The sequence below is a fragment of the Actinomadura geliboluensis genome, assembly GCF_043197915.1.
Taxonomy (GTDB): domain Bacteria; phylum Actinomycetota; class Actinomycetes; order Streptosporangiales; family Streptosporangiaceae; genus Spirillospora; species Spirillospora geliboluensis.
In genome coordinates, this window is the sequence record NZ_JBICUA010000001.1 from 287,202 (window position 1) to 399,740 (window position 112,539).

Annotated in this window: 106 protein-coding genes (1 of these 106 cut by a window edge); 26 read left to right on the forward strand and 80 right to left on the reverse strand. The window is 74.6% G+C overall.

Annotated features, from left to right (window positions below; genetic code table 11):
• Positions 1-127 precede the first annotated feature (127 nt).
• The 9 genes from ACGFI1_RS01380 to ACGFI1_RS01420 all read right to left on the reverse strand — a co-directional run bounded on the left by ACGFI1_RS01380 (position 128) and on the right by ACGFI1_RS01420 (position 7,191).
• Positions 128-976 carry an ATP-grasp domain-containing protein gene (locus ACGFI1_RS01380; RefSeq protein WP_392781870.1) on the reverse strand — a complete coding sequence of 283 codons (849 nt, stop codon included), beginning with the start codon at positions 974-976 and terminating at the stop codon, positions 128-130.
• A gap of 26 nt (positions 977-1,002) precedes the next feature.
• Positions 1,003-1,764, reverse strand: a complete 762-nt coding sequence (gene hisF, locus ACGFI1_RS01385; RefSeq protein WP_392781873.1) for an imidazole glycerol phosphate synthase subunit HisF — start codon at positions 1,762-1,764, stop codon at positions 1,003-1,005.
• Complete coding sequence (gene priA, locus ACGFI1_RS01390) at positions 1,761-2,480, reverse strand: bifunctional 1-(5-phosphoribosyl)-5-((5-phosphoribosylamino)methylideneamino)imidazole-4-carboxamide isomerase/phosphoribosylanthranilate isomerase PriA (protein ID WP_138638721.1); 720 nt, start codon at positions 2,478-2,480, stop codon at positions 1,761-1,763. The genes hisF and priA overlap by 4 nt, the downstream gene beginning before the upstream one ends.
• 43 nt (positions 2,481-2,523) lie before the next feature.
• Positions 2,524-3,159, reverse strand: coding sequence for an imidazole glycerol phosphate synthase subunit HisH (gene hisH / locus ACGFI1_RS01395; RefSeq protein ID WP_205719431.1), 636 nt, complete (start codon positions 3,157-3,159; stop codon positions 2,524-2,526).
• Entirely contained in the window at positions 3,156-3,326 is a 171-nt protein-coding gene (locus ACGFI1_RS01400) for a hypothetical protein (RefSeq protein ID WP_392781875.1), read from the reverse strand. The genes hisH and ACGFI1_RS01400 overlap by 4 nt, the downstream gene beginning before the upstream one ends.
• Before the next feature lie 2 nt (positions 3,327-3,328).
• Complete coding sequence (hisB, locus tag ACGFI1_RS01405; RefSeq protein WP_138638723.1) at positions 3,329-3,922, reverse strand: imidazoleglycerol-phosphate dehydratase HisB; 594 nt, start codon at positions 3,920-3,922, stop codon at positions 3,329-3,331.
• Positions 3,919-5,007, reverse strand: coding sequence for a histidinol-phosphate transaminase (locus ACGFI1_RS01410; RefSeq protein ID WP_392781878.1), 1,089 nt, complete (start codon positions 5,005-5,007; stop codon positions 3,919-3,921). The genes hisB and ACGFI1_RS01410 overlap by 4 nt, the downstream gene beginning before the upstream one ends.
• Positions 5,004-6,311: a histidinol dehydrogenase gene (gene hisD / locus ACGFI1_RS01415; protein WP_392744645.1), complete on the reverse strand. Its 1,308-nt coding sequence runs from the start codon at positions 6,309-6,311 to the stop codon at positions 5,004-5,006. The genes ACGFI1_RS01410 and hisD overlap by 4 nt, the downstream gene beginning before the upstream one ends.
• 67 nt (positions 6,312-6,378) lie before the next feature.
• A complete protein-coding gene (locus ACGFI1_RS01420; protein WP_138638726.1) occupies positions 6,379-7,191 on the reverse strand; it encodes a PhzF family phenazine biosynthesis protein in 813 nt (270 codons plus the stop codon).
• A 178-nt stretch (positions 7,192-7,369) separates the two neighbouring features.
• On the opposite strand from ACGFI1_RS01420, the gene ACGFI1_RS01425 reads away from it, so the two are divergent.
• Complete coding sequence (locus tag ACGFI1_RS01425; protein ID WP_301177070.1) at positions 7,370-8,032, forward strand: LON peptidase substrate-binding domain-containing protein; 663 nt, start codon at positions 7,370-7,372, stop codon at positions 8,030-8,032.
• Positions 8,033-8,101: 69 nt separating this feature from the next.
• Positions 8,102-8,596, forward strand: coding sequence for a Cys-tRNA(Pro) deacylase (ybaK, locus tag ACGFI1_RS01430; protein WP_392781881.1), 495 nt, complete (start codon positions 8,102-8,104; stop codon positions 8,594-8,596).
• Here the strand turns inward: ybaK and ACGFI1_RS01435 are convergent.
• Positions 8,480-9,097, reverse strand: coding sequence for a hypothetical protein (locus tag ACGFI1_RS01435; RefSeq protein WP_240808098.1), 618 nt, complete (start codon positions 9,095-9,097; stop codon positions 8,480-8,482). The genes ybaK and ACGFI1_RS01435 overlap by 117 nt on opposite strands.
• A gap of 128 nt (positions 9,098-9,225) precedes the next feature.
• On the opposite strand from ACGFI1_RS01435, the gene ACGFI1_RS01440 reads away from it, so the two are divergent.
• Positions 9,226-9,930, forward strand: coding sequence for a DUF6882 domain-containing protein (locus tag ACGFI1_RS01440; protein ID WP_138638729.1), 705 nt, complete (start codon positions 9,226-9,228; stop codon positions 9,928-9,930).
• Positions 9,931-10,019: 89 nt separating this feature from the next.
• A complete protein-coding gene (locus ACGFI1_RS01445) occupies positions 10,020-10,910 on the forward strand; it encodes an LLM class flavin-dependent oxidoreductase (RefSeq protein ID WP_392781884.1) in 891 nt (296 codons plus the stop codon).
• 19 nt (positions 10,911-10,929) lie between these two features.
• Here ACGFI1_RS01445 and ACGFI1_RS01450 read toward each other — a convergent pair whose 3' ends face one another.
• Positions 10,930-11,325 (reverse strand): hypothetical protein, encoded by a 396-nt coding sequence (locus ACGFI1_RS01450; protein ID WP_386868735.1) that lies wholly within the window; start codon positions 11,323-11,325, stop codon positions 10,930-10,932.
• 13 nt (positions 11,326-11,338) lie between these two features.
• Positions 11,339-14,869, reverse strand: coding sequence for a DNA polymerase III subunit alpha (dnaE, locus tag ACGFI1_RS01455; RefSeq protein ID WP_386868737.1), 3,531 nt, complete (start codon positions 14,867-14,869; stop codon positions 11,339-11,341).
• 449 nt (positions 14,870-15,318) lie between these two features.
• Between dnaE and ACGFI1_RS01460 the strand changes: the two genes are divergently transcribed.
• The 3 genes from ACGFI1_RS01460 to ACGFI1_RS01470 are packed head-to-tail and all read left to right on the forward strand — an operon-like array spanning position 15,319 to position 16,678.
• Positions 15,319-15,642: a chorismate mutase gene (locus ACGFI1_RS01460; protein WP_392781887.1), complete on the forward strand. Its 324-nt coding sequence runs from the start codon at positions 15,319-15,321 to the stop codon at positions 15,640-15,642.
• A complete protein-coding gene (locus ACGFI1_RS01465; protein WP_386868739.1) occupies positions 15,639-16,370 on the forward strand; it encodes an AzlC family ABC transporter permease in 732 nt (243 codons plus the stop codon). Before ACGFI1_RS01460 ends, ACGFI1_RS01465 begins: the two co-directional genes overlap by 4 nt.
• Positions 16,367-16,678, forward strand: coding sequence for an AzlD domain-containing protein (locus tag ACGFI1_RS01470; protein ID WP_301177077.1), 312 nt, complete (start codon positions 16,367-16,369; stop codon positions 16,676-16,678). Before ACGFI1_RS01465 ends, ACGFI1_RS01470 begins: the two co-directional genes overlap by 4 nt.
• A gap of 3 nt (positions 16,679-16,681) precedes the next feature.
• On the opposite strand, the gene ACGFI1_RS01475 is transcribed toward ACGFI1_RS01470, so the two are convergent.
• Genes ACGFI1_RS01475 through ACGFI1_RS01485 form a run of 3 tightly spaced genes read right to left on the reverse strand, consistent with a single transcriptional unit; the run spans position 16,682 to position 18,614 of the window.
• Complete coding sequence (locus tag ACGFI1_RS01475; protein WP_386868742.1) at positions 16,682-17,614, reverse strand: RluA family pseudouridine synthase; 933 nt, start codon at positions 17,612-17,614, stop codon at positions 16,682-16,684.
• Positions 17,614-18,261: a signal peptidase II gene (locus tag ACGFI1_RS01480; RefSeq protein ID WP_392781891.1), complete on the reverse strand. Its 648-nt coding sequence runs from the start codon at positions 18,259-18,261 to the stop codon at positions 17,614-17,616. Before ACGFI1_RS01480 ends, ACGFI1_RS01475 begins: the two co-directional genes overlap by 1 nt.
• Positions 18,234-18,614: a TraR/DksA family transcriptional regulator gene (locus tag ACGFI1_RS01485; protein WP_301177084.1), complete on the reverse strand. Its 381-nt coding sequence runs from the start codon at positions 18,612-18,614 to the stop codon at positions 18,234-18,236. The genes ACGFI1_RS01480 and ACGFI1_RS01485 overlap by 28 nt, the downstream gene beginning before the upstream one ends.
• Before the next feature lie 690 nt (positions 18,615-19,304).
• Between ACGFI1_RS01485 and ileS the strand changes: the two genes are divergently transcribed.
• Positions 19,305-22,478 carry an isoleucine--tRNA ligase gene (ileS, locus tag ACGFI1_RS01490; RefSeq protein WP_392781894.1) on the forward strand — a complete coding sequence of 1,058 codons (3,174 nt, stop codon included), beginning with the start codon at positions 19,305-19,307 and terminating at the stop codon, positions 22,476-22,478.
• A gap of 168 nt (positions 22,479-22,646) precedes the next feature.
• Complete coding sequence (locus tag ACGFI1_RS01495; RefSeq protein WP_386868748.1) at positions 22,647-23,360, forward strand: DUF1707 SHOCT-like domain-containing protein; 714 nt, start codon at positions 22,647-22,649, stop codon at positions 23,358-23,360.
• Between the two features lie 43 nt (positions 23,361-23,403).
• Here the strand turns inward: ACGFI1_RS01495 and ACGFI1_RS01500 are convergent, their stop codons facing one another.
• The 19 genes from ACGFI1_RS01500 to mraZ all read right to left on the reverse strand — a co-directional run bounded on the left by ACGFI1_RS01500 (position 23,404) and on the right by mraZ (position 45,095).
• A complete protein-coding gene (locus ACGFI1_RS01500) occupies positions 23,404-24,783 on the reverse strand; it encodes a hypothetical protein (RefSeq protein WP_392781897.1) in 1,380 nt (459 codons plus the stop codon).
• Positions 24,784-24,945: 162 nt separating this feature from the next.
• Positions 24,946-25,875, reverse strand: a complete 930-nt coding sequence (locus ACGFI1_RS01505) for a DivIVA domain-containing protein (protein WP_138641856.1) — start codon at positions 25,873-25,875, stop codon at positions 24,946-24,948.
• 57 nt (positions 25,876-25,932) lie between these two features.
• Positions 25,933-26,229, reverse strand: a complete 297-nt coding sequence (locus ACGFI1_RS01510; RefSeq protein ID WP_089324192.1) for a YggT family protein — start codon at positions 26,227-26,229, stop codon at positions 25,933-25,935.
• A gap of 21 nt (positions 26,230-26,250) precedes the next feature.
• Positions 26,251-26,787, reverse strand: coding sequence for a cell division protein SepF (locus ACGFI1_RS01515; protein ID WP_138641857.1), 537 nt, complete (start codon positions 26,785-26,787; stop codon positions 26,251-26,253).
• Between the two features lie 105 nt (positions 26,788-26,892).
• Complete coding sequence (locus ACGFI1_RS01520; RefSeq protein WP_392781900.1) at positions 26,893-27,624, reverse strand: YggS family pyridoxal phosphate-dependent enzyme; 732 nt, start codon at positions 27,622-27,624, stop codon at positions 26,893-26,895.
• On the reverse strand, positions 27,621-28,349 hold the full coding sequence (gene pgeF, locus ACGFI1_RS01525; RefSeq protein ID WP_386868753.1) for a peptidoglycan editing factor PgeF: 729 nt from the start codon (positions 28,347-28,349) through the stop codon (positions 27,621-27,623). Before pgeF ends, ACGFI1_RS01520 begins: the two co-directional genes overlap by 4 nt.
• Positions 28,346-29,836, reverse strand: a complete 1,491-nt coding sequence (gene ftsZ, locus ACGFI1_RS01530; RefSeq protein ID WP_392781903.1) for a cell division protein FtsZ — start codon at positions 29,834-29,836, stop codon at positions 28,346-28,348. The genes pgeF and ftsZ overlap by 4 nt, the downstream gene beginning before the upstream one ends.
• A gap of 379 nt (positions 29,837-30,215) precedes the next feature.
• Positions 30,216-30,971 (reverse strand): cell division protein FtsQ/DivIB, encoded by a 756-nt coding sequence (locus tag ACGFI1_RS01535; protein ID WP_301177880.1) that lies wholly within the window; start codon positions 30,969-30,971, stop codon positions 30,216-30,218.
• A gap of 57 nt (positions 30,972-31,028) precedes the next feature.
• Positions 31,029-32,435 (reverse strand): UDP-N-acetylmuramate--L-alanine ligase, encoded by a 1,407-nt coding sequence (gene murC, locus ACGFI1_RS01540; protein WP_392781906.1) that lies wholly within the window; start codon positions 32,433-32,435, stop codon positions 31,029-31,031.
• On the reverse strand, positions 32,432-33,526 hold the full coding sequence (gene murG, locus ACGFI1_RS01545; RefSeq protein ID WP_138637705.1) for an undecaprenyldiphospho-muramoylpentapeptide beta-N-acetylglucosaminyltransferase: 1,095 nt from the start codon (positions 33,524-33,526) through the stop codon (positions 32,432-32,434). The genes murC and murG overlap by 4 nt, the downstream gene beginning before the upstream one ends.
• 40 nt (positions 33,527-33,566) lie before the next feature.
• Positions 33,567-34,820: a putative lipid II flippase FtsW gene (ftsW, locus tag ACGFI1_RS01550; protein ID WP_138637704.1), complete on the reverse strand. Its 1,254-nt coding sequence runs from the start codon at positions 34,818-34,820 to the stop codon at positions 33,567-33,569.
• A 2-nt stretch (positions 34,821-34,822) separates the two neighbouring features.
• A complete protein-coding gene (murD, locus tag ACGFI1_RS01555; protein WP_392781908.1) occupies positions 34,823-36,289 on the reverse strand; it encodes a UDP-N-acetylmuramoyl-L-alanine--D-glutamate ligase in 1,467 nt (488 codons plus the stop codon).
• Complete coding sequence (gene mraY, locus ACGFI1_RS01560; protein ID WP_138637702.1) at positions 36,271-37,329, reverse strand: phospho-N-acetylmuramoyl-pentapeptide-transferase; 1,059 nt, start codon at positions 37,327-37,329, stop codon at positions 36,271-36,273. The genes murD and mraY overlap by 19 nt, the downstream gene beginning before the upstream one ends.
• Positions 37,326-38,708: a UDP-N-acetylmuramoyl-tripeptide--D-alanyl-D-alanine ligase gene (locus ACGFI1_RS01565; RefSeq protein WP_386868763.1), complete on the reverse strand. Its 1,383-nt coding sequence runs from the start codon at positions 38,706-38,708 to the stop codon at positions 37,326-37,328. The genes mraY and ACGFI1_RS01565 overlap by 4 nt, the downstream gene beginning before the upstream one ends.
• Positions 38,705-40,240 carry a UDP-N-acetylmuramoyl-L-alanyl-D-glutamate--2,6-diaminopimelate ligase gene (locus ACGFI1_RS01570; RefSeq protein ID WP_387073742.1) on the reverse strand — a complete coding sequence of 512 codons (1,536 nt, stop codon included), beginning with the start codon at positions 40,238-40,240 and terminating at the stop codon, positions 38,705-38,707. Before ACGFI1_RS01570 ends, ACGFI1_RS01565 begins: the two co-directional genes overlap by 4 nt.
• 81 nt (positions 40,241-40,321) lie before the next feature.
• Positions 40,322-42,040: a peptidoglycan D,D-transpeptidase FtsI family protein gene (locus tag ACGFI1_RS01575; protein WP_449201638.1), complete on the reverse strand. Its 1,719-nt coding sequence runs from the start codon at positions 42,038-42,040 to the stop codon at positions 40,322-40,324.
• A 634-nt stretch (positions 42,041-42,674) separates the two neighbouring features.
• Positions 42,675-43,403 (reverse strand): hypothetical protein, encoded by a 729-nt coding sequence (locus ACGFI1_RS01580; RefSeq protein ID WP_392781914.1) that lies wholly within the window; start codon positions 43,401-43,403, stop codon positions 42,675-42,677.
• Positions 43,400-44,416, reverse strand: coding sequence for a 16S rRNA (cytosine(1402)-N(4))-methyltransferase RsmH (gene rsmH / locus ACGFI1_RS01585; protein WP_386868771.1), 1,017 nt, complete (start codon positions 44,414-44,416; stop codon positions 43,400-43,402). The genes ACGFI1_RS01580 and rsmH overlap by 4 nt, the downstream gene beginning before the upstream one ends.
• 247 nt (positions 44,417-44,663) lie before the next feature.
• Positions 44,664-45,095 (reverse strand): division/cell wall cluster transcriptional repressor MraZ, encoded by a 432-nt coding sequence (mraZ, locus tag ACGFI1_RS01590; protein WP_089324294.1) that lies wholly within the window; start codon positions 45,093-45,095, stop codon positions 44,664-44,666.
• 372 nt (positions 45,096-45,467) lie between these two features.
• Between mraZ and ACGFI1_RS01595 the strand changes: the two genes are divergently transcribed.
• The 3 genes from ACGFI1_RS01595 to ACGFI1_RS01605 are packed head-to-tail and all read left to right on the forward strand — an operon-like array spanning position 45,468 to position 50,254.
• A complete protein-coding gene (locus ACGFI1_RS01595) occupies positions 45,468-46,514 on the forward strand; it encodes an AAA family ATPase (RefSeq protein ID WP_240807813.1) in 1,047 nt (348 codons plus the stop codon).
• A 3-nt stretch (positions 46,515-46,517) separates the two neighbouring features.
• A complete protein-coding gene (locus ACGFI1_RS01600; protein WP_386868773.1) occupies positions 46,518-47,780 on the forward strand; it encodes a DUF58 domain-containing protein in 1,263 nt (420 codons plus the stop codon).
• Positions 47,777-50,254, forward strand: a complete 2,478-nt coding sequence (locus tag ACGFI1_RS01605) for a transglutaminase TgpA family protein (protein WP_392781917.1) — start codon at positions 47,777-47,779, stop codon at positions 50,252-50,254. Before ACGFI1_RS01600 ends, ACGFI1_RS01605 begins: the two co-directional genes overlap by 4 nt.
• 355 nt (positions 50,255-50,609) lie before the next feature.
• On the opposite strand, the gene ACGFI1_RS01610 is transcribed toward ACGFI1_RS01605, so the two are convergent.
• The 6 genes from ACGFI1_RS01610 to ACGFI1_RS01635 all read right to left on the reverse strand — a co-directional run bounded on the left by ACGFI1_RS01610 (position 50,610) and on the right by ACGFI1_RS01635 (position 55,735).
• Positions 50,610-51,005, reverse strand: a complete 396-nt coding sequence (locus ACGFI1_RS01610; RefSeq protein ID WP_176201389.1) for a DUF3040 domain-containing protein — start codon at positions 51,003-51,005, stop codon at positions 50,610-50,612.
• A gap of 147 nt (positions 51,006-51,152) precedes the next feature.
• The gene (locus tag ACGFI1_RS01615) at positions 51,153-52,418 is read right to left on the reverse strand and encodes a DNA polymerase IV (RefSeq protein ID WP_301177584.1); all 1,266 of its coding nucleotides are present in this window, start codon (positions 52,416-52,418) and stop codon (positions 51,153-51,155) included.
• Positions 52,419-52,420: 2 nt separating this feature from the next.
• Positions 52,421-53,206, reverse strand: coding sequence for a methyltransferase domain-containing protein (locus ACGFI1_RS01620; protein WP_138642132.1), 786 nt, complete (start codon positions 53,204-53,206; stop codon positions 52,421-52,423).
• 429 nt (positions 53,207-53,635) lie between these two features.
• Complete coding sequence (gene nusB, locus ACGFI1_RS01625; protein ID WP_138639338.1) at positions 53,636-54,052, reverse strand: transcription antitermination factor NusB; 417 nt, start codon at positions 54,050-54,052, stop codon at positions 53,636-53,638.
• 1 nt (position 54,053) lies between these two features.
• Positions 54,054-54,611 (reverse strand): elongation factor P, encoded by a 558-nt coding sequence (gene efp / locus ACGFI1_RS01630; RefSeq protein WP_138639337.1) that lies wholly within the window; start codon positions 54,609-54,611, stop codon positions 54,054-54,056.
• A gap of 32 nt (positions 54,612-54,643) precedes the next feature.
• Entirely contained in the window at positions 54,644-55,735 is a 1,092-nt protein-coding gene (locus ACGFI1_RS01635; protein WP_392781920.1) for a M24 family metallopeptidase, read from the reverse strand.
• Positions 55,736-55,887: 152 nt separating this feature from the next.
• Between ACGFI1_RS01635 and ACGFI1_RS01640 the strand changes: the two genes are divergently transcribed.
• Complete coding sequence (locus tag ACGFI1_RS01640; RefSeq protein WP_205719482.1) at positions 55,888-57,366, forward strand: flavin monoamine oxidase family protein; 1,479 nt, start codon at positions 55,888-55,890, stop codon at positions 57,364-57,366.
• Positions 57,367-57,405: 39 nt separating this feature from the next.
• Here the strand turns inward: ACGFI1_RS01640 and ACGFI1_RS01645 are convergent, their stop codons facing one another.
• The 3 genes from ACGFI1_RS01645 to ACGFI1_RS01655 form a co-directional block, all read right to left on the reverse strand.
• Positions 57,406-58,452 (reverse strand): LLM class F420-dependent oxidoreductase, encoded by a 1,047-nt coding sequence (locus ACGFI1_RS01645; protein WP_386868783.1) that lies wholly within the window; start codon positions 58,450-58,452, stop codon positions 57,406-57,408.
• A 62-nt stretch (positions 58,453-58,514) separates the two neighbouring features.
• Complete coding sequence (locus ACGFI1_RS01650) at positions 58,515-59,180, reverse strand: enoyl-CoA hydratase/isomerase family protein (RefSeq protein ID WP_392781923.1); 666 nt, start codon at positions 59,178-59,180, stop codon at positions 58,515-58,517.
• A 32-nt stretch (positions 59,181-59,212) separates the two neighbouring features.
• Positions 59,213-59,659 (reverse strand): PaaI family thioesterase, encoded by a 447-nt coding sequence (locus ACGFI1_RS01655; protein ID WP_138639332.1) that lies wholly within the window; start codon positions 59,657-59,659, stop codon positions 59,213-59,215.
• A gap of 97 nt (positions 59,660-59,756) precedes the next feature.
• Here ACGFI1_RS01655 and ACGFI1_RS01660 point away from each other — a divergent pair, with 97 nt between their 5' ends.
• Positions 59,757-60,332, forward strand: coding sequence for a TetR/AcrR family transcriptional regulator (locus ACGFI1_RS01660; RefSeq protein WP_301177578.1), 576 nt, complete (start codon positions 59,757-59,759; stop codon positions 60,330-60,332).
• On the opposite strand, the gene aroQ is transcribed toward ACGFI1_RS01660, so the two are convergent.
• From aroQ to aroC, 4 genes are read right to left on the reverse strand one after another with little or no spacing between them, the layout of a single operon-like run.
• Entirely contained in the window at positions 60,329-60,772 is a 444-nt protein-coding gene (gene aroQ, locus ACGFI1_RS01665; RefSeq protein WP_138639330.1) for a type II 3-dehydroquinate dehydratase, read from the reverse strand. The two genes, ACGFI1_RS01660 and aroQ, sit on opposite strands and share 4 nt — an antisense overlap.
• On the reverse strand, positions 60,769-61,842 hold the full coding sequence (aroB, locus tag ACGFI1_RS01670; protein WP_392781926.1) for a 3-dehydroquinate synthase: 1,074 nt from the start codon (positions 61,840-61,842) through the stop codon (positions 60,769-60,771). Before aroB ends, aroQ begins: the two co-directional genes overlap by 4 nt.
• Positions 61,839-62,345: a shikimate kinase gene (locus ACGFI1_RS01675; protein WP_392781929.1), complete on the reverse strand. Its 507-nt coding sequence runs from the start codon at positions 62,343-62,345 to the stop codon at positions 61,839-61,841. Before ACGFI1_RS01675 ends, aroB begins: the two co-directional genes overlap by 4 nt.
• 8 nt (positions 62,346-62,353) lie before the next feature.
• Positions 62,354-63,532, reverse strand: coding sequence for a chorismate synthase (gene aroC, locus ACGFI1_RS01680; protein WP_364553196.1), 1,179 nt, complete (start codon positions 63,530-63,532; stop codon positions 62,354-62,356).
• A gap of 67 nt (positions 63,533-63,599) precedes the next feature.
• On the opposite strand from aroC, the gene ACGFI1_RS01685 reads away from it, so the two are divergent.
• Positions 63,600-64,610, forward strand: coding sequence for a DUF2332 domain-containing protein (locus tag ACGFI1_RS01685; RefSeq protein WP_392781932.1), 1,011 nt, complete (start codon positions 63,600-63,602; stop codon positions 64,608-64,610).
• Here ACGFI1_RS01685 and ACGFI1_RS01690 read toward each other — a convergent pair.
• From ACGFI1_RS01690 to ACGFI1_RS01715, 6 genes are read right to left on the reverse strand one after another with little or no spacing between them, the layout of a single operon-like run.
• Positions 64,607-65,206 (reverse strand): nitroreductase family protein, encoded by a 600-nt coding sequence (locus ACGFI1_RS01690; RefSeq protein WP_392781935.1) that lies wholly within the window; start codon positions 65,204-65,206, stop codon positions 64,607-64,609. The two genes, ACGFI1_RS01685 and ACGFI1_RS01690, sit on opposite strands and share 4 nt — an antisense overlap.
• Positions 65,207-65,264: 58 nt before the next feature.
• Positions 65,265-66,032 (reverse strand): SDR family NAD(P)-dependent oxidoreductase, encoded by a 768-nt coding sequence (locus tag ACGFI1_RS01695; protein ID WP_386868793.1) that lies wholly within the window; start codon positions 66,030-66,032, stop codon positions 65,265-65,267.
• On the reverse strand, positions 66,032-66,961 hold the full coding sequence (locus ACGFI1_RS01700) for a sulfotransferase (RefSeq protein ID WP_392781938.1): 930 nt from the start codon (positions 66,959-66,961) through the stop codon (positions 66,032-66,034). Before ACGFI1_RS01700 ends, ACGFI1_RS01695 begins: the two co-directional genes overlap by 1 nt.
• Positions 66,961-68,220 (reverse strand): DegT/DnrJ/EryC1/StrS family aminotransferase, encoded by a 1,260-nt coding sequence (locus ACGFI1_RS01705; protein WP_386868795.1) that lies wholly within the window; start codon positions 68,218-68,220, stop codon positions 66,961-66,963. Before ACGFI1_RS01705 ends, ACGFI1_RS01700 begins: the two co-directional genes overlap by 1 nt.
• A 33-nt stretch (positions 68,221-68,253) precedes the next feature.
• Entirely contained in the window at positions 68,254-70,938 is a 2,685-nt protein-coding gene (locus tag ACGFI1_RS01710) for a type 2 lanthipeptide synthetase LanM family protein (RefSeq protein ID WP_392781940.1), read from the reverse strand.
• The gene (locus ACGFI1_RS01715) at positions 70,935-71,129 is read right to left on the reverse strand and encodes a hypothetical protein (protein WP_392781943.1); all 195 of its coding nucleotides are present in this window, start codon (positions 71,127-71,129) and stop codon (positions 70,935-70,937) included. The genes ACGFI1_RS01710 and ACGFI1_RS01715 overlap by 4 nt, the downstream gene beginning before the upstream one ends.
• A 198-nt stretch (positions 71,130-71,327) precedes the next feature.
• On the opposite strand from ACGFI1_RS01715, the gene ACGFI1_RS01720 reads away from it, so the two are divergent.
• Positions 71,328-72,224, forward strand: a complete 897-nt coding sequence (locus tag ACGFI1_RS01720; protein ID WP_301178257.1) for a family 3 encapsulin nanocompartment shell protein — start codon at positions 71,328-71,330, stop codon at positions 72,222-72,224.
• 422 nt (positions 72,225-72,646) lie between these two features.
• Here the strand turns inward: ACGFI1_RS01720 and ACGFI1_RS01725 are convergent, their stop codons facing one another.
• The 15 genes from ACGFI1_RS01725 to ACGFI1_RS01795 form a co-directional block, all read right to left on the reverse strand.
• Entirely contained in the window at positions 72,647-74,086 is a 1,440-nt protein-coding gene (locus ACGFI1_RS01725; RefSeq protein ID WP_386868801.1) for an MFS transporter, read from the reverse strand.
• Positions 74,083-75,717: an AMP-binding protein gene (locus ACGFI1_RS01730; RefSeq protein ID WP_392781947.1), complete on the reverse strand. Its 1,635-nt coding sequence runs from the start codon at positions 75,715-75,717 to the stop codon at positions 74,083-74,085. The genes ACGFI1_RS01725 and ACGFI1_RS01730 overlap by 4 nt, the downstream gene beginning before the upstream one ends.
• A gap of 103 nt (positions 75,718-75,820) precedes the next feature.
• A complete protein-coding gene (locus ACGFI1_RS01735) occupies positions 75,821-78,790 on the reverse strand; it encodes a glycine--tRNA ligase (RefSeq protein ID WP_392783205.1) in 2,970 nt (989 codons plus the stop codon).
• A 42-nt stretch (positions 78,791-78,832) separates the two neighbouring features.
• Entirely contained in the window at positions 78,833-79,585 is a 753-nt protein-coding gene (locus ACGFI1_RS01740; RefSeq protein WP_392781950.1) for a phytanoyl-CoA dioxygenase family protein, read from the reverse strand.
• A gap of 42 nt (positions 79,586-79,627) precedes the next feature.
• Positions 79,628-80,320 (reverse strand): SseB family protein, encoded by a 693-nt coding sequence (locus ACGFI1_RS01745; RefSeq protein ID WP_387070066.1) that lies wholly within the window; start codon positions 80,318-80,320, stop codon positions 79,628-79,630.
• 149 nt (positions 80,321-80,469) lie between these two features.
• Positions 80,470-81,576, reverse strand: a complete 1,107-nt coding sequence (locus ACGFI1_RS01750) for a barbiturase (protein WP_301177113.1) — start codon at positions 81,574-81,576, stop codon at positions 80,470-80,472.
• 1 nt (position 81,577) lies between these two features.
• Positions 81,578-82,585, reverse strand: a complete 1,008-nt coding sequence (locus ACGFI1_RS01755; RefSeq protein WP_392781953.1) for a carbamate kinase — start codon at positions 82,583-82,585, stop codon at positions 81,578-81,580.
• Positions 82,586-82,680: 95 nt separating this feature from the next.
• Positions 82,681-83,775, reverse strand: a complete 1,095-nt coding sequence (locus tag ACGFI1_RS01760) for a CU044_5270 family protein (protein ID WP_387070072.1) — start codon at positions 83,773-83,775, stop codon at positions 82,681-82,683.
• Positions 83,772-84,320, reverse strand: a complete 549-nt coding sequence (locus ACGFI1_RS01765) for an RNA polymerase sigma factor (protein WP_392781956.1) — start codon at positions 84,318-84,320, stop codon at positions 83,772-83,774. The genes ACGFI1_RS01760 and ACGFI1_RS01765 overlap by 4 nt, the downstream gene beginning before the upstream one ends.
• Positions 84,321-84,398: 78 nt before the next feature.
• Positions 84,399-85,562: a pyridoxal phosphate-dependent aminotransferase gene (locus ACGFI1_RS01770; protein WP_392781959.1), complete on the reverse strand. Its 1,164-nt coding sequence runs from the start codon at positions 85,560-85,562 to the stop codon at positions 84,399-84,401.
• A 19-nt stretch (positions 85,563-85,581) separates the two neighbouring features.
• Entirely contained in the window at positions 85,582-86,187 is a 606-nt protein-coding gene (locus ACGFI1_RS01775; protein ID WP_301177108.1) for a response regulator transcription factor, read from the reverse strand.
• On the reverse strand, positions 86,184-87,428 hold the full coding sequence (locus ACGFI1_RS01780; protein ID WP_392781962.1) for a sensor histidine kinase: 1,245 nt from the start codon (positions 87,426-87,428) through the stop codon (positions 86,184-86,186). Before ACGFI1_RS01780 ends, ACGFI1_RS01775 begins: the two co-directional genes overlap by 4 nt.
• Positions 87,429-87,464: 36 nt before the next feature.
• Positions 87,465-88,262 carry an ABC transporter permease gene (locus ACGFI1_RS01785; RefSeq protein WP_392781965.1) on the reverse strand — a complete coding sequence of 266 codons (798 nt, stop codon included), beginning with the start codon at positions 88,260-88,262 and terminating at the stop codon, positions 87,465-87,467.
• Entirely contained in the window at positions 88,259-89,185 is a 927-nt protein-coding gene (locus ACGFI1_RS01790) for an ABC transporter ATP-binding protein (RefSeq protein ID WP_392781968.1), read from the reverse strand. Before ACGFI1_RS01790 ends, ACGFI1_RS01785 begins: the two co-directional genes overlap by 4 nt.
• A gap of 100 nt (positions 89,186-89,285) precedes the next feature.
• A complete protein-coding gene (locus ACGFI1_RS01795; RefSeq protein ID WP_392740760.1) occupies positions 89,286-89,927 on the reverse strand; it encodes an NAD(P)-dependent oxidoreductase in 642 nt (213 codons plus the stop codon).
• A gap of 77 nt (positions 89,928-90,004) precedes the next feature.
• On the opposite strand from ACGFI1_RS01795, the gene ACGFI1_RS01800 reads away from it, so the two are divergent.
• Positions 90,005-90,580, forward strand: a complete 576-nt coding sequence (locus tag ACGFI1_RS01800; RefSeq protein WP_392781971.1) for a TetR/AcrR family transcriptional regulator — start codon at positions 90,005-90,007, stop codon at positions 90,578-90,580.
• On the opposite strand, the gene ACGFI1_RS01805 is transcribed toward ACGFI1_RS01800, so the two are convergent.
• Together ACGFI1_RS01805 and ACGFI1_RS01810 are read right to left on the reverse strand one after the other, a co-directional pair.
• On the reverse strand, positions 90,577-91,974 hold the full coding sequence (locus ACGFI1_RS01805; RefSeq protein WP_392781974.1) for an acyl-CoA synthetase: 1,398 nt from the start codon (positions 91,972-91,974) through the stop codon (positions 90,577-90,579). The two genes, ACGFI1_RS01800 and ACGFI1_RS01805, sit on opposite strands and share 4 nt — an antisense overlap.
• A complete protein-coding gene (locus ACGFI1_RS01810) occupies positions 91,971-93,128 on the reverse strand; it encodes a CaiB/BaiF CoA transferase family protein (protein ID WP_392781977.1) in 1,158 nt (385 codons plus the stop codon). The genes ACGFI1_RS01805 and ACGFI1_RS01810 overlap by 4 nt, the downstream gene beginning before the upstream one ends.
• 35 nt (positions 93,129-93,163) lie before the next feature.
• On the opposite strand from ACGFI1_RS01810, the gene ACGFI1_RS01815 reads away from it, so the two are divergent.
• Positions 93,164-93,754, forward strand: a complete 591-nt coding sequence (locus tag ACGFI1_RS01815) for a uridine kinase family protein (RefSeq protein WP_392781980.1) — start codon at positions 93,164-93,166, stop codon at positions 93,752-93,754.
• A 50-nt stretch (positions 93,755-93,804) separates the two neighbouring features.
• Here ACGFI1_RS01815 and ACGFI1_RS01820 read toward each other — a convergent pair whose 3' ends face one another.
• Positions 93,805-94,140, reverse strand: coding sequence for a helix-turn-helix domain-containing protein (locus ACGFI1_RS01820; protein WP_138639714.1), 336 nt, complete (start codon positions 94,138-94,140; stop codon positions 93,805-93,807).
• On the reverse strand, positions 94,137-94,529 hold the full coding sequence (locus ACGFI1_RS01825; RefSeq protein ID WP_392781988.1) for a type II toxin-antitoxin system RelE/ParE family toxin: 393 nt from the start codon (positions 94,527-94,529) through the stop codon (positions 94,137-94,139). The genes ACGFI1_RS01820 and ACGFI1_RS01825 overlap by 4 nt, the downstream gene beginning before the upstream one ends.
• Positions 94,530-94,576: 47 nt before the next feature.
• Here ACGFI1_RS01825 and ACGFI1_RS01830 point away from each other — a divergent pair, with 47 nt between their 5' ends.
• The 4 genes from ACGFI1_RS01830 to ACGFI1_RS01845 all read left to right on the forward strand — a co-directional run bounded on the left by ACGFI1_RS01830 (position 94,577) and on the right by ACGFI1_RS01845 (position 97,441).
• On the forward strand, positions 94,577-95,389 hold the full coding sequence (locus tag ACGFI1_RS01830) for a class I SAM-dependent methyltransferase (RefSeq protein WP_392781991.1): 813 nt from the start codon (positions 94,577-94,579) through the stop codon (positions 95,387-95,389).
• A 46-nt stretch (positions 95,390-95,435) separates the two neighbouring features.
• Entirely contained in the window at positions 95,436-95,624 is a 189-nt protein-coding gene (locus ACGFI1_RS01835; RefSeq protein WP_392781994.1) for a hypothetical protein, read from the forward strand.
• Positions 95,625-95,646: 22 nt separating this feature from the next.
• A complete protein-coding gene (locus ACGFI1_RS01840; RefSeq protein WP_392781997.1) occupies positions 95,647-96,342 on the forward strand; it encodes a tetratricopeptide repeat protein in 696 nt (231 codons plus the stop codon).
• A 70-nt stretch (positions 96,343-96,412) separates the two neighbouring features.
• Complete coding sequence (locus tag ACGFI1_RS01845; protein ID WP_392781999.1) at positions 96,413-97,441, forward strand: hypothetical protein; 1,029 nt, start codon at positions 96,413-96,415, stop codon at positions 97,439-97,441.
• Between the two features lie 8 nt (positions 97,442-97,449).
• On the opposite strand, the gene ACGFI1_RS01850 is transcribed toward ACGFI1_RS01845, so the two are convergent.
• Positions 97,450-99,264 carry a hydantoinase B/oxoprolinase family protein gene (locus ACGFI1_RS01850; RefSeq protein ID WP_387070096.1) on the reverse strand — a complete coding sequence of 605 codons (1,815 nt, stop codon included), beginning with the start codon at positions 99,262-99,264 and terminating at the stop codon, positions 97,450-97,452.
• Entirely contained in the window at positions 99,261-101,300 is a 2,040-nt protein-coding gene (locus ACGFI1_RS01855) for a hydantoinase/oxoprolinase family protein (protein WP_392782003.1), read from the reverse strand. The genes ACGFI1_RS01850 and ACGFI1_RS01855 overlap by 4 nt, the downstream gene beginning before the upstream one ends.
• A 133-nt stretch (positions 101,301-101,433) precedes the next feature.
• On the opposite strand from ACGFI1_RS01855, the gene ACGFI1_RS01860 reads away from it, so the two are divergent.
• A complete protein-coding gene (locus ACGFI1_RS01860) occupies positions 101,434-101,808 on the forward strand; it encodes an FKBP-type peptidyl-prolyl cis-trans isomerase (protein WP_301177096.1) in 375 nt (124 codons plus the stop codon).
• An 11-nt stretch (positions 101,809-101,819) separates the two neighbouring features.
• On the opposite strand, the gene ACGFI1_RS01865 is transcribed toward ACGFI1_RS01860, so the two are convergent.
• Positions 101,820-102,461 carry an SRPBCC family protein gene (locus ACGFI1_RS01865; protein WP_387070099.1) on the reverse strand — a complete coding sequence of 214 codons (642 nt, stop codon included), beginning with the start codon at positions 102,459-102,461 and terminating at the stop codon, positions 101,820-101,822.
• 203 nt (positions 102,462-102,664) lie between these two features.
• Between ACGFI1_RS01865 and ACGFI1_RS01870 the strand changes: the two genes are divergently transcribed.
• Positions 102,665-103,507, forward strand: a complete 843-nt coding sequence (locus ACGFI1_RS01870; protein WP_392782005.1) for a polysaccharide deacetylase family protein — start codon at positions 102,665-102,667, stop codon at positions 103,505-103,507.
• A gap of 150 nt (positions 103,508-103,657) precedes the next feature.
• Here ACGFI1_RS01870 and cutA read toward each other — a convergent pair whose 3' ends face one another.
• From cutA to ACGFI1_RS01895, 5 genes are all read right to left on the reverse strand, one after another.
• Positions 103,658-106,072: an aerobic carbon-monoxide dehydrogenase large subunit gene (gene cutA, locus ACGFI1_RS01875; RefSeq protein ID WP_392782008.1), complete on the reverse strand. Its 2,415-nt coding sequence runs from the start codon at positions 106,070-106,072 to the stop codon at positions 103,658-103,660.
• On the reverse strand, positions 106,073-106,573 hold the full coding sequence (locus ACGFI1_RS01880) for a (2Fe-2S)-binding protein (RefSeq protein ID WP_138637585.1): 501 nt from the start codon (positions 106,571-106,573) through the stop codon (positions 106,073-106,075).
• Positions 106,573-107,454, reverse strand: a complete 882-nt coding sequence (locus tag ACGFI1_RS01885; protein ID WP_364552123.1) for an FAD binding domain-containing protein — start codon at positions 107,452-107,454, stop codon at positions 106,573-106,575. Before ACGFI1_RS01885 ends, ACGFI1_RS01880 begins: the two co-directional genes overlap by 1 nt.
• 3 nt (positions 107,455-107,457) lie before the next feature.
• Positions 107,458-108,924, reverse strand: coding sequence for a uracil-xanthine permease family protein (locus tag ACGFI1_RS01890; RefSeq protein WP_364552125.1), 1,467 nt, complete (start codon positions 108,922-108,924; stop codon positions 107,458-107,460).
• 139 nt (positions 108,925-109,063) lie between these two features.
• Positions 109,064-110,809: a PucR family transcriptional regulator gene (locus ACGFI1_RS01895; protein WP_301178052.1), complete on the reverse strand. Its 1,746-nt coding sequence runs from the start codon at positions 110,807-110,809 to the stop codon at positions 109,064-109,066.
• 210 nt (positions 110,810-111,019) lie between these two features.
• Between ACGFI1_RS01895 and ACGFI1_RS01900 the strand changes: the two genes are divergently transcribed.
• Both ACGFI1_RS01900 and ACGFI1_RS01905 read left to right on the forward strand, forming a co-directional pair.
• Positions 111,020-111,988, forward strand: coding sequence for an oxamate carbamoyltransferase subunit AllH family protein (locus ACGFI1_RS01900; RefSeq protein ID WP_392782013.1), 969 nt, complete (start codon positions 111,020-111,022; stop codon positions 111,986-111,988).
• Between the two features lie 50 nt (positions 111,989-112,038).
• Positions 112,039-112,539: the beginning of an FdrA family protein gene (locus ACGFI1_RS01905; protein ID WP_392782016.1), read on the forward strand. It continues 951 nt past the right edge of the window; the window shows 501 of its 1,452 coding nt (coding positions 1-501); its start codon is at positions 112,039-112,041; its stop codon lies beyond the right edge, outside the window.

Below are 112,539 nucleotides of genomic sequence, written 5' to 3' on the forward strand. Positions count from 1 at the left end.
CGAGAGGCTGTTTCCCGAGACGCGCCAGCGGATCGGGAAACAGCCTCTCGGCCGTAACGGGGGTTCCAGGGGGTCGCCCCCCTGGGCCAACACAGCAACGGGGGTTCCAGGGGGTCGCCCCCCTGGGTCAACACAACCGGGCGGTGATGGCCTTGGCGAAGCGTTCGGCGCTGCCGGGGCCGTGCTGGAGGTAGAGGTTCGGCTCGGTGAGCTCCAGTTCGACGATGAGGGGCGCGCCGTCCGGGCCGGGGATGAGGTCGACGCGGGCGTACAGGAGGTCTTCGCCGCCGGGGACGGCGGCCAGGGCGCGGCTCGCGACGTCCAGTTCCGCCTCGGTGCCGGTCGCGGCGGTTACCTGCCCGCGGGCGGTGTCGCCGCGCACGGGTCCTTCGATCCCGGCCCCGGCGGTGAGGATCTGGGCCTTGCGCCCGGCGTGGCTGAACTCGCCGTCGCAGTAGACCAGCGCCGTCTCGCCGGCGGTGTCGACCGCGGACAGGTACGGCTGGACCATCGCCGTCCGGCCCGCGTCGCGCAGCGAGCGCAGGTGGGCGCGGGCCTGCTCCTCCTCGCCCGGGCCCCAGCGGGCCGTGTCGCCGGACCCGATGGAGACCGCCGGCTTGATCACGTACTCCGGCCAGTCGGCCGGGACGTCCGCGGGGTCCCAGCGGGTCGGGACAACCGGCAGCCCGGCCGCGGCGAGGTCGCGCAGGTAGCGCTTGTCGGTGTTCCAGCGGATGATTCCGGCCGGGTTGAGGACGCGCGGCAGGGCGTCCGCCCAGGCCGTGAACTCGTCGCGGCGCTCGGTGTAGTCCCAGGTGGAGCGGATGACGACGAGGTCGTAGCGGGACCAGTCGACGGCGGCGTCCCAGATCACGGGCTCGGCGGCGACGCCGAGCGGGGCGAGCGCGCCGATCAGGGCCTGGACGTCGTCGCTTCCGTCGGGCAGCGACGAACAGGTCGCGAACGCGATGGTCATACGGGGGGTTCCTTGCTCGGGGGGGGTCAGCGGACGGGGTTGCCCGCCGCGCGCAGCGCCGACTTGACCTCGGAGATCGTCAGCTCGCCGAAGTGGAAGACGCTCGCGGCGAGGACGGCGTCGGCGCCCGCCGCCACGGCGGGCGCGAAGTGCGCGGCGGCGCCGGCGCCGCCGCTGGCGATCACCGGCACCGACACGGTCTCCCGGACGCGGTGGAGCATCTCCAGGTCGAAGCCGGCCTTGGTGCCGTCGGCGTCCATGGAGTTCAGCAGGATCTCCCCGACCCCGAGCTCCTCGCCGCGGCGGGCCCACTCGATCGCGTCGATGCCGGTCCCCTTGCGGCCGCCGTGCGTGGTGACCTCGAACCCCGACGCGGTGCCCGCGGCGCGCCGGGCGTCCACCGACAGCACCACGCACTGCGACCCGAAGCGGTGCGCGGCCTCCCGCAGGAACTCCGGCCGCGCGATCGCGGCGGTGTTGATCGACACCTTGTCGGCGCCCGCGCGCAGCAGCCGGTCGACGTCCTCGACCGTCCGGACGCCGCCGCCGACCGTCAGCGGGATGAACACCTGCTCGGCGGTGCGGCGCACCACCTCGTAGGTCGTGGACCGGTCGGCGCTGGAGGCGGTGATGTCGAGGAACGTCAGCTCGTCGGCGCCCTCGGCGTCGTAGCGGCGCGCGAGCTCCACCGGGTCGCCGGCGTCCCGCAGGTTCTGGAAGTTGACGCCCTTGACCACGCGCCCGGCGTCGACGTCCAGGCACGGGATCACCCGCACGGCCACGGTCACTTCACGGCCTCCAGGGCTTCTTCGAGCGTGAACGCCTGCGCGTACAGCGCCTTGCCGACGATCGCGCCCTCGACGCCGTCGGGCACCAGGCCGGCCAGCGCCCGCAGGTCGTCGAGCGAGGACACGCCGCCGGACGCGATGACGGGCTTGTCGGTCCGCGAGCAGACCTCGCGGAGCAGCTCGGTGTTGGGGCCGCGCAGCGTCCCGTCCTTGGTGACGTCGGTGACGACGTAGCGGGGGCAGCCGTCGTCCTCCAGGCGGGCGAGGACCTCCCACAGGTCGCCGCCCTCCCGCGTCCAGCCGCGGGCGGCGAGCGTCGTGCCCCGCACGTCCAGCCCCACCGCGATCTTGTCGCCGTGGGAGGCGATGATCTTGCGGCACCACTCCGGGTCCTCCAGGGCGGCGGTGCCGATGTTGACGCGGGCGCAGCCGGTGGACAGGGCCGCCTCCAGCGACGCGTCGTCGCGGATGCCGCCGGACAGCTCGACCTTCACGTCCAGCCGCCCGGTCACCTCGGCGAGCAGCTCCCGGTTGGAGCCGCGCCCGAACGCCGCGTCCAGGTCGACCAGATGGATCCACTCCGCCCCCGCCCGCTGCCAGGCGAGCGCCGCGTCGAGCGGGGCGCCGTAGGAGGTCTCGGTGCCGGCCTCGCCCTGGACCAGGCGGACCGCCTGTCCGTCGGCGACGTCGACCGCGGGAAGGAGCGTCAAAGTCATGCGGAAACCCTATCGATGCTGGTGGACGGGGTGGTCGGTGCTCTCAGCCGAGCGTGCCGAGCCAGTTGCGCAGCAGCTGGGCGCCGGCGTCGCCGGACTTCTCCGGATGGAACTGGGCGGCGCACAGCGGGCCGTTCTCCACCGCCGCGACGAAGCGGTCGCCGTGCTCGGCCCAGGTGACCAGCGGCGGCTCGATGCGGCCGGTGGGGTCGGGCTCCAGGTCCCAGCTGCGGGCGGCGTAGGAGTGGACGAAGTAGAACCGCGCGTCCGCCAGCCCGTCGAACAGGACCGAGCCCTCGGGGACGTCGACGGTGTTCCAGCCCATGTGCGGGACGACCGGCGCGTTCAGCCGGTCGACCGTGCCGGGCCACTCGCCGCAGCCCTCGGTGGTGACGCCGTGCTCGATGCCCTTGGCGAACAGGATCTGCATGCCGACGCAGATGCCGAGGACGGGGCGCCCGCCGGCGAGGCGGCGGCCGATGATCTGGTCGCCGCGGACCGCGCGCAGCCCCGCCATGCAGGCGGCGAACGCGCCGACGCCCGGCACGACCAGGCCGTCGGCGTCCAGCGCGGCGTCCCAGTCGGCGGTGACGGTCACCTCGGCGCCGGCGCGGGCGACGGCGCGCTCGGCCGAGCGCAGGTTGCCCGAGCCGTAGTCGAGGACGACGACCCGGGTCACAGCCACATCACCCCGCCGGCGAACGCGAGCCCGGCCAGCACGAGCAGGATCAGCGCGCCGATCTTGATGCCCTGCTTGATGAAGCTGTACACCCCGGCCAGCAGGAACACCGCGACCGCGAAGACCGCCATGGTGCCGTAGGTGAAGTGCAGGTCGCCGATATCCACGGCTACAGGGCCCCCTTGGTGGAGGGGACGCCGTGCACCTTCGGGTCGAACGCCACCGCGTCGCGCAGCGCGCGGGCGAGGGCCTTGAACTGCGCCTCGACGATGTGGTGGGCGTTGCGCCCGTACGGCACGTGGACGTGCAGCGCCACCCGGGCGTTCGAGACGAACGACTCGAAGATGTGCCGGGTCATCGTGGTGTCGTACTCGGGGCCGATCATCGGGGCCATCCCGTCCGGCTCGACGTGCACCAGGTAGGGGCGGCCGGAGACGTCCACGGTGACCTGCGCGAGCGCCTCGTCGAGCGGGATGGACGCGTCGGCGAAGCGGCGGATGCCGGCCTTGTCGCCGAGCGCCTCCCGGAACGCCTGGCCGAGCGCGATCGCGGTGTCCTCGATCGTGTGGTGGCTGTCGATGTGCAGGTCGCCGGCGGTCTTGACGGTCAGGTCGAACGATCCGTGCTTGCCGAGCTGGGCCAGCATGTGGTCGAAGAACCCCACGCCGGTCGCGACGTCGACCTGCCCCGTCCCGTCGAGGTCGATCTCGACGAGGACCTGGGTCTCCTTGGTCCCGCGCTCGACCCGTCCCTTGCGCGTCACAGACTCTCCTTCAGTACGGTGCGGAACGCGGCCATCTCGGCGGGGGTGCCGACGCTGACCCGCAGCCACTCGGGCGGGCCGACCTCCCGGATCAGCACGCCGCGTTCGAGCATGCTCTCCCAGACCCTACGTCGGTTCTCGAACGTCCCGAACAGGACGAAGTTGGCGTCGGAGTCGGCCACCCGGAACCCCTCGCCGCGCAGCCACGCCACGAGGTCGTCGCGCTCGCGGCGCAGCGCCGCGACGCCGCCGAGCAGCTCCTCGCCGTGCGCGAGGGCGGTGCGGGCGACGGCCTGGGTGACCGACGACAGGTGGTAGGGCAGCCGGACGAGCAGCAGCGCGTCGATCACGGCGGGGTCGGCGGCCAGGTAGCCGAGCCGGGTCCCGGCCATCGCGAACGCCTTCGACATCGTCCGGGTGACGATCAGCCGCGGGTTGCCGTCCAGCAGCGTCAGCGCCGAGGGGGTGCCGGCCCGGCGGAACTCGGCGTACGCCTCGTCGACGACGACCATGCCCGGCGCGGCCTCCAGCACCGCCTCGATCGCGGCGAGCGGCAGCGCGGTGCCGGTCGGGTTGTTCGGCGAGGTGAGGAACACGACGTCGGGGCGGTGCTCCTCGACGGCGGCGACCGCGCGCTCGGGTTCGAGGCCGAAGTCCTCGTCGCGGAAAGCGTTCACCCAGCGGGTGCCGGACACCGCGGTGATGATCGGGTGCATCGAGTAGGACGGCTCGAAGCCGAGCGCGGTGCGGCCCGGCCCGCCGAACGCCTGCAGGATCTGCTGGATGATCTCGTTGGAGCCGTTGGCCGCCCACACCCGCTCGCGGGTGAGGCCGGCGCCGGGCGTGTCGGTGTCCAGGAACGCCGCGAGGTCGGCGCGGAGCGCGACGGCGTCGCGGTCGGGGTAGCGGTTCAGCGTCCCGGCGACGTCCATCACCGCCTCGCCGAGGGCCTTCACCAGGCGCTCGGACGGCGGGTACGGGTTCTCGTTGGTGTTCAGCGCGCACGGGACGTCCAGCTGCGGCGCGCCGTAGGGCTCCCGGCCGCGCAGGTCGTCCCGCAGCGGCAGGTCGTTGAGCGAGGTCACGAAGGGATCTCCCAGTCGAAGCGGGCCTTCAGGGCGGCGCCGTGCGCGGGCAGGTCCTCGGCCTCGGCGAGCGCGACGACCCGCGCGGTGGCCTCGGCGAGGGCGTCCCGGTCGTACTCGACGACGTGCACGCCGCGCAGGAACGACTGGACCGACAGCCCGGAGGAGTGGCAGGCGCACCCGCCGGTCGGCAGCACGTGGTTGGACCCGGCGAGGTAGTCGCCGAGCGACACCGGGGCGTGCGGCCCCACGAAGACCGCGCCGGCGTTGCGGACGCGGGCGGCGACGGCGGCGGCGTCGGCGGTCTGGATCTCCAGGTGCTCGGCGGCGTAGGCGTCGACGACCTTCAGGCCGTCCTCGACGGTGTCGACGAGCACGATGCCGGACTGCCGCCCGGCGAGCGCCTCGGTGATCCGCTCGGTGTGCCGGGTCCGCGCGACCTGGGCCTTCAGCTCGGTCTCGACCTCGTCGGCGAGCCGGACCGAGTCGGTGACGAGGACGGCGGCGGCGAGCGTGTCGTGCTCGGCCTGGCTGATCAGGTCGGCGGCGACGTCCACCGGGCTCGCGGTGTCGTCGGCGAGGATCGCGATCTCGGTCGGGCCGGCCTCGGCGTCGATGCCGATCACGCCCTTGAGCAGCCGCTTCGCGGCGGCGACATAGACGTTGCCCGGCCCGGTGACCAGGTCGGCGCGAGGGCACTCGTCGGTGCCGTAGGCGAACATCGCGATCGCCTGGGCGCCGCCGGCCGCGTACACCTCGTCCACCCCGAGCAGCGCGCACGCCGCCAGGATCGTCGGGTGCGGCAGGCCGCCGAAGTCCTTCTGCGCGGGCGAGGTCACCGCGAGGGAGCCGACGCCGGCCTCCTGCGCGGGGACGACGTTCATGACCACGCTGGACGGGTACACGGCCCGCCCGCCCGGCACGTACAGCCCGACCCGGCCGACCGGGATCCACCGCTCGGTGACGGTGCCGCCCGGCACGACCTGCGTGGTCACGTCGGTGCGGCGCTGGTCGCGGTGCACGGCGCGGGCGCGGCGGATGCTCTCCTCCAGCGCGTCGCGGACGGCGGGGTCGAGGGCGGCGAGGGCCTGGTGGACGGCCGCCACCGGCACCCGCGTGCTCTCCAGCTCGACGCCGTCGAAGGCCTTCGTGTACTCCCGTACCGCGTCCGAGCCGCGATGGCGCACGTCCTCGCAGATGGGCCGCACCTTGTCCAGGGCGGCCTCGACGTCGAGTTCGGCGCGGGGCAGCACGGAGCGCAGGTCGCCGGGAAGCGAGCCGCGCAGGTCGATACGGGAAATCACCCGTCCAGTCTACGGAGTGGGCCCCGTCCCCCGCGCATCGTCTCAGCTCCCGAGACGCGGCGTGTCCTCAGATCCGCAGGGTGCCGTCGAGCACCGTGACGGCCCGCCCCGACAGGGTCACGCGGTCGCCGCGCAGCGCGACGCCGACGTGCCCGCCGCGCGCCGACGCCTGGTATCCGGTCAGCGTGTCGCGGCCGAACCGCGCGGCCCAGTACGGCGCGAGGGCGCAGTGGGCGGAGCCGGTGACGGGGTCCTCGGCGTCGCCGGGCAGGACGCGCGGCGCGAAGAACCGGGACACGAAGTCGTACCCGCGGCCCGGGTCGGCGGCCGCCGTGACGATCACGCCGCGCGCGTCGAGCCGCGCCAGCGCCGGGATGTCGGGGGCGGCCTTGCGCACGGCCGTCTCGTCGGCGACCTCGGCCAGGACGTCGTTCTGGCCGTTGCGGCCGGCGCGCAGCACCGGCAGGCCGAGCGCTTCGGCGAGCCCGTCGGGGACGTCGACCGGCGCGGCGGGCGCGGCGGGGAAGTCCATCGCCAGTTCGCCGCCGGGCTCCCGGGTGACGGTGAGGACGCCGCTCTGGAGCGTCCGGAAGCGGATCGGGCGGTCCGCCGCGACGGTCCCGGTGTCGTAGAGGGCGTGCGCCGAGCCCATCGTGGCGTGCCCGCAGAGGGCGACCTCCGCGAGCGGCGTGAACCACCGGAGCTCGAAGTCGGCGCCGGGCTCGTCCACCGGGCGGACGAACGCCGTCTCCGAGTGCCGCATCTCGGCGGCGACCCGCTGCATCCACTCCGGGTCGGCCGGGCCGTCCAGCAGGCACACCCCGGCGGGGTTCCCGGCGAACGGGCGGTCGGCCAGCGCATCGACGACGAGCATCCTCATGGCGCCGACGCTACCGGCCGCCCCGGCGCGGCGGCAGGGCCAATCGGCGGGAATGGCCCGGCGCGGTGACAGCGGCTTCACACTGTGAAAGAACACCCCTTACCAAGATCATCAATATGCACGTACCCTGGCGGCGGGGGCGTCCTCCCGGCGGCGCCCTGGACGCGGGAGTGAGAGTGTGACCGAGCGGCTCGCCCTGTTCCCCCTGGGCACCGTGCTGTTCCCGGGGCTGGTGCTGCCCCTGCACCTGTTCGAGGACCGGTACCGCCGGCTGGTCGCCGACCTGCTGGAGCGGCCCGAGCCGCGCGGGTTCGGGGTCGTCGGCATCCAGCTCGGCCACGAGGTCGGCGAGGGCGCCGCGCACCGGCTCGCCGACGTCGGCTGCGTCGCCGAGCTGCGCGAGGCGACCCCGCACCCCGACGGCCGCTACGACATCGTGACGGTCGGCGCCCGGCGGTTCCGGATCAAGGAGCTGGACCGGTCGCGGCCCTACCTGCAGGGCGAGGTCGAGTTCCTGCCCGAGGAGGCGGGCGCCGATCCCGGGCCGGTGGCGGCACGGGTGCGGCGGCTGTTCCGGCTCTACCGGCACCGGCTCGGCGCGGCCGGCGCCGGCCCGCCGGAGGCGGCGGAGCCGCCGGACGACCCGGTCGCGCTGTCGTACGCGATCGCGGCGGCGCTCGTCCTGGACGGGCACGAGAAGCAGCGCCTGCTGGAGTGCGAGGACGCGGCGCTCCGCCTCGCCGCCGAGCGCGACCTGCTGGCCCGCGAGAACCGCATCCTCGACATCCTGCCGATGATCCCCGCCGGGCAGTTCCTGGACGGGGCGATCACCCCGAACTGACTCCGGCCGAGCCGGCACCGCGGGGAAACCCGTTCCCGCCGGCGCGGGCGGACACGGCAGACTCTCCCCATGAGCACCAAGGCCAAGGGCGGCAAGGGCACCCCGGCGACCGTCGCCGCGACCAAGGCGAAGATCGAGTACACGCTGCACTCCTACGAGGTGGACCCGGACGCCGAGTCCTACGGGGAGGCCGCCGCCGACGCCCTCGGCGTCCCGTACGGGCAGCTGTTCAAGACGCTGCTGGCGGAGGTGGACGGGCGGCTCACCGTGGGGATCGTGCCCGTGTCGGCCACCCTGGACCTGAAGGCGCTCGCTGCGGCGGCCGGCGGGAAGAAGGCGCGGATGGCCGACCCGAAGGACGCCGAGCGCGCCACCGGCTACGTCGTCGGCGGGATCAGCCCGCTCGGGCAGCGGCGCGCCCTGCCGGCGGTGGTCGACGCGTCGGTGTCAGCGCTCGCGACCGTCTACGTCTCCGCCGGTCGGCGCGGACTCCAGATCGAGCTCGCCCCCGCCGACCTCATCCGGCTCACCGGCGCCCGCGTCGCCGCGATCGCCCGCGGGTAGCCGCCGGACGGCCAGCTCCAGCAGGCCGTACACGGCCACGGCGGGCAGCGGCCAGAACATCAGCACGCCCGTGGCCCGCAGGTCGGCGACGCCGGTGACGGTGGTGCCGTCGCGCGCGTGCCGGACCGCGTCCTGGAAGTCGCCGAGCCCGATGAGGTGGCCGGTCTTCCAGGCGAGGACGGCCGCGGCGCACCCGCCGGCCGCCAGGCCGAACAGCAGCGCGAGGTCGTTGCCCCGGCCGCCCGCCGCGTACGCGGCGGCGCCGCACAGGATCCCGGCGACGAGGGCGATCAGGGCGAACCGCGCGTCGGTGGCGATCGGGCCCTGCCCTTCCGGATCGGCCAGAAGCGCCTCACCCTGCACGATCACATACGTCACCCGGGGGGCGGAGGCCGCCCACAGCAGGCCCGCGAGCGGGCCCAGCAGCGCCATGATCGCGGTGGTGACGGCCCAGGTCAGCCAGGACCTCGTCGCGAAGAGCCTCCCGGCGGGTCGCCGCACCTCGTACGCTCCTAGCTGTAAGTCCCGTGACAGCGAAAGCCTAGCCTGCCCGGTTCGGCCGATCGACTCTCGAAGGGTGTCCGATTCCCGCCCACGACAGCCCCGATTACTGGGATAATGTGCCCGACATGTCCGGATTCAGTCCTGCGTTCGAACGCCTCGGCGCCGCGCGCGCGGCCGTCGTCCTGCAGCAGCAGGAGACGCTCGCCGAGTTCCTGCCGCGCGAGGACTGGAGCGCCGACCTGACCGCCCGCACCTACGCCAGCGGCGGCGTCACGGTCCGCGTGTCGCTGCTCGGCAGCTACGCGGCCCGCGAGCGCACCTGGCTGTGGGGCTGGGCGAACCCGCAGTTCGGCGACGCCCACCCGGCGGTCGCCCCGACGCTCGGCATCCGGACGCTCGGCGAACGCCTCGGCATCCCCGAGTTCACCACCCCCGAGGTCGACCTGTCCTGGTACGAGGGCCCGGCCGGGCACGGCGGCGAGCTGATCGCGATGGCCGCCGGCGGCGTCCTCGGCGGGGCCGGCTACATCGGCGCCGGCTACGACGGCGGCTCCGCCTACCTGCACGTCGACGACCCGCAGGTGCCGGCCGCCCGCTGGGACCCGGTCCCCCTGCCCCGCCTGCTGGCGAACGCGGCGAGCCTGTTCCCGCACGAGCCCCGGCTGACGCTCGCCGGGCTGCTCTCCCACCACCGCGTCCCCTACCGGCAGACCGACACGGTCACCGAGGCCGCGCTGCCCGGCGGCGGCACCGCCCGCGCCTCCTTCGACGGCCTCGGCCGCTTCGTCGACTGGCACGCGGAGCTGGCCCCCGCCGTCCTCGGCGGCTGACACGCGGGCTGACCTGTAGGGCGGACCTGTAGGGCGCACCAGTAGCGCTACTGATTCGCGTTCCGGCCCGCGCCGGTAGTTTCCTGATCATGGACTATCGCTTCGGTGTGCAGCTCGCCCCGGTCGCCGCCGGGCTGGACGGCGTCCGCGCCCTGGCCGCGCTCGCCGACGCCGACGGCCTCGACCTGCTCGGCGTCCAGGACCATCCCTACGCGGCGGACCTCGGCGACACGATGGCGGTCATCGCCACCGTGCTCGCCGGCACCGAGCGGCTGCGGGTGTTCCCGGACGTGGCGAGCCTGCCGCTGCGCGGCCCCGCCGTCCTCGCCAAGCAGGCCGCCACCCTCGACCTGCTCAGCGGCGGCCGGTTCGAGCTCGCGCTCGGCGCCGGCGCCTTCTGGCCCGCCATCGCCGCCATGGGCGGGCCCGACCGGACGGCCGGCGACGCCCTGCGCGCGCTGGAGGAGGCCATCGACGTCATCCGGGCGATGTGGCGGCAGGGCGAGACCGCCAGGGCCGGCGGGGAGCACTACGCGGTGCGGGGCGTCCACGCGGGCCCCGCGCCGGCGCATCCCGTCGGCATCTGGATCGGCGCCGTCGGGCCGAAGGCGCTCGCGCTCACCGGCCGCGCCGGGGACGGCTGGGCGGCGCCCATCCCGCACTACCTGCCGTACGAGAAGTGGCGCGGCGCGCAGGACACCATCACCCGCGCCGCCGAGGACGCCGGGCGCGATCCGTCCGCGATCACCCGCATCGCCCAGCTCGTCGGCGACGTCACCGAGGCGCCCGGGACCGTCCGGCTCCAGGGGGAGGAGCCGATCCGCACGGACGCGGCGGGCTGGGCGCACGTCATCGCCGACCTCGCCACCGGGACCGGGTTCGACGCGTTCGTCTACTGGCCCGAGAACACCGGCGAGACCCAGCTGCGCCGCTGGGCCCGGGAGGTCGTCCCCGCGGCCCGGGAACTGCTGGGCGGCTGAGCGCAGGACGCCCGGCGGGTCAGGAGGCCGCCCAGCGGATCTTGCCGTCCTCCACCGTGAAGCGGGTCCGCGGGACCTCGGCGGTGTCGTGCGGGGTCTCCCTGGACGGCGGCAGCGGGTCGGGCGTCCGCCACTTGAGGGCCCGGTGGACGGCGCACGGGCAGTCCGGGTCGAGCGGCGCCGGGCAGGCGGCGATCGCCTCCCGGAACGCGGCCGTGTCGGCGGCGTCCATCCGCCACCACCAGTACTTCTCGTAGTCGGCCGGGTTGCCGGTGTCCCAGTCGTCGTAGTTGTAGTACTCGATCACCGCCCCGCCGCACGCGGCGCAGCCGCTCACCGAGTAGCGGGTCGCCTCCCCGTTCGCGAGGACGAGGAGGCGCGTCAGGGCCGGGGCGGCGCAGCAGCGGACGGGCATCGGCGGGCGCCCGTCAGCCGAGGCAGGACGGGCCGAGGAGCTGCTTCAGGTCGCCCATCAGCGCCGGGGACGGGGCCACCCGGAGCCGGTCGTCCAGGCGGACGACCGTGGTGCGCGGCCCGTTCTGGATGTGCAGGTGCACCTCGGCGCTGCCGGGGTGGGTGACCAGCACCTCCTTCAGCCGCGACACCGTCGGCGGCGTGCACCGGCCGAGCGGCATCGTGACCGACAGCGGGCCCGTCGCGTCGGTGACCGTCAGGTCGGGCTGGGTGACCTCCATCGCGATGATCTTCGCGACGTCCTCGCGGCGGTCCAGCTTGCCCTTGACGATCAGGATCGCGTCCTCGGCGAGCAGCGTGGAGCACAGCTGGTAGGACGACGGGAAGCACAGCACCTCGATCGAGCCGGCGAGGTCCTCCAGCTGGAACATCGCCCACGAGTTGCCCTGCTTGGTGACCTTGCGCTGCAGCCCGGACAGCAGGCCCGCGACGACCACGATCTGGCCGTCCGGCCGCTCCCCCTCGTTCAGCGAGGCGATCGCGCAGTCGGCCTCGCGCTCCAGGATGTGCTCGACGCCGAGGAGCGGGTGGTCGGAGACGTACAGGCCGAGCATCTCCCGCTCGAAGGCGAGCAGGGTCGTCTTGTCCCACTCCTCGCCCTCGGGGATCGCGACGGCGAACGCGTCCTCGCCGCCGTCCTCCTCCAGCGCGCCGAACAGGGAGTCCTGGCCGACGGCCTCCTTGCGCTTGATGTCGATGACCGAGTCGATGGCCTGCTCGTGCACCATCAGCAGCGCCTTGCGCTGGTGGCCCAGCTCGTCGAACGCGCCCGCCTTGATCAGCGACTCCACGACCCGCTTGTTGCACACCTGCGGCGGGACCTTGTTCAGGAAGTCGTTGAAGTCGGTGTAGGCGCCCTTCTCCCGCCGGGCGGCGACGATGCCGTCCACCACGTTGTGGCCCACGTTGCGGACCGCCGACAGGCCGAACCGGATCTCGGTGTCGCCGAGCGGGGTGAAGTCGGCCTCGGAGGTGTTGACGTCCGGCGGCAGGACCTTCAGCCCCATCCGGCGGCACTCCGACAGGTAGAGGGCGCTCTTGTCCTTGTCGTCGCCGACCGAGGTGAGCAGGCCCGCCATGTACTCGGCCGGGTAGTTCGCCTTGAGGTAGGCCGTCCAGTACGACACCAGACCGTACGCGGCCGAGTGCGCCTTGTTGAACGCGTAGTCGGAGAACGGGACGAGGATGTCCCACAGCGTCTTCACGGCCTCCTTGGAGAAGCCGTTGTCGATCATGCCCTGCTCGAAGCCGACGAACTGCGCGTCCAGCTCGGCCTTCTTCTTCTTGCCCATGACGCGGCGGAGCAGGTCCGCCTTGCCGAGCGTGTAGCCCGCCACCTTCTGCGCGATCGCCATGACCTGCTCCTGGTAGACGATCAGGCCGTAGGTCGTGTCGAGGATCTCCTTGAGCGGCTCCTCCAGCTCCGGGTGGATCGGAGTGATCTCCTGCTGGCCGTTCTTGCGGAGCGCGTAGTTGGTGTGGGAGTTCGCGCCCATCGGGCCCGGCCGGTACAGGGCGCCGACGGCGGAGATGTCCTCGAAGTTGTCGGGCTTCATCAGCCGCAGCAGCGACCGCATCGGACCGCCGTCGAACTGGAACACGCCCAGCGTGTCGCCGCGGGCGAGCAGGTCGTAGGTCGGCTGGTCGTCCAGCGGCAGCGCGAGCAGGTCGACGTCGACGCCCTTGTTCTTCTTGATGCCCTTGAGCGCGTCGTCGATGATCGTCAGGTTCCGCAGGCCCAGGAAGTCCATCTTCAGCAGGCCGAGCGTCTCGCAGGTCGGATAGTCGAACTGCGTGATGATCGCGCCGTCGGCGTCCCGGCGCATGATCGGGACGTGGTCGGTGATCGTCTCACCGGACATGATGATCCCGGCGGCGTGCACCCCGGTCTGGCGGATCAGGCCCTCCAGGCCCTGCGCCAGATCCATGATCTGCTTGACGTCGGTCTCTTCCTCGTACAGCTTGCGCAGCTCGCCCGCCTCGCCGTGGCGCGGGTGCTTGTCGTCGAAGATGCCCGACAGCGGGATGTCCTTGCCCATCACCGCCGGCGGGAACGCCTTGGAGATCCGGTCGCCGAGCGCGTACGGGAAGCCGAGGACGCGGCCCGCGTCCTTGATCGCGGCCTTCGCCTTGATGGTGCCGAAGGTGGCGATGAAGGAGACCTTGTCGGCGCCCCACTTCTCCGTCGTGTACTTGATGACCTCGGCGCGCCGGTCTTCAGGGAAGTCGATGTCGATGTCGGGCATGGACGCGCGCTCGGGGTTCAGGAACCGCTCGAAGATCAGCCCGTGCGGGATCGGGTCGAGGTCGGTGATCCCCATCGCGTAGGCGATCAGCGAGCCCGCGGCGGACCCGCGGCCCGGGCCGACCAGGATGCCGTTCTCCTTGGCCCACATGATGAAGTCGGCGACGACGAGGAAGTAGGACGGGTACCCCTTGCCGAGGATGACGCCCATCTCGTACTCGGCCTGCTCCTTGTAGCCGTCCGGCAGGCCGTCCGGGAAGCGGCGCTCCAAGCCCTTCCAGACCTCCTTGCGGAACCAGCTCTCCTCGGTCTCGCCCTCGGGGACCGGGAAGCGCGGGCTGAGGTCGCGGTACTCGAACATCCCCGCCGGGTCGACCTTCTCCGCGATGAGCAGCGTGTTGCGGCAGCCCTCCAGCCAGATGTCGGAGGTGTCGATGCCGCGCATCTCCTCCGCCGTCTTCAGGTAGTAGCCGCTGCCGTCGAACCGGAACCGGTCCGGGTCGGCGAGCTGCTTGCCCACCTGGACGCACAGGAGCGCGTCGTGCGCGGTGGCCTCGGACTCGTGCGTGTAGTGCGAGTCGTTCGTCACCACCGGCGGGATGTTCAGCTTCTTGCTGATCTCGATCAGGCCGTCGCGGACGCGGCGCTCGATCTCCAGCCCGTGGTCCATCAGCTCGAGGAAGTAGTTGTCCTTGCCGAGGATGTCCTGGAAGGTGGCGGCGGCCTTCAGCGCCTCGTCGAACTGGCCGAGCCGCAGCCGGGTCTGGATCTTGCCGGACGGGCAGCCCGTCGTGCCCATCACGCCGTCGGCGTGCTCGGCGAGCAGCTCCTCGTCCATCCGGGCGTACTTGAAGACGAAGCCCTCGGTGTAGGCGCGGCTCGACAGCTTGAACATGTTGTGCAGGCCGGTCTTGTTGCGCGCCCACAGCGTCATGTGGTTGATCAGGCCGCCGCCGGAGACGTCATCGCGCTTCTGGCTCGGCTCGCCCCACTGGACCTTCTTCTTGTGGTAGCGGGACTCGGGCGCCATGTACGCCTCGATGCCGATGATCGGGGTGACCCCGGCGGCCGTCGCCTGCTTGTGGAAGTCGTAGGCGCCGTGCATGTTGCCGTGGTCGGTCATCGCGATCGCCGGCATCTTCTGCCGGCCGACCTCTTCGAACATCTGCTTCAGCCGGGCCGCTCCGTCGAGCATGGAGTACTCCGTATGAACATGCAGGTGAACGAAAGAGTCGGCCATGCGTGCTGCGCCTCCTGCTCGTCGCATGCGACCGCCCGCGCACCGGTGGCACGCGGTGGCGGTATCGGTCCCGGGGGAAGATCGTCCACCCGGCGGGGCCGCCGGGAGGACGCGGTCCTGAGAGCCTAACCCGCCCCCGGGGCCCCACGCGCCCCGACGCGCCCAATCCGGACGGCCCCGGCCGGACGTCTCAGCACGTGGACGCCCTGTCCGGAGTTTGGCACACGGGGCGGCACCGCCTACCATCGGGGCCATGGCACGCCGCTATCCCAGGTTTACGCAGCCGGCTCCGGGTGAGCCGGTCGCCGCGGCGACCTGAGCGACGACCCCGGAGCCGGCCGAGGCGGAGCCCATCGGGCTTCGCCCTTTCCTGCGATTCGCATCGACCAGGCGCGGCCCCGGCACCGGCTCTTCCCCGTGCGGCCCGCCGCAGCATGAGAGGGAACCCCATGCCCGACCAGGTGACCGACCCCGCCGAGCTGCGGGTCGCGCTGCCGTCCGCCGGCGCCGTCACCACCCTCGGCGAGGCCCGGGCCGCGATCGACGCCATCGACGCGGCCCTCGCGACCCTGCTGGAGCACCGCGCCGCGGTCGCCGCCGCCGTGCAGCGGCTCAAGCCGGTCGGCGGCTTCGCCGGCCGCGACCCGCGCCGCGAGCGGGAGATCGTCGAGGCGATGGCCGCGCGCGCCCCCTCCCTCGGCGCCGCCCGGCTCGCCCCCATCGTGAACGCGATCATCGAGGCCGGCCTGGACGCCGCCGAAGCCCGCCGATGAGCGCGGTCGACACGGCGCCCGGCGAGGGCGCGGTGCCGGACAAGGGCGCGGTGCCGGACAAGGGCGCCCGGGCGAGCGCCGTCCGGGACGGGCTGAGCGTCGGCGTCGCCGTGGGCGTGTCCGGGGTGGCGTTCGGCGCCGCGGCCGTCACCGCGGGCCTCACCGTCGCCCAGGCGTGCGTGCTGAGCCTGCTGGCGTTCACGGGCGCGTCCCAGTTCGCGCTGGCCGGCGTGGTCGGCGGGGGCGGCGGCCTGGTCGCCGGCTCGCTCGGCGCGGTGCTGCTCGGCGGGCGCAACGCCCTGTACGGGCTGCGGCTCGCCGGCACGCTCGGCGTGCGGGGCTGGCGGCGGCTGCTCACCGCGCACGTCGTCATCGACGAGACCGCCGCCGTCGCGACCGCGCAGCGCGACCGGGCCGCGGCCCGCGCCGGCTTCTACACCACCGCCGTCACCCTCTACCTGGCCTGGAACCTCACCACGCTGCTCGGAGCGGTCGGCGCGGCCCGGCTCGGCGACCCGGAGGCGATCGGCCTGGACGTCCTCGGCCCCGCCGCGTTCCTGGCGCTGCTCTGGCCTCGCCTCACCACCGGAGGCGGGGCGGTCCGGGTGGCCGTGGGGGCCGCCGTGATCGCGGTCGCGGCCACGCCGCTGCTGCCGCCCGGTGTGCCGGTCATGCTGGCGGCCGTCGCCGCGCTGCCCGCCCTGATCGGACGGAGGGCAGCGCCGTGACCGTGTGGATCGCCGTGGCCGCGACGGCGCTGGGCTGCTACGCGCTGAAGCTCGCCGGGCTCGTCGCGCCGCAGCGGGTCCTGGACGATCCGCGGGTGCGCCGCTTCACCGACCTCGTGCCGGTGGCGCTGCTCACCGCGCTGATCGCCGTGCAGGTGCTCGCCGACGGCCGCTCCCTGGAGTTCGACCCCGCCCGCCTCGCGGGGCTGGGCGCGGCCGTGGCCGCGCTGCTGCTGCGGGCGCCGTTCCTGGTGGTGCTGGTCGCCGCGGCCGGCGTCGCCGCCGGCCTGCGCGTGCTCGGCCTGTAGCGGTCAGGACTCGGCTTCGACGATCTCCAGGGCGCGGGCCAGGTCGTCCGGGTAGGGGCTCTCGAACTGCACCCACTCCCCCTTGGTCGGGTGCTCGAAGCCCAGCCGGACGGCGTGCAGCCACTGGCGCTTCAGGCCGAGCCGCGCCGCGAGCGTCGGGTCGGCGCCGTAGGCCATGTCGCCCGCGCACGGGTGCCGGATCGCGGACATGTGCACCCGGATCTGGTGGGTGCGGCCGGTCTCCAGGTCGATGTCGAGCAGCGTCGCCGCCCGGAACGCCTCGACGGTGTCGTAGTGGGTGACGGACGGCTTGCCGCCCGCCACGACCGCGAACCGGCCGTCGCCGGACGGGTGCCGGTCGATCGGCGCGTCGACCGTGCCCCGGAACGGGTCGGGGTGGCCCTGCACCAGCGCCTGGTAGCGCTTGTCGATGCGGCGCTCCTTGAAGGCCCGCTTGAGCCGCGAGTACGCGATCTCGCTCTTCGCCACGACCATCGCGCCGGTGGTGTTGGCGTCCAGCCGGTGCACGATGCCCTGCCGCTCGGCCGCGCCGCTGGTCGCGATCGTGTGCCCGGCGCCGAGCAGCCCGCCGAGGACGGTCGGGCCCGTCCAGCCGGTGGTGGGGTGGGCCGCGACGCCGACGGGCTTGTTCACCACGACGATGTCGTCGTCCTCGAACAGGATGCCCATCCCCGGGACGGGCTCGGCGACCGGCGCGGGCGGGGCGGGCGGCGGCGGCAGCGTGACCTCCAGCCAGGCGCCCGCGTGCAGCCGCTCGGACTTGGTGGCCACCTCGGCGCCGTCCAGCAGGACGTCGCCCGCGGCGATGATGTCGGCCGCGCCGCCGCGCGAGAGGCCGAACAGCCGCGCCAGGGCGGCGTCGATCCGCTCGCCCTCCAGGCCGTCCGGCACGTGGAGGCTGCGCACCTCGCCCATCAGGCCCTCTCCTCCGGAGCCCGCTCCGGCGAGGCGGCCTCGTCGTCCTCCGCGGCCTTGGGGGCGGGGGGTTCGTCGTCGTCATCGCCGGTGACGCGGGTGCCGTCGACCTGGAGGCCCCGCGCGGCGAGCAGCACGGCGAGGACGCCGCCGCACACGATCGCCGAGTCGGCCAGGTTGAACACCGGCCAGTGCGGCAGCTGGATCCAGTCGACGACGTGGCCCTTCAGCGGCGCCGGCTCGCGCAGCATCCGGTCGGTGAGGTTGCCGACCGCGCCGCCGAGCAGCAGGCCGAGGCAGATCGCCCACGGCGCGCTCCGCAGGTTGCGGGCCGTCCGCAGGATGGCCACCACCACGCCGCAGGCGATCAGGGTGAACACGACCGTGTAGCCGGTGCCGATGGAGAACGCGGCACCGCTGTTGCGGGTCTCGCGCAGCGTCAGCAGCCCGCCGAGCAGCCGGATCGGCTCCCGGTCCTGGAGCGTCGCCACCACGATGATCTTGGACACGGCGTCGGTGACCAGCGCGGCCAGGGCCACGGCGACGAGCACGCCGACGCGGCGCGGCCGGGAAGGTCCCGTGGACTTCCCGGCCTCGCCCTCTGGGTTCGTTGAGTCGCTCAGCGACGTTCCTCGCGTTGTTTGCATGTCACACATAGGGTCGCACGCGGGAAGACCTGAAGTCGCGCCTTGCCGATCGGCTTGGCGCAGGACTCGCAGGTTCCGTACGTGCCGGCGTCCATCCGCTGGACGGCCCGCTCGATCTGGGCGAGCAGGTCCTGTGAATTGTAGGCCAGCGCCAGCTCGTGCTCGCGCTCGTAGGTCTTGGCGCCCGCGTCGGCCTGGTCGTCGCCCGCCCCGTCGCTGCCGTCGCCCTCGGCGATCTGGTTGGCGGACGCGGCGATCTCGGCGCGCAGGCCCTCGATCTGCTCCTGCAGCCCGGCCCGCACCTCGGCGAGCTCCTCGGGGGTCCACCGGTGCTCGCCCTCGCGCACCGGCAGCTCCGCCGCCCTCCCGCCGCTCCCTCCGGCGGAGCCCTTCCGGGCGGGGGACTTGCGCTTGCTCTCCGCGGCGGGCGCCTCGGCGGGCCCTCCCTCCGCGGCCTGCTCCTCGGCGGTCCGCCTTCCGGCGGTCCGCCTCCCCGTGGGCAGGGCGCCCTTCGTCGCGCCGGCCATGTCGGCCTCCCTCGCGCTGATCGCCTCGACGGGCACTGCGGGCAGCATAGGTCCCCTTTCTCGAACGCGGTAAACAACCTGGGCCGTGGTACCGACCGCTTATGCCCGGTCGCCGATCGCCCGGAAACCCCAGCTCGGCGTACGAGATCGCAAAGGAACGGAACCCGGCCCGCCGGGCCGGGCGGGCGGGGAAAGGGGAAGAGCGGGGGGCGCGCGTGCGTTAAAGTGCAGACGAGCAGTCACGCGGCAGGCGCTGATGGGGACACCTGCCGCCGCAAGCGGCCATGAGCGACCCGGGGACGGTGCGAGCCCGGGGGAGCGCGCGGCGGTCTGATCACCCCGGAGCCGCCGGAAGAAACGCCCCGGCCCCCGGCCGCGGGCGCGGTAGACCCGGCAGCCGAGACGCTGAACGAAGCGGGCCGCGCCGTACGGGCGCGGTCAAGGAGGGTGGTACCGCGGGGCGCGCGCCTCGTCCCTCCGGTCAACGTGTCCACGTCGATCCGGAGGTCCGCCACCGTGAGCCGAGCCTTTCGGCCGCTGCCCGCGCAGGTCGATCTGCCCGCCCTTGAGCGGGACATGCTGCGCCGCTGGCAGGAGAACAAGGTCTTCGAGCGGTCGCTCGAGCGCACCGCGTCCGGCGAGCCCTGGGTGTTCTACGAGGGCCCGCCGACCGCCAACGGCATGCCGGGCGTCCACCACGTCGAGGCCCGCGTGTTCAAGGACGTCTTCCCGCGCTTCAAGACCATGAAGGGCCGCCACGTCCCCCGCAAGGCCGGCTGGGACTGCCACGGCCTGCCGGTGGAGGTGGCCGTCGAGAAGGAGCTCGGCCTCACCGGCAAGAAGGACATCGAGGAGTACGGCGTCGCGGAGTTCAACGCCCGCTGCCGCGAGTCGGTCCTGCGCCATGTGGACGCGTTCGAAGAGATGACCGAGCGCATGGGCTACTGGGTCAACACCGACCAGGCGTACCGGACGATGGACCCCGAGTACGTCGAGGCCGTCTGGTGGTCGCTGAAGCAGGTGTTCGACAAGGGCCTGCTGTTCCGCGACTTCCGCATCACCCCGTACTGCCCGCGCTGCGGGACGGGCCTGTCCGACCACGAGCTCGGGCAGCCGGGCGGGTACGAGACGGTGTCCAGCCCGTCGGTGTACGTGCGGATGCCGGTCACGTCCGGGCCGCTCGCCGAGATGGGCGCCTCGCTGCTCATCTGGACGACGACCCCGTGGACCCTGGTGTCCAACACCGCCGTCGCCGTCCACCCCGACGTCACCTACGTCGCGGCCCGTCCGGCGGGGTCGGACGAGGTGCTCGTCGTGGCCGAGCCCCTGGTCGACCAGGTCCTCGGCGAGGGCGCCGAGCGGCTCGCCGCCTACCGGGGCACCGAGCTCGAGCGGACGACCTACCAGCGCCCCTTCGAGCTGGTCGACATCCCGGACGCGCACTACGTCGTCCTGGGCGACTACGTCACCGTGGAGGACGGCACCGGGCTGGTCCACCAGGCGCCCGCGTTCGGCGGCGACGACATGACCGTCTGCAAGCGGTACGGCATGCCGATCGTCAACCCGATCGGCCCTGACGGCCGTTTCCTGCGCGAGGTGCCCCTCGTCGGCAACAAGTTCTTCAAGGACGCCGACGAGCCGCTCACCGACGACCTGCGCGCGCGCGGGCTGCTGTTCCGCGGCGGGCACTTCGACCACAGCTACCCGCACTGCTGGCGCTGCCACACGCCGCTGCTCTACTACGCGCTCCCGGCCTGGTACATCCGCACCACGCAGATCAAGGACCGGCTGCTGGAGGAGAACGAGAAGACCAACTGGTACCCCGAGACGGTCAAGCACGGCCGGTACGGGGAATGGCTGCGCAACAACGTCGACTGGTCGCTGTCGCGGAGCCGCTACTGGGGCACGCCCCTCCCCCTGTGGGTCTGCGGCGACGACGAGGACCACGTCACCTGCGTCGGGTCGCTCAAGGAACTCGGCGAGCTGGCCGGGCGCGACCTGTCCGCGCTCGACCCGCACCGGCCCTACGTGGACGACGTCGCGTTCCCCTGCCCGCGGTGCGGCACGGAGGCGCGCCGCGTCCCCGACGTCATCGACGCCTGGTACGACTCGGGGTCGATGCCGTTCGCGCAGTGGGGCGCCCCCTACCGCAACAACGACGTCTTCGAGAACGCCTACCCGGCCCAGTACATCTGCGAGGCCCAGGACCAGACCCGCGGCTGGTTCTACTCCCTCATGGCCGTCGGGACGCTGGTGTTCGACCGGTCGTCCTACGAGAACGTCGTGTGCCTCGGCCTGATCCTCGCCGAGGACGGCCGCAAGATGAGCAAGCACCTCGGCAACGTCCTGCGGCCCATCCCGCTGATGGACCAGCACGGCGCCGACGCGGTGCGCTGGTTCATGGCCGCGAGCGGGCTGCCCTGGGCGTCCCGCCGCGTCGGGCACGGCGCCCTGGAGGAGATCGTCCGCAAGGTCCTCCTCACGTACTGGAACACCGCGTCGTTCTTCGTCCTGTACGCCAACGCCGCCGAGTCGCAGGGCCGCGCCTGGACGCCGGACCAGATGGCGGAGGCCCCGGCCCCGGCCGACCGCCCGCTGCTGGACCGCTGGGCGCTCGCCGAGCTGCACCGCACCGTCCGCGAGGTCGACACCGCGCTGGAGGAGTTCGACACCGCGCGCGCGGGGCGCCGCATCTCCCAGTTCGTCGACGACCTGTCCAACTGGTACGTGCGGCGGTCCCGGCGGCGCTTCTGGGAGGGCCCGCAGAGCCCGGAGGGCGCGGCCGCCTTCGCCACCCTCTACGAGTGCCTGGAGACCCTCACCCGGCTGATGGCGCCGATCGTCCCGTTCATCACCGACCACGTGTGGGACGTCATCCGGCCCGAGGGCGGCCCCGAGTCGGTGCACCTGGCCGACTGGCCGGCCGTCGACGAGAGCCTCCTCGACGAGGCCCTGACCGCGCAGATGGCGCTCGTCCGGCGGCTGGTGGAGCTCGGCCGCTCCGCGCGGGCCGCGAGCGGCGTCCGGACCCGCCAGCCCCTCGGCCGCGCCCTCGTCGGCGCCCCCGGCTGGTCCGCGCTGCCCGAGCAGCTGCGCGCGCAGATCTCCGAGGAGCTGAACGTCCTCGGCTTCGAGGAGCTGTCGTCCATCGGCGGCGACCTCGTCGAGTACGAGGTGAAGCCGAACTTCCGGGAGCTGGGCAAGCGCTACGCCAAGGACACCCCGAAGGTCGCCAAGGCGATCACCTCCGCCGGCGCCGCGGAGCTCGTGGCGGCGCTCCGCGCGGGCACGGCGCAGGTCGAGGCCGCCGAACTCGGCACGGTGCCGCTGACGGCGGACGACGTGATCGTCACCGAGCGGCCGCGCAGCGGCTGGGCGGTGGAGAGCGCCGCCGGCGAGACCGTCGCGCTCGACCTCACCGTCACGTCCGAGCTGCGCCGCGCCGGCCTGGTGCGGGAGGCCGTCCGGCTCGTCCAGGAGGGCCGCAAGGCCGCCGGGCTGGAGGTCACCGACCGCATCGAGCTGTGGTGGGAGGCGACCGGCACCGACCTCGCCGAGGCGCTGCGCGCCCACTCCGGTGAGGTGGCCGCCGAGGTCCTCGCGACCGCGGTGTCCGAGGGCCGTCCCGCGGACGTCCCCGCGAACCGCGACGAGGAGCTCGGCCTGACCTACTACCTCCGCCGGGCGTGACCGGCACTCGCAGGGCATGAGGGCTCCGCCGCGTCCGGATCCGGGCGCGGCGGAGAACTTTCCGCGATGGGGTTCATCGCGACACATCGCGTTTGCGATGATGGTTCCGTGAATCTTCCCGAGCAGCCTTCCGGCTCCGAACCTCCGGCCGCCCCGTCACCCGCGAGCATGCGCGCGTCCGACGCCGACCGCGACGAGGTGGCCGACCGCCTGCGCGAGGCCCTGGCGGAGGGGCGCATCACGCCGGAGGAGCACGCCGAGCGCATCGACGCCGTCTACAAGGCCAAGACGTACGCCGAGCTGGCGCCCGTCCTCAGCGACCTGCCGGACGAGCAGCCCCCGCGCCCCCGGGTCGACCTGCGCAAGGAGCCCGCGCTCGCGCCGCCCCCGCCGCAGTCCCCCAACCTGGTGGCGATCTTCGCCGGGGTGGAGCGCAAGGGCCGCTGGCTCGTCGAGCCCACCACCAACGTCTCCTGCGTGTTCGGCGGCGCCGACCTGGACTTCCGGCAGGCGGTCCTCAGCCAGAGCGAGGTCACCGTCAACGTCACCTGCGTCTTCGGCGGCGTCAACATGATCGTCCCGCCGGGGGTGCGGGTGATCGGGTCCAACACCTCCGTCTTCGGCGGCACCGAGCTGCCCGAGGACGACACCGCGGACCCGGGCGCGCCCGTCATCCGGATCACCGGGATGCTGCTGTTCGGCGGCATCTCCGTCAGCCGCCGCGCGGCCGGTGAGAAGGACGGCCGCCGCGACCGGCACCGGCAGGCCCACGAGCTGCACCGCAGGCACCACGAGGAGCTGCGGGAACTGCACCGCGAGCACCGGGACGCCCGCCGGGAGCGGCTGCGCGAACTGCGCGCGGAGCGGCACCGGGACCGCTGACCCGGCCCTACCGCGGGCCGGTGCACCGGCCCGCGGTACGGCGTCAGTCGCGGGCGTGCGCGCGGTCGGGCTGGCACACCAGGCAGGGCGTGCAGCCGCGGGACTTGGCCTCCGCGCGGGAGAGCGACTCCAGGTCGTCGGCGTCGTCGCCGACGTCCTCGATGAGGGCGCAGTCGACGCGGTGGTACCGCTTGGTGCCGCTCAGGATGCGGACCTGCGGGCCCTCCCCCTCCGGCTCGGCGGACGGCTCGTCCGCGGCCGGCTCCGGCTCGGGCGCCGCGAAGGCGTCCCCGGCGGAGGGCACGGAGGGCTCGGCGCCGGTCTCGTCGTCGGCGTGGCGCGGCTGCGGCGCCGCGGCCTTCGCACCCGCGAAGGGGGCCGAACCGAGGTCGACGGTGACGTCCGGGGCGGCGGAGGCGGGCTCAGCGGGCCGCTCCCAGCCGGAGCGCTCCTCCGGCTCCTCCGGGGAGGGGTCGGCCTTCTCCGGCGTCTCCGGGGCGCTGGGGGCCGCGGCCGCGGCGGCGAGCAGGCCCGCGGCGGGCACGTCGGTCAGGGTCGGCCCGGACGGGCCGCCTGACGGGGCCTCCGCGGCCGGCTCGTCCGCCCGCGGGATCTCCGCCGTGCGGTCGAACGCGCCGGGCTTGTCGAAGGAACCGGGCTTGTCGAACGCGCCGGGCTTGCCGGGCGAGCCGGGGTCGGCGAAGGAGACGGGCGTGTCGAACGCCGTGGACGCCGCGGCTGAGGGCGCCGGCTTGGCGAGGCCCGCCAGGCCGCCCTCGGAGCGTTCCGCGCCGGGCTCGCGGCCGGCCGCCGCCGTGCCGCCGGAGTCGCCGCCCTTGGCCGGGGACGCGGGCGCCGACGCCGCGGCGCGCGCCGCCAGTGCGGTGTCGGGCATGCACGCGGTGCAGGGGCTGAACCCCTCTTCCTTGGCCTCGGCGTAGGTCAGTTCCTCGACGTCGCGCCCGGCGAGCTGCCGGCACGTGTCGAGGTGGTAGCGCTTGCGCCCGCGGACGACGAACACCAGCGCGTCCTCGGGGACGTCGGCGGGCGGGGCGGGCACCTCCGCCGCGTCGTCGGCCGGGTCCGCCGGCGGGGACGCGGACGCCGCGGCCGCCGGGACGCCGGCGGCGCCCTTGGCGGGCGCCGGGGCCGGGGGCGCGGGCCTCTTGCGCCTGTCCTTCTTGGCCTTCTTGCTCTGCCGGGCCGGTACCGCCGAGGCTCCGGGGCCCCAGAGCTCCTTGCGCCGCAGGAACACCCCGATGGCCAGGCACAGCGCGGAGATGATGCTGACGGCGATCGATATGTAGATCACCACCAGCGCGTCCAGGCCGAAGACCTGCGCGCTGTCTCCGTTGCCGGCGACGATTCCCGCTACCAGGAGGGCGATCGCCACCACCACGAGAACGCCACTCAGGATGATCACAGGGTCTCTCCCACTCGTTCGGACCGCTCGGCTCCGGGCCGGTGCGAGGGACCCGGTCGCCGCCCACGACCGCCCGTCAGCGCCGAGAAGGCGCCCGCCGGGATGGCGCCGCTGCCACCCGGCGCGGGCATCGAGACGACACTATCGCCTGCGGCGGCCGCGTCAGCGCCGATCGTGCGGCGGGTTGTCGCCGCCCGCGTGGAAAGCGCCGGTCGCCGAGTGCTGCACCTGCTGGCCGTGCTCGGCCGGCTGCGGGAACGTGCCCGGCGCGGGCGAGGGACCGCCTGCGGCGCCGTTGCGGTTCTCCGGGTGCGGAAGGCCGGGCTGCGGACCCGTCTGCGGACCCTGCGGGGCGTTCTGCGGCGACTGGACCGGGGCCGCGCCCGGGACGGCGGCGAACGCGCCGGTCTCGGTGCTGCCCGCCTCCAGGTCGCGGAGCTGCCCCTCCAGGTACACCTTCAGGCGGCTGCGGTACTCGCGCTCGAACGCGCGCAGGTTGTCGACCTCGCGCTCGAGCTCCTCGCGCTGCTGCACGAGCGAGCCCATGACCTGGCGGTGCCGCTCCTGCGCGTCGCGGTCGAGGGCCTCGGCGCGGGACCGGGCCTCGCTGACGATCTGGTCGGCCTGCCGGCGGGCCTTGCCGAGGATCTCCTCGGCCTCGCGGCGGGCGCGGCCGAGCGTCTCGTCGGCCTCCCGGCGCGCGTCGGCGATCGCCTGGTCGGCGGTCTGCTGCGCGAGCGCGAGGACGCGGGCCGCGGTGTCCATGTTGTCCTCGCCGGTGGGGGCGGCGGACATGCCGAGGCCGCCGAGCACGGGCTCCGGCTCGGGCTGCGGCTGCGGCTCCGGGCGGGGCGGCTCGGGGATCTTCTGGACGTCCGGCTTCGGCTCCACGATGGGGGCGGCCATGGCGGGGACCTTGCCGCGCAGGCACTCGGCCAGCTTGGCCCGCAGCTCCTCGTTCTCCTGGATGAGGCGGTCGAGCTCCGCCTCGACCTCGTCGAGGAAGGCGTCCACCTCCTCCTCGTCGTACCCCGGCCTCAGCCTGGTGGTACTGAACTGCTTGTTCCGCACGTCGGCGGGTGTCAGCGGCATGTTCTCGTCTCCTTGGCGCGCTTGGAGTCTGTCCCTGAAGGACGGTATCCGATCGATCTAGGGACCGCCGAATACGGAGCCAATGACCATGATCAGGATCCAGACCACAAGGATGAGCACGGTGAAGCTGAGGTCCAGTGCAACGTTACCCAGACGGACCGGCGGGATGAAACGCCTCAGCAGCTTCAAGGGCGGATCGGTGATGGTGTAGGTCGCCTCGGCGATCACCAGCACCACCCCGGAGGGCTTCCATTGGCGGGCGAACGACTGAAGGACCTCCAGCACCAGCCTCCCGATCAGGAAGAGGAGGAAGAGGTACAGGAGGTACGTCAGCACCTGTCCAGCGATGTTCACGGATACTCTCGCATGTGGCTATCAGCTCTGGTTGAAGAACCCACGTTCTGCCATCCGGGCCTTGTCCTCCGCCGTCACCTCCACGTTGGCGGGCGACAGGAGGAACACCTTGTTCGTAACACGCTCGATGCTCCCGTGCAGGCCGAACACGAGACCCGCCGCGAAGTCGACGAGACGCTTGGCGTCGCTGTCGACCATCTCGGTCAGATTCATGATCACCGGTGTGCCCTCTCTGAAGTGCTCTCCGATGGTCCTTGCCTCGTTGTAGGTCCTGGGATGCAGGGTAGTGATACGAGCGAGGTCGGTGGTACCGGACTCGTAGAGCGCCACGGAGCGTCGCTCCAGCGTCGACGTGGAGTGATGGTCGCGATCCCGGTCCGCGGTCTCCTCCGCTCGGGTAAGCTGACCGCCGGATTCGTCCTCACGGCGACGGGTCTGACCGGGGTCGGTCTCGTCGTCGTAGACCTCGTACTCGTCGTAGTCGCCGTACTTGTCGTCGTAACGGTCGTCCTCCACAAGGCCGAGGTAGACCGCCATCTTGCGCATCGCGCTGGCCATACGCCCCTCCGTGTCCTGTGGCCGCGGCGCCGGGCGCGTCCGGCGCCGTCGTTGGACTGCTCCGTCGTGGCGACCCGCGTACCGCCAGGTACCACTGGGGGGACATTACCTGACGATTGCCCGTCGGCCGCCGAGCAACGCCGTACCGATCCGCAGGTGTGTCGCGCCGCACGCGATCGCCTGCTCCAGATCGCCGCTCATACCCGCACTGACGATCCGGGCGTCCGGATGGTTCCTTCGCATCTCCGCCGCGACCTCCGCAAGCCGGGTGAAGGCGGGCAGCGGGTCGGCGCCGAGCGGCGCGACCGCCATCACTCCGCCGAGCCGCAGGCCCGGCGCCCCGGCGATCGCGTCGGCCAGTTCCGGCACGGCGGCCGGCGCCGCGCCGCCGCGCTCACCGCGCGCCGCGGCCTCGTCCAGCGACACCTGGACCAGGCAGCGCGGCGTCCGGCCGGCGCGGGCCGCGGCGTCCGACAGCGCGGCGGCCAGCCTCGGCCGGTCCACCGAGTGGACGACGTCGGCGTAGCCGGCGACCGCGCGGGCCTTGTTGGTCTGCACCCGGCCGACGAAGTGCCAGGTGAGCGGGAGGTCGGCGCATTCGGCCGCCTTGGGGCGGGCCTCCTGGTCGCGGTTCTCGCCGACCTCGGTGAGGCCGAGTCCGGCCAGCAGCCGCACATCGGAGGCGGGGAAGGTCTTGGTCACCGCGATCAGCGTGACCTCGTCCGCGTCCCGGCCGGCGGCGGCGCAGGCCGCCGCGATCCGGGCGCGGACCTCGGCGAGGCCCTCGGCGAGCTCCGCGCGGCGCCGCTCGGGGGTGGGATCGGTCTCGCCGGTCACGCGCCGTCCTTGATCCAGACGAATCCCGCGAAGCGGCCGGTGCGGCCGTCGCGGCGGTAGGAGAACAGGCCCGCGTCCTCGATGGTGCAGCGCGGGTCGGCGGTGACCTCGGCCACCCCTGCGGAGGCGAGCTGCGCGGCGATGCCGGCGCGGATGTCGAGACCGGGGGTGCCCTTGGACGTCACGGCGTGCGCGGCGGGGACGACGGCGGCGACCTCGTCGCGCATCTCGGCGGGCACCTCGTAGCAGCGGCCGCACGCGGCGGGCCCGATCGCGGCGGTCATCCGGGCCGGGTCGGCGCCCCGCTCGCACATCGCCTTCACCAGCGCCGGGACGACGCCGGCGGCGGTGCCGGGGCGGCCGGAGTGGGCGGCGCCGACGACGCCGGCGACCGGGTCGGCCAGCAGCACAGGAGCGCAGTCGGCGACGAGGACGGCGAGGGCGAGGCCCGGGACGGTCGTGACGACGGCGTCGACGGGGCCGGGGGTCTCGGGGGAGGTGACGAACGCGACGTCCGCGCCGTGCACCTGCCGCATGTAGACGGTGCGGCCGGGGTCGGCGCCGAGCGCCTCGGCGGCGCGCCGCCGGTTGCCGCGCACGGCGGCGGGGTCGTCGCCGACCGCGCCGCCCAGGTTCAGGGAGTCGTAGGGGGGCCTGCTCACGCCGCCGGCGCGGCCGGTGAAGCCGGCGCCGACGCCGTCGCCCAGGGCGACGGGGGTGATCACTTCAGGAAGTCGGGGACGTCGAGGTCGTCGTCCTCGTCGAACACGACGGGACGGCGGCGCTGCCCGGAGGAGGCGGGGCCGCCGTCGTTCTCCCCCGCGTGCACGCGGGAGGAGGCCGGCTCGGTGGGCTGGCGCGGCGCGGGGGCGCGCGACCCGGCGGACTCGCCGGCGTCCCGGTCGCCCGGCGGCCCGGCCGAGGTGCTCTCGGGCCGGGCGGGCTCGTCGCGGTCGCCGCGGCCGGCGGCCCGGTCGTCGCGGGCCGGCGCGGGCGGCTGCTCGCGGTCGCTCTCGGCGCGCGGCTGCGGGGCCGGGGCCGGCGGCGCCGGGGCGGGCGGGTGCGGCGCGGCGGCGGCCTGCGCCACCGACGGCTGCGCCGACTGCCCGCCGGTCGGGTGGCCGCTCACCGGCTCCGAGCGCCCGACCCGGCTGGGGATCGGGTTGGCCGGGGCGGCGGGCGGCGCGGACGCGGGCGGCGGCACCGGGCGGGGCGGGGGCGGGGGCAGCCGCTTGCCCTCCGGCTCCGGAGCCGGCTTGGCAGGGCGCCCCTCGTCAAAACCCGCCGCGATCACCGTGACCCGGACCTCGTCGCCGAGCGCGTCGTCGATGACCGCGCCGAAGATGATGTTGGCGTCCGGGGCGGCGGCGTTCGACACCAGCTGCGCGGCCTCGTTGATCTCGAACAGGCCGAGGTCGGAGCCGCCGGAGATGGACAGCAGCACGCCGTGCGCGCCGTCGATGCTGGCCTCCAGCAGCGGGCTGGAGATCGCCATCTCGGCGGCGGCGACGCTGCGGTCGTCGCCGCGCGCGGAGCCGATCCCCATCAGCGCCGAGCCGGCGCCGGACATCACGGACTTGACGTCGGCGAAGTCGAGGTTGATCAGGCCCGGGGTGGTGATGAGGTCGGTGATGCCCTGGACACCGGACAGCAGCACCTGGTCGGCGGCCTTGAAGGCGTCCAGCACGCTGACCTGGCGGTCGGAGATCGACAGCAGCCGGTCGTTGGGGATCACGATGAGGGTGTCGACCTCGTCGCGCAGCGTCTCTATGCCGGCCTCGGCCTGCATGGCGCGCCGCTTGCCCTCGAAGCTGAAGGGGCGGGTCACCACCCCGATGGTGAGCGCGCCGAGCGAGCGGGCGATGTTGGCGACCACGGGCGCGCCGCCGGTGCCGGTGCCGCCGCCCTCCCCGGCGGTGACGAACACCATGTCGGCGCCCTTGAGGACCTCCTCGATCTCCTCCCGGTGGTCCTCGGCGGCCTTGCGGCCCACGTCCGGGTTGGCCCCGGCGCCGAGGCCGCGGGTGAGCTCGCGGCCCACGTCCAGTTTCACGTCGGCGTCACTCATCAGCAGCGCCTGGGCGTCCGTGTTGATCGCGATGAACTCGACGCCCTTGAGACCCTCTTCGATCATCCGGTTGACGGCGTTGACGCCGCCGCCGCCGATGCCGACGACCTTGATGACCGCGAGGTAGTTCTGCGGTGCTGCCACGACGAGGGGCCTTTCCGCTCTCTCCGACCGCCCAGACCGGCCTGCCGACCGTGCCGCCGCGGTGTTCCGACCTGTGCACTGGGGGCGGGGCCGAAACCCTCACCCTCAACTTGAGGCTTACACTTATGTCAACCTGAAGACTGATACGGACAGTAGGGCGGCCTTACCGCCAGGGTCAACTAACCTCCCCCGAACTCCACCGGCGTGTCGCAGCTGGCATGGGTTTGCCCAGGTTGTCGTCGGGCCCCCGCCCGGTGCAGCGCCCGCGCGCATCGGCGTCCCCCCTCCCCGTCCGCATCGGTCCGGCATGACCGTTCCAGCGTGCCCGATCGGGCGGCGGGAATCGCCGCGACACACGCACCCGGCCCACTTCGGGGCCTCACTTCGTCTTCAGGACCTCGGGGGAGCTGATGTCGATGGTGCGGATCGCGCGGCCGGACGCGGTGCGCCGCACGGCGTCCAGCAGCCTGACCTTCTCCTCCGCCCGCTCGGCGGCGCCCCACACGACCGTCTGCCCGTCCGCCATGTGCAGCGTGACGGCCTCCGGCCCGGTGGCCTCCACCTCGGCCACCGCGCGGCCCAGCCGCTCCGGCAGGCCGGTGAGCACGGCGAGCGCCGCACCGGTCGCCCGGTCGGACGGCCCCGGCGAGGCCACCGTCAGCGCCGGCAGCCCGGACGGGCGCGACTCCCGGTCGGCCACCGTGACGCCGTGCCGGTCGAGCAGGTGGTAGCGCCCGTCGCGGCCGAAGACCGCCACCGGCGCGCGCTCCCGCACGACGATCCGGACCGTGCCCGGCCAGTGCCGCTCGATCCGCGCCGACTCCACCTCGCGGAGCCGCTCGACGCGCTCGGCGACCGCGCCGGTGCGCAGCCGCGCCATCGGGGTGCCGAGGTCGATCGCGGCGGCCGCGACGATCCGGTCGCGGGGCGCCAGCCCGGCGCCCGCGACCTCGACATGCCGCACCACCAGCAGCCGGGAGCCGAGCAGCACCCAGGTCACCAGGCCGAGCGCGCCGACGACCAGCAGCGTGACGAAGATCGCCTTCCACCGGTTCGGCCGGCCGCGCCCCTCCCCCGCCGCTCCGCCGGGATCCTCCCCCGGGACGGCGTGCCGGCCGGTCCGTACCTCGGTCATGACCCAAGCTTGGCAGTTCTCCCCCCGCGCGCCGCCGACCGCGCGGCCGGCGGCGTGTCACCCGCCGAGGCGCTCCAGGACGAGCGGCCCGAGCTGCGTCACGTCCCCGGCGCCGAGCGTGATGACGACGTCGCCGGGCCGGGCCAGGGACGCCGCGATGCCGGGCACCTCGTCGCGGACGGGCGCGTACACGGTCTCGGTGCCGACCGGGACGGCGTCCGCGACGAGCGCGCCGGTCACGCCGGGCTCCGGGTCCTCGCGGGCGCCGTACACGTCCAGCACGACCGCGACGTCGGCGCGGCCGAGCGCCGCGCCGAACTCGGCGGCGAAGAACCGGGTGCGGCTGTACAGGTGCGGCTGGAACACCGCGACGATGCGGCCGCCCTCGCCCTTCTCCCCCAGGTAGTCGCGGGTGGCCTCCAGGTCGGCGGTCAGCTCGGTCGGGTGGTGGGCGTAGCTGTCGAACACCTCGACGCCGCCCGCCGCGCCCTTGCGCTCCAGCCGCCGCATCGCGCCGCCGAACGCGGCGAGGCCCGCCCGCACCGGCGCGTCGTCCAGGCCGAGCGCCCGCGCGACCGCGATGACGGCGGTGGCGTTGAGCGCGTTGTGCCGGCCCGGCACGCTCAGCACGACCTCGCCGGCGCCCTCGATCTCGAACCGGGAGCCGAGGCCGCGCGGCGTGAAACCGGTCACCCGCAGGTCGGCGCCGGCGGCCTCGCCGTAGGTGCGGACGGTCAGCCCGCGCTCCCGCGCGAGGGCGGCGAGCTCCATCGCGACCGGGTCGTCGGCGCCCGCGACGAGCGTCCCGCCCGGCTCGACCCGGTCGACGAACCGGGCGAAGTTCTCCTTCACCTTCTCGAAGCCGCCGTAGTTGTCGAGGTGGTCGGCCTCGACGTTGGTGACGACCGCGATGTGCGGGGCGTACATGAGGAACGAGCCGTCGCTCTCGTCGGCCTCGGCGACGAACACGTCGCCGGTGCCCTCGTCGGCACCGAGGCCCGTGGTGACGAGCTGCCCGCCGATGCAGTAGGACGGGTCGGCGCCCGCGTGCTGGAGCGCGACCGTCAGCATCGACGTCGTGGTGGTCTTGCCGTGCGTCCCGGCGACCGCGACGGCGCGCCGCCCGGCCATCAGCGACGCGAGCGCCGCGGACCGGTGCAGGACGCGCAGCCCCCGCTCGCGGGCGGCGACCAGCTCGGGGTTGGACTCCCGGATCGCCGTGGAGACCACCACCGTGTCGGCGTCGCCCACGTGCGCGGCGTCGTGCCCGACGAAGACCTTGGCGCCGAGGTCGCCGAGCTGGCCGAGCAGCTCGGAGTCGCGGGCGTCGCTGCCGGACACCGCCATCCCCCGCCGCAGCATGATGCGGGCGATGCCGGACATCCCGGCGCCCCCGATCGCGATGAAGTGGACCCGGCCGAGCTCGCCGGCCGGGACCACCGCACTCGGGTCGATCAGGCTCATCGCGCGGCGCCCGCGGCGCGGACCACGTCGTACACCATGCGGGCGAGCGCGACGTCGGCGTCCCGGCGGCCCATCCGGCCGGCGGCCTCCGACATGTGCGCGACCCGGGCCGGGTCGGCCAGCACCGGCAGCAGGTGCGCGGCGATCCAGTCGGGCGACAGCTCGGCGTTGTCGACCAGCATGCCGCCGCCCGCCGCGACGATCGGCTCGGCGTTCAGCCGCTGCTCGCCGTTGCCGATCGGCAGCGGCACGTACACCGCGGGCAGCGCGACGGCGGCCAGCTCGGCGCAGGTCATCGCGCCCGCCCGGCACATCGCCATGTCGGCGGCGGCGTAGGCGAGGTCCATCCGGTCGCAGTAGGGGATCGTGACGTACTGCGGGCCGCCGGACGCGGGCTCGGGCTCCTCGGTGTTCTTCGGCCCGACGATGTGCAGCACCTGGATGCCGGCCTGCCGGAAGTACGGCGCGGCGGCCACCGCGGCCTGGTTCAGCGAGCGGGCCCCCTGCGAGCCGCCGAAGATCAGCAGCGTGGGCAGGTCGGGCAGCAGCCCGAAGTAGGAGCGGGCCTTGTCGCCCATCGCGAGCCGGTCGAGCGTGGCGATCTCGCGGCGCAGCGGGATGCCGACGAACGTCGGGTTCGGCAGCGGCGAGTCGGCGTGCGAGACGGCGACGTGCTCGGTGAACCGGGCGCCGAGCTTGTTGGCGAGGCCGGGCTTGGGGTTCGCCTCGTGCACGATGATCGGCACCTTGCGCTTGCGGGCCGCGAGGTAGCCGGGCGTGGCGACGTAGCCGCCGAAGCCGACCAGGATGTCGGCCTGGGCCTGGTCCAGGACGGCCGCCGCCGCGTTGATCGCGCCGCGCAGCCGGCCGGGCACCGACAGCAGCTGCGGGGTCAGCGTGCGCGGCAGCGGCACCGGCGGGATCAGCGCGAGCTCGTACCCCCGCTGCGGGACGAGGCGGGTCTCCAGCCCCCGCTCGGTCCCGAGGCAGACGATCCCGGTGTTCGGGTCGTTGCGGCGCAGCGCGTCGGCGAGGGCCAGGGCGGGCTCGATGTGTCCGGCGGTGCCCCCGCCGGCCAGGACAACCCTCATGCTCGTTGACAACTCCTCAGCGTGTTCGAAAGGGGGGATTTCAACGCCGTGCCAGACCCAGCCAGCTTAGAGCCCTCACGACGGGTCCGGGGCCACGTGCGGAGAGTGCCTGCCGCGCGCCGGGCTCCCGTTTGGCGAAGGCGAGCAGCATCCCGAGCGCGAACAGGCTCGGGATGAGCGCGGAACCGCCGTAGGAGACCAGCGGGAGCGGGATCCCCGTGATGGGCAGGACGGCGATGACGGCGCCGATGTTCACGATGGCCTGCACGACCAGCCAGGCGGTCACGCCGGCGGCCGCGAGCCGGGTGAAGGGGTCCTTCACCCGCCGCGCGATGCGCAGCCCGGCGTAGGCGAGCGTCCCGAACAGGCCGACGACGACGAGCGTGCCGATGAGGCCGAACTCCTCCCCCACGATCGCGAAGATGAAGTCGGTCTCGGCGTGCGGGAGGTAGTCCCACTTGGCGCGGCCCTCGCCGAGGCCGGTGCCGAACAGCCCGCCGGACGCGAGCGCGTACAGCCCCTGGGTGCCCTGGTAGTTGGTGGTCAGCTTGTTGCCCGACGGGTCGAGGAACCCCGTGAGGCGCTGCATCCGGTACGGCTCAACGACGATGAGGATCGACACCAGCAGGCACACGAGCCCCGCGATGCCGACGAACAGCCGGCCGGGCGCGCCGACGACCCACAGCAGCGCCAGGAAGATGGTGAGGAGCACCAGCGTGGTGCCGAGGTCGCTGCCCAGCATGACCAGCAGCACGAGGATCCCGGCGCCCGGCATCAGCGGCACCAGCAGCGGCCGCCACTCGGTGAGCTGGCCGAGCCGGTCCTTGCGGGCCAGCAGGTCGGCACCCCACAGCACCAGGCCGAGCTTGGCGAGCTCGGACGGCTGGATCTGCAGCGGGCCGAGGTCGACCCAGCGGGTGGCGCCGCCCGCGCTGCGGCCGAGGCCCGGCACGAGCACCAGCCCCAGCGCGACGACCGACAGCAGGACCAGCGGGTAGGCGAGCGCGCGGAACGTCCGCACCGGCAGCCGGGACGCCAGCCACATGGCGGGCAGCCCGATCGCCATCCACACCGCCTGCTTCTGGAACAGCGTGTACGCCGAGCCCGTCGCCTGGAGCTGCTTGACGCTGGAGGCCGACAGCACCATCGTCAGGCCGAGCGCGAGCAGCATGATCGAGCAGCCCAGCACCAGGTAGTAGGAGGTGAGGGGCCGGTCGAGCAGCCCGACGGCGGCGGCCACGTGCTCGCGCGGCCCCGGACGCCCGCCGCCCTCCTCCTCGGCAGCGGCGGTCACGGCTACTCGGCCGCCCCGGCGCCGGCCGTCCCGGCGAGGCGTTCGACGGCCGCGATGAACGCCTCGCCGCGGGCCGGGTAGTTGGCGAACATGTCGAAGGACGCCCCGACGGGCGCGAGGAGCACGGTGTCCCCGGGGCGGGCGAGGGCGGAGGCTTCGTTGACGACGCGTTCCATGGCCCCAGTGTCGGTGTCGGAGACGTCGACGACGGGGACATCCGGGGCGTGTCGCGCGAGTGCCTCCGCGATCCGGTGCCGGTCGCGCCCCATCAGCACCACGCCGCGCAGCCGCGCGGCGCACGAGCGCACGAGGTCGTCGACGTCCAGCCCCTTGAGCAGGCCCCCGGCGATCCACACGACGGGCTCGTAGGCGGCGAGGGACGCGGCGGCGGCGTGCGGCTGGGTGGCCTTGGAGTCGTTGACGTAGGCGACGCCGTCGACGTCGGCGACGTGCTGGATGCGGTGCGGGTCCGGGACGAACGCCCGCAGGCCCGCGCGGACCGCCTCCGGCGGCACCCCGAAGCAGCGCGCCAACGCGGCGGCGGCGAGCGCGTTCGCGACGTTGTGCGGCGCGTACGGGCGGACGTCGGCGAGCGCGGCCAGCTCGGCGGCGTGGTGCGCGGGGTCGTCGGTGAAGGCGCGGTCGACGAGCAGGTCCTCGACGACGCCGAGCTCGCCGGGCCGCGGCACCTGGAGGGTGAACCCGACCCGGCCGCGCACGCCCTCGGCGCGTTCGGCGAGCGCCGCGGACGTGTCGTCGTCGGCGTTGTAGACCGCGACGGCGCCCGGCGCGTAGATCTTGCCCTTGGCACCGACGTAAGCGTCCATGGTGCCGTGCCAGTCGAGGTGGTCGGGGGCGACGTTCAGCACGACCGCCGCCTCCGGCGCGAGCGAACTGGACCAGTGCAGCTGGTAGCTCGACAGCTCCACCGCGAGGACGTCGTACGGCTCGCTGTGCTCTGCCTGGGAGGGCGACCCCCCAGAACCCCCAATGGCCTCGACGATCGGCGTCCCGACATTGCCGACCGCGAGGGCCTTGTGCCCGGCCGCGGTGAGCATGCAGGCCAGCATGCGGACGACGGTGGTCTTGCCGTCCGTCCCGGTGATGGCCAGCCACGGCGCGGCGTCCGGCCCGCGCAGCCGCCACGCCAGCTCCACCTCGCCGATGATCTCGATGCCCGCGGCGGCGGCCGCGGCGAGCAGCGGCACGTCCGGCCGCCAGCCGGGCGAGGTCACGACCAGCTCGGTGCCCTCGGGAAGGCGCTCGCCGTCGCCGAGCCGGACGGCGACCCCGCGGGCCGCCAGCTCGGCGGCGTGCCCGCGCTGCTCGTCGCCGTCGCGGGCGTCCACGATCGTGACGCGGGCGCCGCGGCCGGCGAGGACGCGCGCGGCGGCGCGGCCGGACACGCCGAGCCCCGCCACGCACACGGACAGGCCGTCCCAGGGCTCGTTCACTTCTTCGGCATCCATTCCAGGTAGAACAGGCCGAGCCCGGCCGCGGTGAACAGCGCGGACATCAGCCAGAAGCGCACGACGATCGTGGTCTCGGCCCAGCCGGACAACTCGAAGTGGTGCTGCAGCGGGGCCATCTTGAACACCCGTTTCCCGGTCATCTTGAACCCGCCGACCTGGATGATCACCGACAGCGTGATCATCACGATGAGGCCGCAGAGGATCGCGAGCAGGAACTGGGTGCGGGTCAGGATCGCGAGGCCGACCAGCACGCCGCCGAGCGCCAGCGAGCCGGTGTCGCCCATGAAGATCTTCGCGGGCGGGGCGTTCCACCACAGGAAGCCGAACACGCCGCCGAGCACGGCCGCGGCGACCACCGCGAGGTCGAGGGGGTCGCGGACGCTGTAGCAGTTGGGGGCGAGGGCGGCGGCGCAGCTGTTGCGCAGCTGCCAGTTGCCGATGATCACGTAGGCGGCCAGCACCATGCCGGCCGGGCCCGCGGCGAGGCCGTCCAGCCCGTCGGTGAGGTTCACGCCGTTGGACATGGCCGCGATGAGCAGCAGCGCCCACAGCACGAACAGGTACGGGCCGATCGAGGGGCCGAAGTCGCGCAGGAAGGACAGGTGGGGGTCGGCGGGGGTGACCTGGTAGCCGTTGGGGAAGTTCAGCGACCCGACGGCGAACACGACGCCGACGAGGATGATCCCGACCATCTTGGCGCCGCTGCGCAGGCCGAGGCTGCGCTGCTTGAACACCTTGATGTAGTCGTCGACGAAGCCGACGAGGCCGAGGCCCGTCATCAGGAACAGCACGAGGACGCCGGAGATCGTCGGCTCCTCGCCGGTGACCAGGTGCGCCGCGGCGTAGCCGACGAGCGCGCCGACGATGAAGACCGCCCCGCCCATCGTGGGGGTGCCGCGCTTCTTGAGGTGCGCCTCGGGGCCCTCGTCGCGGATCATCTGGCCGTAGCCGAGCCGGTTGACGATCCGGATCCACACCGGCGTGCCGACCACCACGAAGACCAGCGCGATCCCCGCGGCGATGATGATGTTGGTCATCGGGCGGCCTCCGCCAGCAGCGCCTCGGCCACCCGTTCCAGCCCGGCCACGCGCGAGCCCTTCACCAGCACGACGTCCCGCGGCGCGAGCCGCTCGCTGAGCACGGCCACCGCCGCGCCGACGTCATCCACCTGTACGCACTCTCCCGTCCATGACGCCACCTGCCCGGCCCCTTCGGCCATCGCCGCCGCGTTCGCGCCCACCACGACGAGCCCGGCGATCCCGCTGCGCGCGACATGCTGCCCGATCTTGGCATGTTCCGCCACGGAGGCGTCGCCGAGTTCGGCCATCTCGCCCAGCACCGCGAAGGCGCGCCGCCCGCGGGCCATGTGGACCAGCACGTCCAGCGCGGCGAGCGTCGAGTCGGGGTTGGCGTTGTAGGCGTCGTTCACCACGGTCACCCCGTCGGGCCGCTCGGTGACCTCCATCCGCCACCTGCTGACCGGCACCGCCGCCGACAGCGCCTCGGCGACCGCGTCCGGCGCCAGCCCGGCGGCGCGCGCGGCGGCGGCCGCGGCGAGCGCGTTCGGGACGGCGTGCGACCCGTGCAGGCGCAGCGCGACCGGCGCCGACCCCTCCGGGGTGACGAGGGTGAACCGGGCCCGGCCCTGCTCGTCGAGCGTCTCGCCGGTCGCGCGGACGACCGCGTCCGGGCCGCGGCCGAACGTCACGACCTCGCCCCGGGTGCGGGACGCCATCGCCGCGACCAGCGGGTCGTCGGCGTTCAGGACGGCCGTGCCGCCCGGCGGCACCGCCTCGACGATCTCGCCCTTGGCGCGGGCGATGTTCTCCCGGCCGCCGAACTCCCCGACGTGCGCGGTGCCGACGTTCAGCACCACCCCGACGTCGGGCCGGGCGATCCCGGTCAGGTAGGCGATGTGGCCGATGCCGCGCGCGCCCATCTCCAGCACGAGGTGGCGGGTGCCCGCGTCGGCGCGCAGCGCGGTGAGCGGCAGCCCGATCTCGTTGTTGAACGAGCCCGGCGGGTGCACCGTCGGCCCGGCGCGGCCCACCACCTGCGCGATGAGGTCCTTGGTGGAGGTCTTGCCCGCCGAGCCGGTCACCGCGATGACCGTGAGGTCGGGGAGCCGCTCCAGCAGGCCCCTGGCCAGCCGTCCGAGCGCCTCCTGGACGTCGGCCGCGACCACGCACGGCCCCTCGACCGGGCGCTGCGCCAGCACCGCGGCGGCCCCGGCGGCCAGCGCCCCGGCCGCGAAGTCGTGCCCGTCCGCGCGCTCGCCCTTGAACGCCGCGAACAGCGCCCCGGGCTCCACCGCGCGGGAGTCGATGACCACGGGGCCGCTCACCACGACGTCCGGCGGCCCGTGAAGGGCGCCCCCCGTGATCTCCGCGATCGTCGCCAGCGGAAGTGGGATCACGCCTGCGTCCCGTCCCCTCTAGTCCCTTGTCTCCGGCTTCGCAGCGCCGCGCGGACGACCTCGCGGTCGTCGAACGGATGGGTCTCGCCCGCCACGCTCTGCCCCTGCTCGTGGCCCTTGCCCGCGACGACGACGACGTCACCGCGGCGGGCCCGGCCGACGGCCAGCCCGATCGCGGCGGCGCGGTCGGGCTCCACGACGATGTGCGCGCGCTCGGGCTGCGGCACCTTGAGCCCGCCCTCGACCATAGCGGCGAGGATGGCCAGCGGATCTTCCGACCGCGGGTTGTCGTTGGTGAAATACGCCATGTCGGCCAGCCGGGCGGCGGCCTCCCCCATGAGCGGCCGCTTGCCGCGGTCGCGGTCGCCGCCGCAGCCGAGCACCACCGTGAGCTCGCCCTCGGTGACGGGCCGCAGCGCGGTCAGCACGGCCTCGACCGCGCCCGGCTTGTGCGAGTAGTCGACGAGGGTGACGAAGTCCTGGCCCTCGTCGACGCGCTCCAGCCGGCCGGGGACGCCGGGCAGCGACCCGACGCCGCCGACGGCCGCCTGCAGCGTGATGCCGGCCTCGACCAGCGCCACGATCGCGGCGAGCGCGTTGGCGACGTTGAACGGCCCGGCGAGCCGGACCTCCGCGTCCGCCTCGATGCCGCCCGGCCCCACCACGCGGAACACGCTGCCGTCGGCGCCGACGCGCACGTCCTCGGCGCGCCAGTCGGCCGCCGGGTCCCCGGACGGGGAGAACGTCGTCGTCGGCACCGCGGCGATCTCCAGCAGCTCGCGGCCGTAGTGGTCGTCGAGGTTGACCACGCCGACGCGGGAGTACTCGGGCGTGAACAGCCGCGCCTTCGCCAGGAAGTAGTCCTGCATGGTGGGGTGGTAGTCCAGGTGGTCCTGGGAGAGGTTCGTGAACACCGCGACCTCGTAGCGGGCGCCGCCGACGCGGCCCTGCACGAGCGCGTGGCTGGACACCTCCATCGCGGCGGCGCCGACGCCGCGCTCGCGCATCATCGCCAGCAGCGCGTGCAGGTCGGTCGACTCCGGCGTCGTCAGCGCGCTCGGCACCACCTCGCCGCCCACCCGGATCTCGACGCCGCCGACCAGGCCCGTCTCGATCCCGGCGGCGCGCAGGCCCGCGTCCACCAGGAACACCGTGGTGGTCTTGCCGCTGGTGCCGGTGACGCCGATGAGCGTGATGTCCCGCCCCGGCTCGCCGTAGACCCAGGACGCGGCCTCGCCGAGCCGCGCGCGGACGTCGGCGACCACGAGGACCGGCAGGCCCGCCGCCGCGGCCCGGTCGTACCCGGCCGGGTCGGTGAGGACCGCCGCCGCGCCCGCGTCGGCGGCCTGGCCGGCGAACTGGGCGCCGTGCGCGCGGGCGCCGGGCAGCGCCGCGTAGACGTCGCCGGGGCGCACCGCCCGCGAGTCGTGCGTGATGCCCGTGACCGACGTGTCGTCCCGTCCGTCCCATTCGATCCCGAGGAGCTCCGCGAGCCCGCTCAGCGGACGGGCCGGATTGGTGGTCGGACGCATGGCTGTTCTTTCGGTGCTCGCGGAACGGGACTGGTGGGACACGGGTGGTGGACTCACAGGCGAGGAGGGTACTCGCTGCGCTCAGTCTCGGGCGTGGATCTGGATGATCGGCGGTCGGCTCCCCGTCGGCGGGATCTTCTCGGACTGCAGCGCGAAGCTCATCACGTCCTTGAAGACCGGAGCGGCCGCATCGCCACCATAGTGGCTGCCGCGCTTCGGGTTCTGCAGGACGACCTGCACGACGAGCTGCGGGTCGTCCGCCGGGGCGAATCCCGCGAAGGACGCGGTGTAGCCGCCGCCCTTGTAGCAGCCGCATCGCGGGTTGACGTTCTCGGCGGTGCCGGTCTTGCCGGCGACGCGGTAGCCCGGGATCTGGGCCTTGGGGGCGGTGCCCTCGTCGGTGGTGACGCCCTCCAGCATGTCGCTGATGTCACGGGCCGTCTTGGCGCTGATGACCTGCTTGCGCGCGGGCGCCGGCGCCGGCGTGAACGCGTCGTCCTCGCCGACGGTGCCCTCGACCAGGGTGGGCGCGACGCGGACGCCGCCGTTGGCGATGGTCGCGTACACGCTCGCCATCTGCACCGCGTTCACCGACGCGGTCTGCCCGAACGCGATCGAGTACCGGTCGGTGCCCGACCACTTGGCCGGCGGCGGCAGCAGGCCGGACGTCTCGCCGGGCAGCGGCAGGCCGGTCCGCTGGCCGAACCCGAAGTCGCGGAGCGTCCCGTAGAGCTGCTGGGAGCTGATGCTCTCGCTGGCCATGATGGTGCCGACGTTGCTGGACTTGGCCAGCACCCCGGCGAACGTGAGCCGCTCGGGCGCGTGCGGGTGCGAGTCGTGGAACTCGACGTCGTACTTCCGGATCTTGTCGGGCACGGTGTAGGGGGTGCTCTTGGTGACGCCGCCGTGCTCCATGACGGCGGCGGCCGTGACGACCTTGCCGGTGCTGCCGGGCTCGTAGGCGTTCTGGACGAGCGGGCTGCCCCACCGGGACCGGTCGGAGTCGCCGTAGCTGTTCGGGTCGAACCCGGGCGCCGAGGCCATCGCGAGCAGCTTCCCGGTGCGCGGGTCCATGACGATGACGCTGCCGCTCTCGGCGCGGGTGGCCTTGACCTGCTTCTCGATGGCCTCCTGCGCCTTGAACTGCAGGTCGCGCTGGAGCGTGAGGCGGACGCCGCGGCCGGGCACGGAGGGGCGCTTCTGGTCCTCGCCCATGGGGATGTGCTGGCCCTCCAGGCTGATCTCCACCCGCTGCCAGCCCTCGCGGCCGGCGAGCACGTCGTTCATCGAGCTCTCCAGGCCGGCGGCGCCCTTGCCCGTGTCGTTCACGAACCCTATGACGCTCGCGGCCAGCGAGTCGTTGGGGTATTCGCGGCGGTATTCCGGAAGAGTTCCGATTCCGGGGAGGTCCCAGGAGGTGATGAGCCGGGCCTGGTCGGGGCGGACCCCGTGCGCCAGGTACACGAACCGGGTGTCGGGCTTGCTGACCTGCTTCATCAGCGTCGCCGGGTTCAGGCCGAGCGTCGGGGCGAGCGCGTTCACCACCGCCTGCCGCCGGCCGTCCTCGATCAGCGACGGGTCGGCGTAGATGGCGCGCGCCTCCACCGTCATGGCGAGGGGATGGCCCTGGGCGTCGGTGATGTCGCCGCGGACGGCGGGCAGCTCGATCTCCTGCATCCGCTGCCGCATCGCCTCCGCGGTGTACTTGCCGGACTCGATCGTCTGCAGCTGGACGAGGCGCCCGGCGAACAGCGACAGCAGGAACGCGACGGCGAGCAGGCCGACGTTGAGCCGCTTCATCGGGTCGCGGCGGTTGAACGGCACGCGGGGGCGCGGCACCCGGCCCGGCGGGCGCGGCCCGGAACCGCCGGGGCGCGGCCCGCGCGCGCCGCCGCCGGAGCGCGCGGCGCTCTTGCCGGGCGCGGTGCCCCCGGGCGCCTTCTTGCGCGCGGGCCTGCCGGTGGACGCGCCCTTCGGCGGCTCCGTGCGGGACGCCGTTTTGCGGTCGGCGGCCTTGCGGCCGGAGGTCTTCCGGTCGGCCGCCTTGCCGCTGGACGCCTTACTACCGGTCGCCTTGCCGCTGGACGCCTTGTTACCGGGCGCCTTGCGGTCGCCCGTCCTGCCTTCTCCGGACTTGCGCGGCGTCTCGCGGCGGGGGGCGGAGCCCGTCCCGCCGCGCGCGGGACGGCGGGGCGCGCCGCCCTTGCCGCCCGGCCGTCCCGCGCCGTCGGCCCGCCCGCCGGGGGCGCGCGGAGTGCCGCCTGCCGGAGGCCCGGACGCGCGCGCCGCGCCCGGGCCGCTCTTGTCGTCCCGCCCGGCCGAGCCCCGGGAGGCCCTGCCCTCCGGCCCGCGCCGCCGGCCGGGCGGAGGGCCGGCGGCCCCGGGTCCCGGCCGTTTCGTCATGGTCTCCCCCGCTCCCCGCGGCCGCGCCGTGTCACGGCGTCCCGTTCCCGGCCCGCGCGCCGGTGCCCGGGCGCGCGCCGGTGTCGGCCGGCGGCCGCACGCCGTCGCCGGGCACCACGGTGCCGGGGACGCCGAGCACGCCCGCGGCGCCCGCCGACGCGGCGGCCGCCTGCGGGACGGGCCGGATCTTCCCGGCGCCGGGCCGGCCGGTCTCGGTGTCGAAGAAGGCCGGGTCCTCGGCCTCCTTCATGCCGAGCGCCCTGGCCTTGCGCGCCAGCCCCGCCGGCGAGCCCTCGCGGGCGATCTCCTCCTCGTACGCCTGGCGCTGCTGCTCCAGCTGCTTGTTGCTCTGCTGGAGCCGCGTCAGGGTGAACGCGTCCTTGGCGAGGACGGTGTTGAGCAGCAGCAGGCTCACCAGCGCGCCGCCGAGCAGCCCGACGATGAGCAGCACGAACGGCGCGCGCGGCGCGGGCCGTCCGGCCGCGGCCGGACGGGCCCGGACCGCCGCCTTCGCCTTCCCGCCGCCCGCCGCCTTCGCGGGCGCGGCGGCCGTGCCCTTGCCCGCCGCGGTCTTGGCCGGAGCCTTGCCCGCGGTCTTGGCCGGGGCCTTGGCCTCCGTCTTCGGCGCGGCCGCGGCGGGAGCCTTCGGCGGGGCCTTGGGCGGGGCCGTCGCCGTCGCGCCCCGCGCCGCGGGCCCCGGCGCCGCCGTCCTCTTCTTCTTCGGCGCCTTGGTCGGCGGGCGCCTGCTCGTCGTCGTCATGTCGCCTCCCGGACCCGCTCCGCGGCGCGCAGCCGCACCGATCCGGCCCGTGGGTTGGTCGTGGTCTCCGCGTCGGACGGCAGCTCGGCCCCGCGCGTCAGGAGCCGGAACCTCGGCTCGTGCTCGGGCAGCGGGACGGGCAGGTCCGGCGGGGTGGTGTCGGCCGCCTGGGCGGCGAGGACCTGCTTGGTGATGCGGTCCTCGAGGGAGTGGTAGGACAGGACGGCGACCCGGCCCCCGACCGGGAGCGCGTCCAGTGCGGCGGGCAGGGCCCGGCGCCAGCTGTCGAGTTCGCCGTTCACCTCGATGCGCAGCGCCTGGAAGGTGCGCTTGGCCGGGTTGCCGCCGGTGCGGCGGGTCGCGGCCGGGATGGCGGTGCGGACGAGGTCGGCGAGCCGGCGGGTGGAGTCCAGCGGGGCGCGCTCGCGCTCGCGGACGATGGCCGAGGCGATCCGCTGGGCGAACCGCTCCTCGCCGTACTCGCGCAGGATGCGGGCGAGCTCGGCGGGCGGGTAGCCGTTGACGACCTCGGCGGCGGTGAGGCGCTGGGTGCGGTCCATCCGCATGTCGAGCGGCGCGTCGTAGGAGTAGGCGAAGCCGCGGTCGGCCTCGTCGAGCTGCGGGGAGGACACCCCGAGGTCGAACAGGACGGCGTCCACCGCGCGCACGCCGGTCCGGCGCAGCACCGCCGGGATCTCGTCGTAGACGGCGTGCTCCAGCGTGACCCGGTCGCCGAACGGCGCGAGCCGGCGGGCGGAGCGCTCCAGCGCGAGGGTGTCGCGGTCGAGGCCGATCAGCCGCAGCCGCGGCACGGCGCGCAGCATCGCCTCGGCGTGGCCGCCCATGCCGAGCGTGGCGTCCAGGTAGACGGGGTCGCGGCCCGTCACCGCCTCGGCGGCGGGGACGAGAAGCTCGAGGATGCGGCCGAGCATCACCGGCACGTGGCCGCTGCCGGCCCCCCGGTCGCCGGCGGGCACGCCGGCCTCCTCGGACGCGTGGTCGCCCACGTCCATGGTTCACCCCCCTGTACTGCCACTTCGCTCGCGGACTGCGTGGCATCGCCGGACCTGACCGTTCCGCGCCCCCGGCGGCGGCCTCGCCCGGCCAGGTCCCCATCCGCTGCCCTAGAGGAAGATCACCGCGTTTCCGCGGGGGGTCGCCGTCTGGCACCGGGGAAGCTGCGCCAGCTGGCTCGGAGAGCGGCTGGAGACCTGGCCGAACGTGGGCCATAGCCGGTCAACGGACCGACGAGTCATTCGCTCAGAGGATCCCTGGCAACACCTCCTCCGAGACGTCGGAGAACGTCTGCTCCTCCTGCTCCAGGTAGGTCTCCCATGCCTGGGCGTCCCAGATCTCCAGGCGCGTGTTGGCCCCGATGACCGCGCAGTCGCGGGTGAGCCCCGCGTACTTGCGCAGGGGAGGAGGAATCGTGACGCGGCCCTGCTTGTCCGGTACCTCGTCGGAGGCACTGGCGAAGAAGACCCGGCTGTAGCTCCGGACCGCCTTCTCCGTGACCGGCGCGGCACGCAGAGCCTCGGTAATCCGCTGGAACTCCGCCATGGGGAAGACGTACAGGCAGCGTTCCTGGCCCTTCGTGATCACCAATCCCCCCGACAGCTCCTCGCGGTACTTCGCCGGCAGGAACAGCCGTCCCTTGTCGTCGAGGCGCGGTGAATGGGTGCCGAGGAACACCGGCCCCACCTCCCGCGCCGCATGGGGTGCTACCGCCCCCACGGCGCCCCACTCTACTCCACTCTTCCCCACCGTCAACAAGAAAAACGCCTCCCACGGACGAATTCCGCGCGCGAAACCGCAGGTCAGAGAGGGTGGTGTGAGGTGGGGCCCGCCGGCGCCCCCACCGCGCGCCGGACCGGCGGCGAGCGCCCGGCGCCGCGGTTCCGGGCACCGCGGCGCGCGGTGGATGATCGTGGTGGAGCGAAGTGGCGGACGGCGACCGGCGTGCGCTGTCCGCCCCGTGCAGCACAATGGGCTCGCGTTCCCCATGAACATCGCGGCGGGCGTTCCGACGACGTACTGTCGGGTGGGACGGCTGAGGAGGGTTTGGTGGCAGTAGGCACGCACGGAGAGTCGTTCATGGAGACCGACCCACCGGCTCCCCACCCGGCCCGGCGGCGCGCCTCGGGAGGCGAGGGGTCCGGCCGCGGGCTCGACGGGCTCGCCCATGTCGCGAACAAGATCCGGGACGCGGTGGAGTCGGTCATCGAGGGCAAGCCCTCGGTGGTGCGGCTCGCGCTCACGGTGCTGCTGGCGGAGGGGCACCTGCTGATCGAGGACGTGCCCGGGGTCGGCAAGACGATGCTGGCCAAGGCGCTCGCGCGCTCGGTCGACTGCTCGGTGCGGCGCGTCCAGTTCACCCCGGACCTGCTGCCCAGCGACATCACCGGGGTCAGCGCCTACAACCAGGAGCTGCGCGAGTTCGAGTTCAAGCCGGGCCCGGTGTTCGCCAACATCGTGGTCGGCGACGAGATCAACCGGGCGTCCCCGAAGACGCAGTCGGCGCTGCTGGAGTGCATGGAGGAGCGGCAGGTCACGGTGGACGGCACCACCTACGCGCTGGAGCCGCCGTTCATGGTGATCTCCACGCAGAACCCGGTGGAGATGGAGGGCACCTACCCGCTGCCGGAGGCGCAGCGCGACCGGTTCACCGCCCGCATCTCGATGGGGTACCCCGACGCCGCCGCCGAGATGGAGATGCTCGACACGCACGGCCAGGCGTCCCCGCTCGACCGGCTCGCCCCGGTCGCGCACGCCGCCGACGTCCGCGACCTCATCGAGGTGGTGCGGCGCCAGCACGTCGCGCCGGCCGTGCGGCAGTACGCGATCGACCTCGTCTCCGCCACCCGCAAGCACCCCGAGCTGCGGCTCGGCGCGTCCCCCCGGGCGACGCTGCACCTGGTGCGGGCGGCGCGCGCGTACGCGGCGCTCGACGACCGCGACTACGTCGTCCCCGACGACGTCCAGGAACTCGCCGTCCCCGTCCTCGCGCACCGGCTGCTGCCGACGCCGGAGGCGCAGGTGGAGCGGCGCCGCCCCGAGCAGGTCGTCGCCGAACTGGTGAAGCGGCTGCCGGTGCCCTCCCCCGGGAAGTGACCGGTGCGACGCGCGCTCGCCGGCCTCACCACGCGCGGGCGGTCCTTCGTGGCCGCCGGCGCGACCGCGATCGTGTGCGCGGTCGTCCTCGGCGAGCGCGACCTGCTGCGGGCCGGGGTGCTCGTGCTGGTGCTGCCGCTGCTGTGCATGCTCGCCGTGTCGCGGACCCGGTACCGGCTCGCGTGCGCGCGGCGGCTGGAGCCGGCGCGGCTGCCGGTCGGCCGGGAGTCCCGCGTCGACCTGCGGCTGGAGAACGTGTCGCGGCTGCCGAGCGGACTGCTGATGGTGGAGGACCGGGTCCCCTACGCGCTCGGCGGCCGGGCCCGGTTCGTGCTGGAGCGGATCGAGCCGCACGGCTCCCGCCAGCTCGGCTACCGGATCCGCTCGGACGTGCGCGGGCGCTACCGCGTCGGGCCGCTGACGGTCCGGCTCGCCGACCCGTTCGGGATGGTGGAGCTGGTGCGCTCCTTCAGCCTGTCCGACACCCTCACCGTGACGCCCGCGATCGTCCCGCTGCCGCACAGCCGGCTGTCGGGCGCCTGGACGGGCGGCGGCGACAGCGTCGCCCGCGCGGTCTCCGCCGCCGGTGAGGACGACGCCGCCCCGCGCGAGTACCGGCACGGCGACGACCTGCGCCGCGTGCACTGGCGGTCCACCGCCCGGCACGGCGAGCTGATGGTCCGGCGCGAGGAGCAGCACTTCCAGAGCAGCGGGACGCTGTTCCTCGACACCCGCCGCGCCGCGCACTGGGGCGAGGGGCTGAGCGGCACGTTCGAGCAGGCCGTGTCGGCGACCGCGTCGATCGGCGTGCACCTCGTCCGCACCGGGATGAGCCTGCGGTACGTCACCGACGCCGGTGAGGCGCTGCCGGCCGCGCCGTCCGAGGGCGCGTTCGAGGGGCTGCTGCTCGACGCGCTCGCCGTGGCGCACAGGTCCAAGGGCGGGTCGCTGTCGGCGGGCCTGACCGCGCTGCGCGGCGGCGGCGGCCGGGAGGGCGAGGGCCTGGTGGTCGCGGTGTTCGGCACGCTGACCGCCGCGGAGGCCCGCTCGGTCGCCGAGGTGCGGGGCGGCACCGGCACGCGCGTCGCGGTGCTGGTCGGCGGCGGGCCCGCCGCTCCGGCGGACGGCGCGGCCCCGGACGCGGCGGCGGGGCTGCTGCGCGCGGCGGGCTGGCGCGTGCTGCCCGTCCGGACCGCCGCCGAGCTCGCGCAGGCGTGGACGACCGCCGGCAAGGCCGGCGAAGACTTCGTCAGGGACGGTGCATGAGGATCCGGATGACGGCCATGGCCGGGCTGGCGACGCTCGCCGGCTCCTTCGGCCTCTACCCGCTGTTCGAGCAGGCCGGCTGGTTCTGGGCGGGATTCGGCGCGGTGCTCGCGGTCGCCGGCGGCGGGATGCTGTCCCGGCGGCTGCGGCTGCCCGCGCCGATGAACCTCGTGTTCGGGCTGGCCGCCCTGCTGCTCTACCTCGACCTCGTGTACGCCGCCGACAAGGCGTGGCTGGTGTTCGTGCCGTCGCCGGAGTCGCTGCGGCACCTCGGCGACCTCGCCGCGGACGGCTGGCAGGCCGCGAACCGGTACGCGGCGCCGGTCCCGCCGCTGCCGGGCATCGCGATGCTGACCGCCGCCGGCATCGGGCTGGTCGCGGCGCTGGTCGACCTGCTCGCCGTCCGGCTGCACCGCACCGCCCCCGCCGGGCTGCCGCTGCTGGCCATGTACAGCGTGCCCGCCGCGGTCCGCGAGGACGGCGTCGGCTGGCTGGCGTTCGGCGCGGGCGCGCTCGGCTTCCTCGGCCTGCTGATGGCCGACGCCCGCGAGAAGGTCGGCGGATGGGGCCGGACGGTCACCACCCACCGGCGGCCCCGCGAGGTCCCGCTGGCCGGCGCCGACCCGGGCCCGGCCGAGGGCGCCTCTCCGCCCGACGCGACGCCGCTGGCGGTGAGCGGCCGCCGGATCGCGGTCGGCGCGGTCGCCGTCGCGGTGCTGCTGCCGGCCGCCGTGCCGGGCCTGGAGCCGCGCGGCATGTTCGGCCTCGGCAACGGCGGCAACGGCGGCACCCGCACCGTCACCACCCCCGACCCCCTCGTCAGCCTGAAGCGGGAGCTGACCCGGCTGGACGACTCGGTCGTCCTCACCTACCGGACCGACGACCCCGACGGCCCCGACTACCTGCGCCTCTACGCCCTGGACCGGTTCGACGGCGACCGCTGGACCTACAGCCCCCTGAAGAGCAGCGGCAAGGACAAGGTGGCGGTCGGGCAGTCGCTCCCGCCCCCGCCGGGGCTGACCATGGGCCGGATGCACAAGGTGACCACCCAGGTGCGGGTGCGTCCCGAGGTCAGGAACATGACGTTCCTGCCGGTGCCGTACGCGCCGACCAGCGTGGCGATCAAAGGCGACTGGCGGGTGCACGCCTCGTCGCTGATGGTCTACTCGCTGCGCGACTCGGCGGGCGGCCGCTCCTACACCGTGGAGAGCCTGCGCGCCGACCCGACCAGCGGGCAGCTCGCCGCCGCGGCCGGCTACCCGGACGACATCGTCGCGCACTACACGGCGGTCCCCAAGAACATCCCGCAGGAGGTCAGGCAGCTGGCCGAGCAGGTCACCGCCGGGTCGTCGACCGCGCTCGCGCAGGCCGTCCGGCTGCAGAGCTGGTTCACCGTCGACGGCGGGTACACCTACGACCTGTCCGCGCCGGCGCCGCAGCACAGCAACGACCTCGTCGAGTTCCTGCTGCGCGGCAAGCGCGGCTACTGCGAGCAGTACGCCGCGTCGATGGCGCTGCTGGCCCGGATCCTCGGCATCCCGTCCCGCGTCGCGATGGGGTACACGCCGGGCAGCGAGGTCCGGCCGGGCGAATGGGTCGTCCGGTCGCGGGACGCGCACGCCTGGCCGGAGCTGTACTTCCAGGGCACCGGCTGGGTGCGGTTCGAGCCGACGCCGGCCGGCGCCGCCGGGCAGGGCACCGCCCTCGCCCCGTCCTACAGCCAGCCCGCCGTCAGCAGCGGCGGCGGGAGCGACAGCGCGGGCGCGCAGGCGCCGGACAGCTCCGCCGCCGCCGGCGAGGCCACCGCGGCGCCCGGCGCGGGCGCCCGCCACCGCAACGACGAGGGCCCCGGCGGCGCCACCACCGCGCAGAACGACGAGGAGGACGGCTCCAGCGCCGTCCCCTGGCTGGCGGGCGCGGCGCTGGTGCTGCTGCTGATGGGCGTCCCGATGACGCTGCGGATGATCACCCGCCGCCGCCGCTGGGCCGCGCTGGCCCCGCCACCGCCCTCACCACCGCCGCCCGGCGCCCCGCCCCGTCCCCGGACGCCGGCGGCGCCGGACCCGGCGGGCGCGGCCCACGCCGCGTGGCGGGAGATGCGCGCCGACGCCCTCGACCACGGGCTCGAATGGCGGGCCAGCGACTCCCCGCGCGCGACCGCGCGCCGCCTCGGCGAGCTGCTGGAACTGGACGGAGCGGACGCGCAGGCCCTCACCCGCATCGCCCGCGCCGAGGAACTGGCCCGCTACTCCACGTCCCGCTCCCCCGAGCCTGCAGAGCGGCTCCGCGCCGACGTGCGCACCGTCCGTGAGGCGTTCGCCGCGTCCGTGGGCCGCCGCGCCCGCTGGCGCGCCCGCCTCCTGCCCCCGTCGACGATGGCGCAGGCACGCACGACACTCCGCACCACGGGAGACCGCGTCCTGGACGTCTCCGCCCGCCTGAACGACCTCCCCAACCGCCTACGCCGCAAGTAACCCCGAACACACGAACGCGCCCCGGCCCCGCACACACCCCTGGGCCCGGGACGCTCAGCCCTGGAACCGACCGCGTCCTCCACCACACCACAGACGCCCGATCAGCTGACCGCTGGAAGCGCCTGCGGGCCCGCACAAGGGCAGAACAAAACCGACGCCTCATCCCACTACAGACGTCGGCCACTTCACGTCCCAAGGGCGGCCCCAGCCCCCTGCACAAGCAGGACTGAGTGCCGCCCTCCACTCAACACCGAACGCCGGTCAACGTCACCCTGGGAGCGACTGCCAGACCCCGCACAAGCGGGACCGGCCATCGCCCTCGGCTCCGCCGGCGCTCAGCTGCGGACGCCGCCGGTCAGTCGCCTTCGGTGCGGCGGCGCCAGCGTTCTTCCATGCGTTCCATGAAGCCCGCCTTGGCCGGGCGGGCGGCGCGGCCGCCGCCGGGGCGGGCGGGCTCGTTGCCGATGCCCGTCATGCGCTTCCAGCTCGTCAGCGCCCAGACGCAGCAGACCACCATCAGCAGGAAACCCGTCACGCTGATCGCGATGGTGACCGTGCCCTCGTTGATCACGAGGCCGGCCATCAGCGCGCAGACGCCCACGACGAAGCCGAGGGCGGCCTTGACGATCCGGCGCTTGTAGTGGACCTGGGGGTTGGTCGAGCGAACCGCGTGAGCGAACTTCGGATCCTCGGCGTACAGAGCCGATTCGATCTGTTCGAGCATGCGCTGCTCGTGCTCAGAGAGCGGCACGGCACCTCCCAACGACAGCTCCGCGACGGGGTATCCGATGCGGGACGCGAACGTCAACGGTGATATGCCCAGAATACGAGCACTGTCGAGCGTACGAAAGCGAACGGCCCGCCGAGGGCCCGGTGCCGGTCACCCCACCGCCTTCTTTCATTGTCTTCCGTCCCTGCCGTCCCGTCCGTCACCGTCCGCCGCGCGCCGCACCAGCGCGGCGGGGCGGACCGCGCCGCGGCCGAACCGGTGCGCGACCTGGTCCATGGCTCGCTCGGCCTCACGCCAACCGCGTTCCGGCTCGTCGAAGGCGAGCTGACGGGGGGCCTCGCCGGCCGGGCCCAGGTTCTCCACCCGGACGCCGACCAGTCGGAGTCGTACCCGTTCCAGCCCGGCCGCCTCGTACAGCTCGCACGCTGTGACATAGATCACACGGGCGAGATCGGTCGGCTCGCTCAGCGTCCGCGCCCGGGTGATCGTCTTGAAGCTCGCCATCCGCAGTTTGACGCTGACCGTCCGGCCCGCGTTCCCGCTGGCGCGCAACCGCTCGCCGGTCTTCTCCGCCAGCCGCAGCAGCGACCGGCGGATCACCTCCGGGTCGTCGACGTCGGTGTCGAACGTCTCCTCCGCGCCGATGCTCTTGTCGGGCGTCTCCGGGACGACCTCGCGCGGGTCGCGGCCCCAGGCCAGCTCGTGCAGGTGCGCGCCGAGGGCGGTGCCGAGCTCGCGCTGGAGCGTGGGGAGCGGCACCTGGGCGAGCTGCCCGACCGTCCGCAGGCCGAGCCGGACCAGCGTCTGCTCCGTCCGCTCCCCGACGCCCCACAGGGACGCGACGGGCAGCGGGTGCAGGAAGTCGACGGCGCCGTCCGCGGGGACGACGAGCAGCCCGTCCGGCTTGCACCGGGTCGAGGCGAGCTTGGCGATGAACTTGGTGCTCGCGACGCCGACCGAGCAGGTGATGCCCTGCTGGTCGCGCACCTGCTCGCGGATGAGCTGCGCGATCCGCGCGGGCCGGCCGAGCCGCCGCCGGGCGCCCGCCACGTCGAGGAACGCCTCGTCCAGCGACAGGCCCTCCACCAGCGGGGTCACCGAGCGGAAGATCTCGAACACGGCGGCGGAGACGCGGGAGTACTTGCCGTGGCTCACCGGCAGCACGACCGCCTGCGGGCAAAGCCGCCGCGCGCGCGTCATCGGCATCGCCGAGTGCACCCCGAACGTCCGGGCCTCGTAGGACGCCGCGGACACCACGCCGCGCGGCCCGGCGCCGCCCACGATCACGGGACGCCCCCGCAGCTCGGGCCGTTCGAGCAGCTCGACGCTGACGAAGAACGCGTCCATGTCGACGTGCAGGATGTGGCAGCCGGTGTCGTCGGCGGGCGGCCCCGGCTGCGGCCCGGGCCGGTGCAGCTGCTGCTTGCGGCTCACGGCTAGCCGGCCGGCTTGTCGGCCACCAGATGCAGCTGGGCGGCCAGGTCCCGCAGGACCGGGTGGACGGCCGCGACCGACTCCAGCGCGATCAGCGCGTCGGCGGAGTCGGAGTCGCCGTCCAGCAGGCCGCTCGGCACCAGGTCGGCGAAGATGCGGACGCCGTGCAGCTCGGCGACCCGCAGGCCCGCGCCGCGCACCAGCGCCGACAGGGTCTCCCGGGTGAAACGGCGGGGCATCCGGTCGCCCTCGCCCCAGCGTCCGGCGGGGTCGGTCAGCACCCGCCGCGCGTCGTCGAAGTGCCCGGCCACGGCGCGGTGCAGCGCCGCGGCGACCTGCCCGGCGACTAGCACGCTGACCGAGCCGCCCGGCCGGACCGCGCCGGTGAGGGCCGCCATCGCCGCGCCGGGGTCGTCGACGTACTCCAGGACGCTGTGGCACAGCACGAGGTCGGCGGCGTCGGGGCCCAGCAGGTCGGGCAGGTCGACGGCGTCGCCCTGCACCGCGCGGACCCGCACCCCGGACTCGGCGGCGCGGCGCTCCAGCGCGGCGAGCGCGTCCGGGTTGGCGTCGACCACGGTGACCCGGTGCCCCAGTTCGGCGAGCGGCACCGCGAACCCGCCGGTGCCGCCGCCGACGTCCACCACGTCGTGCGGCCCGGCCTCGGGGGTGATGCGGTCGAGGACGGTGCGCAGGGCTTCCCACAGGACCGCGCTGCGCACCCGGCCACCGCCCCGCACCCGCTTCTGCTGCCGGCCGGTCACGGCCACTCCCCTAACGTCGCTCATCCCGCCTCAGCCTAGCTGCTGTGTTGCCCTGGGGGGCGACCCCCTGGAACCCCCGTCACGAGCCGGTCGATCCTCACGCCACGGTTTCTGTCGCTGTGACCGTGCGGGTCTCCTCGTGGCGCTGCGGTCGCCCGGCTCGACGGGCAGGCCCGCTGCGCTCGCCGGCGCTCGCTCCGCGTGCCCGCCCGCGACTGCCGGTTGCGGTTCAGGCGGGGAAAGGCGATTCAGGCTCACTCCACGTTCGAACCTCAGCCACCAGTCACGGGTCGGGCGGCTGGAGGGCGCCCAGCGCCCGGAGGCCGCCCGACCCGCCGAGCCGGGCGACCGCAGCGACACGTCACAAACCCGCACGGTCACAACACACCTGCACCGTGGCGTGAGGATCGGCCGGCTCGTGACGGGGGGATTGGGGGGTCGCCCCCCAAAGGACTACAGACTGAGGGAGGGCTTCAGGTGTTGGAGGCGGGAGAGGAGGCCGTTGACGAAGCGGGGGGATTCGTCGGTGGAGAGTTCGGTGGCGAGGCCGACGGCTTCGCTGACCGCGACGCCGTCGGGGACGTCGTCGACCCACAGGAGTTCGTAGGCGCCCATCCGCAGGATGTTGCGGTCGACGGTGGGCATGCGCTCCAGCGTCCACCCGGTGGCGTAGGTGGCGATCAGTTCGTCGATGCGGTCGCGGTGCTCCTGGACGCCTTCGATGAGGCGGACGGCGTGCGGGTATTCGGCCAGTTCGTCCTGGTTGGGGCGGCCCCGGCCGGCGAGGACGGCCGTCGGCTCCTCCTCGCGCAGTTCCGCCGCGAACAGGATGTCCAGGGCGAGTTTCCGTGCCTTGGTGCGCGCCGCCATCTCAGGCGCGGCCGAGGTACTCGCCGGAGCGGGTGTCGACCTTGACCTTCTCGCCGGTGGTGATGAACAGCGGGACCTGGATCTGCGCGCCGGTCTCCACGGTGGCGGGCTTGCTGCCGCCGGTGGAGCGGTCGCCCTGCAGGCCGGGCTCGGTCTCGGTGATCTCCAGCACGACGGCGGCGGGCAGCTCGACGTAGAGCGGGTTCTCGTTGTTGAAGGCGATCACGGCGTTCTGCTCGGGGAGCAGGTAGTCGGCGGCGGTGCCGACGACGGCCGCGGGGATGTGCGGCTGGTCGTAGGTCTCGGTGTCCATGAAGACGAAGTCCTCGCCCTCGCGGTAGAGGTACTGCATCTCCCGCTTGTCGACGCTCGCCACCTCGACCTTGGTGCCGGCGTTGAAGGTCTTGTCGACGACCTTCCCGGACAGCACGTTCTTGAGCTTGGTGCGGACGAACGCGCCGCCCTTGCCTGGCTTGACGTGCTGGAACTCCAGGACGGTCCAGAGCTGGCCGTCGAGGTTCAGCGTCATGCCGTTCTTCAGGTCGTTCGTCGTCGCCACTGGCTGATTCTCCCGGTCGCGGACCCGCGCGCCTACAGGACGAGCAGGTCCTTCGTCGTTGTGGTGAGGAGCTCGGGGCCGTCCGCGCGGACCACCAGAGTGTCCTCGATGCGGACCCCGCCCCGGCCCGCGAGGTAGACCCCCGGCTCCGCGGTGATCGGAACCCGGTCCAGCAGTTTACCGGTTTGGTCGTACCCCATGAGCGGCGCTTCGTGGATCTCCAGGCCGACGCCGTGCCCGAGGCCGTGGGAGAACTCCTTGCCGTGCCCCGCGTCCGCGATGATCTTACGGGCGGCGGCGTCGACGCCCTTGGTCTCCGCGCCGGGTGTGGCGGCGGCGATCCCGGCCCGCTGCGCCCGGTGGACGAGGCCGTAGAGGTCGCGCTGCCAGCCGGCGGGCTCGCCGATCGCGACGGTGCGGGTCATGTCGGCGTGGTAGCCGCCGTACAGGGCGCCGAAGTCCATGGTGACGAGGTCGCCGGCCTGGAGTTCACGGCCGCCGGGGTGGTGGTGCGGGACGGCGCCGTTCGGCCCGGACGCGATGATCGACTCGAACGCGGGGCGCTCGGCGCCGAGGTCGACCATGGCCCGTTCGAGGGCGATCGCGACGGCCCGCTCGGTGACGCCGGCGCGGATCTCGGGGAGGACGGTCTCGAACGCGCGGTCGGTGATGGCGCACGCCTCGCGGAGGAGGCCGATCTCCTCCTCGTCCTTGACCATGCGCAGTTCCTCGACGAGGTGGCCGAGCGGCGCCAGTTCGACCGGCGTGTCGAGCTTGCCGGCCTCATCGCGGAGGGCGGTGTGCTGCTCGACGGTGATGTCGTGGGCCTCGAAGCCGAGCCGGCCGTGGCCGTCCGCGGCGGCCCGCTTGATCAGCGCGGCGGCGACCTGGCGGTCCACGACGACCGGCAGGTCCGGGCAGACCTCGGCGGCCATGCCGGCGTAGCGGCCGTCGGTCGCGAGGACGGCCTCGCCGTCGGCCGGGACGAGCAGCGCCGCGCGGGAGCTGTCGAGGCCGGTCAGGTAGCGGACGTTGACCAGCCGGGTCACCAGCGCGGCGGCCAGGCCGCGGTCGGCGGCGAGCGCGGCGAGCCGGCGCCGCCGCGCGATGTGCGTCTCCCCCATGCCCAGGACTCTAGATGATCGGCGGGGGGCCGTCTCGACGCGGTCACGAAACATGAAGAACCCTCGACTTCGGCTCGAGGTCCGCCCTAGCGTGAGCTGCCGTGTGATCTTCCGTCCCCCCGCTTCTGGACTTCCCCCCAGGAGGGATCCCCTTGACGCGAGTCAGCCGCCGCAGACTGCTCGGCACGGGCGCGCTCACCGCCGCCGGAGCCGTCGCCTCCGCCGCCGCGGCGCCGTCCGCCGCCGCCCGCACCGCCCCCGTCAGCACCGACGTGGTGATCGTCGGGGCCGGCCTGTCCGGTCTCACCGCCGCGCGCGACCTGGCCGCCGCCGGCCGCTCCGTGCTCGTCCTGGAGGCCCGGGAGCGTCCCGGCGGGCGCGTGTACGGGCTGCCGCTCGGCGACGGCACCACCAGCGAGGGCGGCGCCGAGTTCATCGGCCCGACGCAGGACCGCATCGCCGCGCTCGCCAGGGACATGGGCGTCGAGACCTTCAAGACCTACAACGAGGGCAAGAACGTCTACTACCGCAACGGGAAGCGGTCCCTGTACGCCACCGACGGCCTGCTCGGCGCGGTCCCGCCGGACTGGGGCGTGATCGACCTGGAGCTGGCGCTGCTCAAGCTCGGCGGCATGGTCAAGGAGATCCCGGTCGGCGAGCCGTGGAAGGCGGCGAAGGCCGAGGAGTGGGACGCGCAGACCTTCCACACCTGGTCGCGGTCCAACTCGCTGAGCGGCGGCGCCCGGTTCCTGATGGACGCGTTCGCCTCCTCGACGCTGTCGATGCGCTCGCAGGAGATCTCGCTGCTGTACCTGCTGAACTACGCGGCCTCGGCGGGCAACGAGAGCACCCCGGGGACGATCGACCGGCTGATCAACACCAAGGACGGCGCGCAGGAGTCGCGGTTCGTCGGCGGGTCGCAGGAGGTCCCGGTCCGGCTGGCGGCGAGGCTCGGCGACATCGTCCGCTACAACGCGCCGGTGCGGTCGATCGCGACCGGCGCGGACGGCGTCACCGTCACCGCGGACGGCCTCACGGTGTCGGCGAAGCGGGTCGTCGTGGCGATGTCCCCGGCGATCGCCGGGAGGATCGACTACTCGCCGGGGCTGCCCGCGAGCCGGGCGCAGCTGATGCAGCGCTACCCGATGGGCTCGATCGCCAAGTTCGTCGGCGTCTACGACACGCCGTTCTGGCGGGCGGACGGCCTCACCGGGCAGGCCGTCGCCGACAGCGGCGCCATCGACGCGACCTTCGACAACAGCCCGCCGGACGGGTCGCGCGGCATCCTGATGGGCTTCATGAACCAGGCGAACATCCGCAGGCTGGACGGGGCGTCCGCCGACGAGGTCCGGGCCGCGGGGCTCGAATCGTTCACCAAGCTGTTCGGCGACAAGGCGGCCGCCCCGCGGATCACGGCGTTCCAGCGCTGGGACAACGAGATGTGGAGCGGCGGCGGCCCGGTCGGCATCGCCCCGCCCGGCGCCCTGACCGCGTTCGGCCCGGCGCTGCGCGCGCCGTGCGGCCGGATCCACTGGGCGGGCACGGAGACGTCCGACTACTGGACGGGCTACATGGACGGCGCGGTCCGCTCTGGCGAGCGCGTCGCCAGGGAGGTCCACGCGGCGCTGTGACGGCGCGGGGGCGGGCCGGCGCCGGCCCGCCCCGCCCGCTCACACTTCGGCGGCCATCTCCTTGACCTTCTCGATCAGGGCGAGCCGGCCCTTGTGGTCGCCCGCGATCGGGGACACGTTCAGCGTCGTGATCCCGGACTCCTTCATCGCGGCGAGCCGCTCGCGGACGTGCCCTTCGGAGCCGATGAGGGACATCTTCTCCAGCAGCTCCTGCGGGACCTTCGCGGCGGCCTCGTCCTTCTTGCCGTCCAGGTACAGGTCCTGGATCTCCTCGGCCTCCTTCTCGAAGCCGTACCGGCGGGCGAGGTCGTTGTAGAAGTTCTTGCCCTTGGCGCCCATGCCGCCGATGTAGAGCGCCGCCATCGGGCGGCCGAACTCCAGGTAGCCCTGCACGTCGTCGCCGATGGCGAGCGCGGCCTGGCCGACGACGTCCAGCTCGCCGAGCGCGGGGTCGCGGCGCGCCTTGCCCGCGGCGAGGGAGGCGCCCCACACGTCGGCGGCCTTCTCCGGCATGTAGAAGATCGGCTCCCAGCCGTTGGCGATCTCGGCGGTCTGCTCGACGTTCTTCGGGCCGATTGCGGCGACCAGGATCGGGATGTCGGCCCGCACCGGGTGGTTGATGAGCTTCAGCGGCTTGCCGAGGCCGGTGCCCTGGTCGGCGGGCAGCGGCAGCGTGTAGTGCTTGCCGTCGTACTGGAGCCGCTCCCGCCGCCACACCTTGCGGCAGATCTCGATGACCTCGCGGGTGCGGCCGAGCGGCGCGGTGTAGGGGACGCCGTGGAAGCCCTCGATGACCTGCGGGCCGGACGCGCCGATGCCGAGCGTGAACCGGCCGTCGGAGACGTAGTCCAGCCCGGCGGCGGTCTGCGCCATCGCCGTCGGCGTGCGCGAGTAGATGTTGAGGATGCCGGAGGCGATCTCCAGCCGCTCGGTCCTGGCGGCGATGTAGCCCATCTGGCTCACCGCGTCGAAGCTGTAGGCCTCCGCGATATAGACGATGTCGAGACCGGCCTTCTCGTAGTCGGCCAGCTCCTCGACGGTCTCCTTGAAACCGCCCGAGTAGCTGAGCGCCATCCCGATGCGCATCAGGCATCCTCCCTAACCGAATCCGATTCCAGTCGAACGTAACCTATCCCGCCGCCCGCCGGTCAGGGCAGGGCGGGACCGTGCAGCGCGTCCAGCACCGGCCGGTACAGGTCGGCGCGGATCCGGGCGACCGTCTTGCCGCCGCGGCCCGCCGCCGCGGCCGCAAGCTCCACGGCCGCGGGCAGGACCTCGTCCTCGGCGGCGGTCCGCTGGACGATCCCGGCCTCCCGCGCCTCCTCGGCGGTGTAGCGGCGGCCCGTGAGCATGGCCTCGTGCGCGGTGGCGGTCGGCAGCCGCTCCTTCAGCAGCGCGTTCATGCCGGGCGTGAAGCTCATGCCGAGGTCGACCTCGGGCAGGCAGAAGTAGCCGCGGTCGGTGCGCATGACCACGGTGTCGTGGCAGAGGGCGAGCATGGCGCCGCCGGCGAACGCGTGCCCGTTCACCGCCGCGAACGTCGGCATCGGCAGCTCCATGACGCGGGCGAACACGCCGTGCACGCGGCCCAGGTACTCCTCGAACTTGTCCTGGTTGGCGCCGAGCCACTCCAGGTCGAGGCCGTTGGAGTAGAACTTGCCGGTGCCCGCGGTGACCAGGGCGCCCGGCCCGTCGTTCTTCGCCACCGTGTCGAGCGCGTCCTCGACCGCGCCGAGGAAGTCGGGGCTGAACCGGTTCTCGCCGGCGTCGAACCGCAGGACGTACACGTCTCCGTCGCACTGGAGGTCGATCACGTGGCTCTCCTTCATCCGTGCCTGAGCGAACCCTACTCGCGAGTAGCCGCGGGGAAGACCATGCAGGTCGTCGTGCCGTGCGCGACGAGCTTGCCGTCCGCGTTGGTGATGCGGCCCTCGGCCGTCGCGACCTTGCGCCCGACGTGCACGGTCGTCCCCTCGCACACCAGCCGGCCGCCCTCCAGCGGCACCGCGCGGACGAAGTTCACCTTGAGCTCCAGCGTCGTGTAGCTCGCACCCTCCGGCAGCGACGTGTGCACCGCGCACCCCATCGCCGAGTCGAGCAGCGTCGACATGATGCCGCCGTGCACCGTCCCGAGGGGGTTGCTGAAGTCGGTGCGCGGCGTGAGGGCGAACACGACCCGTCCGGGCTCCAGGGTCTCGGCGGTCATGCCCAGCAGCGCCCCGATGCCGTATCCCTTCTCCGCGCCCATGTTGAGCAGCTCCTTCAGCTGCTCGAGGCCCGCCGTGCTCGCCATTCCGCTCCCTCGGTAGGACGCCCGTCATAGGAACCATGTTCTATGACGTCCGTCATGGGCAACGCGACCACCATATGATGAATGTCATAATCGAACCATGGGGACCGACAGCCGGGAACGCATGGTGCGCAGCGCCGCCTACCTCTTCCGCGAGCGCGGCTACAGCGGCACCGGCTTCCGCGACGTCATCGCGCACAGCGGCGCCCCGCGCGGGTCGATCTACCACCACTTCCCGGACGGCAAGGCGCAGCTCGCCGAGGAGGCCGTCCGCTACGCCGGCGAGTTCCTCAACGCCGGCATCCTCGCCGCCACCGAGGGCGGCGACGCCGCGTCCGCAGTGGACGCCTTCGTCGGCTGGTGGCGGCAGGTCCTGGTCAAGAGCGAGTTCCGGGCCGGCTGCCCCGTCGTCGCGGTCACCGTGGAGGCCCACGACGACGCCCCGCAGCTCGCGAAGGCCGCCGCCGCGGTGTTCGGCCGCTGGCAGGACACCCTCGCCACCGGCCTCGGCAACGCCGGCGTCCCCGACGACCGCGCCGCCCGCCTCGCCCGCCTCATCGTCGCCGCCGTCGAGGGCGCGACCATCCTCTGCCGCGCCCACCGCGACGTCGCCCCGCTGGACGACGTGGTCGCCGAGCTCAAGGACATGACCCGGCAGGCCGTCCGCGAGGACTAGCGGTTCTCGGCGAGGAGTTCGGCGACGGCCTGGAGGGCCAGGACGTAGGACATGGGGCCGAAGCCCGCGATGGTGCCGGTGGCGACGCCGGCGACGACCGAGGTGTGGCGGAACTCCTCGCGGGTCGCCGGGTTGGTGATGTGGACCTCGACGAGCGGGGCGGTGCGCTGGGCGAGGGCGTCGCGCAGCGAGTAGGAGTAGTGCGTGAACGCGGCCGGGTTCAGCACGATGGGAACGCGCTCGTCGGCGGCCTCGTGCACCCAGCGGACCAGCTCGGCCTCGTCGTCGGTCTGCCGGACCTCCACGCTCAGGTCGAGGCGGCGGCCGGCGTCGCGGCACAGGGCGGTGAGGTCGTCGAAGCTCGTCGTGCCGTAGGTGTCGGGCTCGCGGACGCCGAGCCGGCGCAGGTTCGGGCCGTTCAGGACGAGCACGCGGGTCATGGGGTGATCTCCCGGTAGGCGGCGGCGAGCAGCTCCTCGTCCGGGCCTTCGAGGCGGCCCGGCCGCCCGATGCCGTCCAGGACGACGAAGCGGAGCGTCCTCCCGCGCGACTTCTTGTCGATGGTCATGGTGGCGCGCAGGCCGGGCCAGTCGGCGGCGTAGGAGACGGGCAGGCCGACGGAGGCGAGGACGTCGCGGTGCCGCCGGACGTCCCCGGCGGGCAGCCGGCCGGCGAGCCGGGCGAGCTCGGCGGCGTAGACCATGCCGATCGCGACGGCGTGGCCGTGCCGGAACCGGTACTCCTCGGCCTTCTCGATGGCGTGCGCGAGGGTGTGGCCGTAGTTGAGGATCTCGCGGAGGCCGCTCTCCCTGAGGTCGGCCGAGACGACGTCGGCCTTGACCTTGATCGCGCGTTCGACCAGCTCGCGGGTGTGCGGGCCGTCGGGGGACGCGGCGCCCTTCGGGTCGTCCTCGACGAGGGCGAGGATCGCGGGGTCCGCGATGAATCCGGCCTTGATGATCTCGGCGAGGCCGCTGATGTAGTCCTCGTGCGGCATCGTCACGAGCGTGGCGAGGTCGCACAGGACGCCGGCGGGCGGGTGGAACGCGCCGACGAGGTTCTTGCCCTCGGGGATGTTGATGCCGGTCTTGCCGCCGACCGCCGCGTCCACCATGCCGAGCAGCGTGGTCGGGACGAGCACCGCCCGCACCCCGCGCAGCCACGACGCCGCCGCGAACCCGGCGAGGTCGGTGGTGGCGCCGCCGCCGACGCCGACGACGACGTCGGTGCGGGTCATGCCGAGGCGGGCGAAGGACGACCAGAGCCCGGCGAGCACGCCGACCTCCTTGGCGGCCTCCCCGTCGGGGACGGGCAGCGCGTGGACGGCGTACCCGGCCTGTTCGAGGGCGCCGGCGACGGGGCGGGCGATCTCCGGGAGCCCCTCGGCGTGCACGACGGCGACGGTGCGGGCGCGGTCGCCTACCATCGCGGGCAGCTCGCCGAGGACGCCCGTCCCGATGACGACGTCGTACGGGTCGGGCCCGCCGACGTGCACCCGCCCCGGCGTCACGCGTCCTCCAGGCCCTTGGCGATCTCTTCGACGATCTCGGCGGGCTCGCGGCCCTCGGTGTCGACGGTGACCGTGCCGAGGCGCTCGTAGATCGGGAGGCGCTCCGCCAGCAGCTTGCGCATCTGGCTGCGCGGGTTCAGCACGAGCAGCGGGCGGGCGGACGCGAGGCCGACCCGCTTGATCGCCTCGGACAGCCCGACCTTCAGGTAGACGACGGTGTGCCCGCCGAGCAGCTCCTGGGTCTCGGCGGCCAGGACGGCGCCGCCGCCGAGCGCGACGACGCCCGGGTGCTCGGCGAGGGCGGCGGCGACGGCGGCGCGCTCCAGCTCGCGGAAGCGGTCCTCGCCGTCGTCGATGAAGATCTCGCCGATCGGCTTGCCCGCCGCGGCCTCGACGTCGGCGTCGGTGTCGCGCAGCGCGACGCCGAGCCGGTCGGCGAGCGCGCCGCCGATCGTGGTCTTGCCCGAGCCGGGCGGCCCGATGATGACTGCCTTCGGTCGCATGGTCCCGCTCACTTGATCGTCAGGGCGGACAGGTAGCCGCGCAGGTTGCGGGCGGTCTCCTCGGCGGAGTCGCCGCCGAACTTCTCCAGCGCGGCGTCGGCGAGGACGAGCGCGACCATCGCCTCGGCGACGACCCCGGCGGCCGGGACCGCGGTGACGTCGCTGCGCTGGTTGATGGCCTTGGCGGGCTCGCCGGTCTTGACGTCGATGGTGTCGAGGCGCCGGGGGACGGTCGAGATCGGCTTCATCGCGGCGCGCACCCGCAGCACCTCGCCGGTCGTCATGCCGCCCTCGACGCCGCCCGCGCGGTTCGTCCGGCGGCGGACGCCCTCGGGCGTGCCGTCGATCTCGTCGTGCGCGCGGGACCCGGGCCGCCGGGCGGTGGTGAACCCGTCGCCGAGCTCCACGCCCTTGATCGCCTGGATGCCCATCAGGATCCCGGCGAGCCGGGAGTCGAGCCGGCGGTCCCAGTGGACGTGGCTGCCGAGGCCGGGCGGCAGCCCGTAGGCGAGGACCTCGACGACGCCGCCGAGGGTGTCGCCGGCCTTCTTCGTCTCGTCGATGTGCGCGACCATCGCCGCGGAGGCGCCGGCGTCGAAGCAGCGGACGGGGCTCTCGTCCACCCGGGCGAGGTCGCCGGGGCCGGGCAGGACGCCGGCGGGCGCCTCGACCTCGCCGAGCGCGATCACGTGGCTGAGGACGTCCACGCCGAGGGCCTGCTTGAGGAACGCCTTGGCGACGGTCCCGAGCGCGACGCGGGCGGCGGTCTCCCGGGCGCTCGCCCGCTCCAGCACGGGACGGGCGTCGTCGAAGCCGTACTTCTGCATGCCGACGAGGTCGGCGTGGCCGGGCCGGGGCTGCGACAGCGGCGCGTTGCGCGCTTGGGCGGCGAGGACGTCGGCGTCGACGGGATCGGCCGACATGACCGTCTCCCATTTGGGCCACTCGGTGTTGCCGACCTCGATCGCGACCGGCCCGCCGAGCGTCACCCCGTGCCGGACGCCGCCGAGGATCGTCACCTCGTCCTGCTCGAACTTCATCCGGGCGCCCCGCCCGTGCCCGAGCCGGCGGCGGCGCAGTTCCTCGGCGATGTCCCCCGAGGTCACGCGCACACCGGCCGGCAGCCCCTCCACGATCGCGGTCAGGGCCGGGCCGTGGGACTCCCCCGCGGTCAACCAGCGCAGCATGGCCCCGATCCTATTGACTCCGCGCGCCCGCCCGTGACGGCGTCCACCATCTGAGAGGCTGGCGCGGGTGAGGAAGCAACTGCTCGCACAGTCCCGGGCGTGCGCGGAGCTCGGATCGCCGATGTACGCGGAGCTGCTGGCACGGGCGGCGGACGACCCGGGCGGCGCCGCGGCGGACGTGCTCGGGGAGCACCGGGGCTCCGGCTACATCCTGGGGATGCTCGGGACGGTCCACCGCCTCGTGCTGGAGGGGCGCGCGCCGGACCTGGCCGCCTACTACCCGACCGCTGGGGGAACGCGGGACCCGCTGCTGGCCTGGCCCGCGTTCCGGGACGTGCTGGCCGGGCACGCGGCGGAGATCCGCGCGGGCCTCACCGACCCGCCGCAGACGAACGAGGTGGGACGGTCGGCCCCGCTGGTCGGCGGCCTCCTGGCGATCAGCGCGGCGACGGGCGGGCGCCCGGTCCGGCTCCTGGAGATCGGCGCGAGCGCGGGCCTGAACCTGCGCGCCGACCACTTCCGGTTCCGCTACGACGGCGGCGTGTACGGGCCGGAGTCGCCGGTCGTGCTGCCCGGCGCGTGGCGGGGCCTGCCGCCGGTGGACGCGCCGCTGGCCATCGTGGAGCGGCGCGGCTGCGACCCGAACCCGCTCGACGCGGCGTCGCCCGCGGCGCAGCGGCGGCTCCTGTCGTACGTGTGGCCCGACCAGGCGGAGCGGGTGGCGCGGCTGCGGGCGGCGTTCGAGGTGGCGGCGCGGGTCCCGGCGGAGGTCGTCCGGGCGGGCGCGGCCGAGTTCCTGGACGGCCTGGCCCCCGAGCGGGGCACCGCCACGGTGGTGTGGCACTCGACGATGCGCGCCTACCTGTCGGAGGACGAGGCGGCGCGCGTCGACCGGCACATCGAGGACGCCGGCGCGGCGGCCACCGCGGACGCGCCCGTGGCGCACCTGTCGTTCGAGGGCCCGGACGCCTCCCGCCTCAGCACCGCGCACGTCGTCGCGCTGCGGCTGTGGCCGGGCGGGGAACGCCGGATCCTCGGCGAGGGCCCGTCGCACGGGCTGCCGACGACCTGGCTCTAGCGCGGGTCCGCCCAGGACTCGCGGCGGACGAGGTCGCCGTAGGGCTTCGCCATCGACCGCAGCCGGGCGGTGTCTGCCGGGGGCACGGCGTCCTCGCGGGCGTGGCCGATCGTGACGACGCCGACCACGGCGATGTCGTCGGGGAGGCCGAGCAGCTTCTTGAGCCCGTCCTTGTGGCGGACGGTCGCGAACCCCGTCGCGAGGCCCTCGTTGATCGCGGCGAGCTGGATCAGCATGAGGAACGCCCCGGAGTCGACCCACCAGTAGGGGGCGGGCCACTCCATCTCCTTGCCGTCGATGAGCTTGTCGGGGCGGGTGTAGCGGTCGTGGTAGTCGTCCTCGCGGATGCCGAGCACCATCAGCACCGGCGCGACCGACAGCCACTTCTCCGGGTAGACGGACTCCTCGGCGAGTTCGGCGACGCGCTCGCGGGTGGCGCGCTCGGTGACGACGACGAGGCGGTGGCCCTGGCTGAACCCGGCGCTCGGCGCCCGGCGGATCGTCCGGGCGATCTTCTCCACGGTCTCCGCCGGGACGGGGTCGGTGCGGTAGCGGCGCACCATCCGCCGCGCCGCGAGCACGTCGTCGAACTCCACGCTCTCTCCGTTCTCAGAGGCCCTGCTCTCAGATTCCCTGCTCTCAGATGCCCTGCCTTCAGATTCCCTGGGTGAGGCCGCCGTCGACCAGCAGGGTCGTCCCGGTGATGAAGCCGGCCCGCTCGCTCGCGAGGAACGCGGCGGCGGCGCCGAAGTCGGCGGGCGAGCCGAGCCGGCCGAGCGGGATGCCCGCGGCGATCCCGGCGAGGCCCGCGTCCCGGTCGTCGCCGAGGAGCGCCTCGACGGCGGGGGTGAGGTGGTAGCCGGGCGCCAGCACGTTGACGGTGACACCGGCCGGGCCGAGTTCGCGGACGAGCGCCTTGGCGAACCCGGCGAGCGCGGGCCGCACGGTGCCGGACAGGGCGAGCTCCGGCGTCGGCTGCCGCATCGTCTCCGAGGCGATCATGAGGACGCGGCCCCAGCCGGCGTCGCGCATGTGCGGGACGGCGGCCTGGACGAGCGCGATGTGCGACAGCACGCACAGCTCGACGGCGTCGCGGTAGGCGTCGAGGCCGAACCCGAGGGCGGGGCCGGCCGGCGGCCCGCCCGCGTTGGTGACCAGGACGTGCGGGCCGCCGAGGTCGGCGGCGGTGCGGCCGACCCACGCGGCGGCCGCCTCGTGGTCGCGGACGTCGAGCCGGGTCGCGGCGGCGCGGCCCGGCCCGGCCGCGTCGATCTCCTTGCGCGCGGCCTCCAGCCGCGCCTCGTCGCGTCCGCAGAACGCGACGTCGGCGCCGGCGGCGGCGAGCTCGCGGGCGGTGGCCAGGCCGAGGCCGCTGGTCGCGGCGGCGACCAGCGCGACCCGGCCGCGCAGTCCGAGATCCATCAGACCTCCGCGGGGATCGGGGCGACCGGGACGGGCCGCAGTGGGTAGCGGTAGCGGGCCAGCAGCGGCAGGGCGAGGGCGGTGGCGACGGCGCGGGCGGGCGCGGGCTGGGCGCGCACCCACGCGTCGTCCTCCCGGATCCGGACCGGGCCGCGCCGCAGCCGGTCGGGGTTGCCGGTCACGGTGTGGTTGACGCCGAGCCGGGCGGTGCCGTCGCCGTCCACGGGCGGTTCGCCGGTGAGGCCGGCGTGCGCCATCACCCGCGCCAGTTCGGCGCGCGGGCCGGCGGTGAAGTCCTCGTAGCGCAGCCGCAGGCAGCGCTCGGGGAACGCGCGGGCGATCCGCTCGGACGCGAGGTTGAAGCCCGTCCAGTAGGCGGTGCTGCGGGCGGGGCCCATCGCCGGGATGTAGTCCTTCGCGCGCCGCCACGACTCGGCGGTGGCGCGCGGGTCCCGGACGACGTGCAGGACGCGGGCGTCCACGCCGGGCGCGCCGCACAGCGCGGCGGCCTCGGCGGGGAACTTGCCGGTGTCGACGATCAGCCCGGCGCCGGACTCCGCCGCGATCGCCTCGTACAGCCGGACCAGGTCGGCGACGGCCGGGTGCGCGGCGCGGACGTGCCGCGCCTCGGCGAGCCGGCGGCCGGTGTGCCGGGTCCGCAGCGCGGCCTGCTGCCGCGCGACGGCGCGTTCGGCGTGCCAGGCGGGGTCGGCGCCGGCGATCCGGGCGATGACGGCCTTCCACAGCGGGCACGCCGGGACGTCCCGCCCGCAGCCGCACAGGGTGTTGGTGCCGCGGCCGAGGACGCCGTTCGTCCACAGGTAGCGCAGCTCGCCGACGTGGACGGCGCCCGGCAGTTCGCCGAGCAGGTTGCCGAGCAGGGTGGTGCCGCTGCGGCACCAGCCCGTCACGTACAGGACGCGGACCATCAGCGGCGCCCGGCGCCGGAGCCGACGACCTTCCGGACGGCCTCGACGACGTCGTCGCGGTCCCGCGCGGTGAGGTTCGCCGACAGCGGGATGTCGACCGCCTCGTCCAGCCGCGCCGCCGTGGCGGGGTACTCGGCGCGGGCGCGCTCGGGGTCGGGGAACAGGAACCGCCAGTTCCAGAACGCGCGGACGTTGGTGTCGCCGGGGTCGCCGAGGGCGCGCGCGTCGATGCCCTCGGCGCGCAGCGCGGCTGCGGTCCAGGCGGTGCCGCGGGCGCCCGCGCCGGGCAGCCGGAACACCAGCGCCTCGCCGAGGTAGGCGCCGTCGGCGACGGGGCGGCGCAGCGCGAGGCCGGGCACGCCGGCGAGCCGCCCGGCGACGTCGTCGTAGTTGCGGCGGTGGGCGGCGAGCCGCTCGGGCAGGCGGCGCAGCATGGGGCGGGCGAGCGCGGCGCGGATCTCGTCCATCCGCAGCCCGTAGATCGGCAGGGCGAGGTCGTCGACGGGCGGCGGCGCGCCGTCGAAGTGCCGCGCCATCCGGCCCTCGTAGGCGCCGGAGTAGACGACCGCGCGGGCGTGCACGGCCGGGTCGCGGGCGAGCAGGAACCCGCCCTCGCCGGTGTTGAGCGACTTGTCGGACTGGGTGCTGAACGCGCCCGCGTCGCCGATCGTGCCGAGGAGGCGGCCGCCGAGCCGGGCGCCGAGCGCGGGCACCGCGTCCTCGACGACGGGGATGCCGCGCTCGCGGGCGAGCGCGCAGATCGCGTCCATGTCGGAGGCGAACCCGCGCATGTGCACGACGACGACCGCGCGGACGTCCGGGGTGAGGCGGCGGCGCAGGTCGGCGACGTCCAGGTGCAGGTCGTCGTCGCATTCGACGAGGACGGGCCGGTGCCCGGCGAGCAGGATCGCGCTGGGCGTCGCGGCGAAGGTGAAGGCGGGGCAGGCGACGCGGGAGCCGGGCGGCAGGTCCAGCGCGAGCAGCGCGAGCGTGATCGCGGCGGTGCCGCTGGCGCAGGCCAGCGCGTGCGGGACGCCGAAGTGGCCGCACAGGTCCCGTTCGAGCAGGCCGGCGCGGGTCTCGGCGTAGGGGCGGTGGTCGTAGCGGAAGTAGAGCCGGTCGCGGATCGCGTCGAGCGCGTCGCGCAGGTCGTCCTCGCCGATGAAGACGTCGCCCTTGTCGTAGGTCGGCCAGGGGTCGGTGCGCACCGGCGCGGCGCCGTCGATGGCGAGCAGGCCGGGCTGGACGTCCACGGTCATGTTCGTCTCCTCCACGGGGAACGGGAGCTTCGCTCAGGAGTGCGGGGGCGCCAGGGCGAGCACGGCGGGCACGCCGGCGGCGCGGGCGCGGCGCAGCAGCCCGTAGCCGATGCCGGACAGGCCGGCGAGCAGGCCGGGCGCGGGGGCGGGCAGGGCGGTGCGCCACGGGCCGCCGGGCGGGCGGGGGGCGTCCTCACCGAGGGCGGCGAGCAGGTCGCGGGGCCCGGACGCGCCGTGGCAGAGCGAGTCGTCGGGCGGAGCGGTGGCGGGCAGGACGGCGGAGCGGGCCGCGGCGGCGGCGGCGCCGAGGGAACGCTCCAGTTCGGGAGCGGCGCATTCGGGCCTGGTCAGGAGGTCGAGCAGGGCGAGGCCGGTACCGGCGGCGCCCTGGCACCAGCCGGGCTCGGGGTCCTCCGGCGGGACGGCGAGCGCCTTCGCGCGGGCGGCGAGGCGGGGGTCGCCGAGCAGGCCGTGCAGGCGGGCGAGGGCGAGCGCCGCGCCGGGCGCACCGTAGCCGAGGCCGGGCCCGGCGGGTTCCATGGCCATGAGCCGCTCCCCGGACGCCCGCGCCGCGTCGCGCACCCGCTCGCCGGGCAGGACGGCGTGCAGCGCGAGCGCGGACAGGAGCATGCCCGCTTCGCCGTCCAGGACGTCCGGGCCGGGCGGGGCGGGGGCGGTGAGCAGCGCGTCGCGGGCCGCCTCGGCCAGGTCGGGGCGGCGGTGGACGGCGGCGGCGTGCGCCAGGTGGTAGACGGGGCCGAGCGCGGGGACGTCCGCGCCGGCGCGCAGGCGCACGGCGACCTCGTCGGCGACCCGCTCGGCGAGGCGGGCGGCCCAGGGCTCGTCCGTCGCGGCGGCCAGGTAGGTCAGGAACAGGCCGATGCCGGGCAGGCCGCCGTAGAGGTCGAGGCCGGCGGGCGCGACCCGGCGGGACGCGGCGTCGACGACCTCGATCGTCGTCCAGCCGATGCGGTCGCCGTCGCGGACGGCGGTCTCGTCGAGCCGCCGGGCGATGGCGAGGGCTCCGCGCACCGGGTCGTCGCCGCCCGCCGGCCCGGGGACGCGGTGCCCGGCGCGCGGGCGGGTGTCGAGCGCGGCCAGGCTCGCGTCGATGATCTCCAACTGGGCGGCGGGGCCCTCCTCGCGGAGCGCGGCGAGGCGGGCCGCGGTCTCCTCCAGCGGCGCGGCGGGCAGGACGCCGGGCAGGCGCGTGCCGTCCTCCAGCCACAGGTCGCGGTGCCCGGGGCGGATCTCGAACACGGGCACCTCGCCGCGCCGCAGCGCCGCCTTCTCCGCCGCGATGAGCGCGGCGCGGTGCGGGACGCCGGGCCAGCCCGCGTCGAGCCGGGCGAGGCCGCGCTCGTGGACGGCGGGGTCGCGCGCCGCCTCCGGCCGCCAGCCCTCCAGCAGCAGCCGGACGTAGAGGAACGTCGACAGCTGGATCAGCCGCACCGGGACGTCCGCGCAGCCGTCCAGCGGCCCGCCCGGCGCGAGCAGGTCCGTTCCCGCGGCGGCCAGCCGCCGGTGCGCGAAGGCGTACCCGGCGGTGAGCGCGTCGCGGTGCGCGCGCGGGTCGGCGGTGCCGCCGTCCGGCAGGCGCAGCCGCCCGGCGGGCGCGGGGACGTCCCGGTAGCCGAGCCCGGCGCGCATCCGGTCGGTGCCCGCGTGCTCGACGACCGGCGTCGGGATGAGGGAGCGGCGGCCGGGGGCGATGCCGAGCGGGCTGATGTCGACGCCGAAGGGCAGCTCGGTGCCGGTGTCCGGCATGACGAGCGGGCCGGGGAGCAGCCCGGTGCGCAGCACGGACGCGGCCAGCCGCTCGGCGGCGGGGTCGCCGAGCCGCGCGCGGCGCGCCATCGGCTGCGTGCCCTCGGTGTGGAACAGGGCCTCCAGGTCGATCACCACGGGGTCGGCGCCGGCGGCGATCACGTTGTCGGCGTGCAGGTCGTAGCCGTGCACGGCGTGGGTCAGCGCGAGCAGCGCGCCCATCCGCCAGAAGAACGCCGGGAGCCGCTCACGGGCGCAGGGGGCGGGCTCGACGTATTCGCTCCAGCCGCGGTCGCCGCGGTCCAGGAGCCGGATCCGGCGCAGCGGGTGGGGCACGCCGCCGGAGGCGTTGAACCAGCCGAGGAGGCGGTCGAAGCAGTGGTCGACGGCCAGGCTGCGGGGCTTGTAGACGAGGGTGCCGTGCTCGAACCGGACGAGCGCGACCGTGCGGCCGCCCCGGTGTGTCTCCTCGGACCCGAAGCGGACGCCAGCGACGGCGCCGAGCCCGCCGAACGCCGCGGTCAGCGCGGGCAGGTCGGCGGCGAGGTCGCGGGCGAACGCGGTGCGGGCTGCGGTCCAGGCGTCCAGCAGGCGGGCGGCCTGCCGGGCGAGGACGGGGTACTCCGCCCAGATCCGCCGCGCCTCCGCCGGGTCGCGCAGGGCCGCCGTGAACGCGGCGTAGCGGCGCTCGGGGGTGTCGCCGGGGAGGCCGCGGCGGCGCGCGGCGGCGAGCTCCCGGGCCAGCGCCGGCTGGACGGCCATCGTGAGCCAGCCGAGCGGCGGGTCGCGCAGCAGCAGGGCGGCGAGGCCGTCCGGGAGCGGCGGGCCGGCGGCGAGGCGGTCCCGCAGGTCGTGCCGGGCGGCGTCGATCAGGGGCCGAGCGATCTCCAGCAGGCCGAGACCGCCCAGGTCGGCGGGGGCGCCGGGGCGGGACGCGGTCGGGGTGCTCATCCGCCGTCACCCGGCGGATCGCCGTCCTTCTCCCGGGCGGCGCGGGCGGTGCGGGCGGTGGTGCGGGCGGCGCGCAGCGGGCAGCCGGGGGCGGGCCGCGCGGCCGGCCGGGGGCCCGTCCCGCGGCGCGGATCGAGCACCGGATCGGTGATCGCCGCCGCTCCCCCGGCTGCATTATCCGGCTTCGCCATGGCACCTCCCCATCCAATCCGCTACGAAGTTCTACCATGACCGATTATTTCGGAACAAGATCGAGGGAGACCCTTTTAATTTCCGCGATCCTGTGCTTACTCTCTGGGTTGGCACGGTGCAGGATCAGCGCCGTGCATTTGTCGGCCGATCCGAGATCCGGACGGCCGCGAAAGGTATGTGTCTGATGGGAGTTCTGCGTGCTGGACTACCTCATCGATGACCCCGGGCTGCGCGAGCGCGGCCCCGGCGAGGAACTGGCGGTCGCGGTCGCCAGGGCGGCCGGGGGCGACGCCGCGGTCCGGATCCGGGCGCCGCTGACGACGCTGTTCCCGCTCGCCTCCACCCGGCCCCGCCCGACCGTCCGCGAGCAGACCAAGGGCGGCACCGTCACCGACCGGACCCTGCGCTACGTGCGGGAACTCCGCGCCACCGGGCGCGGCGGGGACGACCGCTCCGGGACCCGCTACGGCGCGACGCCGGAGGCGGTGTTCCGCCCGGCGCTCGCCAAGGCCGAGCTGACCGAGATCTCCGTCTCCGTCCCGGTGCCCGCCGAGCTGTGCGCCGACCCCGCCCTGCTGGCGCGGTTCGTCGACCACCGCGTCATCGTCCGCCTGTGCACCGTGGAGAACGAGGTCCTCCTGCGCGGCAGCGACGACGGCGCGATCACCGGGCTGCTGCGCCTGGACGGGCTGCGCCGCCTCGCCGCCCCGCGCCCGGACGCCGCGGCCGGCGCCGTGCTGGACGCGCTGATGGCCGGGTGCGCCGAGGTGGAGGAGATGGGCGGCTCGTGCGACGGCATGGTCATGCACCCCGCCCTGTACTGGCGGCTCGTCGGCGGCGGGGCGCTGCCCGCGCTGGACGCCGCCGGGCTGCGCCTCACCCGCACCCGCATGATCGAGCCGGACCGGGTGCTGCTCGGCGACTTCCGCGCCGGGATCACGCTGCTGGACGGCGAGGAGTCCACCCTCGCCCTGCGCCGGCCCGCCGGCGGGGACGCCGCCGGGGACGGCGCCGGCGAGGCCGCCATCACCGCCTCGATGCGCCTCGGCCTGGCCGTCCACCTCCCCCAGCACTTCCTGCTGCTGTCCCTCTGACCTGCTCGGACGCGGTCGTCCCGGCGCCCTCGCGCGCCCCGGCGGCCGCCCGCTCCCCCGGGCCCGGACGTCCGGGCCCGTGTCCGCCGAGAAGTGGAGGTGCCCCATGCGCACGCCCCCGTGGTGACCATCCGCGATCGTCCGTCCCGTCCCGGCGAGAGCAGGAGGTGAATCGCATGCGCACGCCCCCGTGGTGATGTTCCGCGCTCCCGTCCCGCCCCATCGGACCAGGAGGTGAATCGCATGCGCACGACGCCGTGGTGATTTGCAGCGAAGAAAAGCGCACGACACCGGGGTAAACCGGCATGCGCAACTCCGTGAAGGGCCGGAAGGCGGCACAACAATGGTCGGTGCCAGTACCGCCCCGCGCATTTGCGCCGAGATAATTCGGTCGCACTGATTCACGGATGCGGGCGCCGAATTCACCGGTGCCGGTGCAGCGGCGCCCGCGGCGCCCTCCGGGGCCGCGGGCGCCCCCCGTCCCGGGCGGCGGCACCGGCCAGCGCCGTCGCCGCGAGGCCCGCCGCGAGCCCCGCCCACGCGACCTGGAACGCGGCCCCGGACGGCTCGTGCAGCACCGCGGCGAGCCCGCCGATGCCGGCCGCCGCGCCGGCCGACCGGGCCAGCATGATCAGCGCGCTGCCGCTGCCGAACCGGGCGGGCGGGACGGCGGCCATCGCGATCGTCTCGATGGCCACGGCCGCCGCGGCCGCCCCGGCCGTCCCGACGACGAGGGCGGGCAGCACCACCAGCGGGTAACCGCGCCCGGCGCCGAGCGCCTCCGCGACCAGGGGCCAGCACCAGCCGGCCGCGCCCACCGCGCCGCCCGCGACCGTGACCGTCCGCGCGCCGGCCCACCGCACCAGCGGCCCGCTCAGCCACGACACGGCGGCCGAGGTCAGCGGGCCGGGCGTGAGCGCGAACCCGGCGGCGAGCACCGAGTACCCCCACCGCTCGGTGAGGAACAGCGCCACGCACAGCGCCACCGCGAACTGGGTGACGCTCAGCAGCACCATCGCCGCGTTGCCCGCCGCCGTCGTCGCGGCGCGCAGCAGCGTGAAGTCGGCGGCCGGGCGCGGGTGCCGCAGCGACCGGCGCACCCCGAGGCAGGTCACCGCGAGCCCTGCGGCGAGCGCGCCGAGGGTCGGCGCCGCCGTCCAGCCCCAGCCGGGGCCCTGCACGACGCCGAGCACCAGCGCGGCGACCCCGGCGGCGAGCAGCGCGGTGCCGAGCAGGTCGGGCAGGCCGCGGCCCGCGGCGGGCCGGGCCGGGACGCCCGCCGCCGCGCACGCCAGCGCGAGCGCGCCGATCGGCAGGTTGACCAGGAAGATCCAGCGCCAGCCGCCGGCCGCGAGCAGCGCCGCGCCGAGCGCGGGCCCGCTCGCGCCGGCGATCCCGGACACGGCGCCGAGCAGCCCGAACGCGTGCCCGGCCCGGCCGGGGAACTCGCTCAGCCCGACCGAGATCGACAGCGCGACGACCGCGCCGCCGCCGGTCGCCTGGAGCATCCGCGCGAGCACCAGCGTCACCGGCCCGGCCGCGAGCGCGCAGGCGGCCGAGCCGAGGGTGAACACCGCGAGCCCGGCGAGGAAGATCCGCTTGGGCCCGAGCCGGTCGGCCATCCCGCCCGCGGGCAGCAGGACGGCCGCGAACACCACCGTGTACGCGGTGATCGTCCAGGACAGCCCGGCGAGGGTGCTGCCGGGGAAGGCGCGCAGCAGCTGCGGGATCGCGACGCTGACGATGTTGTAGTCGACCACCGCCATGGCGTTGGCGAGGACGACCGAGGTCAGCGCCAGCGCCCGGCGCCGGGACGGGCTGATCGGCCCCGTGCGCCGCCGGGCGAGCGACCCGGCGCTCACCGCGCGGCGGCCGCGCGCGCCCTCCGGGCGAACTCCTCCTCGAGGACCCGCTTGCGGACCTTCCCCGTCGGGGTCTTGGGCAGCTCGGCGACGACCTCCAGCCGGTCGGGCTCGTAGCCGGGCGTCATGCCCGCGTCCGCGACGCGCTTGCGCAGGTCGTCCAGCGTGGGGGGCGGGCCGCCCGGCGCGGGGACGACGACGGCCACGACGGTCTCGCCGAGCAGCGGCTCCGGCTCCCCGACGACCGCGACCTCCGCGACCCGCGGGTCGGCGCGCAGGACGCCCTCGACGGTGACGCCGGGGACGTGCAGCCCGCCCTTGTTGATCATGTCCTTGGTACGGCCGATGATCTTGATGCCGCCGCGGCCGTCCGGCCGGGCGAGGTCGCCGGTGGCGAACCAGCCGTCGTGCAGCGCGGCGGCGAACACCTCGTCGGCGCCCTCGTAGCCCAGGCACATGTTCGCGCCGCGGATCTCCAGCCGGCCCGGGCCGTCGGCGACGACGGCGCCGTCCTCGCCGACGAGCCGCAGCGACATCCACTCGACGGGCCGGCCGTCGCTTCGGGCCGCCCAGTCGGGCGGGTCGTCCGGGCGGCCGATGGTGACGCCGCCGTTCTCGGTCATCCCCCACAGCGGCCGGACCGGGAACCCGAACGTCTCCAGGAACCGCCCCGGCAGGTCCGGCGGGATCGGCGTGGAGCCGGTGACCATGTGCCGCAGCGCGACCTCCCGCGGGTTCGCGCGCTGCTCGGCGACCAGCTCGTCCAGGACGAGCGGGGTGAAGTAGGCCGCGGTGATCCCGTACTCCACGGCGAGGTCGAGGAAGTCGCCGGGCTTGAACGCGTCCGCCCACACGGCGGTGGCGCCCGCGACGAGCGGTGCCAGCATCCCGTAGAGCCAGCCGCCCTGCCCGCCGACGATGCACGGGGTGGACAGCACGTCGTCCTCGCCGAGCCCCAGAGGGACGGTGTAGGAGCGCGCCATCGCGTACAGGGTGTTGTGCGAGTGCCGGACGCCCTTCGGCCGCCCCGTCGTGCCCGACGTGTACATGATCTGGAAGAGGTCGTCGCCGGACGGCCGGTGCCGGGGCGCCGTGCCGCCCGCCGCGAGCAGGCCGCTCTCGAACCCGATCGCGCCGCCCGACACGCCGTCCCCCACCACGATCTGGTGGCGCAGGTCGGGGAGCCGGTCGCGCATGCCCGCGATGGTCCCGGCGACGTCGAGGCCGCGCACCCCGTCCAGCGACACGACGGCGCGGGCGCGGGACTCGCGCAGGATCCACTCGGTGTCGGCGGCGCCCGTCGCGATGTAGTACGGGACGACGACGGCGCCGGCGCGTCCGCAGCCGAGCGCGAGGACGGTCGCCTGCCACTGGTTGACCAGCTGCATCGCGACGCGGTCGCCCGGCCCGACGCCGAGCGCGGCGAGCCCGGCCGCGCACTGGTCCACCCGCTCGGCGAGCTGCGCGTAGGTGAGGACGGCGTCGGGCCCGTCCCCGGTCTCCCAGACATGACCGACCACCGCCGGGCGGTCGGGGGCGGCGTCCGCCCACCGGTCGAGGTCGTCGAGGAATGTGCCGTCCCGCCACCAGCCCCGCCGCCGGAACTCGTGCGCGTCGTGGACGTCCGTCACGATCTGCCCCTTCCATGCCGGGTGGCTTGATCATGACCACGGCGGGGCGGGCGCGGCAACGGCCACTGTTGACGAAGACCGGACGGGCCGGTCGGCACCCGTGTCAGGCGATCTCGCGCCAGTCGAGGACGGGCGCGGCGGCGTCCCGGAGGGCGGCGAGGAGCCCGAGCCGGTTGGCGCGGACGCCGGGGTCCTCCGCCATCACCATCACGTCGTCGAAGTAGGCGTCGATGGGCCCGACGAGCGCGGACGCGGCCGCCGCGAACTCCGGCAGGGACGGCCGCGCGGTCAGCTCGGCCTTCACGCGGGTGAACGCCTCGTGCAGGGCGTGCTCCGCGGGCTCGGTGAACAGGGCGGGGTCGTAGCCGGCCTCGGTGCCGGCCGGGACGATCCGCAGGACGCGCTGCAGCGCCGTCGTGAGCCGCTCGAACGCCGCGGACCCGAGCAGCTCCCCCAGGTCGGCGGCGGCCCGCGCGGCCTGGGCGGGCGCGCCCGCGAGCGGCAGCACGGCCCGGACGACGTGCACCGGGTGCCCCTCGTCCAGCAGGTGCTGCTCCAGGCGGCGCGCGATGAACCGCTCGGCCTCGGCGAGCGCGTCCGGGGCGACGGCGACGGGCTGGTGCCGGGCGGCGACGGCGAGGCCGTCCCCGACCGTGACCGGGGCGAGGCGCGGGACGTCCCGCAGGACCGCGGTCAGCGCGAGCGCGGCGCGGCGCAGCCCGAACGGGTCGGAACTGCCCGTCGGCGCCGACCCGACGGCGAACAGCCCGGCCAGCAGGTCGAGCCGGTCGGCGGCGGCGAGCACGGCGCCGGCGGCCGAGGGGGGCGCGTCCGCGGCCGCGCGGGGCAGCTCCATCTCGTACAGGGCCCGCGCGACGCCGTCGTCCTCCCCGGCGCGGCGGGCGTACTCGCGGGCCATCGTCCCGGCGAGGCTCGGCAGCTCGATGACCATGGACGAGGCCAGGTCGAACTTCGCCAGCGCGGCGGCGCGGCCGAGCACGGCCCGCTCCGCGGCGGTGAGGTCGAGCCGGCCCGCCAGGTCGGCGGCGATCGCGGCGATGCGGGACGACCGGTCGGCCATCGACCCGAGCCGCTCGGTGAACGTCAGCCTGCCGAGCCCCTCCTTGATCTGCTCGGGCGTGCCGCGCAGGTCCTGCCGGAAGAAGAACGACGCGTCCTCGTACCGGGCGCGCAGGACGGCCTCGTTCCCGGCCCGGACGGCGTCGTGGTCGCAGTCGCCGTTGGCGACCGTGACGAAGTGCGGGAGGAGGCCGCCGGCGGCGTCCCGCACCGGCAGGTAGCGCTGGTGCTTGCGCATGACCGTGGTGAGGATCTCCTCGGGCAGCTCCAGGTACTTCGCGTCGAACGACCCGAGGAGGGCGACGGGCTCCTCGACCAGGTTGACGATCTCCTCGACGAGGGCGTGCTCGTCGGCCAGGGCGACCGTCCCGCCCAGGCCGCCCGCGAGGGCCCGCGCCGCCTCGGCGATCCGGGCCCGGCGGCGGGACGGGTCGGGCTCGATCCCGTGCTCGCGCAGCACCGCGACCAGCGACGCGGCGTCCGGCACGTCGACGCGCGGCGTCGCGGACGTCCGGTGGACGCGGGTCGCGCGGCCCGCCGTGAGGCCGCCCACCGCGACCGGGACCTCCCGGTCGTCCAGCAGCGCCACCAGCCAGCGGATCGGGCGGGCGAACGACAGGCCGGGCGCGTTCCACCGCATGTTCTTCCCGGCGCGGAGCCCGGTGACGATCTCCGGGAGCAGCCCGGCGAGGACCTCGGCGGCGGAGCGGCCCGCGACAGTCCGGGTGTATCCGGCGTACTCCCCGCCGGCGACGGCGACCTTCCGGACGTCGGAGACCTCGATGCCGTGGCCGCGCGCGAACCCCTCCAGCGCCCGCGTCGGCGCGCCGGACGCGTCGTAGGCCGCGGCGAACCGCGGCCCCTTCACGACCTGCTCGGCGTCGGGCTCGCGGGCCTCCAGGCCCTGGACGAGCACGATGATCCGGCGCGGCGTCGCGTACGCGGCGAGCGAGGACGCGTCGGTGAGCAGGCGGGCCTCGGCCAGCCCGTCGCGCAGCCGTCCCTCGACGTGCCCGGCCGTCCTCCCGACCTCGCCCGGCGGCAGCTCCTCGACGCCGATCTCCAGCGCGAACGTCCCGGCGGACGCGGCGTCCGGCAGCTCGCCCGGCTCGACGGCGGCGGGCGGCGCGGTGGCGTCGCCGAGGGGGTGACCCAGTTCGGCGCGGCGCTCCACCCACAGCGCGGCGACCTCGTGGGCGAGGCCGCGCATCCGGGCGAACGCGCGCGCCCGCTCGGTGGTGCCGATCGCGCCGCGCGCGTCCAGCACGTTGAACGCGTGCGAGCACTTCAGCACGTAGGAGTGGGCGGGGACGGGCAGCCGCGCGTCCAGCATCCGCCGCGCCTCGGCCGCGTACGCCTCGAACAGCTCCCGGTTCGCCGCGATGTCGGCGTCGTCGAGGTAGTAGCGGCTCATCTCGTACTCGGCCTGCCCGAACGCCTCGCCGTAGGTGATGCCGGGGGCGTACTGGATGTCCTTGAAGTGGGAGACGCCCTGGAGCGCCATCAGGATGCGCTCCATCCCGTAGGTGATCTCGACCGAGACGGGGTCGAGGGTCAGCCCGCCCGACTGCTGGAAGTAGGTGAACTGGGTGATCTCCAGGCCGTCCAGCCACACCTCCCAGCCGAGCCCCCACGCGCCGAGCGCGGGCGACGCCCAGTCGTCCTCGACGAACCGGACGTCGTGCGCGCGCAGGTCGACGCCGAGCGCGGCGAGGCTGCCGAGGTACTGCTCCTGCGCGTCGCCCGGCTCCGGCTTGAGGACCACCTGGAACTGGGTGTGGGTCTGCAGCCGGTTCGGGTTGTCGCCGTAGCGGGAGTCGTCGGGGCGGACGCTCGGCTCGGTGTAGGCGACGCGCCAGGGCTCGGGGCCGAGGACGCGCAGCGCCGTCGCCGGGTTGAGCGTCCCCGCCCCCACCTCGGTGTTCATCGGCTGCGCGACGAGGCAGCCGCGCCCCGCCCAGTAGTCGGTGAGCCGGATCAGGGCGTCCTGCATGGTCAGCACGGGAAGTCTCCAATGGGCGCGGAAAGGACAAGCCTAGAAGCGCCCGAGACCTCGCTCGATCGCGACGCGCACGGGAGATGTCGCGGGAAGGGGGCCGGAGGGGATCAGCGGCGGCTGCGCCATGAACCGGGGGCGCGTCCCGTGGTGCCCCTGCGCGGCGTGGACGAGGAACGGATGGCACAGGTACACGTCGCCGGCGCGGCCCGTCGCGTGCGCGAGCGGCCGGTGCTCCGTCGCCGCCGCGGCCTTGCCCGCCAGCTCCATGAACGGCAGGCCCGCCTTGCCGGCGGGCTCCAGGATCGGCGGGACGTCCAGGTGGGAGCCGACCCGGATGCGGGTGGGGCCGTCGTCCTCGGACACGTCCGAGAACAGGAACAGCATCAGCAGCGCGCGGCCCGCCGACTCGACGTTCGCCCGGTAGGACATGAAGTCGGCGGGGTCGTCGCCGGGGAAGGACGTGTCGATGTGCCAGCCGTCGTCGCCGGGCGGCTCGTCGCTGGGGAACCGCACGGGGAACGTGCCGAGGCCGCCGCGCGGCAGCCAGGCGCCCTCGCCGACGACCGCGTCGAACGCGGCGCGCAGGCGGGGCGTGTTCGCGGCGGCTCGGAACGGCTCCTCGGCGTGCTCGCCGAGCCGGACGACCGGCCGGGTCCAGGTCGCGGGGTCGTCCGGGTCGCAGCCGGTGCCGCGCCACAGGATCGCCCGGCACTCGGCGGCCAGGTCGCGGGGGAACGCCTCGTCCACGCGCACGAACCCGTCGGCGATGAAGGCGTCAACGTCGATCATGCCGCACAGGGTCGCAGGGCGGGGCCGCCGGAGGCGAGCGAATTACCGGCGGACGTTCAGCTCGACGCCGCCGACGATGCGGCCGCGCAGCAGCTCGGCGAGCCGGTCGGAGACCCGCTGCACGGTGCCCCGCTCGTCGTGCCCCGGCGCGACGGAGAACCGGACCGCGACCTCCGCGGACGTCCCCTCGGTCACCCGGACGCCCGTCACCGACGGGTCGGAGCCGAACGCGGCGTCGACGGCGGCGAGGACGTCGGGGTCCTCGTGCGGCGGCGGGATGGGGCGGCCCTCGGCGAGCAGGTGCAGGCGCAGCCCCTCCACGGCGAACGGGACCGGGCCGGCGACGTCCACGACCAGGGCGTCGGCGCCCTCGTCGAGGGCGGCGCGGCAGGCGTCGCCGCCCCGCACCGTCACCGGGCGGGCGTCCGCGCGCCACGCCTTCATCGTCTCGGCGCAGGTGAAGCCGAGCACGCCGCGCCGCCCGTCGTCGCCGATCAGCGTGGGCAGCGCCATCTCGCTCGACTTCTCGCGGCGCAGCTCGCCGGGTTCGACCTCTTCCTCCTCGGTGAGGACGGCGACGATCGGCACGAGCAGCCGGGCGCCCTGGAGCCGCCGCAGCACCGTGTGCGCGCCGACGCGGCCCGCGGCGTACCCCGTGAGCGCCTCGCACAGCCGGGGATCGGCACTGCCGTCGTCCCCGGGGATCAGTGGTTCGGGAATGGTCAGTCCGGACACGCCAGGCAGGCTATAACCTCAGGCGACCCCTGTGGGCGACTAACCGGATACTCTCCGTTCCATCCGCCCGGCACGACCTGCGAAGGGCACCCCCCACAGGCCCCGGAAGGACCGGCTGACCGGCCCTTCCGCGTCGCTCCAGGCGCCGGTCAGCCGAGGTCGGCGATGGCCGCCACCGTGCCGCCGCCGGACGGGCCCTGGTGGACGGCCGCGACCGACACGAACACCGCCGGGTCGCCCGTCACGGACGCCGCGACACCGCCCACGCACGCCTTGATCTGCCGGTGCCAGTGCACGTCGGAGTCGTCCAGCATGATGTTGCGGCGGCCCCGGACCGCGCCGCTCGGGTCGGCCTCGCACTTGATGAACACGTTGACGAGCCGGTCGCCGAGGTCCGCGGTGCGGGGGCGGTCGGGCAGGTCGAGGCCGGTCGAGGCGATGGCGTCCCAGATGCCGTCGGCGTCCAGTGCGTCCTTCATCACACCGTGCCCGGCCCGGTACCGGCCGCCGATGCCGCGCACGTTGCCGACGACGACGATCTGCGCCCGGTCGAGCTCCACGCCGGACGAGCAGGACGCCACCGACGAGTACAGCGACAGGTCCCGGTGGATCTGCTCGGCGGACGGCATCGCGATCTCGCCGAGCGCGACGGCGATGCCGAGCGCGGTGGTCGAGTTGGAGATGTCCATCGACTTCAGCGTGTCCTCGGTGACGACGTCGCGGCCCCGCGCCTTGGCGTCGTTGATGGTGTCGAGGGTGAGCAGCGGCGTCTTGGTCTGCACGTAGTGGACGTCGGCGGGGTCGTCGATCCCGGCGGTCTTCATCGCCTCGCGGACGCCGGCGGCGACGGTCTCGACCATCGCGGGGCGCCCGATGTCCTCGGGCAGGATGACCTCGCTCATCGCGACGCCGACCGACAGGCGCGGCTCGTCCGAGGCGGGCGCCGCCGCCGGGTCGGTGGTGGCGAACACGGTCGCGTGCGGGCTGAGGACGCCGTCGGTGCCGCCCGACCACACCAGCGGGACGCGCGCGACCTCGTCCGCCGTCCGGGTGCCCTTGGCGGTGAGGACCTCGCGGAACGCCCGGTCGGCCAGCAGCCGCGTGTAGTCGTTCACGCCGCCGTTGCCCTCGGTCTTGCCGACGACGGCGAGGACGCGGTCGGCCTCCAGGACGCCGTCGTCGATCAGCCGGGCGAGCCCGGACGCGTCGGTCACGCTCTCGATGGGGATCTTGCGGACTTCGATCGGGTCGGGCACGTCATCGCTCCTCGGCTGCTCTGCTCGGTGTGGTCTCTACCCCGGCCGGCGCCTCCACGACCGTCCCGGCGCGGCCGTGCGCGGCGTCGCCGAGCCGGGCCAGCGAGGCGATCGCGGCGCGCCGGCCGCCGGCCGCGACGAACCGCCGCACCGCCTCCACCTTCGGCCCCATGCTGCCGCCGGCGAAGTGCCCGGCGGCGGCGAGCGCGGCCAGCTCGGCGGGGGTGGCGCGGCGCAGCGGGCGGGCCCGCGGCGTGCCGAACCCGGTCATCGCGTACTCCACGTCGGTGGCGATGACGAGGGTGGACGCGCCGAGCCGGCGGGCCAGCAGCTGCGCCGCCAGGTCCTTGTCGACGACGGCCTCGACGCCGCGCAGCGCCCCGTCCGCCCGGACCACGGGCGCTCCCCCGCCGCCCGCCGCGACGACGACGTGTCCGGCGTCCAGCAGGACGGCGGCGGCGTCCGCGTCCAGGATCTCCAGCGGCTCCGGGGAGGCGACGACGCGCCGCCAGCCCCGCGCGCCGAACCGCCGCCACGTCTCGCCGCGCGCCATGGACCGGCGCGCCTGCTCCTCGGGGAAGTAGCGGCCGATCGGCTTGGCGGGGGCGGCGAAGCCGGGGTCGGCGGCGTCCACCAGCGTGCGCGTCACCACCGTGGACACCGGGCGGGCGGCGCCGCGCGCGGCGAGCGCCCGGTCCAGCGCGTTCATGATCATCACGCCGACGGTGGCCTGGGTCTGCGCGCCGCACCAGTCCAGCGGGACGGGCGGCACCACGCCCGCCGCCAGCTGGTTCTTGATCAGCAGGTTGCCGACCTGGGGGCCGTTGCCGTGCGTGAGCGCGACCCGCGCGCCCGCCGCGGCCAGGTCGGCGACGTGCGCCATCGCGGCCTCGATCGCGGCCGCCTGCGCGTCCGGCGCGGCGCTGCCGTCCGGCGCGGTCATGGCGTTGCCGCCGAGCGCGATCAGGATCCGCTCGCCGTCGAGCGGTCCCCCGCCGTTCCAGGTCACGGGACGGACGCTAACCCGCGCGAAGGGCGGCGCTCATGGGCGAAATCCGCCCAACGAGCGCCGCTTCTTCGGCACTTTCTCGGGACGCGCGCCTGTCAGGGGCGCGCGCCGAGCCGGCCGACCCAGCCCATCGCCTCGTAGGTGGTCGTGACGGTCCCGTGCCCGGCCTCGGTCGTCCGGAACTCGAGCAGGTCGGCGGTCGTCGCCGAGATGACCAGCCGGGACTCGGTCGCGGCCGCGCCGCCGTCCGGGCCCGACGCCGCGACGACGGCCGTGCCGGGGCGGCCGAGCCGGTCGGTGGCCTCGCCCGCCAGCCGGATCCCGGGCTGCCCGGCGAGGACCTTGAAGAGCGCCGACTTGGCGCCCGGCGTGACCGGCCCGCCGAGCAGGTCGTGCGCGATCCCCCACACGTAGGCGGTGAAGGTGCCCTTGAACGGGTTCTCGGCGGCCTTCAGCTCGCGCTGGTAGCGGTCGCGCAGCACGGCCGACAGGCTCCGCGGGTCCTCGGGCAGGGACGCGATCTGCTCGGCGGTCATCTCCCCGGTGCCGAGGCCGCGGCGCATCGGCCCTTCCCAGACCCGCTTCTCGCTGGAGCCGGCGAGGCGGGGGGACCCGTCCTGCTGCCAGAGGGCCTTGTCCCGGTCGGTGGGGAAGACGAGCTTGTCCGGGCCGCCGGTCTTGCGCGCCCTGCTTCCGTCGCGCGCGAGCCAGACCTCGCCGGGGCTCTCGATGAGGGCCCTGTAGGTGATCTTCTTGTCCACCTTGCGGCGGTCCGGCCCCGTGCCGACGATCGCCCTGCGGTGCCCGCCCACCTCGCTCGTCGTCAGCTGCCGGCTGTACCAGTAGCGGCCGGTCGCGGCCGGGGCCTTCGCCGCGGTCGTCGCGCTGGCGAGCAGGAACGTGCGCGCGTCGGCGGGCCCCTCCTGCGCCGACGGCGGCCGCGCGGGAGTGTCGCCGCCGCCCGTGACGACGACGGCCCCGGCGGCGGCGCAGGCGGCGGCCGCGACTCCGGCGACCAGCAGCACGGGCCGCCGGACGCGGCGGCGCGGGCGCGGCGCTGCGGCGGCGCTCATGGCACGGGCCAGGTCGGCGTCGCGGCGGCGCGCGTGGCCGTCCTCGGCCAGCTCGTCGAGCGCGGCGGGCTTGAGCGCGCGGAACGCGGTGTCGGGCATCGTGTCTCCAGTGGTCATCGGGCCGCCTCCTCGGCGACCGCGGGGGCGGGGCGGGGGTCGGCCGGGGCGGCGGCGGTGTCCAGGGCGCGGGCGAGGCGCCTGCGGGCGCGGTGCAGCCGGACGGCGAGCGCGGGCGCCGAGCAGCCCATGACCTTCGCCGCCTGGCGGGGCTCCAGGCCGTGCCAGTTGACGAGCGCGAGCACCTCCAGGTCGCGCTCGGGCAGCGCGGCGACCGCCGCGAGCGCGGTCTCGCGCTCCACCACGTGCTCGGCGACGTCCCAGGCCGCGAGGTCGGCGGGCGTCATCAGCGCCCGGATCCGGTCGGCGAGGGCGTGGCCGCGGCGGCGCCGGTCGTGCTGCTTGCGCAGCAGGTTGCGGGCGACGCCGAGCAGCCACGGCAGCGGCGGGTCGCCGACGTCGTCCAGCCGCCGCCAGGCGATCAGGAACGTCTCGCCGGCGATGTCCTCGGCCGTGTGCGGCTCGGCGTGGGTGAGCGCGTAGGCGAGGACGCGCCGGTGGTTCTCGTCGTACAGGCGGGTGAACCGTGATCCGGGATCATCCACGAGTACCTCCCGTCGGGATCGGTTGTCGTGACGTAATCCCGGACGGGCGGCCCCGTTTACAGGGGCGGCGCGGTTTTCTCAGCGGAGCCGGGCGAGGCGCTCCACGGCCTCGTCGATGACCTCGTCCTTCTTGCAGAACGCGAACCGGACGAAGTGGGCCCCGGCCTCGGCGTGGTCGTAGAACACCTGGGTCGGGATCGCGACGACGCCCGCCCGCTCCGGCAGGGCGCGGGCCAGCTCCATGCCGTCGGTGAACCCGAGCGGCCGGATGTCGGCCTGCACGAAGTAGGTGCCCTGCGGCCGGTACGCGGTGAACCCGGCGGCCTCCAGGCCGGTGATGAGCCGGTCGCGCTTGCCCTGGAGCGACTTGCGCAGCTCCTCCACCCACGGGATCTCGTTGCGCAGCGCGTACGCGGCGGCCCGCTGGTAGGGGGCGCTGACCGCGTAGGTGAGGAACTGCTTCACCGTCTGGACGGCCCGGACGTACGGCGCGGGCGCGGTCACCCAGCCCGTCTTCCAGCCGGTGACGGAGAACGACTTGCCGGCCGACGACACCGACACCGTCCGCTCCCGCATCCCGTCGAGCGTGGCGAGGGGGATGTGCTCGGCGTCGTCGAAGGTGAGGTACTCGTACACCTCGTCGGTGATGGCGACCAGGTCGTGCTCGCGGCACACGCCGGCGATGGCCTCCAGCTCGTCCCGCGTGAAGACGGTGCCCGCCGGGTTGTGCGGCGAGTTCACCAGGATCGCGCGCGTGCGGGGCCCGACGGCCGCCCGCAGCTCGTCGGGGTCGAAGGTGAACCGGCCCTCGACCGGCCGCAGCGTGACGGGCCTGCGCACGGCTCCCGCGAGCGCGACGACGGCCGCGTAGGAGTCGTAGTACGGCTCGAAGACGATCACCTCGTCGCCGGGCCCGGCGAGCGCGAGGACGGACGCGGCGATGCCCTCGGTGGCGCCCACGGTCACGTACACCTCGGTCGCGGGGTCGTACTCCAGCCCGTACCGGCCGAGCCGCTGCGCCGCCACCGCCTCCCGCAGCTCGGGCACGCCCGGCCCCGGCGGGTACTGGTTCCCGCCCGAGCGGATGGCCTCGACCGCCGCGTCCAGGACGCCGGCCGGGCCGTCCTCGTCCGGAAAGCCCTGGCCGAGATTGATCGACCCGGTCCGGACGGCGAGGGCCGACATCTCGGCGAAGATCGTCTCGCCGAATCCCTGCATGCGCGCTACGAGAGGCTCACCCACGCCGACCAGGGTAACGGCGTCAGATCCAGCCCATCCGCTCGGCGGTGCGGACGGCGGCGAGGCGGTTGGACTCGTCGAGCTTGCCCATGGCGGTGGACAGGTAGTTGCGGACGGTGCCCTCGGACAGGTGCAGGGCGGCGGCGATGCGGGCGGTCCCGGCGCCGGTGCCGGTGAGGCGGAGGACCTCGCGCTCGCGTTCGGTGAGCGGGTTGTCGCCGGCGGCCATGGCGCCGGCGGCGAGCTCGGCGTCCAGGTAGCGGCCGCCGCCGTGGACCTTGCGGATGGCGGCGGCGAGCTCCTGCGTGGGGGCGTCCTTGGCGACGAAGCCGCGGACCCCGGCGGCCATGGCGCGGCGCAGGTAGCCGGGGCGGCCGAAGCTCGTGAGGATGCACACCGCGCAGCGGGCGCCGGCGGCGTGCAGGTCCTCGGCGACGGAGAGGCCGTCCGCGCCCGGCATCTCGATGTCGAGGACGGCGACGTCCGGGTCGTGCGCGGCGACGGCGGCGGCGACCTCGTCGCCGCGGCCGACCTCGGCGACGACCTCCAGGTCGGCCTCCAGGCCGAGGAGCGCGGCGACGGCGCCGCGGATGAGGTGCTCGTCGTCGGCGAGCAGGACGCGGATCACGCTCCCCTCCCGGCGGGCGCCGCGGCGGGCACGGCGCCGTCACCGTCGCCGGGCTCGGGCAGCGGGACGGCCGCACGCAGCAGGAACCCGTCGCGGCCGCGCCGCCCGAAGGCGACCTCGCCGCCGAGCACGGCCGCGCGCTCGGCGAGCCCGGTCAGGCCCGAGCCGCCCGGCCCGTCGGCCGCGCGGGCGCCGTCGTTCAGCATCTCCAGCACCACGGACCCGCCGTAGGCGGTGATCGAGATCGTGCAGCGGCGCGCCTCGCTGTGCTTGATCACGTTGGTGGCGCCCTCGCGGATCACCCAGGCGAGTACGGAGCGGACCTCGGACGGCAGCCCGTCCGGCGGGGCGCCGGCCTCGCAGCGGACCCCGGCGGCCTCCAGCACGGCCCGGACCCCGGCCAGCTCGGCGTCCAGCTCGACGGCGCGGTACCCGCTGACGGCGGCCCGCACCTCGCGCAGCGCCTCCCGCGCGGCGTGCCGGACGTCGGCCATCTCGGCGCCGGCCCGCTCGGGGTCGGTGCCGGCCATCCGCATCGCCAGCTCGCTCTTCACCGCGATGAGCGACAGGCTGTGGCCGAGCAGGTCGTGCAGGTCGCGGGAGAAGCGGAGCCGCTCCTCGGTGACGGCGAGCCGGGCGAGGGCGTCGCGGGCCGCGTGGGTCTCGCGGTGCATGTCCCACATGCGGCGCTGGTAGATGTTGACGAACGCGACCACGCCGCAGACCGCGGTGTAGAGCGCGAACAGCATCGGGAAGACCGCGTACCAGGGCAGCGACCCGTGCGTGTCGAGGCGGTCGGCGGCGACGGTGGAGACCGCGCCGCTGTACGCGCCGGTGGCCGCGCAGAGGGCGGCGACGCGGCTACGGCCCATCGGCGTCAGGACGACGGCGGAGAGCCAGAAGACCGGGACGATGGTGAACCAGGGGCTCACGAGGAGCATCAGGCTCAGCGCGGCGGCGACGGCGCCGCCGCCGGCGATGTCGCGGCGGGACGCGCCGCCCTCCAGGCCCGTCCGGACGAGCCGGTGGTAGTACCAGACGAGCACGCCGAACCCGGCGAGCACGGCGGCGGCGACGGGGGCGCCCACGTCGCCGCCGGCGTAGGCGGAGCCGAGCCCGGCGACGAGCGGCGCGGCGAAGCCCACGGCGGCGAACATGAACGAGCGGTAGGTGACCCGCCGGTAGCGCTCCAGCCTGCGGGTGTCCTGTTCTTCGAGATCCGCCGTGGTGGCGACCGTCATGTGCCGTTCCTCCTCTCAACGCAGCGTAGACGCCGGTCAGGCGTGCCGCGGCTCCCACCGGAACCAGCGGGCGGCGAGGGCGCGGCCGAGGACGCCCCAGACGACCAGGTAGAGGAACGGCCGCACGCAGGCCGCCCACCCCTCGACGATGCCGAGGGACGGGTGCGGGGCGCCGTGGTGGACGAAGTCCCGCCCGAAGTACCCGGTCCGGACGATCTCCACGACCGGGTTGAGCGGGACGGCCCGGCACACCTGCTGGAGCCAGCCGGGCAGCTCCTCCAGCGGGAACATCACGCCGCCGCCGAGCATGCAGCCGAACATGATCGGCAGCACGGTGAGCTGCGCCAGCTCCGCGTTCGGGGTGAGGCCGGAGACGGCGAAGGCGAGCAGCGCGAAGACGGCGGCGCCGCCGGCGAGCCCGGCGAGCAGCAGCACCGGGTCGGCGGGGAACCGGCCGCCGAACGCGGCGCCCAGCGCGACCAGCAGCGCGAGGGCCTGCACGGCGTACATGGCGGTCGCGGTCAGCACGCTGCCGCCGGTGATCTCGGCGTCCGAGAGCGCGGTGCCGCGCAGCCGCTTGAGCGTGCGGTCCTCGCGGCGGGCGGTGAACACGTTGACGAGGTTCATGAACACGGCGAAGACGAGGAAGAACCCGAGGTGGCCGGTGCCCTGGAGGAGGGCGCCGTCCACGCCGCCGATCTCCTGGCCCTTCATCGGGACGAGCATCGCGGCGAACAGCACCGGCAGGCCGAAGACGGTGAACATCGCCGTCCGGTTGCGCCAGAGCAGGGTGGCGTCGAGGCGGGCGACGCTGAGCAGGGCGGACGGGTTCATCGGGCCGCTCCTTCGGCGGTGCGGAGGAAGACGTCTTCGAGGGAGGCGCTGCGCGCCTCCAGGCCGTCGAGCCGGACGCGCTGGTCGTCGGCCCAGCGCAGCAGGTCGTACAGGCCCGCCTGGAGGCCGGTGTCGGTGACGGTGTAGGAGGCGACGGTGCGGCCGCCGTCGACGGTGATGGCGGCGCGGGCGCCGCGCAGGTCGGGCAGTTCGGCGACCTGGAGGCTGTCGGGGACGCGGAAGCGGATGCGGTCGCCGTGCCCGGCGACGACCTCGCCGACCGTCCCGGACGTCTCGATCCGGCCCCGGTGCATGATGGCGAGGCGGTCGGCGAGGTGCTCGGCCTCCTCCAGGTAGTGGGTGGTGAGCAGGACGGTCGTGCCGTCCGCCACCAGGCCGCGGACGGTCGCCCAGGTGGCCTGCCTGGCCTCGGGGTCCATGCCGGTGGTGGGCTCGTCCAGGAAGATGACCTGGGGGCGGCCGAGCAGCGCGAGGGCGAGGTCGAGGCGGCGCTTCTGGCCGCCGGACAGCTGCCGCACCCGCACGTCGGCCTTGGCGGCGAGCCCGGAGATGGCGATGGCCTCGTCCTTGGGCCGCGCCGCCGGGGTGAAGCCGCGCCAGTGCTCGACGGTCTCGGCGACGGTGAGGTCGGTGAAGAAGCCGCCGTCCTGGAGCATGATGCCGATGCGCGGGCGCACGGCGCGGCGCTCCCGGTACGGGTCGTGCCCGAGCACCCGGACCGTGCCCGCGTGGGCGGGCCGGTGCCCCTCCAGGGTTTCGAGCGTGGTCGTCTTGCCGGCGCCGTTGGTGCCGAGGAGGGCGAACAGCTCGCCCGCGCCGACGTCGAACGAGATGCCGGCGACGGCCTCGAAGTCCCCGTACCGCTGGCGGAGGCCGGTGGCGGTGATGGCTGGATCGTCCATGCGTCCCAGCCTCGCGGCCGCGCGCGGCGGCCGGTAGGAGCCGCTGTCACCGGTTCCGGCGGCGCCTGTCAGGCGATCGGCATGACAGGTGTCACGTCTCTCAGCTCGCGACGCTGACGACGCGGCCGACGGTGGAGTCGTCGGCGAGCTGGTCGAGCAGGGCGATGGCGAGGTCGGCGCGGGCGATGGAGGCGCCGCCGAGTACGTTGCGCTCGACCGCCCTGCGGTAGCGGCCGTTGCCGGGGCCGTTGGTGAGGCGGGGCGGGCGGACGATCGTCCAGCGGGTCCCCGACGCGCGGACCAGGCGCTCGGCGGCGCGCATGTCGGCGAACGCGTGCTTGAGGAGCGGCTGCAGGACGAGCGGTTTGACGACGAACCGGGTGAGCGGGTCGTCGCCCGGCCCGGCGTGCAGCCCGGACGCGCTGACCAGCAGGAACCGGTCGGCGCCCGCGGCGTCCATGGCGGCGAGGACGCTGCGGGCGCCGTCCGCGCAGACGCTGGTCGGGGCGCGGCCCTCGCGGGTGCCGAGGGCGGACACGACGGCGTCGGCGCCCTTGACCGCCTCCTCGATCGCGGCCGGGTCCATGACGTCGGCCTGGACGACCTCCGCGCAGGAGCGCAGCTCGGACGGCAGCCGCGCCGGGTCGCGGACGACGGCGGTGACGTGGTGCCCGGCGTCCAGCGCCCGCCGGACGGTGAGCCGGCCGGTGGCTCCGGTCGCCCCGAAGATGGTGATCCTCATGGTCGCCCCCTGTGGTGAGTGAGTATTTACTAACCTCTATCGTGGTGAGCGTTCACTCACCTGTCAAGGGGGCCCTATTGAGCGCGCGGGAACGGATCCTGGACGCCGCGGCGGACCTCATGCGGCGGCACGGCGTCGCCCGCGCCACCACCAAGGAGATCGCGAAGGCGTCCGGCTACTCCGAGGCACTGCTCTACAAGCACTTCCGCGACAAGGAGGAGCTGATGCTGAGCGTGCTGAAGGAGCGGATGCCGCCGTTCGCCTCGATGGCCGTCCCCGGCAGGGGCACCGTGGAGTCGAACCTCGTCGCGGTCGTCCACGGCGCGCTGCGCTTCTACCGGCGGGCGTTCCCGATGATGGCGTCGATGGCGGCGCAGCCCGCGCTGCTGAACGCCACCCGCGAGTCGCTGCGCAAGTACGGGGCGGGGCCGCAGGAGCCGGTGCGGGCGCTCGCCCGGTACCTGGACGCCGAACGCGGCCTCGGCCGCGTCGCCGCCGGCGCGGACGCGCAGGCGGTGGCGGCGCTGCTCATGGGGGCGTGCTTCCAGCAGGGGTTCCTGCACTACTTCGCCGAAGGCGAGGACGGCCCCGACCTGCCGGAGTCGTTCGCGCGCGGCCTCGTGCGGCCCGTCCTGGCGGAGGTGCTGCCCTAGAGCTCGCCGAGGCGGGTCTTCACGACCTTGCCCATGGCGTTGCGCGGCAGCGCGTCCACCAGGTGGACGACGCGGGGCCGCTTGTGCACCGACAGCCGCTCGGCGACGAACCCGATGAGCTGGTCCGCGCCGACGCCGTCGGCGACGACGTAGGCGGTGACCTGCTCGCCGAGGTCGTCGTGCGGGGTGCCGACGACGGCCGCCTCCCGGACCGCGGGATGCGCGAGCAGTGCGTTCTCGATCTCCCCCGCGCCGATCCGGTACCCGCCGCTCTTGATGAGGTCGGTGGACGCGCGGCCGACGATGCGGTGCCAGCCGTCCGGGCCGATGGTCGCGATGTCGCCGGTGCGGAACCAGCCGTCCGGCGCGAACGACTCCGCGGTGGCCTCGGGCCGGTTGAGGTAGCCCTTGAACAGCAGCGGCGCGCGGACGTGCAGCTCGCCGGGCGCCTCCCCGTCGTGCGGGACGGCGCTGCCGTCCTCGGCGACCAGGCGGGTCTCGACGCCGGGCAGCGGCATGCCGACATAACCGGGGCGCCTGTCACCGTCGGCGCGCGCGCTGACCGTGATGAGGGTCTCGGTCATGCCGTACCGCTCGACAGGCCGGTGCCCGGTGAGCTCGGAGAGCCGCTCGAAGACGGGCACGGGCAGGGGCGCGCTGCCCGAGACGAGGAGCCGCGCCCCGCGGAGCGCCTCGGCGGTCGCGGGATCGGCCGCCGTCCGCGACCACACCGTGGGGACGCCGAAGAACAGGCTGCCGCCGTCGTCCTGCGCGGCCGCCGCGTACAGCTCCGGCTTGGGACGTCCCGTGTGGACGAGCGGCGACCCCACCCGCAGCGCCCCGAGCACCCCGAGGACCAGGCCGTGCACGTGGAACAGGGGCAGCCCGTGGACGAGCACGTCGCCGGGCGTCCACGCCCACGCCTCGGCGAGCGCGTCCAGCCCGGCGGCGATCGCGCTCCGCGAGATGAGCACGCCCTTCGGCGCGCCCGTCGTCCCGCTGGTGTAGAGGATCAGCGCGGTCGCGTCGGCGGGGACGGCGCCGCCGCCGCTTCCGCCGCGCGGCAGCCGGTCGACCGGAACCAGGGGCGGCTCGCCCGGCGCGGGCTCCGTGCCCCCGGCGGCGAGGATCATGCTCGCCCCCGAGTCGCCGAGGATGTGGGCGCGCTCGGCGGGCCCGGAGTCGGGCGGCAGCGGCACCACCGGGACGCCCGCGAGGAGGCCCCCGACGACCGCCGCGACCGTCTCCAGCGACGCCGTGGCGTGCACGGCCACGGCGTCCGCGCCCCGGATCTCCGCGGCGACCGCGGACGCCCGGCCGAGCAGCTCGTCCCGCGCCAGCTCCCGGCCCGCGACGCGCACCGGCCCGCCGGTCTCGCCGAGCAGGTCCATCATTCGCCCCTCTCCTTCTCCTCCAGCCAGGCCAGGACCGCGTCGTTGTGCTCGCCGAGCAGCGGCGGCGCGGTGTGCTCGCGCGGCGGCGCCCCGTCGAACCGCAGCGGCGGGCCGGGCAGCTCGATCCGGCCGAGCTGCGGATGGTCGACCTCGATGACCAGGCCCTGCGACCGGGTCTGCGACCACTCGTAGACCTCGTCGATCGACCGGATCGCCCCGGCGGGGACGCCCGCCTCGTCCAGCCGCGCGAGCCACGCGTCCCGCGTGTCGGCCGCCAGCGCGCGCTCGATGTCGGCGGTCAACTCCGCACGCCGGGCCGCCCGGTCCGGGATCGTGGCGTAGCGCGGGTCGTCCGGGTCGAGCCCGGCGAGCGGCGCGAACCGGCGCCACAGGCCCTGGTTGGCGACGCCGATCTGGATCTGCCCGTCCTTGCAGCGGAACGTCCCGTACGGGGCGATGGACGGGTGGTCGTTGCCGACCGACTCCGGCGCGTCGCGCGCGACCGTCCACCGCGTGCCCTGGAACATGTGCGCGCCGACCACCGACGCCAGCAGCGACGTGCGCACGACCGTCCCGCGCCCGGTCCTCGTGCGCTCGTACAGCGCGGCCAGCACCCCGGCGACCCCGTTGTGCGCCGCGAGGATGTCGGCGATCGAGAGACCGACCTTGCTGGGCGTGCCGGGCGGCCCGGTCACGCTCATGATCCCCGCCTCGCCCTGCACGATCGCGTCGTAGCCGGGCCGCCCGCCCTCGGGCCCGCCGTGCCCGAACCCGGTGATGGACAGGACGACCAGGCCGGGGTTCAGCTCGTGCAGCCGCTCCACGGGGAACCCGAGCCGGTCGAGCACCCCGGGCCGGAAGTTCTCCACCAGCACGTCGGCGTGCCGCACCAGCCGGGCCAGGACGCCGGCGCCCTCCTGCGACTTCAGGTCGAGGGTGACCGACTCCTTGTTCCGGTTGATCGACAGGTAGTAGGTGCTGACCTGCTCGTCCCCCGCGAACGGCGGCCCCCACCCGCGGGTCTCGTCGCCGCCGCCGGGATGCTCCACCTTGATGACCCGGGCGCCGAGGTCGGCGAGCGCCATGGTGGCCTGCGGGCCCGCCACCACGCGGCTGAGGTCGACGATCACGACGCCTTCGAGCGGTCCGGGCAAGGACGTCCTCCTTCGCGGGTACGGCACCTGGAAGTATGCCGTCCGTGCCGCCTTCCGCGATGACCTACCCCGCGCTCGCCGCGCGCCTGCTCGTCCTGCCGCCGTCCTGCGGCCCGGCGCGCCTGGTCGCGGTGGACGGCCCGAGCGGCGCCGGGAAGTCGACGTTCGCCGGCCACCTCGCGGAGGCCCTGGTGGGCGCGCCGATCGTCCGCTCCGACGACTTCCGCGTCCCATGGGACGCCGACCCGCTCACCTGGTGGCAACCGCTGCGCGCGGCCGTCCTCGACCCTCTCTGCGCGGGACGCCCGGCCCGGCTCCGCCGCTACGACTGGCACCGCGACGGTTACGGCCCCGAGGAGGAGATCCCGCCGCCGCCCGTCCTCATCGTCGAGGGCGTCGGCTCCGCCTGGGCCGACTCCCCCGCCGCCTACCGCATCTGGATCGACGCGCCTTACGACGTCCGCCAGGCCCGCGCCCTAGCCCGCGACGGCGTCGAGTACGCCGACGCCTGGGAACAATGGGCCGCCCGCGAAACCGAGTTCTTCACCAAGGACGACACAAAACCCCGCTGCGACCTCCACATAGACGGCACCACCTTCACCCCCCACCGCTTCACCACCCACTGACCCCACGGCCGATTCACGCTCGCGACCATGGCGAACGCACACCGGCCCCGCTACGCGGCGTGAGTATCGGTGCCGCGCAGGACGTACATGTCGTCCCCGAAGACGGCCGAGATCTGAAGCTCACCACCGATGGCCTGGACATACCGGGCAATGGCCTCGACGGTGGAGACCTCGCCTCGCTCGATCTGGGACACGCGGCTCTTGGTCACGCCCATCCGGTCGGCCACCTCCTTCTGGGACAGGCCGATGGCCTTGCGCCTCTCCGCGAGGCGGTGCCCATCGATGTACGCCTGGTTGCGCTTGCGCGCCTCGGCCACGCCCCGCTCACCGCCGGCGCCCTCGACGACGTCGGCCCGCACATCGCTCCACTTGGGAAAATTCGTCATCGCGACAGTCCCTCCTCGCCCTCTCGCTCCTTCAGGTAGTCGACGTACAGCTCTTCGGCGCGCGGTATCGCCCGCCGGTACCAGCCCGACCAATCGCCCGACTTGTCCCCGCCGACGAGCAGGATCGCCGATCGCCACGGATCGAAGACGAACAAGATGCGAATCTCTGATCGTCCCGCCGAGCCCGGACGCAGTTCCTTCAGGTTGTGGATCTCGGAACCCTCCAGGCGATCGACGAGGGGGCGTCCAAGCCCTGGCCGTCCTCGGCCAGTCGGTCGACTGGCCGAGGACCTGGGCCTTTGAGCGCTCCTCCAACCCGCCGATCCAGCTGAGGAACTCGTTCGTGACGCGGATCTCCCATTCCTCGTCGACGAGTGGGAGTGTAGCAAATCCTCTACCCCCTCAAGGGGTGATCAGTGCGCCCTATGCTCTGGCCATGACGGATGCCGACCATCTGGCGACGAACAAGGCGCTCTGGGATGAACGGGTGCCGATTCACCTGGCCAGCGACTTCTACGACGTGGCCGGGTTCAAGGCCGGCGGCCAGGCCCTGCGCGACTTCGAGACGGCCGAGGTCGGAGACGTCACGGGGCGGCGGCTCGTCCACCTGCAGTGCCACTTCGGGCTCGACACCCTCTCCTGGGCCCGCCGGGGCGCGCACGTGACCGGCCTGGACTTCTCCGAGAAGGCCATCGAGGCCGCCCGCAGGGTGGCGGACGAAACAGGTCTCACGGCGCGCTTCGCCGTGGCCGACGTCTACGACGCGCCGGCGGTCCTCGGCGAGACCTACGACATCGTCTACACGGGCCTCGGCGCCCTGTGCTGGCTCCCCGACATCGACCGCTGGGCCGGAGTCGTGGCGTCACTGCTGGAGCCGGGCGGGTTCCTGTACCTGGCGGAGTTCCACCCGTTCGCCGACACACTCGACGACCGCGAAGGCCGCACGCTCACCTATGACTACTTCGCCGACGGCCCCCAGATCTGGGACGAGCCGGACATGGGCAGCTACGCCGACCCGCAGGCCCCGGTCCAGCACACCCGCTCGATCGAGTTCGTCCACGGCCTGGGCGAAGTGGTGACGGCCCTGACCACCAAGGGCCTGCGCATCGATTTCCTTCACGAGCACGACTACACGCTCTGGCAGCGGTTCTCCATCTTGGAACGCCACGGCACCACCTACCGCCTCCCGGAGGGCCACCCCCGCGTCCCCCTGATGTACTCCCTCCGCGCCACCAAGCCCGCCCTTTAGTCACCGCCGCGACCGCGGCCCCGACGGGCCCGCCGACATGCCCGCCATGGACCCGGCCGAGTATCCGACGATGGCCGCCCTCGCGCCGCTGCAGGACGACTTCGGCTCCGCGGCGCAGTTCGACCGGCTGCTCGACGCCGTCCTGAGCGGGATCCGGAGCCGGGCCGACGGCGGCGTGACTCGGTCGGCCCCAAGCGGAGCGGACGGGTCTGGCGAAATCGGTATGACCGTGTGATCTCGGTCGGTAGCTTGGCGTCATGAGCGGTGACGGCCTTGCGCACGGGATCGGTCCGGCGGCGAAGATAGCGCTGCCGCAGGCGGCGGCAGAGGACGACGAGGACGCCGCGTCCCTGTGGTGTGCGCGGCTGGCCCAGTTCGGGATGGTCGAGGCGGCCAGGCAGTACTTCCGTCCGTCCGGCGAGGAGGGCGACCTCGCCGCGGTCAAGTGCATGGTGTGGCTCGCCTGGGAGGCCGGGGAGGACGGCGACGCCCGGACGTGGCTTGAGCGAGCCGCCCTGACCGGTGACTTGTGGGCGATGTACGAGCTGGGGCGGTCCGTGCCGGAGCCGGACGAGGCGGAGCGCTGGTACCGCCGGGCGGCCGAAGCGGGTCACGCGCTGGCGATGAACAACCTGGGGTCGCTCCTCAGCCGCACCGGCCGGCGTGAGGAGGCCATGGCCTGGTACCGGCGCGCGGCCGAAGCCGGTGTCGACATCGCGATGAACAACCTCGCCGTCCAGCATGTCCTCCAAGGCGAGCATGCGGACGCCGAGCGGTGGTTCCGGCGCGCCGCCGACACCGGCAACGTCGACGGGATGGCCAACCTGGGGCGCGTGAAGCTGGAGGCGGGCGACCTCCGGGACGGCGAGGCGTGGCTCGCCAAGGCGGCCGAGAAGGGGCACCGGGGCGCGGCGGAACGGCTCGCCGAGCTGCGGGCCGAGCCGGGCCGATGATACTCGGCACGGATCTCTGGAGCCCAGCCACCGGCCGCGAACCCGAGCGGTGAGGCGGTTGCGTCGTGCGATGTCGGGGCGGGCCGCCGAGGCGGGGCTGGGCGCCGTGCGGCGCGTGCACCGGCAGCACCGCGGCCGGCCCGACTGGACCGACCTCGTCCCCTGGGTCTTCGGCTTCGCCATGGCGGCGGGCGTGGCCGCCGCCTTCGACTGGCGGTTCGTCCTGCTGCTGCCCGCGCTGGTGTGGGCGGGCCTGGCCTGCTGGGTCCGCTGCGGGCCGGTGGACGGGCCGCGGCACCGGTTCGCCGTTTGCGAGGACGGTCTGCTGGTGTGGGCGCGGGACGCCTCCACCGCCGTCCCGTGGGATTCGCTGACGACGCCCGACTGGGGCCCGAAGCGGCGGGTCGTGCGGCTGGCATGGACGGACGGCGCCGAAGAGCGGTCCGTGTTCGTCGGCCCGGTGAACGCGTCCCGGGATCTGGGCAGGGCCGTGGAGCGCCGGGGGCCGGTGCGGGCGTCGCTCCGTCCGCGGCTGGTGGTCGGGGCGGCGGGCATGGCGGTGCTCGTGCTGGTGGGCTGGATCGTGCAGCCGTGGCTCGTCCGCGCCGTCCTCGGGGAACGGCCGGAGCAGCTGCAGGACCTCGCCCGGCTGTGCTGGCGCCAGGACCGTCCCTTCGAGCGGGCCGCGAAGCATGATGGGGCGGGCCCGCATCCGCTGGTGTTCTTCCGCGAGGGAGCGGGCCGTCCGCAGTACGCGACCACGGGCGAGGGCGCGAAGCGGCCCGCGCCGGACGAGGTGGAGCTGGTGGCGTGCAGCTACCCGGCGGGCCGCGTCTCGGACAAGCCGATCCAGTGGTGCCTGTACGAGGGCGGCCTGAGCACCGAGTCCTACCAGGGCCGCCACCGGCTCGACGTCTACGAGGCCCGCACCGGCCGCCTCGTCGGACGGCGGATGCTGACGGGCCGCGCCAAGGTCGGCGAGTGCGCCCCCGCCAAGTTCGTCTACGGCCCACCGCCCCACAACGACGTGCTGAGGGCTGAGACCTACCCCCCGATGACGGATTACCAGACCGCCCTGCAGCCGTTCATCGGCCCTTAGCCGAGCGTTCAGTCGAGGGTGTCGACGTCGGCGGAAGCGGCACCGTCGGCGAGGCGCGGGTAGCCGGGGCCTCGGTCGAAGAACGGGACGGGGCCGCGGTCGGCGCGCAGGCGCGCGCGCAGGGCTGCGGTGGCCTCGTCGTCGACCGTGCCGTCCCGGAGGACGACGCCGTAGTCCTCGCGGGCACCTTCGAGGGAGACCTTGCCGTCGCGGACGTCGGCGGCCACGCGGGACGGGTCGCGGTTCAGGGGGTCGCCCCAGCCGCCGCCTCCGGTCGTCCGGATGCGGATCGTCTGGCCCGCCTTGACCGGGTGGTCGTCGACGAGGCCGTCCATCTCCTCGCCGTCGATGTCGACGCGGAAGGGGCGTCCGGCGCGGCCGCCGTTGACGCCCCAGCAGGACAGGATCGAGCGGTCGGCGATCGACATGTAGTGGGCGTCGCGGAGCATGCGGATGTGCTTGTCGTAGCCGAGGCCGCCCCGGTGCTCCCCCGGGCCGCCGGAGTCGGTGGCGAGTCCGAGGCGCTCGACGATGAACGGCCAGCGGGCCTCGGCGAACTCGGCGGGGATGTTGCGGGAGTCGGGCACGACGTGGATGGTGTCCTCGCCGTCGGCGTAGTAGCGGCCGCCGGAGCCGCCGCCGAGGACCTCGCGCATGAGGTACGGGCCGCGGTCGTCCTCGCCGTAGACGCCGGTGTAGCGGATCGTCTCCTGGTCGGCGGGCATCCGGCCGTTCGTGGCCTTCGCCAGGACGCCCGCGAGGACGCCGAGGAGCCGCAGGATGACGAACGTGCGGGCGTTGGTCGGGGCCGGGAAGACGGGCGTGAGGAGGGTGCCCTTCTCGGGGAAGCGCATCTCGATGAGGGGGACGACGCCCTCGTTGACGTCGAGTTCGGCGGCGCGCTCGGGGGTGTCGGCCAGGTTCCGCAGGACGGGCGCCAGCCACTTCTTCAGGAAGACGCCGTCGGCGTAGTCGCCCGCGTGGTTGATGGGGCCCTTGGCCTGGGGCGAGGTGCCGGTGAAGTCGATGACGAGGGGGACGGCGGCCGCCTTGTCGACGGTGAGGGTGATGCGCTGGGCGTGCAGGCGGGGCGGGTCGACGCCGTCGTGCTCGGCGTAGTCCTCCCAGGTGAACGTGCCGTCCGGGATCTTGGCGAGGAGTTCGCGGCGGAACGTCTCGGTGGTGCGGTCGATGATCGCGTCGAAGCAGTCCTCGACGGCGGCGCGGCCGTAGCGGGCGAACAGCTCGCCGAGCCGGCGGGCGCCCATCAGGCAGGCCGAGCACTCGGCGTCGAGGTCGCCGGCGAGGGAGTCGGGCATCCGCGAGTTGCGGGTCATGATGGCGAGGGCGGCCTCGTTCGGGACGCCCCGGTCCCACAGCTTGATCGGCGGGACCATCAGGCCCTCCTCGAACGCGCTGCGGGCGTGGCTCGGCATCGAGCCGGGGACGGCGCCGCCGATGTCGTCGTGGTGGCCGAACGCCTGGACGAACGCGACGACCTCGTCCTGGTGGAACACCGGCACCGTGACGCACAGGTCCGGAAGGTGGCCGATGCCGCCTTCGGAGAGGTACACGTCGTTGTGGAAGAACACGTCGCCCGGACGCATGCCGCCGAGGGGGAAGTCGCGCGCGATCGGCTGGACGAGCGCCGAGTAGGAGCGGCCGGTGAGCTTGCGGAGGCGGCGGTCGTGGATGCCGGCGCGGAAGTCGTGCGCGTCGCGGATCATCGGGGAGCGGGCGGTGCGGGCGATCGCCGTCTCCACCTCGCGCTCGACCGAGGCGAGGGTGCCCTCGACGATCTCCAGCAGGATCGGGTCGGTCATCGCGTCACCACCAGGTTGCCGTAGCCGTCGAGCCGCGCGGTGAAGCCGGGATGCAGCGGGACGGTGGAGCCGAACTCCTCGATGATCGCCGGCCCCGCGATCTGGTCGCCGGGGGCGAGTTTCTCCCTGCGGTAGATCGGCGTCTCCTGCCAGGAGTCGAAGTGGACCCGCCGGGTGCCGGTCCGGGCGCGGGACGGGTCGCCGTCGCCCGGCGGGCGCTCGGCCAGGCGCGGGCGCTCGATCGGGCCGATGCCGGAGACGCGCAGGTTGACCCACTCGACCGGATGGCGGGGGTCGTCGCGGTAGCAGTAGCCGTAGAGGGCCTCGTGGGCGTCGTGGAACCGGCGGACGACCTCCGCGCGGAACGCCTCGCCGGGGGTCCCGGCGGGCGCGGGCACCCGCACCTCGAACGCCTGCCCGTAGTAGCGCAGGTCGGCGGAGCGGGCGAAGCGGCGGTCGCCCTCCGGGAAGCCCTCGCGGGCCAGCGCGGCGGACGCCTCGGCCTCCAGGGCGGTGTAGCCGTCGCGCAGGAGCGCGGAGTCGAGTTCGGCGTCGCGGACGACCCGCGTCCGCACGTAGTCGTTCTTCGCGTCCACGGTGAGCAGGCCGAACGCGGAGAGGTTGCCGGGGTTCTCCGGGACGACGGCGGCGGGCAGGCCGAGCACGTCCAGCAGCCGGCAGGCGAGCAGCGGCCCCGAGCCGCCGAACGCGACGAGCGGGTAGTCGCGGACGTCCAGGCCCCGCTTCACGGTGATCTGCCGGATCGCGTTCGCCTGGTTCCACGCCGAGATCTCCAGGATGCCGGCGGCGGCGCGTTCGAGCGGGAGGCCGAGGTCGGCGGCGAGTGCGCCGAGCCCGGCGCGGGCCGCGTCCACGTCCAGGGGGACCTCGCCGCCGAGCAGGTGCGGCGGGATGCGGCCGAGGACGGCGTGCGCGTCGGTCACCGTCGCCTCGGTGCCGCCGCGCCCGTAGCAGAGCGGGCCGGGGTCGGCGCCCGCGCTGCGCGGGCCGACCTTCAGCGCGCCCTCGGGCGAGCGCCACGCGACCGAGCCGCCGCCCGCGCCGACCGTCACGATGTCGATCATCGGGATCTTGACCGGGTGGCGGCCGATGGCGCCCTCGGTGGTGAGGGTCGGCTCGCCGTCCAGCACCACGGCGACGTCGGTGGACGTGCCGCCGCCGTCCAGGGTCACGACCGAGCCGTGCCCGCTGTGCGCGACGACGAACGCCGCGCCGAGCGCGCCCGCCGCCGGGCCCGAGAGCACCGTCGTGATGGGCTGCCGGGCGACCTCGTCGGCCGACAGGACGCCGCCGTTGCTCTTCATCACCAGCAGGCGGGACGCGACGCGCTCGGCGATGCGGGCGAGGTAGCCGTTCATCGCGGGCTTGACGGCGGCGTCCACGAGGGTCGTCACCGACCGCTCGTACTCGCGGTACTCGCGCAGCACCTCGCACGACAGCGACACGACGGCGTCCGGGTGCTCGCGGCGCAGGACGTCCCGCATCGCCAGCTCGTGCGACGGGTCGGCGTAGGAGTGCAGGAAGCACACGCCGATCGCGCGGATCCCCTGCTCGCGGAACCAGCGGGCCGCCGCGACCGCCGACGCCTCGTCGAACGGGCGGATCTCCGCGCCGGTGTGGTCGAGCCGCCCGCCGACCGCCCGCACCCGGTGCACGGGGACGATCCGGGGCGGCTTCACCCAGAAGTAGCTGTTGCCGTAGCCGTCCGGGACGCTCTGCCGCGCGATCTCCAGGACCGGCTCGAACCCCTCGGTGGTGATGAACCCGAGGTCGTCGATCCGGTCTTCGAGGAGCCGGTTGGTCGCGACCGTGGTGCCGTGCGAGAGCGCCGCGACGTCCTCGGGCCCGGCGCCGAGCAGCCGCAGCACCTTCGCGACGCCGGCCGCGAAGCCCTCGGCCGGGTCGGCGGGCGTGGACGGGGTCTTGGTGGTGGTGAGCCCGCCGCCCTCGTCCAGCGCGACGACGTCGGTGAACGTCCCGCCCGTGTCGATCCCGATCCGCAGCCGCCTCGCCATGGTGAAGGGTCTACCGGACGGCGGCCACCAGGGAAACCGTCGCAATCTGCCAACGGGCGCGTCGTTCTTTCGTGAAGGCGCGTGGGGCTAGGCTGAGCATTTTCCATCGGACGACAAATGCTGGAGCCCTTTCATGGCGCTTGAACGCCCCGAGATCGACTTCCCCGAGGGACAGCCGCCGCAGTACCTCGACATCACCGACATCACCGAGGGCGACGGCCCCGCCGCGGCCAAGGGGTCGCAGGTGTCGATGCACTACGTGGGCGTGTCCTGGTCCACCGGCGAGGAGTTCGACGCGTCCTGGAACCGGGGTTCGACGCTGGACTTCGAGCTCGGTTCCGGCCGCGTCATCAAGGGCTGGGACATGGGCATCGAGGGCATGAAGGTCGGCGGGCGCCGCAAGCTCGTCATCCCGCCGCACCTGGCCTACGGCGACCGCAGCCCGAGCCCGGCGATCAAGCCGGGCGAGACGCTCATCTTCGTCGTCGACCTGGTCGCCGTCAGCTAGGAGAGCGCGGCTCAGCGGCGCGCGCGGCGGCCGAGCAGGTAGCCGAGCGCGACGCCGGCGAGGGCGACCGCTCCGCCGGCGCCGAACGCCGCCGTCATCGGCCACGCCGCGGACGCCCGCTCCGGCGCCGCCGCGGCGCGTCCCGCGTAGACCGTGCCGGTGCCCGCCGGGACCTCGGCGGGCGCCGGGGCGGCGCCGGGAGCGGCGGCCGGGGCGGGCGCGGTGAGGTCGCGTTCGACGGCGGCGAAGAACTCGCCCGCGGTGCGCTTGGCGACGCTGCCGAGCATCCGCTGCCCGACGCCGCCGACCATCCCGCCGACGACCGCCTCGGCGTCGTAGTCGATGCGGGTCGCGCCGTCGCCGTCCGACAGCCGGACGCGGACGGTCGCGTCGACCGTGCCCGGCGCGCCCTGGCCGCGCGCCCTCAGCACGAACGAGCGCGGCGGGTCGGGTTCGGCGAGCTCGACCTGGCCCACGTAGGTGCCCTGGATGGACGCGACGCCCGCGGTGACCGTCATCCGGTACGTGCCGGGGCCCGTCTCCTCCAGGGAGCGGCACCCCGGGATCGTGCGGGCGAGGACGGCCGGGTCCTGGAGGGCGTCCCAGACGCGGTCGAGCGGCGCGGCGACGCCGGCACTGCCGTTCAGCTGCATGTCCCGACTGTAGAGAACGCGGCGGCGGCGCCGAACGGCAACATCTGCCGAGTACACGCCGACGATTGGGCAATGCACCCTGACGGGCCCCGGAAATGATCGTATATGTCCGGCAGGTTCCGGTCGGGTGCGAACCCCGGCCGTTCGCCGCGCGTCAACCGATGCGACATCCACCACCCCCCACTGAACGGAGTACGCGGCCGATGCGAGGGAAGACGCCCGTGATCGCCATGGTGGCCGCCGGAGTGCTCGGCGTGGCCGCGGGCGGATGGCCCGTCGTCACCGCGCAGGCCGGCGACTCCGGACCGTCCACCCGGACGCAGCTCGCCGCGGTCCTCGGCGACCAGCGGTGGCCGACGCCGAAGCCCGGCAGCTGGACGATGCCGAAACCGGCCGCCAACGGCCTGCCGGCGGTCATCAGCCGCATCGAGACGCAGGAGCGCGTCGTCTTCCTCACCATCGACGACGGCTACACCTACGACTCGGAGTTCGTGAACCTCGTCCGCAAGGAGAAGGTTCCGATCATGACGTTTCTGACCTCCACCTACATCAAGGGGCAGGGCCAGTACTTCTGGGCGATGCGCAACGCCGGGTCGCCGATGGAGAACCACACGATCAGCCACCCCAACATGGCGACGCTCGGCGCCGAGGCGCAGAAGAAGGAGATCTGCGGCGCCTCCGACGCCATCCAGGCGCAGTACGGCCGCCGGCCCGAGGTCTTCCGGCCGCCGTTCGGCAGCTACAACCAGACCACGCTGCAGGTCGCCAAGCAGTGCGGCATCAAGTCGGTGCTGCTGTGGTCCGCGGAGTTCTACAACGGGACGACCGGCCCCGGCGTCGGGTTCAACGGGTTCGCGCGCGGTGACGGCGGCAAGGGGTTCAAGCCGGGCGACATCATCCTGATGCACTACCGCAAGGGCCTCGCCCAGGAGTTCCAGATGATCCTCGGCTGGATCAAGCAGGCCGGGTTCCGGCCCGCGGCCGTGGAGAACTACCTGCCGAAGTCGCTCGGCGGAAACGTCGCCGAGACGCCCGCCCACGGCTGATCCCCGACTGCTGATTTCCGACCTTCCCGGAGGAATCCCGGTTACGGCGAGGGCCCAGGAGGTCCTTGACTAGGGTCAACTCGCTGGCGGGGCCGAGGTCCCCCGCTTCCCGAGCCGGTCCCGCCAGCATCAGCCGTCCCCGGGGCGGCGTCAGCCCGCCCGCACGCCCTCGCGGACGCGCAGCGACGCGTCGCCCTCGGCGCGCCGCCGCAGCGAGTAGAGGGCGTCCGGGGACAGCGGCATCGCGTCCACGCGTACGCCCTCCGCGTCCTCCACCGCCGACGCGATCACCGCCGACACCGGGATGACGCCCGCCTCCCCCGCGCCCTTGATGCCGAGCGGGTTCAGCGGCGACGGCGTCTCCAGATGGTCGGTCTCGATGCGCGGGATCTCCGTCGCGTACGGCATCAGGAAGTCCATGAACGACGCGTTCAGCAGCTGCCCCGACTCGTCGTAGACCATCCGCTCGTACAGCGCCCCGCCGATGCCCTGCGCGACGCCGCCGTGGATCTGCCCCTCGACCACCATCGGGTTGATGAGCCGCCCGCAGTCGTGCACGACCGCGTACCGCAGGATCGCGATCTCGGCGGTGTCCGGGTCGACCTCCACCACGGCCGCGTGCGCGCCGGCCGCGAACGTCGACCGGACGGGCGAGTAGTAGTCGCGCCCCTCCAGCCCCGGCTCGTCCCCGGCCGCGACCGGCGGCTCGGTGACCGGGCCGCCCACCGCGAACTGCGTCGCCGCCGCGGCCTCCGCGTCGAAGGCGTACCGCAGCGGGTTCGACAGCACCGCGACCGTCCGCAGCGGGACCGACGCCGACCGGTCGCCCCGCACGTGCACGACCCCGTCGGTGATGTCGAGGTCGCGCGGGTCGGCCTCCAGTGCCTCCCCCGCGATGCGCAGCGCCTTCCCACGGACCTTCCGGCAGGCCAGCGCGATCGCGTTGCCGCTCATCACCGCCGCGCGGGACGCGAACGTCCCGACCGCGTACCCGAACCGCCGGGTGTCGCCGGTGGTGACGTGCACGTCCTCGATGGGGACGCCCAGCTCGGCGGCGGCGATCTGCGCGAACACCGTCTCGTGGCCCTGCCCCTGCGAGGTGAGGCCGGTCGACACGTGCACCCGCCCGGCGGTGTCGATCTCGACGTGGCCGCCCTCGTACGGGCCGACGCCCGTCCCCTCGACGTAGACGCCGAGGCCGATGCCGACCCGGCGGCCCCGGGCCGCGGCGGCGGCGCGCTCCCGCTCGAAGCCGTCCCAGCCGATCAGGTCGCGCGCCTTGCGGAGCAGCTCGGGGTAGTCGCCCGAGTCGTAGACGAGCGGGCGCCCGTCCTGGAAGGTGAGGCCCTGGTCGTAGGGGAACTCGTCGGGCCGGATGAAGTTCGCGGCGCGCACGTCGGCGCGGTCGCGGCCGAGGTGGCGGGCGATGCGGTCCATCGTCCGCTCCATGCAGAACACGCCCTGCGGGCGGCCCGCGCCCCGGTACGGGGTGACGATCAGCGTGTTGGTGTAGAGGCTGACGACCTCCGCCCGGTAGGCGCCGATCTTGTACGGGCCGAGGAGCTGGGTGGAGGTGACGATCGGGATGATGATCCCGTACGGGGTGTAGGCGCCGTGGTCGTGCCGGATCCGCACGTCGAGGCCGAGGACGCGGCCGTCGCCGTCGAACCCGACCCGCACGTCCTGGAGCTGGCCGCGCTCGTGCGCGGCGGACACGAAGTGCTCCCGCCGGTCCTCGGTCCACTTGATCTCGCGGTCCAGCAGCCGCGCCGCCCACGGGACGAGGACCTCCTCCGGCCACGGGTGGACGATCTTCACGCCGAACCCGCCGCCGACGTCCGGCGCGACCACCTCGACCTTGCCGTTCGGCAGCCCGAGCCGCGCGGCGATCGCGGCGCGCACGCTGGTGGACGCCTGCGTGGACGAGTACACGCGCAGCGACCCGTCGTCGGCGTCCCACCGCGCGTAGACGCCGCGCCCCTCCAGCGGCATGGACGCGCTGCGCTCGATGGCGAGGCCGAACTCCAGCACGTGCGGCGCGGCGTCGATCGCGGCGCGGGCGTCGCCGTTCTCCTGGACGAGGACGGCCCCGACGTTGCCCGGCACGTCGTCGTGCACGAGGTGGTCGGCGCGGGTCGCCGCCTCGATGCCGACGACGGCGGGCAGCGGCTCGTACTCGACGCGGATGCGCTCGGCGGCGTCCTCGGCCAGGTAGCGGTCGCGGGCGACGACCATGGCGACGGGCTCGCCGACGTGCCGGACGACGTCGCGCGCGAGCGGGTACCCGGTGCGGCCGTGCGTGAGCGCGGGGTGCGGGATGAGCAGCGGCAGCGGCTCGCCGATCCGGCCCGGCAGGTCCTCCCAGGTGTAGACGGCGACGAGGCCGTCCACGTCGAGCGCGCCGGACACGTCGATGTCGGTGATGCGGGCGTGCGCGTGCGGCGACCGGACGAACGCCGCCGCGAGCGCGTTCCGGCCGAGGTCGTCGAGGTAGCGGCCCTGGCCCGTGGTGAGCCGGGCGTCCTCGCGGCGCTCGACCCGTTCACCGAACACGCGCGTGCCCATTCACGACTCCCCTTCTTCGGCGGACGGAGCGAGCAGCTCGGCGGCGCGGTGCACCGACTTGACGATGTTCTGGTAGCCGGTGCAGCGGCACAGGTTCCCCGAGATCCCTTCGAGGACCTGCTCCTCGGTCGGGCGCGGCGTCTCCCGCAGCAGCGCCGTGACCGTGCAGAGGAAGCCGGGCGTGCAGAAGCCGCACTGCAGGCCGTGGCATTCGCGGAAGGCGCGCTGCACCGGCGACGGCGTGCCGTCCTCGGCGGCGAGGCCCTCGACGGTGGTGACCTCGTGCCCGGCGGCGGTGACGGCGAACATCAGGCACGACCGCACCGGCTCCCCGTCCAGCAGGACGGTGCAGCAGCCGCAGACGCCGTGCTCGCAGCCGACGTGCGTGCCGGTCAGCCCGAGGTCGTGCCGCAGCAGGTCCGACAGCAGCCGCCGGGCCGGGACGCTGGCCGTGCGGTGCGTGCCGTTGACGGTCAGCGCGACGTCGAAGCGCTCCTCCATCAGTCCCCCGCCTTCCGCGGCGCCTCCGCCTTCAGCAACGCCTCGGACGCCGCCGCGCGCAGCGCCCGCTCGGTGAGCACGCCGGTCAGGTGCCGCCGGTAGTCGGCGCCGGCGTGGATGTCGGGTTCCGGGTCGATCCGGTCGCGGACGTGCGCGGCGGCGGCCGCCCAGTCGCCGTCCGGCCCGGCCGCGCCGGTCAGGTCGAACACCAGCGGGGTCGCCGCGATGCCGAGGTACCCGGCGCGGGCCGCGGCGACACGCAGGTCCCCGTCGAGGGTGACGACGGCGGCGACCCCGGCGAGCGCGTAGTCGCCGTGCCGCCGCGCCGTCTCGGTGAACGCGGTGCCCGTGCGGGGCGGCGCCGCCGGGAAGAACGCGGAGACGGCCAGCTCGCCCGGCGCCAGCGCCGACTCCAGCGGGCCCGCGAAGAACCCGGCGGCCGGGATGGTCCGGCGCCCCGCCGCCGACACCGCCTCGACCGTCCCGCCGAGGACGGCCAGCACGGCGGGCAGCTCGGCGGCGGGGTCGGCGTGCGCGAGGCTGCCGACGACCGTGCCCCGGTTGCGGATCACGGGGTGCGCGACATGGCGGAGCGCCTGCCCGAGCAGCGGCTGGACGGCCGCCGCCTCCGCCGACCGCTCCACCCGCGCGTGCCGGGCGAGCGCGCCGACCCGGACGCCGCCGTCCTCCGCCCGCAGGGTGTCGAGCTCGGCGATCCGGTTGATGTCGACCAGGTCGGACGGCGCGGCGAGCCTCATGTTCAGCAGCGGGATGAGGCTCTGGCCGCCCGCGAGGACCTTGCCGCCCGGCGCGGCGGCCAGCGCGTCCAGGGCCTCGGCGACCGTGCCGGGCGCGTGGTAGCCGAACGGCGGCGGCTTCACGTGTCAGCCCGCGTCCGTGTTCGGGGCCGGCGTGTTCGGGGCCGGGCGGACCGGGCCGCCGATCTCCTTCTCCGCGGGCGCGATGACGCCGCCGCCCGAGTCGTCCGGTCTGCGCAGCACGTTGAGGACGTGGTACCCGACCAGGACGGCGATCGTGCCGAGCGCGATGCCCTGGAGCGGGAAGTCGTCGGTGATCTGCAGCGTCACGTTCCCGATCGCCAGGATGATCGCGGCGGCGACCGGGACGAGGTTGACCGGGTCGGCGAAGTCGACCCGGTTCTCGATCCAGATCTTCGCGCCGAGCAGCCCGATCATCCCGTACAGCACGACGGTGATGCCGCCGAGGACGCCGCCCGGCGTCGCGGCGACGAGCGCGCCGAACTTGGGGCACAGCCCGAACAGCACCGCCACGATCGCGGCGACGTAGTAGGCGGCCGTCGAGTAGATCCGGGTCGCGGCCATGACGCCGATGTTCTCGGCGTAGGTGGTGGTGGGCGAGCCGCCGACCGCGCTGGCGAGGGTGGTGCCGATGCCGTCCGCGGTGATCGCGCGGCCGAGGACGGGGTTCAGGTCGTCGCCGGTCATCGCCGACACCGCCTTGACGTGCCCGGTGTTCTCCGCGATCAGCGCGATGACCGCGGGCAGCGCCAGCAGGATCGCGGAGGTCTTGAAGTCGGGGCCGTGCAGGCTCGGGAACCCGAACCAGTCGGCGGCCTTCACGCCCGAGAAGTCGACCCGCTCGTGCGGGAACGCGGTGGCGACGCAGTACGGGCCCTCCGCCGGGCACGCCTTGCCCGCCCCGTCCAGCAGGTTCTGCCCGGGAAGGACTGACGTGACCATGCCGGCGGTCTTGTCGAGAATCCACGAAAGGGCGTACCCGAACACGAGCGCCAGCAGGATCGTGATCCGCGCCCAGAACCCGCGCAGCAGCACCGCGGCCAGGACGGCGAACCCCAGCGTCGCCAGCGCGACCCACTGGTCCTGCGGCCAGTAGACGGTGGCGACCACCGGGGCCAGGTTGAAGCCGATCAGCATGACCACGGCGCCCGTCACCACCGGCGGGAACACCCGGTGGATGACCTCGCCGCCGGCGAAGTGGATCAGCACGCCGATCAGCGCGAGCACCGCGCCCGCGACGAGGATCGCGCCGGTCACGGTCGCGCTGTCGCCGCCCGCCGCGCGGATCGCCGCGACCGCGCCGACGAACGAGGCGCTCGTGCCGAGGTAGCTCGGCACCCGGCCGCCGACGATCAGCAGGAACAGCACCGTCGCGACCCCGGACATCATGATCGCGAGGTTGGGGTCCAGCCCCATCACCACGGGGAACACGAACGTGGCGCCGAACATCGCCACCACGTGCTGCGCGCCGATGCCGGCGGTCCGCGGCCACGACAGCCGCTCGTCCGGCCGGACGACCTCCCCGGGCGGCGGCGTGCGTCCGTCGCCGTGCAGCTTCCAGCCGATCACCATGCGGGGTTCCTCCTGCTCAGCCGAGCGCGTTCATGCGGGCAAGGTAGATCTACCCTGACAGGCGGGCATCGGCGACTTCTGCCAAACCCCGCCGCGCCGATTGAGAGGACCGGCCGGTGTGCGCCCCGGTGCACTACGCTCAGATACCGCGCATGCGCAGAACGTGCAGAGCGAGGGTGAGGTTGAGCCGCAGATGCGCGTCCTCCGTGAACGCCCCGAGCATCCGCTCCAGCTTGCCGATGCGGTACCGCAGCGTGTTGTAGTGGAAGTGCAGCCGGCGCGCCGTCTCGGCGACGTTGAGGTTGGTCTCCAGCAGCACCTGCAGCGTCCTGCGCAGGTCCACCAGCTCCGGCTCGTCGTCGGCGGCGAGGTCGCCGAGCGTCTCGCGGACGAACGCGTGCAGCTCGTCCGGGTCCGACACGAGGCTGAGCAGCCGGTACACGCCGAGCTGGTCGAAGTGCGCCCGCGCGCCCGCGCCGTTCAGCTGGCGGCCGACCCGGACGGCCTTCACCGCCTGCTCGTACGCCTCCGGCAGCGCCGCCGGGGACGCCACCGTCCGGCTGATGCCGGTGGAGAACGTCCGCCGCACCGGCAGGTGCTCGGCGAAGATCGACGAAGCCTCCTTCACCATCGCCTGCACCGGCCCGGCCGCCCATTCGGCGGGGTCGCCGCCGTCCGCGCCGACGACCGCGACGACCTCGTGCGCGAAGCTCGCGACCGCGGCGCCCTTGTCGTGCCGGCGGACGGCCGTCGTCCACGCGGCGGCGAGCCGCTCCTGCGCGGAGCGCTCCTCCGCCCCGCGGCCCCGGCCGTCCGGCTCGGCGGCCTTCGCGCGCCCCTTGCCCTCGGGCTCGGCGCCGCGCGGGCGGCCGTCCAGCTCGGCCACGACCACCATCATCGGGCGGTCCAGGTCCCAGCCGAACCCGCCGCAGTGCGCGACGACCCGGGCGTCCTCGCCGGCCCGCCCGGCGAGGATGTCGCGCAGGAAGTCGGCGCGGTACTTGCTCTCCACCGCCGCGACCGCCTGCTGCTTGGTCACCACCAGCGCCGCGACGGTCGCGGCGCGCTCCAGGATGCCGAGGTCGGTGCCGCGCAGCGTGCCGCCGGGGCTGAAAGCGACGATGCGGCCGTGGTCGAAGCCACCGGCCATCACCGGCACCACCAGGTGGTCGCCGGTGCCGTGCGCGCCGATGACGCCGCAGCCGCCGCGCCCGCAGGCGGCGTGCCGGCCCGCGTCGAACGCGCGCATCGCCTGGACGTGCTCGTCGGGCCCGGCGCCGGCGAGCACCCGCTGCTCGCCGTCCAGCACCACGACCGCCACGTCCAGCAGGGTCGCGACCTCGTCGACGACCTCCTGGAGGCCGCCGCCGCACAGCACGATCTGCACGAGCGCCCGGTGCACCTCCTCGGTGCGGGCGAGCACGGCCGCCTGCCGGTTCAGGATGTCGGTCAGGACCTGGTTCAGGATGTCGTCGAAGCCGACGTCGTTGGGGAGCAGGATCAGGGGGAAGCCGCGCCGGTCCGCCTGCGCGATCATCTCGGCGGGAAGGGAGTCGAGGTAGCGGCCCAGCTTGATGGCCAGGGCCGCGAGGCCGCGCTCGTCGAGGTCGGCGACCAGGTTGTCGAGCGACTGGGGGGTGTTGCGGAGGGGGTAGCCGGTGGTGAGGAGCAGCTCGTTCGGTTTGACCCACGACAGGATGTCGGGGACCTCCATCACGTTGAGCCGCTGGACGACGCGGTCGAGGCCGGCACGGCCGGCGATGAGGCGGGCGCCGTTGAGGGTGCTGACGCCGAGGACCTCGCCCACCGACAGGCCGTAGGTCAGTGTTCCGGTACTCGCGAGCCGCAGGGCCGGTGGGCCCGGATCGGCTGTGGTGTAGCTCATGCCAGGGGTCACCTCGCTTTTGGTGCGTACATCGTCCGTGACGACGTGATCGCTACCGGTTCCTGATCAAAAATGACAACAAAGACGAACGATGACAACCATCCTTGGCAGCTTTCTCCATACGACCGCCGCGGGGGCCGTTCTACCGTCGTCGCGAGGCCGGGCCGCCCGCGCGCCGGGCGGCCGCCGACACCGGCCTCGGGAGGATCCGTGACCGCCCTCGTCCGCGACCCCATCCCGCTCCCGGCCGGACCCCGGCGGCGGCCGCACGCCGCCGGCGCCGCGAGCCTCGCGCTGCGCCCGCTGCTGGACCCGCCGCGCCGCGCGGCCCGCGTCATCGCCGTGTTCCCCTCGGCGGTGTACCTGGAGATGCGGGGCGGCCCCGAGCCGCGCGTGCTCGCCGTCGTCACCTCCGACGCCGGGCGGCTGCCGAACGCGGTGGTCGTCGTCGCGACGCGCCGCGAGCACCCGTTCCGGTCGGTCCGCGAGGGCGGGGACGCCCTCGTCGGCGAGGGCCGGGTGGAGGCGGACGGGCTGAGCGTGCGCGTCCGCCGCTGGTGGGACCCCTCGCCCGCGCTCGCGGTGCCGCACCCGGCCGCGCTCGCCCGCGGCGTCCGCGCGCTGGAGGCGGAGCTGGCCGCGGCCGGCGTGCTCGCCGCCGGCGAGCCGGTGCGCGGCGGCCTGGACGGGCATCCCGACCCCGGCGCGCTCGCGGCCGCGTGCGCGGCCGGCGACCTCGCGGGCGCGGTGGAGGCGGCCGAGCGGATCGTCGGCCTCGGGCCGGGGCTGACGCCGTCCGGCGACGACATCCTGTGCGGCGTGCTGGTCTCGCTGCGGCTGGTCGGCGGCGCCGTCCGGCACGGCGACGCGGCCGTGCGGCTGGCCGACTGGCTCGGCGCCGCCGTCACCGCCGACGCCGGCACCCGCACGACCGCGCTGGCCGCGACGCTGCTGCACTGCGCGGCGGCGGGCGGCGCCGGCGCCGAGGTCGCGGCCGTGCTGCGCTTCGTCGCGGGCCACGAACCACCGGGCGGCGCGGGCCAGGGCGCCGTCCGGCGGCTGCTGTCGATCGGGCACACCTCCGGCACCGACCTCGCGCACGGCGTCCTGTCGGGCTGCCGCGCCGCACTCGCCCTGACCGCGCCCGACGTCGTCGACGTTCCGAGGGTTCCTGCATGAGCGCAGCGAACCGGGGGGTGCGGGGGGTCGAACCTCCGCAGGGGGCGCGCATGAACGACTGGGTCGAGGTGCGGCGAGGGAGCTACCACGATTCGGTCACGCTCATGCGGGTCAGCCGGCGGCTGGCGGAGCGGCCCGGCGTCGCCGGGGCGATGGTGGCCATGGGCACCGAGCTGAACCGGGAGATGCTCGCGCGGATGGGCTTCGCCGTCCCGGACGGGACGGGCCCCGACGACCTGGTCGTGGCGATCCGGGCGGACGGCGGCGTCCTCGACGAGGCGCGGGAGGCGCTCGACGGGCTGCTGACCGAGGCGTCCCGGCCGCCGGCCGGCGGCGGGCTGCTCGGCGCCCCGGAGCCGCCGCGCACGACCCGGTCGGCGGCGGCGGGCGCGGACGCGACCGTCGCGCTGCTGTCGGTGCCGGGCCCGCACGTGTTCCCCGAGGCGATGGACGCGCTCGACGCCGGGCTCAACGTGATGATCTTCAGCGACAACGTGCCGCTCGCCCAGGAGATCGCGCTGAAGGAGGCGGCGGCGCGGCGCGGCCTGATC

Excerpts from the sequence above, each read along its gene's own strand:
- ACGFI1_RS01380 (WP_392781870.1), bottom strand. The coding sequence starts at position 976 with ATGACCATCGCGTTCGCGACCTGTTCGTCGCTGCCCGACGGAAGCGAC.
- priA (WP_138638721.1), bottom strand. The coding sequence starts at position 2,480 with ATGACTTTGACGCTCCTTCCCGCGGTCGACGTCGCCGACGGACAGGCG.
- ACGFI1_RS01420 (WP_138638726.1), bottom strand. The coding sequence starts at position 7,191 with ATGAGGATGCTCGTCGTCGATGCGCTGGCCGACCGCCCGTTCGCCGGG.
- ybaK (WP_392781881.1), top strand. The coding sequence starts at position 8,102 with ATGAGCACCAAGGCCAAGGGCGGCAAGGGCACCCCGGCGACCGTCGCC.
- ACGFI1_RS01440 (WP_138638729.1), top strand. The coding sequence starts at position 9,226 with ATGTCCGGATTCAGTCCTGCGTTCGAACGCCTCGGCGCCGCGCGCGCG.
- ACGFI1_RS01445 (WP_392781884.1), top strand. The coding sequence starts at position 10,020 with ATGGACTATCGCTTCGGTGTGCAGCTCGCCCCGGTCGCCGCCGGGCTG.
- ACGFI1_RS01450 (WP_386868735.1), bottom strand. The coding sequence starts at position 11,325 with ATGCCCGTCCGCTGCTGCGCCGCCCCGGCCCTGACGCGCCTCCTCGTC.
- dnaE (WP_386868737.1), bottom strand. The coding sequence starts at position 14,869 with ATGGCCGACTCTTTCGTTCACCTGCATGTTCATACGGAGTACTCCATG.
- ACGFI1_RS01460 (WP_392781887.1), top strand. The coding sequence starts at position 15,319 with ATGCCCGACCAGGTGACCGACCCCGCCGAGCTGCGGGTCGCGCTGCCG.
- ACGFI1_RS01465 (WP_386868739.1), top strand. The coding sequence starts at position 15,639 with ATGAGCGCGGTCGACACGGCGCCCGGCGAGGGCGCGGTGCCGGACAAG.
- ACGFI1_RS01475 (WP_386868742.1), bottom strand. The coding sequence starts at position 17,614 with ATGGGCGAGGTGCGCAGCCTCCACGTGCCGGACGGCCTGGAGGGCGAG.
- ACGFI1_RS01480 (WP_392781891.1), bottom strand. The coding sequence starts at position 18,261 with ATGCAAACAACGCGAGGAACGTCGCTGAGCGACTCAACGAACCCAGAG.
- ACGFI1_RS01495 (WP_386868748.1), top strand. The coding sequence starts at position 22,647 with ATGCGCGCGTCCGACGCCGACCGCGACGAGGTGGCCGACCGCCTGCGC.
- ACGFI1_RS01505 (WP_138641856.1), bottom strand. The coding sequence starts at position 25,875 with ATGCCGCTGACACCCGCCGACGTGCGGAACAAGCAGTTCAGTACCACC.
- ACGFI1_RS01515 (WP_138641857.1), bottom strand. The coding sequence starts at position 26,787 with ATGGCCAGCGCGATGCGCAAGATGGCGGTCTACCTCGGCCTTGTGGAG.
- ACGFI1_RS01535 (WP_301177880.1), bottom strand. The coding sequence starts at position 30,971 with ATGACCGAGGTACGGACCGGCCGGCACGCCGTCCCGGGGGAGGATCCC.
- murC (WP_392781906.1), bottom strand. The coding sequence starts at position 32,435 with ATGAGCCTGATCGACCCGAGTGCGGTGGTCCCGGCCGGCGAGCTCGGC.
- murG (WP_138637705.1), bottom strand. The coding sequence starts at position 33,526 with ATGAGGGTTGTCCTGGCCGGCGGGGGCACCGCCGGACACATCGAGCCC.
- murD (WP_392781908.1), bottom strand. The coding sequence starts at position 36,289 with ATGGATGCCGAAGAAGTGAACGAGCCCTGGGACGGCCTGTCCGTGTGC.
- mraY (WP_138637702.1), bottom strand. The coding sequence starts at position 37,329 with ATGACCAACATCATCATCGCCGCGGGGATCGCGCTGGTCTTCGTGGTG.
- ACGFI1_RS01570 (WP_387073742.1), bottom strand. The coding sequence starts at position 40,240 with ATGCGTCCGACCACCAATCCGGCCCGTCCGCTGAGCGGGCTCGCGGAG.
- ACGFI1_RS01575 (WP_449201638.1), bottom strand. The coding sequence starts at position 42,040 with ATGAAGCGGCTCAACGTCGGCCTGCTCGCCGTCGCGTTCCTGCTGTCG.
- ACGFI1_RS01580 (WP_392781914.1), bottom strand. The coding sequence starts at position 43,403 with ATGACGACGACGAGCAGGCGCCCGCCGACCAAGGCGCCGAAGAAGAAG.
- rsmH (WP_386868771.1), bottom strand. The coding sequence starts at position 44,416 with ATGGACGTGGGCGACCACGCGTCCGAGGAGGCCGGCGTGCCCGCCGGC.
- ACGFI1_RS01605 (WP_392781917.1), top strand. The coding sequence starts at position 47,777 with ATGAGGATCCGGATGACGGCCATGGCCGGGCTGGCGACGCTCGCCGGC.
- ACGFI1_RS01620 (WP_138642132.1), bottom strand. The coding sequence starts at position 53,206 with ATGAGCGACGTTAGGGGAGTGGCCGTGACCGGCCGGCAGCAGAAGCGG.
- nusB (WP_138639338.1), bottom strand. The coding sequence starts at position 54,052 with ATGGCGGCGCGCACCAAGGCACGGAAACTCGCCCTGGACATCCTGTTC.
- ACGFI1_RS01635 (WP_392781920.1), bottom strand. The coding sequence starts at position 55,735 with ATGGGGGAGACGCACATCGCGCGGCGGCGCCGGCTCGCCGCGCTCGCC.
- ACGFI1_RS01645 (WP_386868783.1), bottom strand. The coding sequence starts at position 58,452 with ATGCGCATCGGGATGGCGCTCAGCTACTCGGGCGGTTTCAAGGAGACC.
- ACGFI1_RS01655 (WP_138639332.1), bottom strand. The coding sequence starts at position 59,659 with ATGGCGAGCACGGCGGGCCTCGAGCAGCTGAAGGAGCTGCTCAACATG.
- ACGFI1_RS01660 (WP_301177578.1), top strand. The coding sequence starts at position 59,757 with ATGGGGACCGACAGCCGGGAACGCATGGTGCGCAGCGCCGCCTACCTC.
- aroQ (WP_138639330.1), bottom strand. The coding sequence starts at position 60,772 with ATGACCCGCGTGCTCGTCCTGAACGGCCCGAACCTGCGCCGGCTCGGC.
- ACGFI1_RS01675 (WP_392781929.1), bottom strand. The coding sequence starts at position 62,345 with ATGCGACCGAAGGCAGTCATCATCGGGCCGCCCGGCTCGGGCAAGACC.
- aroC (WP_364553196.1), bottom strand. The coding sequence starts at position 63,532 with ATGCTGCGCTGGTTGACCGCGGGGGAGTCCCACGGCCCGGCCCTGACC.
- ACGFI1_RS01695 (WP_386868793.1), bottom strand. The coding sequence starts at position 66,032 with ATGGATCTCGGACTGCGCGGCCGGGTCGCGCTGGTCGCCGCCGCGACC.
- ACGFI1_RS01700 (WP_392781938.1), bottom strand. The coding sequence starts at position 66,961 with ATGGTCCGCGTCCTGTACGTGACGGGCTGGTGCCGCAGCGGCACCACC.
- ACGFI1_RS01705 (WP_386868795.1), bottom strand. The coding sequence starts at position 68,220 with ATGACCGTGGACGTCCAGCCCGGCCTGCTCGCCATCGACGGCGCCGCG.
- ACGFI1_RS01710 (WP_392781940.1), bottom strand. The coding sequence starts at position 70,938 with ATGAGCACCCCGACCGCGTCCCGCCCCGGCGCCCCCGCCGACCTGGGC.
- ACGFI1_RS01715 (WP_392781943.1), bottom strand. The coding sequence starts at position 71,129 with ATGGCGAAGCCGGATAATGCAGCCGGGGGAGCGGCGGCGATCACCGAT.
- ACGFI1_RS01735 (WP_392783205.1), bottom strand. The coding sequence starts at position 78,790 with ATGCAGGACGCCCTGATCCGGCTCACCGACTACTGGGCGGGGCGCGGC.
- ACGFI1_RS01740 (WP_392781950.1), bottom strand. The coding sequence starts at position 79,585 with ATGATCGACGTTGACGCCTTCATCGCCGACGGGTTCGTGCGCGTGGAC.
- ACGFI1_RS01760 (WP_387070072.1), bottom strand. The coding sequence starts at position 83,775 with ATGACCACTGGAGACACGATGCCCGACACCGCGTTCCGCGCGCTCAAG.
- ACGFI1_RS01780 (WP_392781962.1), bottom strand. The coding sequence starts at position 87,428 with ATGACGGTCGCCACCACGGCGGATCTCGAAGAACAGGACACCCGCAGG.
- ACGFI1_RS01785 (WP_392781965.1), bottom strand. The coding sequence starts at position 88,262 with ATGAACCCGTCCGCCCTGCTCAGCGTCGCCCGCCTCGACGCCACCCTG.
- ACGFI1_RS01790 (WP_392781968.1), bottom strand. The coding sequence starts at position 89,185 with ATGGACGATCCAGCCATCACCGCCACCGGCCTCCGCCAGCGGTACGGG.
- ACGFI1_RS01795 (WP_392740760.1), bottom strand. The coding sequence starts at position 89,927 with ATGAGGATCACCATCTTCGGGGCGACCGGAGCCACCGGCCGGCTCACC.
- ACGFI1_RS01805 (WP_392781974.1), bottom strand. The coding sequence starts at position 91,974 with ATGATGGACCTGCTCGGCGAGACCGGCGGGCCGGTGCGCGTCGCGGGC.
- ACGFI1_RS01815 (WP_392781980.1), top strand. The coding sequence starts at position 93,164 with ATGCCGTCCGTGCCGCCTTCCGCGATGACCTACCCCGCGCTCGCCGCG.
- ACGFI1_RS01820 (WP_138639714.1), bottom strand. The coding sequence starts at position 94,140 with ATGACGAATTTTCCCAAGTGGAGCGATGTGCGGGCCGACGTCGTCGAG.
- ACGFI1_RS01830 (WP_392781991.1), top strand. The coding sequence starts at position 94,577 with ATGACGGATGCCGACCATCTGGCGACGAACAAGGCGCTCTGGGATGAA.
- ACGFI1_RS01835 (WP_392781994.1), top strand. The coding sequence starts at position 95,436 with ATGGACCCGGCCGAGTATCCGACGATGGCCGCCCTCGCGCCGCTGCAG.
- ACGFI1_RS01840 (WP_392781997.1), top strand. The coding sequence starts at position 95,647 with ATGAGCGGTGACGGCCTTGCGCACGGGATCGGTCCGGCGGCGAAGATA.
- ACGFI1_RS01845 (WP_392781999.1), top strand. The coding sequence starts at position 96,413 with ATGTCGGGGCGGGCCGCCGAGGCGGGGCTGGGCGCCGTGCGGCGCGTG.
- ACGFI1_RS01850 (WP_387070096.1), bottom strand. The coding sequence starts at position 99,264 with ATGACCGACCCGATCCTGCTGGAGATCGTCGAGGGCACCCTCGCCTCG.
- ACGFI1_RS01855 (WP_392782003.1), bottom strand. The coding sequence starts at position 101,300 with ATGGCGAGGCGGCTGCGGATCGGGATCGACACGGGCGGGACGTTCACC.
- ACGFI1_RS01860 (WP_301177096.1), top strand. The coding sequence starts at position 101,434 with ATGGCGCTTGAACGCCCCGAGATCGACTTCCCCGAGGGACAGCCGCCG.
- ACGFI1_RS01865 (WP_387070099.1), bottom strand. The coding sequence starts at position 102,461 with ATGCAGCTGAACGGCAGTGCCGGCGTCGCCGCGCCGCTCGACCGCGTC.
- ACGFI1_RS01870 (WP_392782005.1), top strand. The coding sequence starts at position 102,665 with ATGCGAGGGAAGACGCCCGTGATCGCCATGGTGGCCGCCGGAGTGCTC.
- cutA (WP_392782008.1), bottom strand. The coding sequence starts at position 106,072 with ATGGGCACGCGCGTGTTCGGTGAACGGGTCGAGCGCCGCGAGGACGCC.
- ACGFI1_RS01880 (WP_138637585.1), bottom strand. The coding sequence starts at position 106,573 with ATGGAGGAGCGCTTCGACGTCGCGCTGACCGTCAACGGCACGCACCGC.
- ACGFI1_RS01890 (WP_364552125.1), bottom strand. The coding sequence starts at position 108,924 with ATGGTGATCGGCTGGAAGCTGCACGGCGACGGACGCACGCCGCCGCCC.
- ACGFI1_RS01895 (WP_301178052.1), bottom strand. The coding sequence starts at position 110,809 with ATGAGCTACACCACAGCCGATCCGGGCCCACCGGCCCTGCGGCTCGCG.